The sequence below is a fragment of the Pirellulales bacterium genome, from assembly GCA_019636335.1.
Taxonomy (GTDB): Bacteria; Planctomycetota; Planctomycetia; order Pirellulales; family JAEUIK01; genus JAHBXR01.
Genome location: JAHBXR010000007.1, coordinates 57672 through 173014 on the forward strand (window position 1 = coordinate 57672; position 115343 = coordinate 173014).

General features: G+C 63.8%; 76 protein-coding genes and 1 other RNA gene (2 of these 77 cut by a window edge). 40 read left to right on the forward strand and 37 right to left on the reverse strand.

Annotated elements, in window-relative coordinates:
• Nucleotides 1-11: a transfer-messenger RNA gene (ssrA, locus tag KF708_09045) on the reverse strand; it reaches 353 nt to the left of the window's first position.
• A 496-nt stretch (nucleotides 12-507) separates the two neighbouring features.
• Between ssrA and KF708_09050 the strand changes: the two genes are divergently transcribed.
• From KF708_09050 to KF708_09070, 5 genes are all read left to right on the forward strand, one after another.
• A complete protein-coding gene (locus KF708_09050; protein ID MBX3412821.1) occupies nucleotides 508-1389 on the forward strand; it encodes a formylglycine-generating enzyme family protein in 882 nt (293 codons plus the stop codon).
• A gap of 35 nt (nucleotides 1390-1424) precedes the next feature.
• Nucleotides 1425-1892 (forward strand): hypothetical protein, encoded by a 468-nt coding sequence (locus KF708_09055; GenBank protein ID MBX3412822.1) that lies wholly within the window; start codon nucleotides 1425-1427, stop codon nucleotides 1890-1892.
• 187 nt (nucleotides 1893-2079) lie between these two features.
• Nucleotides 2080-2622 carry an HIT domain-containing protein gene (locus KF708_09060; protein MBX3412823.1) on the forward strand — a complete coding sequence of 181 codons (543 nt, stop codon included), beginning with the start codon at nucleotides 2080-2082 and terminating at the stop codon, nucleotides 2620-2622.
• Between the two features lie 10 nt (nucleotides 2623-2632).
• On the forward strand, nucleotides 2633-3841 hold the full coding sequence (dgt, locus tag KF708_09065; GenBank protein ID MBX3412824.1) for a dNTP triphosphohydrolase: 1209 nt from the start codon (nucleotides 2633-2635) through the stop codon (nucleotides 3839-3841).
• Between the two features lie 124 nt (nucleotides 3842-3965).
• Nucleotides 3966-4979 carry a PIN domain-containing protein gene (locus KF708_09070; GenBank protein ID MBX3412825.1) on the forward strand — a complete coding sequence of 338 codons (1014 nt, stop codon included), beginning with the start codon at nucleotides 3966-3968 and terminating at the stop codon, nucleotides 4977-4979.
• A 21-nt stretch (nucleotides 4980-5000) separates the two neighbouring features.
• Here the strand turns inward: KF708_09070 and argS are convergent, their stop codons facing one another.
• The 6 genes from argS to KF708_09100 all read right to left on the reverse strand — a co-directional run bounded on the left by argS (nucleotide 5001) and on the right by KF708_09100 (nucleotide 13054).
• The gene (gene argS / locus KF708_09075) at nucleotides 5001-6974 is read right to left on the reverse strand and encodes an arginine--tRNA ligase (protein MBX3412826.1); all 1974 of its coding nucleotides are present in this window, start codon (nucleotides 6972-6974) and stop codon (nucleotides 5001-5003) included.
• A gap of 140 nt (nucleotides 6975-7114) precedes the next feature.
• Nucleotides 7115-8197, reverse strand: a complete 1083-nt coding sequence (locus KF708_09080) for a transporter (GenBank protein ID MBX3412827.1) — start codon at nucleotides 8195-8197, stop codon at nucleotides 7115-7117.
• 180 nt (nucleotides 8198-8377) lie between these two features.
• Nucleotides 8378-8593, reverse strand: a complete 216-nt coding sequence (locus KF708_09085; protein MBX3412828.1) for a DUF2007 domain-containing protein — start codon at nucleotides 8591-8593, stop codon at nucleotides 8378-8380.
• A 227-nt stretch (nucleotides 8594-8820) separates the two neighbouring features.
• Complete coding sequence (locus KF708_09090; GenBank protein MBX3412829.1) at nucleotides 8821-9960, reverse strand: tetratricopeptide repeat protein; 1140 nt, start codon at nucleotides 9958-9960, stop codon at nucleotides 8821-8823.
• Between the two features lie 177 nt (nucleotides 9961-10137).
• Nucleotides 10138-10869 carry a hypothetical protein gene (locus KF708_09095; protein ID MBX3412830.1) on the reverse strand — a complete coding sequence of 244 codons (732 nt, stop codon included), beginning with the start codon at nucleotides 10867-10869 and terminating at the stop codon, nucleotides 10138-10140.
• Nucleotides 10870-10939: 70 nt separating this feature from the next.
• Nucleotides 10940-13054: a pilus assembly protein N-terminal domain-containing protein gene (locus tag KF708_09100; protein MBX3412831.1), complete on the reverse strand. Its 2115-nt coding sequence runs from the start codon at nucleotides 13052-13054 to the stop codon at nucleotides 10940-10942.
• Nucleotides 13055-13835: 781 nt separating this feature from the next.
• On the opposite strand from KF708_09100, the gene KF708_09105 reads away from it, so the two are divergent.
• Nucleotides 13836-15392: a hypothetical protein gene (locus tag KF708_09105; GenBank protein MBX3412832.1), complete on the forward strand. Its 1557-nt coding sequence runs from the start codon at nucleotides 13836-13838 to the stop codon at nucleotides 15390-15392.
• Between the two features lie 80 nt (nucleotides 15393-15472).
• Here the strand turns inward: KF708_09105 and mscL are convergent, their stop codons facing one another.
• Nucleotides 15473-15877, reverse strand: coding sequence for a large-conductance mechanosensitive channel protein MscL (gene mscL / locus KF708_09110; GenBank protein ID MBX3412833.1), 405 nt, complete (start codon nucleotides 15875-15877; stop codon nucleotides 15473-15475).
• A 145-nt stretch (nucleotides 15878-16022) separates the two neighbouring features.
• The gene (locus KF708_09115; GenBank protein ID MBX3412834.1) at nucleotides 16023-19286 is read right to left on the reverse strand and encodes a WD40 repeat domain-containing protein; all 3264 of its coding nucleotides are present in this window, start codon (nucleotides 19284-19286) and stop codon (nucleotides 16023-16025) included.
• 295 nt (nucleotides 19287-19581) lie between these two features.
• Here KF708_09115 and KF708_09120 point away from each other — a divergent pair, with 295 nt between their 5' ends.
• The 3 genes from KF708_09120 to KF708_09130 all read left to right on the forward strand — a co-directional run bounded on the left by KF708_09120 (nucleotide 19582) and on the right by KF708_09130 (nucleotide 26228).
• A complete protein-coding gene (locus tag KF708_09120) occupies nucleotides 19582-20376 on the forward strand; it encodes a glycosyltransferase (protein MBX3412835.1) in 795 nt (264 codons plus the stop codon).
• A gap of 58 nt (nucleotides 20377-20434) precedes the next feature.
• Nucleotides 20435-21733, forward strand: a complete 1299-nt coding sequence (lpxB, locus tag KF708_09125; protein ID MBX3412836.1) for a lipid-A-disaccharide synthase — start codon at nucleotides 20435-20437, stop codon at nucleotides 21731-21733.
• A gap of 268 nt (nucleotides 21734-22001) precedes the next feature.
• Nucleotides 22002-26228, forward strand: a complete 4227-nt coding sequence (locus KF708_09130; GenBank protein MBX3412837.1) for a c-type cytochrome — start codon at nucleotides 22002-22004, stop codon at nucleotides 26226-26228.
• Between the two features lie 76 nt (nucleotides 26229-26304).
• Here the strand turns inward: KF708_09130 and rpsU are convergent, their stop codons facing one another.
• Together rpsU and mdh are read right to left on the reverse strand one after the other, a co-directional pair.
• The gene (gene rpsU, locus KF708_09135; GenBank protein MBX3412838.1) at nucleotides 26305-26499 is read right to left on the reverse strand and encodes a 30S ribosomal protein S21; all 195 of its coding nucleotides are present in this window, start codon (nucleotides 26497-26499) and stop codon (nucleotides 26305-26307) included.
• A 217-nt stretch (nucleotides 26500-26716) separates the two neighbouring features.
• Nucleotides 26717-27664: a malate dehydrogenase gene (mdh, locus tag KF708_09140; GenBank protein MBX3412839.1), complete on the reverse strand. Its 948-nt coding sequence runs from the start codon at nucleotides 27662-27664 to the stop codon at nucleotides 26717-26719.
• 337 nt (nucleotides 27665-28001) lie between these two features.
• Here mdh and KF708_09145 point away from each other — a divergent pair, with 337 nt between their 5' ends.
• The 4 genes from KF708_09145 (at nucleotide 28002) to KF708_09160 (ending at nucleotide 33085) form a co-directional block, all read left to right on the forward strand.
• Entirely contained in the window at nucleotides 28002-29201 is a 1200-nt protein-coding gene (locus tag KF708_09145) for a pyridoxal phosphate-dependent aminotransferase (protein ID MBX3412840.1), read from the forward strand.
• Between the two features lie 54 nt (nucleotides 29202-29255).
• Nucleotides 29256-29747, forward strand: coding sequence for a DinB family protein (locus KF708_09150; GenBank protein MBX3412841.1), 492 nt, complete (start codon nucleotides 29256-29258; stop codon nucleotides 29745-29747).
• Nucleotides 29748-29985: 238 nt separating this feature from the next.
• On the forward strand, nucleotides 29986-31188 hold the full coding sequence (locus tag KF708_09155) for a hypothetical protein (GenBank protein MBX3412842.1): 1203 nt from the start codon (nucleotides 29986-29988) through the stop codon (nucleotides 31186-31188).
• A gap of 196 nt (nucleotides 31189-31384) precedes the next feature.
• The gene (locus KF708_09160) at nucleotides 31385-33085 is read left to right on the forward strand and encodes a SpoIIE family protein phosphatase (protein MBX3412843.1); all 1701 of its coding nucleotides are present in this window, start codon (nucleotides 31385-31387) and stop codon (nucleotides 33083-33085) included.
• A 42-nt stretch (nucleotides 33086-33127) separates the two neighbouring features.
• Here KF708_09160 and KF708_09165 read toward each other — a convergent pair whose 3' ends face one another.
• The 3 genes from KF708_09165 to KF708_09175 all read right to left on the reverse strand — a co-directional run bounded on the left by KF708_09165 (nucleotide 33128) and on the right by KF708_09175 (nucleotide 38632).
• Nucleotides 33128-34615 carry an endo-1,4-beta-xylanase gene (locus KF708_09165; protein ID MBX3412844.1) on the reverse strand — a complete coding sequence of 496 codons (1488 nt, stop codon included), beginning with the start codon at nucleotides 34613-34615 and terminating at the stop codon, nucleotides 33128-33130.
• A gap of 159 nt (nucleotides 34616-34774) precedes the next feature.
• Nucleotides 34775-36229, reverse strand: coding sequence for a DUF1501 domain-containing protein (locus KF708_09170; GenBank protein MBX3412845.1), 1455 nt, complete (start codon nucleotides 36227-36229; stop codon nucleotides 34775-34777).
• Between the two features lie 120 nt (nucleotides 36230-36349).
• The gene (locus KF708_09175; protein ID MBX3412846.1) at nucleotides 36350-38632 is read right to left on the reverse strand and encodes a DUF1553 domain-containing protein; all 2283 of its coding nucleotides are present in this window, start codon (nucleotides 38630-38632) and stop codon (nucleotides 36350-36352) included.
• Nucleotides 38633-38999: 367 nt separating this feature from the next.
• Here KF708_09175 and KF708_09180 point away from each other — a divergent pair, with 367 nt between their 5' ends.
• Entirely contained in the window at nucleotides 39000-39392 is a 393-nt protein-coding gene (locus KF708_09180) for a response regulator (GenBank protein MBX3412847.1), read from the forward strand.
• A gap of 48 nt (nucleotides 39393-39440) precedes the next feature.
• On the opposite strand, the gene KF708_09185 is transcribed toward KF708_09180, so the two are convergent.
• Complete coding sequence (locus KF708_09185) at nucleotides 39441-39809, reverse strand: hypothetical protein (protein ID MBX3412848.1); 369 nt, start codon at nucleotides 39807-39809, stop codon at nucleotides 39441-39443.
• Nucleotides 39810-40148: 339 nt separating this feature from the next.
• On the opposite strand from KF708_09185, the gene KF708_09190 reads away from it, so the two are divergent.
• The 5 genes from KF708_09190 (at nucleotide 40149) to KF708_09210 (ending at nucleotide 45798) form a co-directional block, all read left to right on the forward strand.
• Entirely contained in the window at nucleotides 40149-42197 is a 2049-nt protein-coding gene (locus KF708_09190; GenBank protein MBX3412849.1) for a serine protein kinase, read from the forward strand.
• An 86-nt stretch (nucleotides 42198-42283) separates the two neighbouring features.
• Entirely contained in the window at nucleotides 42284-43393 is a 1110-nt protein-coding gene (locus KF708_09195) for a DUF444 family protein (GenBank protein MBX3412850.1), read from the forward strand.
• Between the two features lie 53 nt (nucleotides 43394-43446).
• Complete coding sequence (locus tag KF708_09200) at nucleotides 43447-43674, forward strand: hypothetical protein (GenBank protein ID MBX3412851.1); 228 nt, start codon at nucleotides 43447-43449, stop codon at nucleotides 43672-43674.
• A gap of 30 nt (nucleotides 43675-43704) precedes the next feature.
• Nucleotides 43705-45246, forward strand: coding sequence for a SpoVR family protein (locus KF708_09205; protein MBX3412852.1), 1542 nt, complete (start codon nucleotides 43705-43707; stop codon nucleotides 45244-45246).
• A gap of 72 nt (nucleotides 45247-45318) precedes the next feature.
• Entirely contained in the window at nucleotides 45319-45798 is a 480-nt protein-coding gene (locus tag KF708_09210; protein MBX3412853.1) for a hypothetical protein, read from the forward strand.
• 28 nt (nucleotides 45799-45826) lie between these two features.
• Here KF708_09210 and KF708_09215 read toward each other — a convergent pair whose 3' ends face one another.
• On the reverse strand, nucleotides 45827-46534 hold the full coding sequence (locus tag KF708_09215) for a hypothetical protein (GenBank protein ID MBX3412854.1): 708 nt from the start codon (nucleotides 46532-46534) through the stop codon (nucleotides 45827-45829).
• 363 nt (nucleotides 46535-46897) lie between these two features.
• Between KF708_09215 and KF708_09220 the strand changes: the two genes are divergently transcribed.
• From KF708_09220 to KF708_09230, 3 genes are all read left to right on the forward strand, one after another.
• A complete protein-coding gene (locus KF708_09220; GenBank protein ID MBX3412855.1) occupies nucleotides 46898-47158 on the forward strand; it encodes a hypothetical protein in 261 nt (86 codons plus the stop codon).
• A gap of 207 nt (nucleotides 47159-47365) precedes the next feature.
• The gene (locus tag KF708_09225) at nucleotides 47366-47767 is read left to right on the forward strand and encodes a hypothetical protein (GenBank protein ID MBX3412856.1); all 402 of its coding nucleotides are present in this window, start codon (nucleotides 47366-47368) and stop codon (nucleotides 47765-47767) included.
• Nucleotides 47768-48079: 312 nt separating this feature from the next.
• Nucleotides 48080-49393: a thioredoxin family protein gene (locus KF708_09230; protein MBX3412857.1), complete on the forward strand. Its 1314-nt coding sequence runs from the start codon at nucleotides 48080-48082 to the stop codon at nucleotides 49391-49393.
• 16 nt (nucleotides 49394-49409) lie between these two features.
• Here KF708_09230 and KF708_09235 read toward each other — a convergent pair whose 3' ends face one another.
• Together KF708_09235 and KF708_09240 are read right to left on the reverse strand one after the other, a co-directional pair.
• A complete protein-coding gene (locus tag KF708_09235; GenBank protein MBX3412858.1) occupies nucleotides 49410-49913 on the reverse strand; it encodes an N-acetyltransferase in 504 nt (167 codons plus the stop codon).
• A complete protein-coding gene (locus KF708_09240) occupies nucleotides 49910-54469 on the reverse strand; it encodes a c-type cytochrome (protein ID MBX3412859.1) in 4560 nt (1519 codons plus the stop codon). Before KF708_09240 ends, KF708_09235 begins: the two co-directional genes overlap by 4 nt.
• A gap of 366 nt (nucleotides 54470-54835) precedes the next feature.
• Here KF708_09240 and KF708_09245 point away from each other — a divergent pair, with 366 nt between their 5' ends.
• The 3 genes from KF708_09245 (at nucleotide 54836) to KF708_09255 (ending at nucleotide 61774) form a co-directional block, all read left to right on the forward strand.
• A complete protein-coding gene (locus tag KF708_09245) occupies nucleotides 54836-57043 on the forward strand; it encodes a hypothetical protein (protein ID MBX3412860.1) in 2208 nt (735 codons plus the stop codon).
• A 327-nt stretch (nucleotides 57044-57370) separates the two neighbouring features.
• On the forward strand, nucleotides 57371-59158 hold the full coding sequence (locus KF708_09250) for a BBP7 family outer membrane beta-barrel protein (GenBank protein ID MBX3412861.1): 1788 nt from the start codon (nucleotides 57371-57373) through the stop codon (nucleotides 59156-59158).
• Between the two features lie 525 nt (nucleotides 59159-59683).
• The gene (locus tag KF708_09255; GenBank protein ID MBX3412862.1) at nucleotides 59684-61774 is read left to right on the forward strand and encodes a hypothetical protein; all 2091 of its coding nucleotides are present in this window, start codon (nucleotides 59684-59686) and stop codon (nucleotides 61772-61774) included.
• Nucleotides 61775-61838: 64 nt separating this feature from the next.
• Here the strand turns inward: KF708_09255 and KF708_09260 are convergent, their stop codons facing one another.
• The 4 genes from KF708_09260 to KF708_09275 form a co-directional block, all read right to left on the reverse strand.
• Entirely contained in the window at nucleotides 61839-63386 is a 1548-nt protein-coding gene (locus tag KF708_09260) for a trypsin-like peptidase domain-containing protein (protein MBX3412863.1), read from the reverse strand.
• 126 nt (nucleotides 63387-63512) lie between these two features.
• Complete coding sequence (locus tag KF708_09265; protein MBX3412864.1) at nucleotides 63513-63959, reverse strand: TraR/DksA family transcriptional regulator; 447 nt, start codon at nucleotides 63957-63959, stop codon at nucleotides 63513-63515.
• 554 nt (nucleotides 63960-64513) lie between these two features.
• Nucleotides 64514-66073, reverse strand: a complete 1560-nt coding sequence (locus KF708_09270) for a hypothetical protein (GenBank protein MBX3412865.1) — start codon at nucleotides 66071-66073, stop codon at nucleotides 64514-64516.
• Nucleotides 66070-66792, reverse strand: coding sequence for a hypothetical protein (locus KF708_09275; protein MBX3412866.1), 723 nt, complete (start codon nucleotides 66790-66792; stop codon nucleotides 66070-66072). Before KF708_09275 ends, KF708_09270 begins: the two co-directional genes overlap by 4 nt.
• Before the next feature lie 615 nt (nucleotides 66793-67407).
• Here KF708_09275 and KF708_09280 point away from each other — a divergent pair.
• The 3 genes from KF708_09280 (at nucleotide 67408) to lexA (ending at nucleotide 72275) form a co-directional block, all read left to right on the forward strand.
• A complete protein-coding gene (locus tag KF708_09280) occupies nucleotides 67408-70008 on the forward strand; it encodes a hypothetical protein (protein ID MBX3412867.1) in 2601 nt (866 codons plus the stop codon).
• Nucleotides 70009-70142: 134 nt separating this feature from the next.
• The gene (locus KF708_09285) at nucleotides 70143-71240 is read left to right on the forward strand and encodes a Gfo/Idh/MocA family oxidoreductase (protein ID MBX3412868.1); all 1098 of its coding nucleotides are present in this window, start codon (nucleotides 70143-70145) and stop codon (nucleotides 71238-71240) included.
• A gap of 426 nt (nucleotides 71241-71666) precedes the next feature.
• Nucleotides 71667-72275, forward strand: a complete 609-nt coding sequence (lexA, locus tag KF708_09290; GenBank protein ID MBX3412869.1) for a transcriptional repressor LexA — start codon at nucleotides 71667-71669, stop codon at nucleotides 72273-72275.
• 22 nt (nucleotides 72276-72297) lie between these two features.
• Here the strand turns inward: lexA and KF708_09295 are convergent, their stop codons facing one another.
• Together KF708_09295 and KF708_09300 are read right to left on the reverse strand one after the other, a co-directional pair.
• The gene (locus KF708_09295; GenBank protein MBX3412870.1) at nucleotides 72298-73398 is read right to left on the reverse strand and encodes a DUF1559 domain-containing protein; all 1101 of its coding nucleotides are present in this window, start codon (nucleotides 73396-73398) and stop codon (nucleotides 72298-72300) included.
• Nucleotides 73399-73526: 128 nt separating this feature from the next.
• On the reverse strand, nucleotides 73527-74090 hold the full coding sequence (locus KF708_09300; GenBank protein MBX3412871.1) for a hypothetical protein: 564 nt from the start codon (nucleotides 74088-74090) through the stop codon (nucleotides 73527-73529).
• 436 nt (nucleotides 74091-74526) lie between these two features.
• On the opposite strand from KF708_09300, the gene KF708_09305 reads away from it, so the two are divergent.
• Entirely contained in the window at nucleotides 74527-76692 is a 2166-nt protein-coding gene (locus tag KF708_09305; protein MBX3412872.1) for a PAS domain S-box protein, read from the forward strand.
• A gap of 133 nt (nucleotides 76693-76825) precedes the next feature.
• Nucleotides 76826-77395, forward strand: a complete 570-nt coding sequence (locus KF708_09310; GenBank protein ID MBX3412873.1) for a response regulator transcription factor — start codon at nucleotides 76826-76828, stop codon at nucleotides 77393-77395.
• A gap of 70 nt (nucleotides 77396-77465) precedes the next feature.
• Here KF708_09310 and KF708_09315 read toward each other — a convergent pair whose 3' ends face one another.
• The 4 genes from KF708_09315 to KF708_09330 form a co-directional block, all read right to left on the reverse strand.
• Nucleotides 77466-78527: a malate/lactate/ureidoglycolate dehydrogenase gene (locus KF708_09315; protein ID MBX3412874.1), complete on the reverse strand. Its 1062-nt coding sequence runs from the start codon at nucleotides 78525-78527 to the stop codon at nucleotides 77466-77468.
• A gap of 167 nt (nucleotides 78528-78694) precedes the next feature.
• Complete coding sequence (locus tag KF708_09320; GenBank protein ID MBX3412875.1) at nucleotides 78695-80836, reverse strand: enoyl-CoA hydratase/isomerase family protein; 2142 nt, start codon at nucleotides 80834-80836, stop codon at nucleotides 78695-78697.
• Nucleotides 80837-81205: 369 nt separating this feature from the next.
• Nucleotides 81206-82390: a DUF1570 domain-containing protein gene (locus KF708_09325; GenBank protein MBX3412876.1), complete on the reverse strand. Its 1185-nt coding sequence runs from the start codon at nucleotides 82388-82390 to the stop codon at nucleotides 81206-81208.
• A gap of 191 nt (nucleotides 82391-82581) precedes the next feature.
• Nucleotides 82582-83133 carry a heavy-metal-associated domain-containing protein gene (locus tag KF708_09330; protein ID MBX3412877.1) on the reverse strand — a complete coding sequence of 184 codons (552 nt, stop codon included), beginning with the start codon at nucleotides 83131-83133 and terminating at the stop codon, nucleotides 82582-82584.
• Between the two features lie 307 nt (nucleotides 83134-83440).
• On the opposite strand from KF708_09330, the gene KF708_09335 reads away from it, so the two are divergent.
• The 8 genes from KF708_09335 (at nucleotide 83441) to KF708_09370 (ending at nucleotide 96854) form a co-directional block, all read left to right on the forward strand.
• Nucleotides 83441-84151, forward strand: coding sequence for a HEAT repeat domain-containing protein (locus KF708_09335; GenBank protein MBX3412878.1), 711 nt, complete (start codon nucleotides 83441-83443; stop codon nucleotides 84149-84151).
• A 459-nt stretch (nucleotides 84152-84610) separates the two neighbouring features.
• Complete coding sequence (locus KF708_09340) at nucleotides 84611-86059, forward strand: hypothetical protein (protein MBX3412879.1); 1449 nt, start codon at nucleotides 84611-84613, stop codon at nucleotides 86057-86059.
• Between the two features lie 316 nt (nucleotides 86060-86375).
• Nucleotides 86376-87623 carry an SGNH/GDSL hydrolase family protein gene (locus KF708_09345; GenBank protein MBX3412880.1) on the forward strand — a complete coding sequence of 416 codons (1248 nt, stop codon included), beginning with the start codon at nucleotides 86376-86378 and terminating at the stop codon, nucleotides 87621-87623.
• Between the two features lie 68 nt (nucleotides 87624-87691).
• The gene (locus tag KF708_09350; protein ID MBX3412881.1) at nucleotides 87692-91126 is read left to right on the forward strand and encodes a HEAT repeat domain-containing protein; all 3435 of its coding nucleotides are present in this window, start codon (nucleotides 87692-87694) and stop codon (nucleotides 91124-91126) included.
• Nucleotides 91127-91327: 201 nt separating this feature from the next.
• The gene (locus KF708_09355; protein MBX3412882.1) at nucleotides 91328-92614 is read left to right on the forward strand and encodes an aspartate aminotransferase family protein; all 1287 of its coding nucleotides are present in this window, start codon (nucleotides 91328-91330) and stop codon (nucleotides 92612-92614) included.
• Nucleotides 92611-93069, forward strand: a complete 459-nt coding sequence (locus KF708_09360; GenBank protein ID MBX3412883.1) for a YhcH/YjgK/YiaL family protein — start codon at nucleotides 92611-92613, stop codon at nucleotides 93067-93069. The genes KF708_09355 and KF708_09360 overlap by 4 nt, the downstream gene beginning before the upstream one ends.
• 731 nt (nucleotides 93070-93800) lie before the next feature.
• Nucleotides 93801-95525 carry a DUF1549 domain-containing protein gene (locus KF708_09365; GenBank protein MBX3412884.1) on the forward strand — a complete coding sequence of 575 codons (1725 nt, stop codon included), beginning with the start codon at nucleotides 93801-93803 and terminating at the stop codon, nucleotides 95523-95525.
• 78 nt (nucleotides 95526-95603) lie between these two features.
• Nucleotides 95604-96854 carry a DUF1501 domain-containing protein gene (locus KF708_09370; GenBank protein MBX3412885.1) on the forward strand — a complete coding sequence of 417 codons (1251 nt, stop codon included), beginning with the start codon at nucleotides 95604-95606 and terminating at the stop codon, nucleotides 96852-96854.
• A 15-nt stretch (nucleotides 96855-96869) separates the two neighbouring features.
• Here the strand turns inward: KF708_09370 and KF708_09375 are convergent, their stop codons facing one another.
• Entirely contained in the window at nucleotides 96870-98321 is a 1452-nt protein-coding gene (locus tag KF708_09375; protein ID MBX3412886.1) for a hypothetical protein, read from the reverse strand.
• A gap of 308 nt (nucleotides 98322-98629) precedes the next feature.
• Between KF708_09375 and KF708_09380 the strand changes: the two genes are divergently transcribed.
• Complete coding sequence (locus tag KF708_09380; protein MBX3412887.1) at nucleotides 98630-99832, forward strand: hypothetical protein; 1203 nt, start codon at nucleotides 98630-98632, stop codon at nucleotides 99830-99832.
• 108 nt (nucleotides 99833-99940) lie between these two features.
• Here KF708_09380 and KF708_09385 read toward each other — a convergent pair whose 3' ends face one another.
• Both KF708_09385 and KF708_09390 read right to left on the reverse strand, forming a co-directional pair.
• Nucleotides 99941-101173, reverse strand: a complete 1233-nt coding sequence (locus KF708_09385; protein MBX3412888.1) for an FAD-binding oxidoreductase — start codon at nucleotides 101171-101173, stop codon at nucleotides 99941-99943.
• Between the two features lie 12 nt (nucleotides 101174-101185).
• On the reverse strand, nucleotides 101186-102448 hold the full coding sequence (locus tag KF708_09390) for an aromatic ring-hydroxylating dioxygenase subunit alpha (GenBank protein ID MBX3412889.1): 1263 nt from the start codon (nucleotides 102446-102448) through the stop codon (nucleotides 101186-101188).
• Nucleotides 102449-102476: 28 nt separating this feature from the next.
• Here KF708_09390 and KF708_09395 point away from each other — a divergent pair, with 28 nt between their 5' ends.
• Nucleotides 102477-102956 carry a hypothetical protein gene (locus tag KF708_09395; protein MBX3412890.1) on the forward strand — a complete coding sequence of 160 codons (480 nt, stop codon included), beginning with the start codon at nucleotides 102477-102479 and terminating at the stop codon, nucleotides 102954-102956.
• A gap of 6 nt (nucleotides 102957-102962) precedes the next feature.
• On the opposite strand, the gene KF708_09400 is transcribed toward KF708_09395, so the two are convergent.
• The 6 genes from KF708_09400 to KF708_09425 all read right to left on the reverse strand — a co-directional run.
• A complete protein-coding gene (locus KF708_09400; GenBank protein ID MBX3412891.1) occupies nucleotides 102963-103967 on the reverse strand; it encodes an HD domain-containing protein in 1005 nt (334 codons plus the stop codon).
• Between the two features lie 120 nt (nucleotides 103968-104087).
• Complete coding sequence (locus KF708_09405; GenBank protein ID MBX3412892.1) at nucleotides 104088-110258, reverse strand: hypothetical protein; 6171 nt, start codon at nucleotides 110256-110258, stop codon at nucleotides 104088-104090.
• Nucleotides 110259-110423: 165 nt separating this feature from the next.
• Nucleotides 110424-111338 carry a cupin-like domain-containing protein gene (locus tag KF708_09410; protein MBX3412893.1) on the reverse strand — a complete coding sequence of 305 codons (915 nt, stop codon included), beginning with the start codon at nucleotides 111336-111338 and terminating at the stop codon, nucleotides 110424-110426.
• 11 nt (nucleotides 111339-111349) lie between these two features.
• Nucleotides 111350-112702, reverse strand: a complete 1353-nt coding sequence (locus tag KF708_09415; GenBank protein ID MBX3412894.1) for a GNAT family N-acetyltransferase — start codon at nucleotides 112700-112702, stop codon at nucleotides 111350-111352.
• Nucleotides 112703-112905: 203 nt separating this feature from the next.
• The gene (locus tag KF708_09420; GenBank protein MBX3412895.1) at nucleotides 112906-113805 is read right to left on the reverse strand and encodes a GGDEF domain-containing protein; all 900 of its coding nucleotides are present in this window, start codon (nucleotides 113803-113805) and stop codon (nucleotides 112906-112908) included.
• Nucleotides 113806-113950: 145 nt separating this feature from the next.
• Nucleotides 113951-115343: the 3' portion of a heparinase II/III family protein gene (locus KF708_09425; GenBank protein ID MBX3412896.1), read on the reverse strand. 1055 nt of this gene lie beyond the right edge of the window; the window shows 1393 of its 2448 coding nt (coding positions 1056-2448); its start codon lies beyond the right edge, outside the window; it ends in the stop codon at nucleotides 113951-113953.

A 115343-nucleotide genomic window follows, 5' to 3' on the forward strand; every position in this document is an offset into this window, starting at 1 on the left:
AGTTCGCCCCCGGTGAGATCCGCCGCGACGGGACTTCCCCAGCCTCGGCCGTGCTCGTTCGACTCCTCATTATACGTATCGGCCCGCCGCGCGGCCATTCGTAGTTCGTGGCCGCTCCTTGGGCTGGGTCCCTACCGACCCGCTCGCCCGTCGCCTATCCGACAACCGGGGCGCTAAGTACCGAATTTATTTGACTCTACGAACGGCGATTGCTTCAATCGGGCAGGTTGGCGATCGGCAAGGCCGAGGCACATCGCCGACCTCATTTCGGGCAAGCGGGCACTTGCCAAAGCTCTTTTCGACTTCTTTTCACGGACGCGGTCTGTTCCCGCACGGCGGCGGGCACCGACGGCAACAGAGACGCATTCGATCGAGGTCCTCGTATCCGCCTGCGCTGAGGCGAGCGCTGGCAGATAGGCGTCCCACGTTTGTGGTTGCGCGCCGGCCCCCTGGTATCGCTCATCGGTTTGCCGTCGTCTCCTTTCTCGTGCAAGGAGTATTTCAGGCATGTATGCCCTCGCGCTTGCGCTGGCCGTGGTTGTGGCCGATCCTGTCTCCCCTGCCCCACGCCCCGCTCTCGAACTCCTGCGGCAGTTTCGCGACGAATTGATCTACATCCGCCCGGGCGAAGGTCCCTTCCCGGCTCGTTTTACGCTAGGCCGAAATGCCGACGAGCCGACCGAACGCCCGCTGCAGCAGGCGTACATCAAGCACAAGTTCTCCATCTCGAAATACGAAGTCACGCAAGAGTTGTGGGAACTGATCATGGGGGGCAATCCCAGCCGCTGGAAAGGCCCTCGCAACTCGGTCGACAACGTGTCGTTCAACGACTGCGTCGAATTCTGCCACCGACTGACGCTGGCGCTGCGCGAGGTCGATCTCATCTCCGCTACCGAAGTGGTACGTCTGCCGTCCGAGACCGAATGGGAATACTGCGCCCGGGCCGGCACGATCTCGCTCTACAGCTTTGGCGACGACGTCGAGCAACTCGACGACTACGCCTGGTACGAAAGCAACGCCGCCGGAAACGATCCGCAAGTGGGCGAGAAGAAGCCCAACGCCTGGGGGCTTTACGACATGCACGGTTACCTTTGGGAATGGTGCGCCGACCGCTGGCACGATACGCTACGCGACATCCCGGCCGACGGCTCGGTCTGGAACGTGCGAGGCGACATCAAGCGACGCACGCTGCGAGGCGGAAGCTGGAAAGATCCGGCCAAGCGCGTGCTGAGCACGACGCGTCGCGGGGCCTACACGACGACCCGCGACGATGCACTCGGTCTGCGCTGCGTCGTCTCCGACACGTTGCCTTCGAATCAGAGCGCGGTGGCGGGGACGCCGGGCAAGAATCCGCTCGATTCGAGGCATACTCCCCAGGACAATTACTAACATCGGGTGCCCGGGCTGCCGGCGACCCTCGCGCCATGAAGATTCTTTATCTACACGGGCTGGGTTCCGGTCCCGAAGGTTACAAGCCGACGTGGCTGCGGGGCCAGGGTCTCGAGGTCGTGGCGCCACAGCTTGTCGACGACGATCTCGCCGCATCGATCGAGATCGCCCGGCGGAGCTTCGCCTCCCAACGTTTCGACGTGGTGGTGGGCTCCAGTCGTGGCGGCGCCGTGGCGCTCGCACTCGATACGAGCAGCACGCCGCGCGTGGTGATCGCCCCCGCGTGGCGCCGTTTGGGGGTCGACCCGGTCGCCGGGCCGGTGACGGTCATCCTGCACTCGCCCCACGACGAACTGATCCCGCTCGCCGACAGCCGGGAGCTGGCGGCGCGCTGGCAATTGCCGGCCGACTCGTTGCTCGAGGTCGGCGCGCGGCACACGATGAGCGATCCCGCGGCCTTGGCGGCCCTGCTCGAGGCGGTGCGCCGCGTCGCCGTAGCGTAGAATCGGAGTGGGCTTGTCGTGCGCCGAGGCCAACTCGCTGGCATGCTAGCACGTGGCACCCGTGAGCATGGCCACGCGGCGACTCGACTTGTCTGGCTATGGCACCGTCGATAGACTTCCGCCCCGGCCTATTCTGCCCTGCCTCCGGAATTTGGAACCCCGGCGGCGGGCGTATGGAGAACTGTCCTTGAGCTTCGAGCAACTCTGGGCCCCTTGGCGGCTGAGCTACATCAAACAGGACCGCGATGCGGCGGCGCCCGAGCGCGCGCCCCTGTCGTTTTTGCCGGGGGCCGATCCCGAATGCTTCATCTGCCGCGACGTCGTCGATACGGCCGACCGCGAAAACCTGGTGGTGCATCGCGGCGAGCGTTGCCTCACGATCCTGAACCGTTTTCCCTACAATAATGGCCACCTGCTGGTGGCCCCCAAATCGCACCGCGCCGAGCTTGGCGCGCTCGAGGCCGCCGATCACCTTGAGATCATGGAAACCACCGCCCGCCTGATCGAGATCCTGCGCCGCACGATGAACCCCGACGGGTTCAACGTCGGCTTGAATCTTGGCCGCATGGCGGGGGCGGGGTTGCCTGGCCATTTGCACTGGCACATCGTGCCCCGCTGGAATGGCGATACGAATTTCATGCCGGTACTGGCCGGAGTGAACGTGATCCCTCAATCGCTCGACGCGTTATGGTCGCTGTTGACCGATGCCCTTCGCGGCATCGCCCAGTAGCGCACGGTCCATGAGCCACGAACACCGATCACCCGCCGTCCCCCAGTCGATCGCCCAGCGCGAGTCCGCGCTGTTGGCCCCCTACGCGACGCCGAGCATCTCCACGGCAGGTCGCCGGCATGCCGAAGATCCACCGCATCGCCGCGGACCGTACGAGATCGATCGCGATCGCATCATTCACTCGGCGGCGTTTCGGCGTTTGAGCGCGAAGACGCAGGTCTTCACGGGCGAGATGGGAGACTACCACCGTACCCGGCTGACTCACACGCTGGAGGTGGTGGCGGTCGCCCGGCGACTGGGGCGCGCCTTGCGTCTGAACGAAGATCTGATCGAAGCGCTCGCGCTGGCCCACGATCTGGGACACCCACCCTTCGGGCATGCCGGCGAAGACGCCCTCGACGAATGTCTGCACGGGGCGGGGGGCTTCTGCCACAACCGCCACGCGCTGCGGATTCTCGAAGTGCTCGAAGCGTGCAATCCGAAGTTTGAAGGACTCAACCTTTCGCGCGAGGTACTCGACGGGCAGCATACGCGGATCGATCACGACTGCGCGGCACAGGGCATCTCGCTCGAAGCCCAGGTGGTCGAGGCGGCCGATAGCGTGGCCTACGACACGCACGACGCCGACGATGCCATGAAGCTCGGCTTCGTCACGCTCGAAGAGATGCTCGAAGTACCGCTGTGGCGCACCGCGGCGAGACACGTGCGAACACGCTATGCCAATCTGTCCGAGATCGAATTGAAGCGGGCGGTACTGGTCGAGCTGGTCGATTGGCAACTCGATGACCTGATCGCCCGGACCGAAGAACGCCTGGCCGAGGGGGAACGCACGCGGGACTGGGTGCTGCGGCAACGCGAGCCCCTGATCGCCGCCAGCCCCAAGATTGCCGCCGAGAAAGCCGCCGTCGAGCGATTTCTGCACGAGCGTGTCTACCGCCATCCGCAGGTGCTGGTGATGCGCGGCCGGGCGCAATCCTCGCTCCGCGAGATGTTCGCCGTGCTGCGGGGCGCGCCCGAACAGATGCCCGAGAGCTTCCGCGCTCGCATCGCGACCGATGGTCTGGATCGGGCCGTGGGAGACTATCTAGCAGGCATGACCGACCGTTTTACGCAGCAGCAATATGCCCGCCTGTGTGGCACGGCCGCCGGCGGCGGCTCTCGCTCGACCACCTCGAAGGGCGAATTGCGCGTCGTTTCGCCGCGAACGAGGGCCGGTTGACGCCAGCTTTTCCTGCCCGCTGGCATGGCGAGTCGTGGCTGGTAGAATGGGCAGGTCGAGCACGCCAACGTGCCGGCCCCCGCCTGTTCATCTCGCATCACCCGCGCACTGTTCCCTCGCCACCATGGCACTTGTCATTCTGCGTCTGGTCTTCGTGGGCGTGGCCATTGGCATGGCCGTGTATCTCGTGCAAGCGCGTCAAGTGGCGGAAGATCAGCCTTGGATGCTGTTCTGCGGCGTGATCGGGGCGGCGTTGTCGGTCATCGCGCTGGATATCGCGGTGCGCCGCAAGCAGCTCGAAACGGTGTCGGCCGTCTATTTCGGGCTGATCGTCGGGCTGGCGATGACCTATGGCGCCAGTTGGGCGTTGACACCGATTCCACTCAAGGGACCGGCGCGCGATGCCGTGCTGTGGGTAACAGGCCTCGTCCTGTGTTACATCTGCATCAGCATGCTGCTACAGACCAAGAATGATTTCCGCTTCATCATTCCCTACGTCGAGTTCTCGAAGGAGGTCAAAGGGCTCAAACCTTTGATCCTCGACACGAGCGTCATCATCGATGGCCGCATCGCCGACGTGGTAGAGACGCACATTTTCGACACGCAACTCATCATGCCACGCTTCGTGCTGGCCGAGTTGCAGGGTATCGCCGATAGTTCCGATCGCTTGCGACGCAGCCGCGGCCGGCGCGGTCTCGATATCCTGAACCGCTTGCGCGCCAATGAGGCGGTCGATCTGCAGATTCACGAGCGCGAGTTGCCCGAGTTCGCCGGGCAGCCGGTCGATCTCAAGCTGGTCACGCTGGCTAAGCACCTCGACGGCAAGCTGGTGACCAACGATTACAACCTGAATAAGGTCGCCCGGCTACACGGTGTCAGCGTCGTCAACTTGAACGATCTGGCCAACGCCTTGAAGCCGGTCTTTCTGCCGGGCGAGCATCTCGACGTCCGTATCGTCAAGCCGGGCGAAGAAGCGGGCCAGGGCGTGGGCTATCTCGACGACGGCACCATGGTCGTGGTCGAAGGGGGACGCGAGCACTTGAACAAGCAGACCCGCATCACCGTCACCAGCGTGCTGCAAACGAGCGCCGGCCGAATGATCTTCGGCCGCTTCGAAGAGCTGGCCCGCGTCTCGTAGCACGGACAAGTCGTCGCCGTGCTACATCTTCTCGACCGTGCCGATCCCCAGCAGGTGCAGTCCCTGCTTGAGGGTGCGCGCCGTCAGGGCACACAGCTTCAAGCGGCTTTGACGCAGGGCCTCGGTCTCGGCCTTGAGCACCGGGCACTGGTCGAAAAACGACGAGTAACGGTTCGCCAGCTCGAACAGGTAGGAGGTGATCTGGTTGGGACGCAGGTCGGCGGCCGCCTGGGCGAGTGCCTCGGGAAAGCGTAACAGCTCGATCGCCAAGGCCCGCTCGGCCGGATGCGCGAGCGCTACCGGCGTGCCGCTGGCCAGGAGGGCCGCCTCTTCGATCTCTCCTTTGGCGAAGATGCTCCGTACGCGCGCGTAAGCGTACTGCAGATAGGTGGCCGTATTGCCGTTCATGGCTAGCATTTTGTCGTAACTGAAGACGTAGTCGCTCGTGCGGTTTTGCGAAAGATCGGCATACTTGAGGGCGCCGATGCCGACGATGTCCGCGACGTGCTGCCGCTCCTCGTCGGAGAGCTCGCCCCCCCCCGGCTTCGCGTCGTCGTTCTCCGAGACAATGCGCAGGGCTCGCGATACCGCCTCATCGAGCAACCCCGACAGACCGACCGTATCGCCGGCACGCGTCTTGAAAGGCCGGCCATCTTCGCCCAGCACCGTGCCGAAGCTGATGTGCTGCAACTCGACCTGCTCGTAGCCCCACTGGCGTGCCGTGGCAAAGAGCTGCTCGAAGTGCAATCCCTGGCGATGATCGACAACGTACAAAATGGCGTCGGGAGACCAGCGTTCCATCCGGTACTGGATCGTCGCCAGATCGGTCGTGGCATAGAGGAAGGCGCCATCCTGCTTGCGCACGATAAAGGGGGTGGCGTGCCCTGCGAGAAAGACGCACAGCGCGCCGTCGCTTTCACGGGCCAGACCGCGCTTTTCCAGATCCTCGGCCACCTGCGCGAGTCGATCGTGGTAGAAGCTTTCGCCCAACGTCTCGTCGAAGCGGACCCCCAGACGCCGATAGATGACGTCGATGTCTTCGAGGCAGGCGGGCAGGAACTCGCGCCACAGACGCCGATTCTCGGCATCGCCGGCGTGCAGCTTCGCCGTTTCGGCCAGTACGGCGGCGCCGATCTCGGGATGGGCCACTGCCAGCTCCGCGCGCGGGGGATCGTTCTCGACGGCCGCGATCTTGGCCCCCTGCTCGGCGAGCTCGCCGCGCCGTTCGGAGAGCCGAGCCTCGACACGACGCAACTCCGAGGCCTGCTCCTTGGCCACCTTCTTATCCTCGGGCACCCCCTTCGTCTTGGCCGCGGCGACTTCACGCTCGAGCGCCGCGAACTGACTTTGCTTGTCTGGCAGCGACTTCTTCAACTCCCAGTAGTCGACCAACTGGCTCACCAGGCGATAGAGTCGCGCGAGCTCGGCGACGGGGCTCTGCCGGTAGGCCTGCTCATCGCAAAAATGGCGATAGCCATACAGGATCATGCCGAACTGTGTGCCCCAATCGCCGATATGGTTATCGCCGACCGTATGGTGGCCCAGGAAGGCCAGCAGCCGGCAGAGCGAGTCGCCGATCACCGTCGAGCGGATGTGCCCCACATGCATTGGCTTGGCGACGTTCGGCGCCGAGAAGTCGACGATGTACGTGCGACGGGGGGATGCCTCGGGCACCCCCAGGCGATGATCGGCCAACGCCTCGGACAGGGTCCGACTGAGCCAGGCCTCGCGCAGACGCAGGTTGATGAACCCCGGCCCGGCGATCTCCGGCGTTTCGCACAGATCGTCGAGCGCCACGCGAGCCACGATCTCGGCGGCGACATCGCGCGGAGGGCGCGAGAGACGTTTGCCCAGCGGCATGGCGAAATTCGCCTGGTAGTCGCCGAACCTGGCGTCCTGCGCCGGGCGAATCATGTCCAACAGTTCGGCAGGCTCGGGTGCATAGTCGCGCAACGCGACCGCAAAGCGCGAGCGGAGTTCGTCCAAGACGTTCATTTCGGAGGCGGCCGGCAATCGGGAGAAAAGGGGGTCGCACGGCAACACCCAGGCCGCACGCGTACGCGACCAAGTGTATCAGCCACCGCGCGAAGTGAAATCCCAAACGACCGGTTCCAACCGGCCTGACGGGGCCTCCCTTACAAGCGAATAACGAACCCAGAACCGAGGAAGTAATCGTAGGCCGCTTCGTTCAAGCCAACACCGGCCCGGATATCGAGCTGCAGATTATTGGTGACCGAAAAGGTGAAGCCACCGTCGAAGTAGTTCTCTGGCAAGACACTCGTGGCGCCGGTCGGAAAGAGCCCGAAGTACTCGGTATAGGCTCCCCAACGATCGGTGAGGCGGTAGCCTATCGTGAAGGACTGCGCGAAGAGCGTGTACGAGCGGTCGTCTGCGTCGTCGACCGACTTGTTCACCTGCGTGCTGCCCCCGCATGATAAGAAGTCGTTGATCTCCCACCCGTAAAGCCAGTTCAATCCCGGACAAACGCGATCGGCGGTGAAATCGTCCGCGCCGGTCGGCAGAAACATCTGGGGCACAATCGCCATTTCGGGCAAGATTCCCTGTTGCAACGTCAGGGCGATTTTGGCGCCGACGTAGAGGTCTTGCGCGCCGGTTGCCGAGTCGAAGAAGCCCGAATCTCGCGCGGCATTGGAACCGTGATTGTAGGCGATGCGGAACTCGAACCACTCGGCCAGCATCCCGACACGGAGCAGCGTTTCTGGATACGATTGATCGATGGTGAGATCCTCTCCCGCGCGATCAAAGAAGTAGGTGTAGCCCGCTTCGAGTTGCACGACGCCACGCCCGACCGTGGTCGATGCTTCCGTAAAGTCAGGTCGATCGCTGATGAGCGGTTCGTCCAGCGGCGCGGGCCCCCCTTCCTCTTCGCCACCATAGCTCCAGCGAAAAAGACTCTTGGGCGATCCACCACACCGGTCGAAGCAACGGCCGCCGCAATGCTCGCACCCCTGCTTTCCACAGCCGCATGGCTCACGATGTCCGAGGGGACGCACGTCCCCCGGCCCCTGAGTTGCCGTCGAGCTTGCCGAGTCGAGCGCGGAGAGGGGCGTGACTGGCTCCGACGTGCTGACGCTGGCGCTCGCGTTCGACAAGATCGCCGCGCGTGTGGGATAAGCCCCTTGCTCGGCTAGAACCTCGACAGTGGCCGACCCGGCGACAGCAGCAAGAACGGCACTCAGCGCACGTAAGATCGACATGGCTGCAACTGACAAACAGGCGTGGTGTCATGCGTTGCGCGCTACATCGCGTGCATCCCCCCTATAAGGATCGGCAGCATTGCTACTTTCTGTGATGCAAAGAACAGGTTTTTGAGCACCAAAAACCGCTCTATTCGAAATGTGGGGGGAACGAAGGGCGAGAGAGCTCGCGCGCCCAACTCAAGCGTGGTGCTGGTGCTGCTCGATGATTTCGCGCGCACGATCGGCGTCGGCAGCGCGTACGAAGATGCGAATGTCGAAGATGCCGGTCAGACCTGCCTGGTGCTCCCCCTCGAGCTCGCATGCAATCCCTTCTTCGGCCAGCGCGATCTTGATGATCTGCGCCAGAGCGGGATCGGTCGTCGCGTAGATTTCGGTCAGGTCGTCACCTTGCATCGAAAAATCCCCCTACTCCTGGAAGGACGGCGCGAGGCCGAATCATGGCATGACTTACACGGCGGGCGTCCCGCATGATAGACGCCGAGCGAGGCGCCGTCGAGCGGTGGTTGCCGGCGCGGCCAGACATCGTCTCGGCGCCATAAAAAAACGCGTGCCAGCCGAGGAATTCTCCTCTACCTCTGGCACGCGTTAAGAAGCGATTATTCGATCGCGAGCCGCGACGCTTAGCCAGCGCCGACTGGCGGCAGAGCCGTCATGTTGGCCGGAACGTTCGAACCGGCCGGTGTCGAGAGCGGAAGCATTTCCGGCGCCGTGGAAGTCGTCGGATAGGGGCTCAACTCGGCGGGCGGTCCCGCGGGCATCAAGGCCGCCGCGGGGGATGCACTAGGGCCCACGTTCGTGGTCGGAATCGGGGTCGCCGGATATCCGCCGGCAGGCGCACCGGGCGTTCCCATCGGCTGATGGAATGGAACCGGCTGCGTCGGCATGGCTCCGTTCGGCATACCAGGCCCGTAGGGTTGCATCGCACCGGCCGGGGCGATACCCGCCGGGGGCATCGCGGCCATCGCCGGCATACCAGGCGCGCCTGGCATCGCAGCGCCAGGCATCATCGCAGCACCGGGCATCATCGCAGCACCAGGCTGCATGGGCGCACCCGGAGCACCCGCGATCATGCCGGGCTGCATCGGGGGACGATAGTCGGGCACCACCTTGTTCAGCTCGACCAGGGCTTCGGCCGCAACCTTCAGCCCCGGATTCTTCGATAGCGCGAGTGAATAATTGCGTTTCGCTTCTTCGAACCGGCCATGGAAGGCGAGCACGAAGGCCAGATTCGCGTGCGATTCGGCATCCGTGCCGCCGCGGCGGAAATAGGTGAGTGCTTCATCGAAGCGGGCCTGATGTCCCATGACCAGCCCCAGGTTATTCAGCGAGCGTTGATGCTTCGGATCGACTTCGATCGCGGCACGCAGCGCCTCTTCCGCCTCGGGCAGACGTCGCTGCAAGAAGTGCTGATAGCCGATGTCGGCAAGCAGTTCAGGATCCTGCGGGGCCAACTCGCGGGCTTTGGCAAAGTATTCGTCCGCCTTCTCCGGTCGCTCTTCGCGGGCCGACATGACCGCCAAGCGATGGTAGGCCATGGCGTTCTTGGGACGCTTTTTCAGCACCTGGTCGTAGATCTGCCTGGCCCGCTCGTTGTCGTTGCCTTGCTCGGCCATGCGCGCCATGGCGATCTGGGCATCGATCTCGCCGTTGGTGGTGATGAAGGGAATCTTCGCGGGCTTAAGACTCGAACAGCCCGTGAGCGCTCCCAGCGAGGAGAGCAGAAGTGCGAAGGCCGAGAGCCGCGCTGTATGACGTAGCATGAGCTTCCCATCCCTGGGTAACGTGGACCTGTCCCCAACGGCCCAAGCGGCCGGCGTTTCGGCGGCGAGTTTTCGGATGCTGCGCGAGGCAGGATCGTCGGCTCGCGGCGTGAAACGTCGGCCGCCCGTGCTTGTTCGACCAGTCCCATCCATGAGTCTGGTCTTGTTTCAACTCGTTTAGAAGAAACCGCCGCCCATACCGCCAAAGCCGCCGAAGCCGCCGAAGCCGCCCAGGCCGCCTTGGCCAAGACCGCCCCAGCCGCCGCCAAAGCCGCCATAGCCCTGGTAGCCGAACTGCTGGAAGACGCGCTCGGCCTGGAAGTCTTCCAGACCTTCGGCCAGGTCGCCCGCCACGATCACGCGGCGTTCGGCATCGGTAACCCCCATCTCGGCCAGCGCCATCACGATCAATTCGCGTCGTTCGGCGTCGAGCTTGGGATTCGGATTCACCGGGTATTCGAACTCGGTTCCTTCCTTGACGCTGCTCATGTTTCGCTCGACCACAACGGGGTAGTTGGCCCCGTTGTTCAGGCGGACCGCGATCTGGGTCAAGTGATCCATGCCTGCGGTGTTCAAGCGAACTTTGTCCTGCGTGAATTCGTGCTCGTAGACCACGAAGTCATTGGCGGCCTCGCCATGCGACTCTTGGATGCGCCACCAGGGATCGGCCACGTAGCCGAGCATCGGTGGCGGTGGCGGAACGGCATAGGGGTTGTAGTTCCCCCCTAAGCCACAGCCGCCACAGCCTGCCAGGCCACAGCCCCCCCCCGAGCAGCGCTGAATCTTGCATCCGCCGCAGCCACATCCTCCTCCGGCGTGGCCGCATACAGAGCAGCACCCCGAGGCGATGTGGAGCACGGCCAGTAAGGCGGCCGCGATCGTCAATCTCCAATTCCTAGAGCAACTCATCTCGATCCATCCCCCCTACTGGTATGGGACCTGGGTCGGCCCCCGCGACGCACGCTCGTCCTATTAATCTCTATTCGGAAAATCCGTGCGTTCCGTTGATATAGTGTCCTTCGCTCGTGTGATAATCCCGGTTCCAACGGGCATCCTTCACCAGGTGTTGCCACGTGTACCAGACCGTGCTGCGGTGATAGCAGTGTGGACGCCCTTCGATGCGGCCTCGGATATAGAAGTCCCAATCGTCCGGCTCGGTAATGTCCATGCCGGGGATCAAGGCGGGCTTCTCTTCCGGTTCGAGCGGGTGGACCCACTCGGGGCTGACCAGCACCAAGAGCTCCGTCTCCTGACGGCTCGTCCCCTTGTCGCTGAAGAGCAGCTTCACGATCGGGATGTTTCGCAAGATCGGCACACCCGTGATGCTGCCGCTTTGATCGTCGGCGATCAAACCGGCGATCGCCAGCCACTGACCTTCACGCATTTCGACCGTCGTCTGTACCGAACGGCTTTCCAAACCGGGAATACCGTTCACCGTGTTGGCGACCGTGGGCGTGCTGAAGGTCGGGATGACGTTCATACGCACGCGGTCCTTGTCGATCACCATCGGCGTGAAGCTCAACTGCGTGCCGAAGCCGCGGAACGCCGTGGCCACGGCACCGATACCACCGACGCCGACCGCCGTCGGCACGGCGAATTCACCACCCGAGATGAAGCTCGCGGTGTTGCCGTTCAAGACCACCAGGTTCGGCTCGGCCAGAATCTTGCCGTAGCCGTTCGTTTCGATAGCTCGCAGGGCGAGGTTGACCGTCGTCGTGCCCAGAATGGTCAAGCCGATATTGGCGCCCGCGCCTCCGCTGTTGTTGCTCAGCCGGAAGTTCGGATTCGTGAGACTCCAGTTCGTGCCGAGCGTTCGCGACGCACTCCGCTTGAGCTCCGCGATACGCACCTTGAGCATGACCTGGATTTCGCCGGGCACCTCGAGCAGGCTGATGATGTTGCTCGCCGTGGTGTCGCTGGCATCGGGATAGAGCCGAGCCGCCGGACCCTGATTGAGCAGACCGCCGCCGAAGCCACCCCAGCCGCCGCCGCCCCAGGGATTGATACCACCACCATAGCCACCAGGCCCGACGAGCTGACCGGTTTGATTGACCGCTTCGCCGCGGATCACGGACATGATCTGAGTGGCTTCTTCCGGATCGCGAGCCTGACCGCGAACGATCAGTTTGTCCGCGATCGGAATCAACTGGATGAAGCTGTTCGGGAAGAACTCGTTGACACGATCCTGCAGTTCGCCGTATTCGATCTCGCGTTCGGTCTGCTCGCCGGGATCGGGAGCGACGCGCACCAGGTAGCGGACCATTTCACGCTGTTGCTGCTCGCCGAACCAGATCGTGAGCGAGGTTTCGCCCGTCTCGAGACCGATGACTTCAATTTCGCGCGGGCTGTACTGCACGAACTCGATGATGCCTGGATCGGCGATCGAGACGCGCGAGATCGGCTCGCGAGTGATGATGATGCGCGAACGACGCAGGTAGATGTTCAAGGTCGCTTCGACGTCGTCGATGGTGCGAATCAGCGAGTCGAGCTTGGCGCGAGTTTCCGGAGTCGCCGTGATATCGGTCTGGCGATTGCGGATCACCGGCTCCTGCTCTTCCTCGTTCGGTTGCGCCATGCGCCCCATCTGGTCGATGTCGCGAGCGTTGGGACCGGGGGGGGGCGCCGGCTGATGGTTCGCCAGCCGGATATCGCGCGATGTACGTTTGCTTTGCAGATGCTTGGGCATCTTGCTCACGGCATGCTCGACCGACTTGCCGTCGGACTTGGCATGCTTACCCTGGTCGCCGACAGCAGGCTGCACGGCCGGCTGGGCCGCGGTGGCATCGGCGGACGCGGGGCCTTGTACGGCGGGTCCCAGCGGACCGGCGGGCGCCCCATTGCCATTCGTCACCCCCTGCGCTGTTGCCCCAGGCGCGGTAATCGGGCTGAAATTAATGTGCTGGTACTGCATCGAGGGCGCACCCGAGGGCAGTCGCACGAGAGCCGTGCCGTCCTGCACCATGGTCATTTGGGTGGGCGACTCGACCATTTGCGGTGGCGACGTCTGGCCCCAGGCCATCTTGGCTTGACCGGATGCGAGCGCCAGCAGCAAGACACCCGGAACGGAGCATTGCTTCAGGAGAGAGGTCTGCATTCGCATGTCTCTATGCTTCTGCCTGTTTCGTGCGGACACGTGCTGGTGGATCCTAATGCCCCCCACTTCGGCCGCTTCCCTGCGTCACCAGCCTGCCGAGCGGGAACCAAGGTGATCCGTCGCCGGCGCAAGGCCTGGTTGGCGAGGAATCAGCGCTTCGGTTTCACTACTTTCGGTCCCTCGGGATGTACCAGTTGAATCAAATCTTCCGGTTGCTCCCGATGCACCTGACTTAACAGCAATCTCGGCCATACGGGTTGAAGTAGTTAAGCCAATCCTGGCCAAGCTGCGGACGATGCCAAGATTCGCACTTTTACCGGCCATCCAGTGGCGTGGGTGGGGGGGCGATCGCACGCGGCGAATTGCTTGGGCCAGAGCGGGCCTTTGCCACGACTGCTTGCTGCCAGCGAAAAAACGCTGGCGCGACAGGTGCCAGGCGAGGGGAAGGCAGCAAGGCCTCTTATCTCCTCGATCGCAACGCGACAGCCGCCGGCCGACCGAGGAGGAGGTACCTCTCTAAACGACGTCGCGAGTACACAGGCACGCGGATGAACGACCCTGAGCACGCGAGCTCGCACCGATTCATGGCCGATGAGAGTTAAGCGGGCCAGTGCATCGCCTTTGGACAAAACGTACACTGGGAAGTCTACGCAAAGTCTGCCGAGCAGGAATTATTTGATTCGGCGTCCCGTTGTGCCGGCCGATACACATGAGGGAATTGAGGCGTTGCCTCACAAGATTCCGTTCCATCCGTAGATACCGATCCGCGCGGGGAGTTCCTATGCACGCCGCTGCCGCTGTGCTTTTCAGCCTGTTCGTCGTGACTGCCGACAATCAGCCGGCACCGGCGCGCAATGCCGCGACCGCACGCCAACCCATCGTGGTGGCAGCCAGCGTACCGACCTTGCCTACGCCATCGCCGGCACCCGTCGAAGCGACACCGGTGGTCGCCACGCCACCGACACAGCATCGCGTGGCGGCGCCGACCGTGGCCAGCGCCCCGGTCGTTACGCAACCGATCGTACTCGAGGCACGCGAAGAAGTTCGCATGCCGGCGATGGTGGGGAACACGGGCTTCAGCCCCGCGTCGAAGATGGTGATGCAGTTTCGCGTGAAGGATCACACCGTCTCGCCAACCGCCACCAGCACCGAGCTCGAAGAGGCCGCTTCGATCGGCCTGATGACGAACAAGGCCGAAACAGAACCGCAAGCCGAACAAAAATACGTCTCGAAACTCCCCACGCCTCCGCTCCCTGACGCGTCGCCGGTCGTCGTCGCGGCAGAGCCGGTGTCTCCGGACGTGGCTCCAGCACCCTCGCCCAAGTTCGAGCGTGCCCAATCTGCCATCGCCGGCTTCTCCGAGAACCCTGCCACGACTCCGTCCCTCGCTGCGTCGAGCGTTGAGGATAGCGGAGCAGCGGAACGCAATTCGTTCTTCAACGAGCTGAAGAACGGCGTGCAAGCCGGCATCAACAAGGTGATGCCCGCCTCGCACAACAACACGAGCAATACGACTCGCCCGACCGAGTCCAAGCCAGTTGCCAAGAACACGGCTCCGGTGTCGCCGAAGCCGATCGCCAAGAAGCCAACGCACGCGGTGGAACCTGCGGCGAAATTGGCTGCCGCGAAGCCCGCTCCGACCGCCAAGGCGGTGGCGACTCAGCCGACCCAGAACTTCGTGCGTCCGGCGAATAAAGTCGCCAAGGCGCCGGCGACCACGAACCAGCAACATCATTCGCACGCCGATCACGTGGTGGCGGCGCCGCGTCCGCTGCCTCACGCCACGCCGGCCGCGGCTACGACTCGCACGGTGCAGCAGAACCAGGTAACTCGCGAGCCGGGCCGGGTGCTTCCACCGACCGTCCCGAATCCCTCGGTCTCGAATCCGGCGGCCTCGAACGGCCCCCTCACCGGCCCTGGTCCGTTCGACTACCTGTACACCGGTCAGGAAATGCCACCCTGGGTGCGTCCCTACGACGAGGACCCGAACCTGCGAAACTTCTGGTACCACACCGAGCCGCGTCTGAAGCACGGCAAGGTCCCGCACTGCTGCTCGACCTGCAACCTGTTGCCGCACGTCGAGTACTTCCCCGAGGCCCACGCGAACTACTACTTCCGGCCGTACACCTTCACTCGTCTCTTGCAGCAGCAGGATCAGGCGGCCCGCATGGGAATCAATCCCGCCCTTCCCTACTCGAACGATCTCTACGAAAAGGTGTACGCCGAGTTCGACGCCCGCAAACGCGTCGAGACGGTGCATCCGGGCGAGATGCCGGGCGAGATGCAGGAGTTCGAAACCGACACCGAGGCCCCTGCTCCCCCCTCGCTCGACCGCTAGTCGCTACTGACCGACACAAACTTCAAGCAGCCGACGAATCGTTCGTCGGCTGCTTTTTTTGTGGCGCGTGGGGGAACCGTTCAACTGCGCGACTTCAGCAGGTCGCGAATCTCGGTGAGCAGCTTTTCTTGCGGGGTGGGAGCCGCCGGCTCGGCGGGCTTCTCCTCATTCTTGCGCCGCAGCGTGTTCATCGCCTTGACGACCACGAAAATCGCCGCCGCCACGATCAGAAAGTCGACCAGCGTGTTGATGAAGGCGCCGTAGCGCAACAGCACCTCGGTCTTGCCTTCGGCCGCCTCGCGCAGCGGAATCGAGAGCCCCGAGAAGTCGACGTTCCCCACCAGCGTGCCAATGGGGGGCATGATGACGTCATTCACGAGCGATGTCACCACCTTGCCAAAAGCCCCGCCGATGATGATACCGACGGCCATATCGATCATGTTGCCTTTGAGCGCAAACTCGCGAAACTCTTTCAGAATGCTCATGGTCATTCCTCCTCGCAGGATGACGAGACAAGATCGCTGCCCAGATGTCGGGCCAGATGAGATGTGCCAACGACGCACACCATGACGCAAAACCACCAGCAACGTCAATACGAACGCTCCGCCGCGGGGACTCCTTGCGCGGGCGTTACTCCGGCAGTCGTGCCGCCTCGGGCACGTCGCCGATCAACAAGCGTTCGTCTTGCGTCGCAACGGCCAATTCGCGCCCGTCGGGGGACCATGCCACGCCATAAGCTTGCTTGACCGGCAACTGCTCGCGATGGAGCATCTCGCCCGACGCGGCATTCCACACGATCAAGGCGCCGGAATAGCCGAGCGTGGCGATGCGCTTCCCATCGGGATCGTAGGTAGCGCGGTAGATGTGATCCTCGTGCCCCCCCACCGTTTGCCGCGCGGCATCCTGACCGGCGTCGCGGACCTGCCAGGTCTTGGCCAGGCCGGCCGTCAGCAGGTGCGAACCGTCGGGAGAGTAATCGATCGAGTAGAGAATGTCGTCGATGCCCTCGCGAATCTCGCGCGTCTGCTGACCATCGGAGGGATTCCACAGGCGAATGGTGTTGTCCGCGCCGCAACTGGCCACCTCGCCACCAGTGGGCCGATACGCCACGCCATACACCTGGCTGGCGTGCCCCGTGCCGCTGAAGACGTTCTTGCCATCGGCCAGCGACCAAAAGCGCACGGCCTTGTCGCCTCCGGCCGAGACAAGCTGGCTGCCGTCGGGATGGAAGCTCACCGAGTAGACGTGCGCCTCATGTCCGGTGAGGGTCTGCTGGGGATGCGCCGCCGCTAGGGCCACGCGTTGCAGGCGTCGATCACTCGCCGCGACAATCGCTGCCGTGGCGTCAGGCATTGCAGCGAGCGAGGTAGTCGCCGCGCTGCCCGTGATGCGGTCCTCGAGCAATCGTCCATCCGCGACTCGATAGCCGCGGAGATGTCCATTGGCCCCCGCCACCACCGCCTGGCGGCCATCGCTCGCTAGCGCGACACCTGCGATCGGCGCGCCCGTGTCGATGGTCGCCAATAATTTTCCGTCGATTGTGTTCCAGACCCGTAGCGTGCCATCGTCGCCGCCTGCCGCGAGACTACTGTTGCCCGCGGCAAAACCGAGCGATCGTTGGCGTCCGAGCGTTGTACTCAACGCGCGCAGATCGGACAGATCCGCGCCGCTCCATTGCCCCAGCTTGCCATCCTCGCCAGCCGTGAAAAGATGCGATCCATCGGCGTTGTATTGCACGGCGGTGATGGGACCCTGATGCAGCAGAGCAGAACGCAAGAGCGGTTGGCGCCACAAGCGTGCCGATCCATCGGCGCTGGCCGTAATCGTTCGCTCTCCGTTGGGTAACACCGCCAGTCCGCGAATCTCGCCCAGGTGATCGGCGAGCGTGTCGACTACTGCGCCGGTCATCCAGTCGAAGACGCGCACTTGTCCATCGGCCGCTCCCAGCATCAACCGGCTGCCATCGTTCGAAAACCGCAACGCACACCCCCCCTCGGACACCGTGAACTGCGCCGCCACGGCTCCATCGGCGACTTGCAGCACTTGCACGTTCCCTGTCCCACTGGCCAGCGCCACTCGAGTAGCATCGCCACTCATCGCGGCTGCCTGGATCGGCTCGGTCGCAGCGAACTCTCGTTCGATCCTGCGCGCGGCAACGTTCCACCAGCATGCCGGGCCCTGCTTTCCCGCCGTCCATAGCCGCGAGCCATCGGCGTTGAAAGACAACGCCACCGTGGCCCCCTCCGGCGGATGCAAGATTCCGGCAAGCGGCATGGTCACGCCGCGGATGTAACGGCCTTGCGCGAGTGTCAACGGCGCCAGCGCGAGACCCGTGTCTTCCACCGACAGAGACGAACCGTCGTCAATCTTCCAGCGGCGGAGCGTGGTATCGCCCAGCGAGCTCAGTTCGGCGCCGTCGGACGAAAAGGCTAGTCCCACGATCGGCGCCGTGTGTCCCGACAGATCGCGCACGTGCGCGCCGTCGGCCACGTTCCAGATGCGCACCACACCGTCCGCTCCCCCGGCGGCGATCTGTTCGCCCGCCGGACGCACGGCAACGGCACTCACCGGCGCCGCGGTTTCAATCGCCAGGATGCCACCCGTGGCCAGCGTCACGATTCTCAGGTGACCGTCGTCCCCCGCGACGATCAGCTTCGAACCATCGGGCGAAAAGCACGCGGCGCGCGAGTTGGCGACTGGAATGGCGAGGCTACGGATGTCGCTGGCGTCGTCCGCTTTGATGATGCGCAGCGTCGCATCGTCGGACTGTACCGCCAGCAGCGCGCCATCGTGCGAGGCCGCCAACACCGGCCACGGCGCCCCTTCAAACGCGGGGCCCATCGTGCCGCTGGGAAGATCCCAGAGCCGCACGCTGCCATCATCGCCGGACGTCGCCAATTGCACGCCGTTGGGATGATAGGCCACTTGCCGAATCGCTCCGGTATGCGCCGCGAACGATCCCAAGAGCGCCCCGCTGGCGGGGTCGACGAAGTGCAGCTTGCCCGCCGCGGTCGCCACGACAAGCAGCAGTCCATCCGCGCGCAGTGCCAGGGCGGTCAGGGGGCCATCGCCAGGATTGGCTTGTCGCAGTTCCGTGCCGTCAGCCGGATTGTGAAAACGCACCACGCCATCTTCGGCCGCAGTCGCGATCCAACTACTATCCGGCGCGGCAACCAGGGCGACCAAGGGCGAGCCGGCCGTCAGTATGGTTGGTGGCGCCGGAGGCCAGGGATACAGCCGCAGATGCCCGTCATCGCCGCCCAGGGCGAGCGTCTTGCCATCGGGATGCCACGCGACGGCGCGCGAGATCGCGGGCAACTTGAGCGACTCCTGCGCGACACCATCCGACGCCTGCCACGAGCGCAACACTCCATCGGCATGCGCAGCGACAACCAGCGCCCCATCGTTGCGAAGGGCAATCGCCTGCGCCGCCGACGAACCGCCCGAAAGTTCGGCCGTGGGCTCGAGCGATTCCGCCGCATACAAACGGACGTGCCCCTCTGCGTCGCCGGCGGCGAGCGTCTTGCCATCGGCGCTAAGCGCAAGCGTAAGTACCTCGGCCGGCAGATCGCTTCGTTCTGCCAGCGGCCCCGGTGGTGGAAGATCGTCGACAAGGATCAACTTGTCGAGTCCCGCCGAGGCCATGCGCTGGCTGTCGTGCGAGATCGCCACCGTCAAGACAAGGCCCGAGTGATTGGCCCGCGTGCGCAACGTGCGTCCTGTGGCGCGATCCCAGATGCGGACCGTCTTGTCGAAGCTGCCACTCGCAATGAGCCGCCCGTCTGGCGAATAGGCCACTGCATAGATCGGATCGGTGTGGCCTTCGAGGTAGCGCCAGTCGATCCCCGAGGCGGCGTTCGTGAATAAGGCGCCACTAGCAAGCAACAGCCCCAAGGCATAAGCCCTGCGGTGTGCGCGACACGATGGAAGGCGATCGGGCGGCAAGCGCAGTTCCTCGCCGGCGGGGGGTGAAAGTTCGGCGGACGACGAAGGCGGGGTGCTAGCAGATCCGGTGCTATCGTAACCAGCCCTGCGCCGCGCGGCAAAACATCGAGCCGATCAACTGACCTACCCCGGGCAGAATCGTTCTGCCATACTTCGCCACCCTTGCACGAATCTTTTGGTGGCGCTGCTGGCAGCAGCGTTTTGGGATCGTGCCGCGGGCGAATGGCCAGCAAGGACAACCGGCGTGATCCGCTACTCCCTTCTCGTGCCCCTCTCGTGCGGCGTCGAGCATTTCGAGCGGCAATTGCCTGCGCTTTGCGACGCCCTCGAAGCCCTCGATCCCGCGCATGAGATCGTCTGTATCGACGACGCCACGGAAGAACAGGCGGCACTCGATCGGCTCCGAGCAAAGTTCCCTGTCTTGCGCCGGGTGAGCCTGGCGGAGCGCGCGGGAACAACCGCCTGTCTCTCGGCGGGCATCGCCGCGGCGCAAGGCGAGATACTGATCGCGCTCGAGGCAGGCGAACGCTACTCGGCGAGCGACATCCCACGGATGGTCGAGCGGCTGTCGCGGGCCGATCTCGTCTGGGGACGACGACGCCAAACCCGTTTCCAGAAAACACTGCTCGCAACGCGTCACCTGCCGCGACGTCTCTTATTGGGCACGGACGCCCACGATCCTGGCTGCCTCTTCTGGGCCGCGCGGCACGAGACCGTAGCCGGCCTGCCTCCACTGCCGGGACTAGTGCGTCATTTGGCCACGTGGACGGCGAGGCGAGGATTTCGCGTGGGAGAAATCTACGTCGACCATCAACAGCCCAGCCACGCGCCGACCACGAGCGACCGCCGCACACGCCCGGGCGAGCTGTTTGCCATCTGGTGGCAGGCGCGGCGCTGGCGTGCGCAATCGTCGGCGGAAATAGCTGCCCAGGACGAACGGGTGCGGCTCCATCGCAGCGCCCACGCAAGTACCGATCCACGCAGGTCCAGCGCCGCGGCGTCTTCCACGAACGAGCCGCGACTGCGTCGCTCTGCTTGATGTGATGGTCCAGCTACACGATTCTCCACAATCTCGCGTCTTCGGAAAACAGCCTGTCATGCCCGACCAAGCGACGAACCGACCGTTGACGATCTTCTTTTCGGCAGGCGAACCGAGTGGTGACCTGCATGCCGCGAACCTGATGCGCGAGCTGTCTCGTCGACAGGCCAATATCCGCTTCGTCGGCTACGGCGGACCGCGCATGGCCGAGGCAGGCTGCCAGTTGCACGCCGATCTGACGGCCCTGGCCGTGATGTGGTTCCTGCGCGTGTTGATCAACATCCACAAGTTCGCCTTCCTGGTCAGCCTGGCCGATCGGCACTTCCGCCATCATCGCCCCGATGCGGTCGTGCTGATCGATTACCCCGGCTTCAACTGGTGGATCGCGCGCCGGGCCAAGGTCCACGGCATTCCGGTGTTCTACTACGCGCCACCGCAGGTTTGGGCCTGGGCCAGTTGGCGCGTGACCAAGATGCGCCGCTTCGTCGACCACGTGCTGTGCAGCCTCCCCTTCGAGGCCACCTGGTTTCGCGAGCAGGGTTGCAACGCGACCTTCGTCGGCCACCCCTACTTCGACGAGGTGCGCGAGCAGCGTCTGAACGCGGCGTTCATCGAAGCCGAACGCGCCAAGCCGGGCAAGCTCGTCACACTGCTCCCCGGCTCGCGCACGCAGGAAGTCACGCAGAACCTGCACTGGTTCCTGAGGGCCGCCGCCGAGATTCACGCCCGCGAACCGAACACGCGCTTCGCCATTGCTTCGTTCCGCGCCAAGCAGGCCGAGATCGCCCGCGCCGCGATCGAGGGGCTCAAGCTGCCCATTGAAGTACACGTGGGCCGCACGCCCGAGTTGATTCACCTGGCCGAGTGCTGCATGGCGGTCTCCGGTTCGGTATCGCTCGAGTTGTTGCACCACGCCAAGCCGACGGTCGTGCTCTATTGGATCAGCAGGCTGGCCTTCTTCGTGCAGGGTTATTTCCGCCGGGTGAAGTACATCACGCTCGTCAATCTGCTCACCGCCGAGGAGTTGTTTCCCCAGGACCTGACCCCCTACGACCCGAGTCAGCCAGGTGCGGAACGCGTCCTGTTTCCCGAATATCTGACCTGCGAAGACAAGTCGCATCAACTGGCCAACCACATCGTTGGCTGGCTGACCGATCCTCATGCGCGGCAAGCGCTCGAAGCGCGACTGGCCGAGCTGCGCGACGAAATCGGTCACGGCGGCGCGTCGAAGGCGGCGGCCCAATACATGCTCGACGTGCTGGGACGCCGGACAACGGCGGTCCCCAAACCACACTTCCGCCCCGGCATGGTGGTGGCCAGCAGCGACATGAACTACTCCGCTTCGCGCAGCGAGTGACCTCTGCTGGACGGTCCCTAGTGGATTCTCGGGCAAGGGCGGTTCTTGTGCCGATGCGCGTGCGGCCGTCAGCAGGTCGAACTATAATCGGGGCTGCTCTGTGGCCCCTTCTCGCGCATGCCTGGGCGCTGGATGGCGGTGATGTTCGAGCGCCGTCCTCCTGCACGTTTTCCCCCCCTTCTTCACCCGCGGCAGCCTTAAGCCGATGCGCACCCTCTGGCACCTGCTTCTGGCACTGGCGTTGGCAACGGCATGGTCGCATGCAGCGATGTCGCAGGACGCCGTCGCCTCGGAAGCCGATGAAGACGACGAGACGGAATACTCGTCCGGCCTGATTGCCACCTATCGGGATGCCTCCGGAGGGGTCTGCCGGCGCATCGATCCCGCTCTCGCGTTCCAGTGGCGCGATCGGGCCCCCGATCCGCGCATCGAGGCGCAAGGCTGGACCGCGGAATGGGGGGGAATGCTCTCGGTTTTGGCGCCAGGCGAATATCGACTACACGTCTACGCGGCAGGGCGGGTTACGGTCGAACTCGACGGACGCTCGGTCATCGACGCTTCTCCCACAGATGACACGTGGCTCGAGTCGGCGCCACTCGAGCTGGCCTTTGGCGAGCATGCCTTGCACGTGCGGTACGAACCGAAGGCCCCCGAGCCGCGACTGGGGCTGTACTGGTCGGGACCGCAGTTCCAGCTAGAGCCGGTGCCCCCCTGGCAGCTCTTTCACAAACCCACGGACGAAGACCTGGCCAGCTTCGAACGGGGGCGAACGCTTGTACATGGCTTACGCTGCGGCGCCTGCCACGCCGGACTTGCCGAACAGCACGTGCTGCCGGCCCCCGCACTCGATCACCTCGCCGGACATATCTCAACAGGCTGGCTAACCGAATGGATCCAGCACGCCGGACACCAGTCAAACACAAACGCCAGCGAGCATCAGGTCGCCAGCCGCATGCCCTCGCTGGGGCTCTCTTCGGAAGAGTCACACGCAATCGCCGCTTATCTCCTCGCCGACGCGCCCGAAGAATACGACGCCAGACCGCTAGAGACGAAAAAGATCAGCATCGAGGCCGGGGCGACCTTGTTTCGCAGCGTCGGCTGCCTGGCGTGCCATCGTGTGGGCGACCTCGGCGTGGGGGGACTCTTCGGCGGTGGCGACCTCACGCAAGTCGCCGACAAGCGACCGGCCGAATACTTCGTCCGCTGGTTGCGCGAGCCCGCTACGCTGAACGCGTCGCATCGCATGCCGATTTTCACGCTGAGCGACGAGGAAGTGGCCAATCTGGCCGCTTATCTCAGCACGTTGAAGAGCCCGAACGATTCGCACGACGCGCACGTTTCTGCCGCGGCGGACGTGCGCGAACGAGGGGCGAAACTTGTCGCCGAGCATCGTTGCGCCAACTGCCACCAACTTCCACAGACAACCGCGCTGACCGAAGCACGCAGCTCGATCGCGACTCCGATCCCAAATGAGTCGAAAGCCGATTGTCTTACAGCACCCGACGTGGCGCGGAAGCGCCCGGGTTTCCTGCTGCCCCCGCAGCAGGCCGCCGAGGTGCGTGCCTATCTCGCCGCGCTGCCGCCGACATCGGCAACTCCCGCCTCGGACGATCCCTCGCGCGCGTACGACGGGCAACTCGTGTTGGCCGAGCGGAATTGCCTGTCGTGCCACGCCCGCGGACTCAGTCCCGGTATCGCTGCCACGCTGCCCGCCTTGGCCGAAGTGGACGAAACCTTGTCGCCGCGCCTGGCCGCGCTGGCGCCGCCGGCGCTCAACAGCATTGGCGACAAGCTGCACGACGAGGCCCTGGCCGCGGCGATTGCCACCACCGCGCCACGATTGCGACCGTGGCTCGATCTGCGCATGCCACGCTTCTCTCTGGGCGAAGAAGAATCGCGGGTACTGGTGGAGATGTTCGTTGACGAAGACCGCATACCGTCGCTCCCAGCCGACCAAGAGCAAACCGTCGACGACGCTGCAAGGCTGCACCTGGCGGGCAGCCGGCTCGTCACGTCGGCGGGCTTCGGCTGCACGAGTTGCCACGCCATCGGAGAGGTCGCCCCCGTCGAGGTGGCGCTCGCCGCGCACGGTACCGATCTGGCCGAATTGGGCCGGCGCATTCGCCGCCCCTGGTACGATCGCTGGGTGCGCAACCCGGCGCGCATCGTGCCGCGGATGGAGATGCCCTCGATCCAGCTTGCGATTCGCGGCGTGCTCGACGAAGAACTCTCGGCGCAGCTCGCCGCCGTGTGGCATGTGTTGAACGAGCCGGGCTTCGTGCCGCCACCTCCCAACGCCGTGCGGGTCGTGCGAGCGCGGAACCTTCCCGACGAACATGAGGCCCATCTGCTGACCGATGTGTTCGAGCTGGGCAAGCACAAGTTCATCAAGCCCTTCGTCGTGGGGCTGCCCAATCGACAGAGCGTGCTGTTCGATCTGCGCGAGAATCAGCTCGCGGGCTGGTGGATCGGCGACGCTGCCCGGCAGCGCACGCGCGGCAAGACCTGGTACTGGGAGCCCGGCGGAGAATTTCTCACGCCCCCCATCGATCGCGCGAGCGAGGTATCGCTCGAAGCGGAGGGCACTCGTCGCGAGCCGCTCGCCGGCGGGCAGTTCGCCACCGAATGCGATGAGTGGCAGCATACGAAAGACGGCTTGCGCTTCGAGTATCGCTTGCACTTCGCCCCCCACGAGAGCGACTCGGCAGATCGTACCACCCTACACGTGGCGCAGCAGTTCGCCGCGCGGAGAAATGAGGCCGCTTCCGACGAGACTGGTGTGCGACGCGAGTTCGCATTCCGAGGTCTGCCGCGCGGCACGACGCTACGACTCGCATTGCTTCCGCCACCGCGCGACGGTGGGTCGTACGCGATGGCGCAGGCATCGGCGACGGAGTTCGCCTGGCGAGCGCCGATCGGTGCGTGTCGGGTGCGAGTGGTATCTCCGGCGGACGCGACGATCGAACTCGAACGGGGGCGACCCCTGGTGGCGATTCCCGCCCCGACCGATGGCACGCCTCTGTCGGTGGCACTCGAATACTTGACCTCCGCGCCGGTCGATCACTTCCCGCTCGATACGCCCGTGGCGGTGAATGCCCCCTCGGGCGCGATCGACGTCGTCCCGGGCTTCACGGCCGAGCGACTCCCCCTGGTCGACGAGATTATGCCCACGGGGCTCGCCTGGCGCCCCGATGGCACGCTGGTCTTCTCCTCGCTCAAGGGACAAGTCTGGCAGGCGCGTGACACCGATGGCGACAGCCTCGAAGACACGGCCCAGGTCTTGAGCGACGATCTCGCCGCCCCGTACGGCGTGGCGATCGCAGGCGATGCCGTCGATGTAATCAACAAGTACGCCCTGCTGCGTTTGCACGATGACGATGGCGACGGCCGGGCCGAGCGGACCGAGCGGCTCGTCTCGGGCTGGGGACACACGCACGACTATCACGATTGGGCGGTGGGACTCGTCGCTAGCGCCGCCGGCGAATACTACATCGCCCTCCCCTGTCAGCAAGACACGCGAGACGAGCCCGCGGCCTACCTGCGCGGGCGAGCCCTGCGACTCGCCCCCCGCGAGCCCACGCCCGACGACCCCGCCCGCTTCGCGCTCGAAGAGTGGTGCGCTGGATTGCGTTTCCCCATGGGGCTCGCGCTCAACCGCGAGGGGGACCTCTTCGCCACCGACAACCAGGGCAACTACACCCCCTTCAACGAGCTGAACCATCTGCGCCAGGGGAAACGTTACGGTTTCATCAACAAGCTCGAGAATCGGCCCGGCTTCCGCCCCGAAGCAACGCTCGCCGCGATCGATATTCCGCACCCGTGGACGCGCAGCGTGAATGGCATCTGCTTCTTGAACACGCCCGACGCGGTGCGCGACGAGTTGGGACGCGATCTGTTCGGCCCCTTCGAAGGGCACCTGCTCGGCTGCGAGTACGACACGCGCTCGCTCGTGCGGATGAGCCTCGAGCAGGTAGGGGGCGAGTATCAGGGGGCCGTGTATCCCTTCAGTCGCGCACCGGCCGCAGGAGAGGAATCGCTCCTGGGACCACTCGTCTGCCAGGTGGCGCCCGATGGCGACCTCTACGTGGGCAACATTCGCGACAGTGCCTGGGGCGGCGGCGCCAACAACGGCAGCATCGTGCGGCTATGCCCGCGGGCAGAGCTACCGCCAGGCATCGCCGAGGTGCGGGCCACGAACGACGGCTTTACGATCGCCTTCACGCGGCCCGCCGAACGAGCGCAGCTCGAGAACGTGAAGTTCTATTCCGTGTCGTCGTTCCGCCGCATCCCCACGTCCGACTACGGCGGGCCGGACCAGGATCGGCGAACGGAGAAGATCCTCGCTGCCGAGGCAACTCCCGACGGACGCCAGGTGCGTCTGCGCCTGGAGGAACTTCGCGAGGGATTCGTTTATGAGATCCGCATCCGCCCGATGGACGGCGTGCGATGGGAGCCGGCCGAAGCCTTCTATACCCTGCGTCGCCGGCTGGAATAACCGTCGCCGGCGCCTCGCAGTCACGCGCGTGACCTGCCTGCGGCAGTCGCTGTGTGACAGGAGAGAACACCGCAAACTAGCGGGGTAACCCACGACCCTTGCGGGCACGACGCTCGGCACGCAAACGGGCACGGCGGCGGGTGTCGCTGGGCTTCTCGTAATATTCTTTGCGGCGCATCTCTTTCTTGATGCCGCTGCGCTCGACGAGCTTCCGGAAACGGCGGACCGCCTCCTGGATCGACTCGCTTTCGCGAACCTTCAACTTAACCACTGGTACTCCTTATATGCGCTAGTACGAACAGCTACCCACGGCGGAAGCCCTACAGTGTACCGCAGTTACAAACTGGCTGTCTACGGCGCGCCGGGGAGAAAAAGTCGGGAATCACCCACTTCGTTCGGCCTTCGATTCCATCGGCCGAACTCAGCCCAGTTTTCCACGATTTCAATCGTTTTCGGCCGCTCAAATCACCAATTCACAGCCCTGCCCCCTACTCCCCCCCAAGCTCTCCCATCCGCTTCACCAGCTCTCGGACGGCCGTGACGCTCTGCTGGAATTTCGCCTTTTCGGTCTCGCCGAGCTGGAGCTCGATGATCCGTTCGACCCCCCCCTTGCCCAGCACGACCGGCACGCCGACGTAATATCCGCCGACGCCGTATTCCTTGTCGCAGTAGGCCGCGCAGGGGATCAGCCGCTTCTTATCGCGGACGATCGCCTCGACCATCTGGGCCGTGGCGGCCGCCGGGGCGTAGTAGGCACTCCCCGTCTTGAGCAGCCCCACGATCTCGGCCCCGCCGTTGGCGGTCCGTTCGACGATCTCGGCCAGCCGCTTCTCGCTGATCAACTGGGTAACGGGAATACCCCCTACCGAGGTGCAACTGGGGAGCGGGACCATCGTATCGCCATGGCCACCCATCAGCAGGGCCTGCACGTCCTCGACGCTGACCCCCAACTCCATGGCCAGGAAGGTGCGATAACGGGCCGTATCGAGCACGCCCGCCTGGCCCAGCACGCGTGCCGGCGGAAAACCGCTGACCTGGAAGGCCCGCTGCACCATGGCGTCGAGCGGATTGCTCACCACGATGATGATCGAATCGGGGCTGGTGCGTTTCACCTCGGTGGTCACGGCGGCCACGATCTTGGCGTTCGTGCTCAGCAGATCGTCGCGGCTCATACCCGGCTTGCGAGGCAGACCGGCAGTAATCACCACCACGTCACTGCCGGCGGTGTCGTCGTAGCTGTTCGTGCCGACGACGTTCGAGTCGAAACCCACGATCGGCGAGGCCTGCATCAGGTCGAGCGCCTTGCCCTTGGGCATGTCGCCGGTCTGCGGAATGTCCAGCAGGACGACGTCCCCCAGTTCGGCGGCGGCGCACCAGTGAGCGCAGGTCGCGCCGACGTTTCCGGCGCCAATGATCGAGATCTTCGCACGACGCATAGCTTTTCCCCCGCGCTGGCAGGTCGAATGAGATGGTTGAAACGTAGCCCGTGAGTATGCGCGCGGTGGGGGCTTCTGCAAGGGGCTATGACAGGGGAATGGTTCACGCAGAGGCGCGGCAGCGCGGAGGAGAGATCGGGCTTGATCCACGCTGCCTTGGGGGGGATTCAACCTTCTGTCGGAGGTCGATTACTTCGTACCTCAGCGGCCCTTGGATGCGAACATCCGTGGCACTATGATTGTCCCGCAGCAGGGGGCTTGCTCGCCGCGCGTAGCGCGGGCCGGCAACCGTTCCTCCCCTTGCCTAACCTTATATCCCTGCTCGGAGTTGTGGCACATGCCTCCCAAGGTCTCGCGGATCGTTCAGGCGCTCGAACCCTCGGCCACGCTGGCCATGGCCGCCAAGGCCAAGGAGCTCAAGGCGACGGGCAAAACGGTCTACGACTTCAGCGTCGGCGAGCCCGACTTCACCACGCCCGAGCACATCTGCGCCGCCGCGGTCGCCGCGATGAAAGCCGGCCACACGCATTACACCGTGGCCAGCGGCATTCCCGAGTTGAAGGCCGCCGTCGTCAAGCAGTACGAAGAGGCGCATGGCATCGCCTACAAGCCGAGTCAGGTGGTAGTGTCGAACGGCGCCAAGCACTCGCTGCACAACGTCTTCACCGTGCTGTGCGATCCGGGGGACGAGGTGATCATTCCCGCGCCGTACTGGGTCAGCTACGCCGAGCTGGTCAAGCTGGCCGGGGGCGTGCCGGTGATCGTCGAGACGGAAGAATCGCACGACTTCAAGCTCACGCCGGCCGCGTTCAAGGCCGCCATCACGCCGCGCACCAAGGTCCTGCTGATTTGCTCGCCGTCGAATCCCACCGGCAGCATGTACACGCACAACGAACTGGCACAACTGGCCGACATCGTGTTGGATCACGATCTGACCGTCGTCTCGGACGAGATCTACGAGCGTCTGATCTACGGCGGCGCGGTTTTCACCAGCTTTCCGAACGTGCGTCCCGGTCTGCAGGATCGCACCGTGCTCGTCAACGGCGTGAGCAAGACCTACGCCATGACGGGCTGGCGCATCGGGTGGACGATCTCGCCGCAGAATCTCGCCACTGCCATGGCTGACTTGCAGAGCCAGGAGACGTCGAACCCGTCGAGCATCAGCCAGTATGCCGCCGTCGCGGCACTCGAAGGTTCGCAACAGTGCGTCGTCGACATGCTGGGCGAGTTCTCGAAGCGACGCGACTTCGTGGCCGAGCGCATCAAGAGCATCCAGGGGCTAAGCTGCCCCTGCATGTCGGGCGCGTTTTATGCCTTCATCAACATCAAGGCGCATCTCGGACGCAAGTACAACGGCACGCCGGTCAACAACTCGACCGATTGGTGCCTCACGCTGCTGGCCCAACAGAATGTGTCGACCGTGATGGGCTCCGCATTCGGCGCCGAGGGCTACGCCCGGGTCTCCTTCGCCACGAGCCTGCCACAACTCGAGGCCGGCTTCGATCGCATCGAGGCGTTTCTCAAGAGTCCCGCCTGAGGTGGTAGAGCGGAGAGTTCACGCAGTACGGAGCAACGCAAAGGAATCCAACAGATGAACGCCCACGATGCCATACGCACGGCGCATGCCCTGAGCACGACCGTGATCAAGACATACCTCGACGATTTGACGGACGCGGAGTTGCTCAAACGTCCGCACCCCGACTGCAACCACTTGGCCTGGCAGTTGGGACACTTGATCGCGTCATCTCACGACTTGCTGGAAGCGGTCCGTCCCAGCGCCGCCGCGGCCTTGCCCGCCGGCTTCGCCGAGGCACATAACAAGACGACGATCGCCGAGAACGACCCGGCAAAATTCTCCTCGAAACAGGAGTACTTGAAGTTGTGGGACGAGGCGGAAGCGGCTGTCCTGGCAGCGCTCGACAAGCTCTCCGCCGAGGATCTCGACCAGCCCAGCCCGGAGCATTTTCGCTCCATGTTTCCGACGGTGGGGCACGTCTTCCTGTTGATCGCCAACCACGGCCTGATGCACTCCGGCCAATTCGTCCCCGTCCGCCGCGCGCTCGGCAAGCCGGTCAAGATTTAGCGTAGCGGGGTGGCTCTACTTGTCCTGGGCTGGCTGTTCGGCCATTTGCTGGCGGAGCCGTTCGAGTTCCGTAGTCAGTCTCTCCAAGCGCTTTTGATCTTCGTCCTGTGCTTGTGCGCGCCGGGCGAGTTCGGTTTCCAACGTCTTGACCAGCTTTTCGAGGTTGCACAATTTTGTGCCAACTTTGGCATCCGTCGGCGTAATCTGTGGATAACCTTTTTCTTCCCAGGATGTTGCCTTGAGTTATCCCCACGCGATGCGACTGGCCGGGCCGTGGCACTATGAGGTGCTCAAAACGTATGTCGAGGGCAAGTATCAGCCACCGGCCACGCCGATCGGCGGCACCGCGAAGCTGCCCGCCGACTGGTCGCAAGAGTTGGGACGCGACTTTCGCGGTCGCGTCCGCTACACGCGATCGTTCCATCGGCCGACGAATCTTGATCCCCACGAGAGCGTCTGGCTGGTGATCGAGGGGGCCGACGCGGCGGTTGCCGTCTCGCTCAACGGCGAGCCCCTCGGCGAGTTCGCCGGCTATGCACTCACGTTCGAACGGGACGTCACCAACCTCTTGGCTCCGAATAACCAGTTGCAGGTCGACGTGGAACTGCCCGTGCTGACGCCGGCCTACGAGAGGGCCATGCGTCCCGGCCGGCACGATCTGTCTGGCGGTTTGACGGGTCCGGTCCGGCTGGAAGTCCGCGCGCGCCACTACCTGCATCAACTCATGGTCGAGCTGGTCGAGGTAGACCAGAGCGAAGTCACCCTCCGCGTGGCAGGCCGAGTGATGGGACCCGAGCGCGTCGATCCCCTGCTACTGGTCGTCCACGGCTGGAGTGGCGAGCTGCTGGCCGCCGAAGTGGTGGCGGGCCAGAAGTTCGACCTGGCGACGACCGTCGAACGGCTGACGCGGTTCGAGCAGGAATCGGGGGGACCGGCCGCGCTGACGAAGCTCTCGGTGCGGTTGATCGAAGGGGGCACGCGCGTCTGGGAAAAGACGCTCGAAACGGCCCATCGCCCGATGCGCGTCGAAATCCCTGCTTCGACCACGGGCACCATCCATACGATCGTCATCAACGGCGAGGCGTACGAGTTGCCTTTGAACTCGCGGGATAACGCGTTCTGGCAGGCATTGCTCGAGCAAACCGCGCCCCTCGCTCCCAGCTTCGACGCCACGGAACCTCCGTTGTTCGTCACCGAACACATCTTTCGCGACGAAGAGTACGCCCGGTTCGATCGGCTGGGGGTGCGACTCGTACAACTGCTGCCGGCGGCGTGGATCGATGAGGTTAGCGCCCGACTGGCCCATCATCCATCGATCGTGGCTTGGGCCGTGCCTCGCGATTGGTTGACGCAAGGCGCGGGAGTCGAACGCGCGCTCGGCTGGCTGGCCGGATCATCGCGCCCGTGGATTGCCCGCGAACTGCTACTGGGAGAACGCTAAACTGGGGCGCGGTGTAAAAGATCCTGAACACCGGTCGTTTGACGGCCGGCGGATCGTGCTTTTACAATCGGCTCCATCATCGCGCGGCGCATGTTATGCGCCTCGTTCATCGCACGCCGGCGCGATCGATCGAGGTATCTCTGGACGCACTTACGTCGATAGGCCTTTCCGGGCATCGGCGGGCGCGGGTATTCGCATGGCCGTGTTGAAGGTGCTCAAAGGGCTCAATCCAGGTCAGGTCTTTTCGCTCGATGACGAGCGGTCGGTCCTGGGCCGGCATCCCGATTGCACTATTGTGCTCGACGAAGGGGCTGTCAGTCGGCAGCATGCGCAGATCGTGCGCGTCGGCGAGGACTTTTTCGTCGAGGACTTGCACAGTCGCAACGGCACGCTGCTCAATGGCGCGTTGGTCGAAGGGCGGCAACTGCTCAGCGACACCGACAAGGTGAAGATCTGCGACTGGCTGTTCAGCTTTCACGAAGATCGCCTACCGGCGATCGAATCGTCCGAGCCAGCCGGGTTCAGTCTGGGGCCCGACGTGGGACAGGCCTTTGCCCCGCACACGATGCTCGTCGACGAGGACCAGGCCACCTCGACGATCATGTCCAAGCTCGACCTGTCGAGCGGCGAATCGGGCCTCCGCATGTCGATCAAGCCCGAGGCTAAGCTGCGGGCCCTGCTCGAAATCACCTTGAGCCTGGGCTCGGCGCTCAAGCTCGACGAAGTGCTGGGGCGCATTCTCGACGGCCTGTTCAAGATCTTCGTCCAGGCGGATCGCGGGTTCATCGTGCTGGCCGAGCCGGGGGGACCGCTCGTTCCCAAGGCGGTCAAGCAGCGCGGCGGCGACACGGGCGAGACGATTCGCATCAGTCGCACGATCGTACGCCGCGTCATGGAATCGCGCGAGGCCATTCTGTCGGCCGACGCCGCCAGCGACGAACGCTTCGACATGAGCCAGAGCATCGCCGATTTCCGCATCCGCTCGATGATGTGCGCGCCCCTCTTGGATGGCGCCGGCGAGTCGTTGGGCGTGCTGCAGATCGACACGCTCGACCAGCGGAGCCGCTTCCGGCAAGAGGATCTCGACGTGTTGGCCAGCGTGGCGCGCCAGGCGGCCATCGCGGTCGAAAACGCGCAGTTGCACGCCGCCACCCTCAAGCAGCAGGCGATGCAGCGCGACTTGGAGCTCGCGCACAAGGTGCAGCAGGGCTTCCTGCCCGCGGCGCCTCCCCGCATCGGCGGCTACGACTTCTTCGACTTCTACGAGCCGGCGAATCTACTCGGCGGCGACTACTACGATTATGTCCAACTGGGCGAAAACCGCGTGGCGGTGATCGTGGCCGACGTGGCCGGCAAGGGCATTCCAGCCGCCCTGCTGGTGGCGAAGCTTTCGGCCGAGATTCGCTTTGCCCTGGCCAGCGAGACCGATCCCGCGCTGGCCGTCGCGCGCATGAACGCCAGCTTCATTCGCGGCGGTTGGGAAGACCGCTTCGTGACGTTGATCGTGGCCGTGCTCGACACGGAACGCAACGTGGTGCAGATCGTCAACGCCGGCCATATGCCCCCTTACCTGCGACATCGAGATCGGCGCGTCGAGGCGATCGGCGGAGACGCCGCCGGCTTGCCGATCGGCGTCGATGTCGACTTCGATTATGAGATGGTCGCCGTGCCGCTGCGCTCGGGAGATTCGCTGACCTTCTTTACCGACGGCATCAGCGAGGCGATGAACGCCGAGAACGAGCTGTACGGGCTCGAACGGCTCGAAGTCCAATTGCACGAGACGACCAGCGACGGCATCACTTCCATCGGCCGCGGCGTGCTCGACGACGTGAAGAAGTTCGTCGGCCGCACCCCCCAACGCGACGACATGTGCCTCGTCTGCTTCGGAAGATCTTAACGCGATCTCAGGACAATCGCGTAGCCTTCAATACACGGCGCGTTATTGCAAGTGCTCGCGGCGCAGGCGGGCGAGCGTGCCGAGGGCCGGTTTCGCGCGGCCGCTCGCGTCGATGATGCCCGCGTGGGGATAGTCGTGCGGTTCGCTGTCGCAGCATTGGTTCCACACCAGCGCATGCACGGCCGGCTTGGCGAGCAGCAGCGGCGCGTACCGTTCGACCCAGGACTGCTGCGCGGCCGCCGTCCATCCGCCGGGCAAGGCCTCGGGCATGGGGGCGATCACCGGTCGGCCCCGCGGGTCGGGGGCATCGCTGCTGGGCAGAGTCAACTCCACCACCAGAGGCAGCCCCAAACTGCTCCAGCGATCGATCAGGCGGCTCATTTCCAGCGGATCGCGCGGTACGCTCCCTCCCGGCTCGGTTCCGACGTTGATCTCGAGCACCAGCCCAGCCAGCCCCAGTCCGCTGCGGACGAGGGCATCCCCCAGGTGCAGCGGCGAAAGATCGAGCGGAATGTCGCGCATGTAATCGGCCCAGGGGCGGTCGAAGCAGATGATCGTGGGCGTTTGAGGATCGGTCTGACGCACGACCTCGATCGCTCGCACGGCCAGCCGCAGGCGATCCTCCTCGCTGAGCTCGAGCATCTCGGTCGAGTAGAGCCGGGCCGCGCATTGCCAGACGTGGACGCGTCCCTTGTAACGCTCGACGACGCGCCGCACATAGTCGCAGACCAGCTCTTGCAGGTTCTCGAAATCGCCTTCCCACAGGCACACCCAGTCGGGCAGACCACGGCGATCGAAGGCCAGCAGCGGTCCGCCGCAGATGCGCATCTGCCGGGCTTCGCACCAGGCGAGCTGGGCGTCGCAGCGATCCCATCGGGCCGCCCCTTCATCGGCCTCGATGTCGTGCCAGGAGAAGGGAATTCGGACCGTATTGAAGGCCTTGGACAGGGCGTCGCCCAAGGCGCCCGTGGGAACGGTCGTACCGAGATTCACCCCCAAGAGCGAGGCCAGCTTCGGCGCCTGGCGATGCCGGGCCACGAAGGCCTGATCGGCGAACGTGCGCACGAGCGCCTCGGTCGCCTCGAGCGCCGCTCGCAGCGATTGCGTGGCGGCTGCAGCGGCCAACTCGGGCTTGGTTTGCGAGGTGGCCGCCCGGGCAAATTGCCGCGTCGCTTCGCGGAGGTTCGCCGACACATCGTCGGGGATGAGCATGCCCATGCCCGTCCACTCGGCGATCTGATTGCGCAGTTGGTTGATCTTGCCGCGAGCGAGCTCGACCTCGAGATGGTAGGGCGTGGCGCGCTCGACGAGCGTGCCGGTGGTGAGCACGAGCTTGCCGTGCCCCTCGACATGCCAAGGGACGTGCAGGCAGCCCGAATCGGAGGCCTCGCGCTCGATGAGGAAGCCCCCTTCGATGGGGCGCGTTCGGCACAGCCAGGGGACGTAATCCGGCCCGGCGAGAAAGGTGCGCTCCAGGTCGCGCGGCGCGAGTCGTTCGGGAGGATGGACCAGAAAGCGGTGCTGCCCCATCTGGTCTCCCTGCCGGTGCGCGCGACGAGGATGAAAAGAGCCGTGCGAGCGTCTAGGGCGATTTCGCCGGCGCGGCAACGTGTCGAACGACGTGAAACGCGAGTCTAACGGACGCCGCCACGCGGAACAAGCAAGGCGGCCGGAACGCATGGTGGGGCGTCAGGCGATGATCTTATGCAGTATGTGCCCTTCGACGTCGGTCAGTCGCATGTTGCGCCCCGCGTGGAAGAAGGTCAGCTCCTCGTGGTCGAGCCCCATCAGGTGCAGGATGGTGGCGTGCAGGTCGTGGATGTGGACCTTGTCTTCGACCGCCGCCATGCCGAACTCGTCGGTGGCGCCGTAAATCGTGCCGCCACGGATGCCGCCGCCGGCCATCCAGCAACTGAAGCCGCGTGGGTTGTGGTCGCGCCCCTTGCCGTTCTGGGCGGTGGGGGTGCGACCGAACTCCCCCGTCCAGACGACGAGCGTTTCGTCCAGCAACCCTCGCTCCTTGAGATCGGAGAGCAACGTCGCGATCGGCTGGTCGGTCTCGCCGCAGTGCAACTCGTGATTCATGTTCACGTCGCCGTGGGCGTCCCAGTTCTCGTCGTTGTGCCCGCCGCCGGAATAGACCTGCACGAAGCGCACGCCGCGCTCGACGAGTCGGCGGGCCATCAGGCAGCGCCGGCCGAAGCGTTCGGTCAATTCGTTGTCGAGTCCGTAGCGGCGTTGCGTCGCCGCCGTTTCTTCGGCCAGATTGACGGCCGAAGGGGCGTGCGCCTGCATGCGGAAGGCCAACTCGTAACTCGCCAGCCGGGCCGAGAGCTCCGACTGACGGGGCAGGCGGGCTTGATGGAGATCGCCCAGCCGCGCGAGCAGGTCGAGTTGTCCGCGACGCTGGGCCGTCGTCACGCCGTCGGGAGGACTGAGATCGATGAGCGGATCGCCCGACGTGCGAAATTGCGTCCCTTGATAGGCCGCGGGCATGAAGCCCGAGTTCCAGTTCGGCGCTCCGCCGATCGGTCCCCCCCGGTGGTCGAGCAGCACGACGTAGGCGGGCAAGTCTTGGTTGACGGTTCCCAGCCCGTACGTCACCCACGAGCCTAGGCTGGGGTAGCCCTGCCGCAGGAAACCGGTGTTCATCTGCAGCAGGCCCGAGCCATGCGCAAAGCTATCGGCATAGCACGAACGAATCACGGCCAGGTCGTCGACGTGTCGCGCGAGGTGCGGAAACAAGTCCGAAACCGGAATGCCCGCTTGCCCCGCCGGCGAGAATCTGCGCGTGCTGGCCAGCAGCGTGCCGGGGTTGCGCACCTTGAACAGCGGATCGTGGTCGAGATTCGGGATCGGCTGCCCATTCCACTTGTCGAGCGCGGGCTTCGGATCCCAGGTATCGACCTGGCTCACGCCGCCATAGCAGAAAATGAAGACGACGCTTTTCGCCTGGGGAGCGAAGTGCGGCAGCTTGGGCGCGAAAGGAGATTCCATTTCGGCCGAGCCAGCGGCCTTGGCCGTGGAGGCGAAGAATCCATCTTGCGCGAGCAGGTAGGCGAGGGCCGACGCCGTCAGCCCGCCCCCCGCTTGCCAGAAAAACTCGCGCCGCGTTTGCCCGCACGCTTGAGAGTTTGGAGTCATGGGAATCGGCTTCATGCTGAAGTGGCCCAGGCTGCCAACCTGGGCATTGTCATCGAGTTGTTTTCGCACAGGCCGGCGGTCTGGGACACGTGGTTGTTGAGATTCAAGGCTGCGAGGAAGTTACTCGATGTAGGCAAACTCGTTGGCGTTGAGCAGCACAAGGCAAAGGGCTTCGAGCGCTCGCTGCCGCGGGTTTTCGATAGTCTGCGAGTTGGCGGTTGCGTCGGCGATGATCTGTGCCTCTTGATTCGTGAGGAACTCGCGGACGACGTCCCATTCTTGGTCGGTCGGCGGGCGTCCGAAGGCGAGGCGGTACGCCAGCTCGACCTGGCCCACAATTTCTGTACCCCCCTGCTCTGCCAGCCGCCTGGCGAAGTGCCACGCTTGTTCCGCCGCGAAGTTGCCATTCAGAAACGAGAGGGCCTGTGGAGCCACGGTCGAAACGGCACGCTCGCCACAGCTCTGGTTCGTATTGGGAAAGTCCAGCACTTCGAGCTCGGGCACCATCAGCGTACGCTTGACAAAGACGTACACCGTGCGGCGCGCGGCCTGATCCGCCGGAGAGGTGGTCCAACCATTGCCGGGCATCGATTGACCGGCCAACACCTCGGCCGAGATGGGTGGAAAGACGCTCGGGCCGCCCCGCTCGAGGTTCAATTGGCCACTGGTGGCGAGCATCGCATCGCGAACGGCTTCCGCCTCGAGCCGGCGCGGGCGCCAGCGCCACAACAGCGTCGCGCCGGGATCGGCTGCTTCAGCCGAGTCGTCGTGCGCCGCGGCGAGCTGGTAGGTGTGTGAAAGCACCATCAACCGGTGGAGGTGCTTCCAACGCCAACCGCTTTCGACCAACTCGGCGGCCAGCCAATCGAGCAACTCGGGATGAGTGGGGGCCTCGCCCATCAGGCCGAAGTCATTGGGTGTGGCGACTAATCCCACGCCGAAATGATGCTGCCAAAGGCGATTCACCACGACCCGCGCCGTGAGGGGATTCTCGGCGCTCGTCATCCACTGGGCAAGCTGGAGACGGCGGCCGGTCGAATGACGGGTGGGGGTGGGGGCCGGCGGAGGGGCATCGAACAACACGGCCGGGAGCCCCGGTCCGACTTCGCCGAGGGGCGTCTGGGGATTGCCCCGGTTGAAAACGTGCGTGGCCGGCGCGGTCGTCCCCTCTTCGAACCAGATATAGGCCCGGGGGGGCGATGCGGGGCGGGTCGACTCGCACTGCGCGATCTGCGACGACCACGTGGCTAATTGCGATTGTTCCTCCGTGGCCGCGAAGGTGGCGATCGCCTCGGCCAGACGCTGTTCGTTCTCGCTGACGAGCTTTTTCTGCTCCTCGTTGCGTTGATCGGCCGCCAGCTTGAAGGCGGCGACGATACTTTCGGCCCAATCGGCCGCACGTTCGGCAAAGACCCGCTCGCGGAGCAGGCCGTTCATGGCGTCGATCTGTCGCTGCAACGCGCCGACCTGCTCGTCAACCCGGGTCATCGTGTCGCGGTAGGCCGTAAGTTCCTCGTGCGTGCCGACCATGCGGTCGAGATCCGTGCGGCCATCCTGCGGCCGTTTGAGCGGCTCGAAGATGGCAATTGCCCGGGCATAATCGGTCTGACGGAAGGGCTCGAACTTGTGATCGTGGCAACGGGCGCAGCGAAGCGTGAGCCCCTGGAAGGCCGTAAACGTGGCGTCGAGCACATCGTCGAGCTGATCGTAGCGGTCGATGACCGGATCGGCCGGTTCATCGTCCCACAGGCCCAGCCGCAAGAAGGTGGTGGCAATTTGCGTCTCGGCAGTGGAATCGGCCAACTCGTCGCCGGCGACCTGTTCGAGCAGGAACCGATCGAAAGGCTTGTCGGCGTTCAACGAGTCGATGACGTAGTCGCGATAGCGCCAGGCGTGGGGCTTGGCGCCGTCGCGTTCGTAGCCGTTCGATTCCGCGTATCGCGCCACGTCGAGCCAGTGGCGGCCCCAGCGTTCGCCGTATTGGGGGCGCGCCAACAGGTCGTCGACCACGTGCGCATAGGCTTCCGGCGAGCAATCTGCCAGGAAAGCGTCTTGCTCGGCAGGCGTCGGCGGCAAACCGAGCAGGTCGAAGTAGACGCGTCGCAAGAGGGCCAGCCGGCCGGCATCGGCAACCGGCTCGATTCCCTTCTTATCGAGCTTCGCCAGCACGAAGGCGTCAATGGGGGTGCGAATCCACGCGTCGTCCGAGACGGGGGGAACCGGCGGACGAACGACCGGCAGGAAGGACCAGTGCTCGCGCTCGTAGTCTTCGAAATCCTGCCGACTGTATGTCGCCGGTACTGCTTCTGCGGCACTCGCTGCCGCCGAGGGGAATGCTCCGGCCATGACCGATGCGATCGTCAGGCGGAGCAGCAGCACTGCGAAGCGGGGCCGGTGTGGCATGGCAACCAGTTTCCCTGTGGGTGCCGAAATCGCGGCCTGCCAGGGCCGGTGGGGCAAAGACTCGGAATCGGCCCGCCCGCCGCGAAGCATCAGTCGTTGCTTATCGCTCGAAGCAGCGACAGTGTAACAGGTTGTGTCGCGAATTCAAGAAAATGGCCACGCCGCCGCCGAATGCCGCGCGCGAGCCCAGACGCGCTAGTCGGAGCGTGCGAGAATCTCGTCGTGCGAGACCATCCCTTCCAGCCGCCGGCTTGCAAAAGCGAGGTTGGTCCGGTACTTGTGAAGACTTCCATCCAAACGCGGGGTCGGGGCAAGCCAGCCCTCACCGCCACTGGACCCACCGCACCGAGCACGCCGCGAATCCACTATGGCCGAGCCAGCCCCATCGAGCACGAAGACTGCCAAGCGAATTCTGTTGGTCGACGACGACTACGAGATCATCGAGTCGATGCGTGCGGTGTTGGAATCGCGCGGTTACGAAATCCTGGTCGCGCGCGACGGCAACCAGGGGCTCGCCATGGCCGAACGCGAGGATCCCGATCTCGTGATTCTCGACATGATGATGCCCAAGCGTAGCGGCTTTCTCGTGCTCGAAAAACTGCGCCGAACGCGTCCCGTGCCGCTGCGGGTCATCATGATCACGGCGAACGAAGGGAGCCGGCACAAGGCCTACGCCGAGATGCTGGGGGTCGACGATTACATTCGCAAGCCCTTTGCGATGGATCGCTTGCTCGAAAGCGTCGATCGACTGCTCAAATAACAGGTTGATCGCGCGACATTCGCGGTGGTTGCAAACTGGACACCACGTTTACGGCGCTGGTTTGTCCCACGTTGCGTGGATCTTTCTCGCTGCATTGGTGCATCGCTCCAGGATAGCTGAATGACGGTTTTGCACCTTGGGGGTGTAGAACGGAACTCTTTGTTCCACAAGTGGTTGCACCGCTGTCGGGCTGAAGCTGCGGCGCGCCGCGTCGGGGGTGACGCGCGATTTGGTACACGGCGTGCAACGCTCGTGGCCACAAGCGATATTGCCCGAAATTGGCATCGAGGCAATACTTGAGTAGTTGGAAGAATCCAAGCGATCGAGCACCGGAGGCTCGGCGTTAGGCGAGCGAGACGGACCACCCACCGCCGTTCGGCGCGCAACCTCGCCTCCGGTCACCATGATCTTTTCCAAGTTCTCTCTGGTTGCCTCGGTGACGTTCGTTTAGTTGCCGGCCCGACAAGTTCGAGTTGATCGAACCTTCTTTGCGGGCAACTCCTCACGGCCGGAATTCACGGCGCATGGCAGGCTGTTTGCCGCCGCGCGCATAGGTCGATCCATCGACATGCGTGAATCGGTGCGAGGGGCGTCCCGGGCAAATCGAGGCCACCAGCATTGCAGAAATCGTGGGCACAGGCGGAGAGTCGACGCGCAGGCGGATGACGGTTCGAGTCGCGGATTTCGGCGTACGAGGCCACAGGTCACGGATGACGTCCGAACAGAGACGAAGCTTAGCCCCTTGGGGAGAACCGTATGAGCGATGGACGCGCAATCGTATCGCTGGTTGCCGAACGGCAAGACCTCGATCAGTTCCGTCGTAAGAACTGGGAAGGGACGTTCGAGCAGTATCTCGACCTGGTGCGAGAGAACACGGGTGTCACGCGGAACGCCTTTCAGCGGGTCTACGACATGATCGTGGCCGCCGGCACCGATACCTACGAAGTGGCCCGTGAAAAACGCGTACACTACCGCTTCTTCGACGATCCCGACGACGACGGCCGCGACGCGGTGTTCGGGCTCGACGAGCCGCTGTCGGCCCTGGTCAACGCCTTCAAGAGCGCGGCCAAAGGTTACGGCATCGAAAAACGCGTGCTCCTGTTGCACGGTCCGGTCGGCAGCAGCAAGAGCACGATCGCACGGCTCTTGAAGAAGGGGCTCGAACGCTACACTAGCCGCGACGACGGCGCGCTCTACACGCTCGGTTGGGTCGATCTCGAGGATCACTCCGACGTGCATTGGTGCCCCATGCACGAAGAGCCGTTGCACCTGATTCCCGACCGCTTTCGCGGCGAGGTCGAGCAGCGATTCAACGCCGTACGCCAGGCCGATGGTTATGACGTCAAGATTACGGGCGAGTTGTGCCCCTTCTGCCGCTACGTCTACACCGAGCGGCTCAAACGTTACAACGGCGACTGGACCCGCGTCGTCGAGGACGTGCGCGTGAAACGCCTGATTCTGAGCGAGAAAGACCGCATCGGCATCGGTACGTTCCAGCCCAAGGACGAAAAGAACCAGGATTCGACCGAGCTCACCGGCGACATCAATTTTCGCAAGATCGCCGAGTACGGCTCGGACAGCGATCCGCGGGCCTTCAACTTCGACGGCGAGTTCAACGTGGCCAATCGTGGCATCGTCGAGTTCGTAGAAGTCTTGAAGCTCGACGTGGCCTTCCTCTATGACCTGCTCGGCGCCAGCCAGGAGCACAAGGTCAAGCCGAAGAAGTTCGCGCAGACCGATATCGACGAGGTGATCGTCGGCCATACGAACGAGCCGGAGTATCGCCGCCTGCAGAACAACGAGTTCATGGAGGCCCTGCGCGACCGCACGGTGAAGATCGATATTCCGTACGTGACAAAGCTCTCGGACGAAATCCAGATCTACGAGAAGGACTACAACTCGCAGAAGGTACACGGCAAGCACATCGCGCCGCACACGATCGAGATGGCGGCCATGTGGGCGATTCTCACGCGGCTCGAGGAGCCCAAGAACGCCGGCCTGACGCTGATGCAAAAGCTCAAGCTGTACAACGGCAAGAGCCTGCCCGGCTTCACCGAGGACAACATCGCCGAGCTGCGCGACCAGGCGATCAGCGAAGGAATGCTCGGCATCTCGCCCCGCTACGTGCAGGACAAGATTTCGAACGCCCTGGTCGTGCATCCCGAGGCGACGTCGGTCAACCCGTTCATGGTGCTGAACGAGCTCGAGGCGGGACTCAAGCATCACAGCTTGATTACGAACGAAGAGATCCGCGCCCGCTACCGCGAACTGCTCGGCGTGGTCAAGGAAGAGTACGAGAGCATCGTCAAGAACGAGGTCCAGCGGGCCATCGCGGCCGACGAGGACGCGCTGAAACGGCTCTGCTCGAACTACATCGACAATGTCAAGGCGTACACGCAGCGCGAGAAGGTGAAGAACAAGTTCACCGGCCAGTACGTCGATCCCGACGAACGGCTGATGCGCTCGATCGAGGAGAAGATCGACATTCCCGAGAGTCGCAAGGACGATTTCCGCCGCGAGATCATGAACTATATCGGCGCCTTGTCGATCGACGGACGCACGTTCGACTACAAGACGAACGAGCGGCTGAACAAGGCGCTCGAGCTCAAGCTGTTCGAGGATCAGAAGGACTCGATCAAGCTGACGAGCCTCGTGTCGAACGTCGTGGATGCCGAGACGCAGGCCAAGATCGACGTGGTCAAAGGCCGCTTGATCCGCGATTACGGCTACGACGAGGAAAGCGCCACGGACGTGCTGAACTACGTGGCCAGCATCTTTGCCCGGGGTGATTCGACGGCGAATTGACGACCCCGCGGCCGCGCCCCGGTAAGCGCGCACGGCCGCGACTCCCTGCGCCGAGCGAAGGAACGAACGTGAACTGAGGTGGTCGGATGGCGATGAAGATCGATCGGGACAATTCCCGCTTCAAGCAGATCGTCGGCGGCAAGATTCGGGAGAATCTCCGCAAGTACGTCACTCACGGCGAGATGATCGGCCGTAAGGGGAAGGATCTCGTCAGCATTCCAGTCCCGCAGCTTGACGTACCCCATTTTCGCTTCGGCAAGAATGGTTCGGGGGGGGTCGGTCAGGGGGAGGGCGAAGTCGGTCAGCAACTCGGTCCCTCCGACGACCAAGGGGACGGCGCCGGGCAGGCCGGCAGCGATCCGGGACGTCATATTCTCGAGGTCGAGGTCACGCTCGACGAACTGGCGCAGATCCTGGGCGACCAACTCGAGCTGCCGCGCATCGAGCCCAAGGGGCAGGCGAACATCGTCGAAGAGAAATCACGTTACACCGGGATCCGCCGTACCGGGCCGGAGTCGCTGCGACATTTCAAACGCACCTACAAGGAAGCCCTGCGCCGCCAGGTTTCGTCGCGCGAGTACAGCGCCGAGCGCCCGCTGGTCGTGCCGATTCGCGAGGACAAGCGCTATCGCTCGTGGAAGAACGTGCCACTGCCTCATGCGAATGCAGTGATTGTCTACATGATGGACGTTTCGGGCTCGATGACCGACGACCAGAAACACATCGTGCGGACGACCGCCTTCTGGCTCGAGACCTGGCTGAAGAGCCAGTACGACGGCGTCGAAATCCGTTACATCATTCACGATGCCTCGGCCAAAGAGGTCGACGAGCACACGTTTTACCACACCCGAGAAAGTGGCGGGACGCGGATCAGTTCTGCCTACCGGGTGTGCCAGTTGCTTCTGGAAAAGCATTTTCCGGCCACGGAATGGAACATTTACTGCTTCCATTTTTCCGATGGAGACAACTGGGGAGAGGACAACGAGAACTGTCTGCGGCTCTTGCGCGAACATCTGCTGCCCGCCTCGAATCTGTTCTGTTACGGACAGGTCGAAAGCCCCTACGGCAGCGGCGAGTTCCTGCGAGCGCTGCGCAATGGCATTGGTGACAAGGACGATCGATTGATCCTGGCCGAGATTCGCAATCGCGACGGCATCTACGACGCGATCAAGGCCTTTCTCGGCAAGGGGAAATAAGGCGAACGGATTGGTGCGCTACGAGGGAAGCTCCTGACTCACAAGGACTCGAAATGCACTATTTCAAGCACGATATCTCACCGGTCATCTCGTACCGCGTCCGCGTCGGACATGCGGAGGTGACCGTTCGTTCGCAAAGCCAGGAAGAGGCGATCCGCCTGGCGCGCCGGCAACTCTGTGCCGAGCTACCCCGGTTGTGGGATGTGATTCATCGCCTGGAAGACGCGCAGTTCCGCGTCGATCTGGCCCACGAGATCTTGCCCCCCAAACGAATCCCCTAACCCCCTGCCCTGCTCGAGGCGGGGATCGCAATCATGGCACTGCACAAGTTCATCCCGCTGTCCGAGTCGCTCGCGTCCGTCCAGGTCGAGATGGAGGGGTACGCGCGGGAATACGGGCTCGACTTCTTTCCCACCGTCTTCGAGGTCGTCGACTTCGATCAGCTCAATGCCGTGGCCGCTTATGGCGGCTTCCCGACCCGCTACCCCCACTGGCGGTTCGGCATGGAGTACGAGCAACTCTCGAAAGGTTATGTCTACGGCCTGCAGAAAATCTACGAGCTGGTGATCAACAACGATCCCTGCTACGCCTACCTGATGAAGTCGAACGGGCTGACCGATCAGAAGCTGGTCATGGCGCACGTCTACGGGCACTGCGACTTCTTCAAGAACAACTTCTGGTTCAGTGGGACGAACCGCAAGATGATGGACGAGATGGCCAACCACGGCCATCGCGTGCGGCGCCACATGGACCGCTACGGCGTCGACGAGGTCGAGCAGTTCATCGATGCCTGCTTGAGCATCGAGGATTTGATCGATATTCATTCGCCCTTCATCAAACGCTTCACGCCCGAGAATCGCTACGATTTCAGCAGCCCCGAGCCGGACGACGAGGACTCGCAGCCAGGCCGCTTCCGCGCGAAGAATTACATGGAGGGCTTCGTCAATCCGCGCGACGTGATCGCGGCCGATGCCGAGCGGTTGCGTCGCGAGCGCATGGCCTCGGAGACGCGGTTCCCGGCTGCTCCGGTGCGCGACGTGCCGCTCTTCCTGCTCGAGAACGCGCCGCTGCGCCCCTGGCAACTCGACGTGCTGTCGATCATCCGCGAAGAGGCCTACTACTTCGCGCCGCAGGCCCAGACCAAGATCATGAACGAAGGTTGGGCCAGCTACTGGCACTCGACGATCATGACGCGCCGCGGTTTGTCGCCGGCCGACGTCGTCTGCTACTGCGACCACCACTCGGGCACGGTGGCCACGAGCCGGGGGCAGTTGAATCCCTACAAGCTGGGCATCGAGCTCTTCCGCGATATCGAAGATCGCTGGAATAAGGGGCGGTTCGGTGCCGATTATGAACAATGCGACGATCTCGTCGCCCGCCGCGAGTGGAACACCGAGCGCGGCCTGGGGCGGGAGAAGATCTTCGAAGTACGGCGGATTCACAACGATCTGACGTTCATCGACACCTTTCTGACGCACGAGTTCTGCCGCGAGCACAAGCTGTTCGCCTTCGGCTACAACGACGACGCGCGGACCTACGAGATCGAAAGCCGCGAGTTTCCCAAGATCAAGCAACGCCTGCTCGACAATCTGACGAACCGGGGCCGGCCGCAGATCGCCGTGCGCGACGGCAACTACAAGAACCGGGGTGAACTATATCTGGAGCATACGTACCACGGCGTCGAGCTCGATTCGGGCTACGCACGCGACACGCTGGTGGCGCTGGAAATGATTTGGCGCCGTCCGGTCCACATCGAAACGGTGCAGAACGAACATTCCACCGTCTTGTCATGGGATGGCACGGAACACAAAGTGGAACAGACGAAGACACCGGTGTCGGCGAAGTCGGCCTAGGGCATTCCTCCGCGCAAGGATGTGCGCCCGGGCGGCAAGCCGACACCCCAAGCTACGCGACGAGGTGCAACGATGAGTCTCCGACAATTAGCCGCGGCGGCGCTGCAAGGATGTGCGCCGTTTCAAAACGGCATGGAGCGCATCGAAGTTCACGAGGAGGACCAGCGGCTGGTGTGCGAGCTGGTCGAGCTCGATACGCTGGCCTGCGGATTCCTGCGTTTGGCCTTGGCGACCGACAAGCTGGCCGACGCCACGATCGAACGCCTGCGCCGGATCAGCGAGGAGCTCTCTCGCAGGCTTACGTACTTGCTCGAGCCCATCCACCCCATCGAGTCCGACGCCGAATCGTGTACCGTGCAGATGCGGTCGAATCCGCCCCAGAAGAACGAGGACAGTTCGAGCTACTACGAGCTGCTCGTCGTGCGGGGAGGCGAATTGAGCCTTTGCCGCTATGAAAAGCGGCCGGGAGACGTGCGTGCCGTGGCCCCGGCTCGCGTCACGCGCGAGGTACTCTCGCGATTGATCGACGATCTTTCCGCCGTCGCGAAGTAAACGACGCAGGCGGCCCATCTGACTCGAGCTACGGCGCGTTGGAGGCGGTGGCGGCGCGGAGTCGCTTCTCCGCGTCGTAGTGGTCTCGCAGGACCGGCAGCAGTTGATCGGCGGTGTAGATGCGGCCCGTGGGCTTGTTGAAACCCGCGCCATCCGGGGCGTCACGCAATTGACGTCCCATGTTCTTGCCGTAACGCGTTTCGGTCAGGTACTCGATCAGCTTGTAGCCGTCGGGCCCCTTGATCATGTCCTTGACAAAGCGATGGCCCCGTTCGAGATGGCTGAGGCGATCGACGCGGTCGTAGCCGAGCGGCATGGGGGCCACGTCGCGCATGAAAGCCCTGCCCTGCTTGCTCCCCAGCAGTTGGCGTACGAAGAACTCGCTTTCGCGGGGCACACGCTCGAGTATTTCTTTTCCATCTCGAATCTTCCAGCCGCGCTTGGCGATCTCGGCAAACAGCTCGTCGGTCTGCTCGCGCGTGATGAGATCGGTCATCTCGTGGTCGTGCGTGCCGAAGCGGTCCTGGACCAGCTTCTCGACCTGCTTGAAGGTGGGCAGTTCGGGCGGCCCGTCATCGCCGGCCGCCATGCCGCACGCCAGCAGGGCCACAGCGTAGGCCACCGCGCCCGCGACGACCATGATGGCCAGGCGTCGCCACTCGCGATGCACTCCACGTGGAATCGCCACCGCTCGCGGCCATGGGTGGATGCGTCGATAGGATTCACGTCGCGACATGGCGTGCTCTCCGAAGAGGAATGCTTCGTAATAGCTAAGATCGGCACTTTTTCGTGCCAGGGGCGGACTCCTTTGCCCGATCGCGATCGGGCAGACGCCATCGGCCGGTATATCTGCGACGAGGCGCCTGCTTCGCCAGTGAAGCATAGCCTCCCCACAGGGCGATTCTGCCGACCATGCATGTTGGCGCGATTAGGTAAGATGCAGTGCATCGCGGCCGAGTCTTGGCTTGGCAGACAGGGCCGGTTAACGTGACGCCAGCCAGTCGCGTGTCTGGGGCCGGGGCCCATGAACCAGGATCGATTCAAAGCTATGTCGCTGCTCGTGCATGCTGTGGGACGGGAGGGAGTCGCGCCGTTTGAGATGCCGGATCGGTTTCGGCACGAGATCGCCTATTTCATGGCCCTTCCCGATGGCGCCAGCGTCCCGCAACTGCCCAGTGGCGAGTATTGGGTCCGGCTCGCCGACAGCCGGCAGTGGCTCGAGGATGGTGTCTTCACCCTGGTTTCACCGCTCGATAGCGCCTCGCGCACCGAGATCGAGTTGAGCGAGGAGCAGGAAGCCTGGCTCGAGTGGATGGTGGCTGGCGCCCTTGAGCATATTCGCCTCGAATCGGCGGGCTGAAAAATGCTGAAAGATTCCCAACGCCGAGCGGTATCGATAGTTAGCCACCGGCGGTCTCGGTGGGGCGGATTTCCGTCACGAACCGTTTCCCCCGGCCGGGCGTAAAGTTCGATCGGCGTGGCGAGCATGGTCCGCTCGCACCGGCGCGAACCCAGGCAGCCTGGGAAGACTCTTCTCTGGAGTTGGCCAACGATCTGAAATGGTCTCTTGGCCGTACCGGAAAAGGCCCGCTCGACTTGGCTCCTGAAATCGTCGCAACTCTTTCAACATCAAGGGATTGAAACCGCCGTGGTCGCAAAAAAACTTGCTTTGTTCGGATCGAATCGCTATGATCGGCGACCCAGGAGTGCGGTTGGACAGTCGGTAGTAGGAGATACCGCGATGAGTAAGTCCACGTACTTCGTTCAGGAGTGCCCGACCTGCGGGCGCGGCGTCGAAATTCGCGTCGAGTACCTCGGCAAACGTCTGGTCTGCCAACACTGCCACGGTTCGTTCGTCGCCACCGACACTGAGCAATCACATCTTGTCTCGAACCCGTCGTCGGCCGTGCTGAAAAGGGCTGAGGAACTGTTGGCCCTGGCAGCCAAGCGAACTGCTGCAGCGTGTTGAGTCGTCGCGAGTGAGTCCGCCGCGAATTCTCGCGGTAGCCGGTCATTTCGGAACGCAAGTCACAAAGGCGGGCCGTCAAATTCGGCCCGTCCAGGCGAACTTCTTTTTAGCCCTTCAGCGGCGCCACCAACGGTCGCCCCCGCGCAGAGGTTGTTTCGTGACCGCACCACGGCACGAACATGCCAGCGGACGACCGATGCGCTTGCGTTGTTTCTCCATCTCCCCCGCTCGGCATCGACCGGTGAACTTTCCGCCGCGCCGGAGGTACTTAGCCTTCGGTTTGCAGGCACATTCCCGGTAGGAGCAACGCTGATGAATCTCATGTCATGGGCGGTGGTGGGTGTGGTGGCCTCGGTGATCGCGGTGGGTAGCGCCGCCAGGGGTGTCGAGATTTCGCCGGCCGAGAGTGCCGCGCGACGGACGCTGCTGGCGCGTCTGGCCGACATGGCGATCGTGGAAGACGATGTCGTGGCGGATGCGGCGATTGCCGAACTTCGTGCGGCGGGACCCGCTGGTCTTGCCGCGCTGCTGGCGCTGCTTCCCGCGATCGAACAGGAGAATGCCGCCCTCGAGACGCTGGCGTCGACCGTGGTGCCCGAGCCCAGGTTGAGGCGCGCCATCGATGCTGTCGCGGCGCAACGAGACGCCTATGCGTCGCGTTTGTACTGGTATACCGATATCGGCACGGCGTCCTCCGTCGCGGCCGAGACGAATCGCCCCATCCTGGTGCTGCACCTGTTGGGGCAATTGTCCGAAGACTTGAGCTGCGCGAACAGCCGCTTCTTTCGACAGGTGCTCTATTCCGATCCACGCATTTCCAGGCTGCTGTGCGAGAAGTTCGTGTTGTTCTGGTACACGACGCGCCCCGCTCCCAAGCTGACGATCGACTTCGGCGACGGTCGCCAATTGGTGCGCACGATCACGGGCAACAGCCTGCACTACGTGCTCGACAGCCAGGGCCGGCTGATCGACACGCTGCCCGGTATGTACGAACCGGTACGATTCCTGGAATCGCTCGAACGGGCCGCCGAGCTTGCCCGTCGTTCGGTCGACTTAGAGGCAGGAACTCGCCACGAAGCACTGGCGGAGTACCATCGCCTGGAGATCGATCGGCTGACCGAAGAGCTCGCCGAGGCGATCGCCCGCTTGGAGGGCGAAGAAGCCAAGACGGCGGGACACGTATTGCTTGCCCGCACCGTATCGACGGCGGACGAGGCGGTACAAGACAGCACGTGGTGGGAGCAACTGGCGGCCGCCGATCCTACGGTGGTCGAACTGCATCCGGCAAGCGAACAATTTTTGCGCCGCCAACTCTTGCAGGCGGGGCTCGCGAACCGGCTGGCCATGACGAAGGCCATTACCGAGAGTCCCTTGTTGCGGGCCATCGCCGGGTTCACGCGGACCTTGCACGCCGATACGTTGCGTAACGAGCTGGTGATGCACCGCATGCTGCACGATTGGCTGCTGGCGAGCGCGCCGGCCAATTTCAGCGAGTTGGTGAACTTCAACGAGCGGGTTTATAGCGAGTTGTTTCTCGCCCCGCTCAGCGACCCGTGGGCCGGATTGCACGACCCGGCGGCGTACACGGCCTTGGAAGAAAACGGCATGGTGCCCTACGCCGAATGAACGATGCCGTCGCGGCTTATTCGAGATCGCCGAAAGGGGGCGAGTATTGCACACGGCCGGTCAGTCCGCGCATGGCGTGCGGGACGAGCTCGAGTGCCATGAAGGCCTCGCCCGCGTAGTCGCAGGCGAGTTGACGCGCCAGTTCAGCCGAAAAGCCAAAGCGCGGGTAATACGGGGGATGGCCGACGACGAGCACGATCGTGTGCCCGCCGGCACGACATTGGTCGAGACCTTGTTCGATCAATCGGGTGCCGATCCGACGATTTTGCCACTCGGGGAGTACGGCCACGGGGGCCAGGGCGAGCACCGGCAGGCGTGCATCGGGCGTGATGATCTCGATGGCACTGTAGAGGACGTGGCCGACGATCTGCTCCGCTTCCTCGGCCACGAGCGATACGCGATGGTAGCCGTGCGCGCGCAATGAGTCGACGAGTCGCGATTCGTCCTCGCCCCCGAACGCCTGGCGATGGAGCTCATAAATGGCGGAACGGTCGGCGGGGTTTTCTGCACGGACGATCATGGCGGCGTCGGTTGATCCAACAGGAGATAGCGGAGCAGATCGCGGAGTTCGCCGGGGGTTTTGATGAGGCCGCTTGGCATGGGGGACAACGCCGCGGGCTCGCGCTGGTCGATCTCGGACACAGAAATTGCCCGCCGGGTTCCGTCGGGCAGCAAGAGCGTGACCTGCTCTCCCGCTTCCCCTACCACCAGGCCCGAGAGAACCTCGCCCGCAGTGGTGGCGATCGTGGTGCCGCGGAAGGGCGCGGCGATCTGCCGGCTCGGCAACAAGACCGATTCGACCAGATGCGGGATCGTGAAACGGCGCTTGGCGTCGGCCAGGCTTGGGGCTCCTCCGCCGGCCTGGGTGTTGCTGACCGCGTGACACTTCGTGCAACCCAGCGTGCCGAACAAGGCGCGGCCGCGTTCGGCATCACCTTGCGACACCTCGGGCGACCAGTCGATGGTGGCAAACTCCGCGGGAATCGTTTCGCCGCTGGACGACGCGGCGCTGCGCAGTCGTTCGGCGAGCACGGAGGCATCGAGTCGATCGGCATGCGCGACGGAGATCTCGTCGCGCGCCTGGACGCTGGCCGAGAATTCGCACGTCGGTCGCGTCCCGTCGTCCATCAGACGAATGAGCACGTCGTTCGAGCCCGGCTGCGCGTCGACGATCACGACCGCGGGGGACGGCTCTGGCACGGGTCCGTCGTGAACCAGGCTGCCGTTGAACCAGACGCGCAGGTGGGGTGCCGAGGTGGCCACTTTGAGCACGGCCGGCTGGCGCGTCCCGCTCTGCAGCCGGAAGTGGGCATAGGTCGAACTGGGGGCTTGGGATGACATCGCCCAGGCGAATTGGTGTTCCTGTGTCGATTCTTCGCGCCAGGTCATGGTGTTGTGGCCGAGATCGTAGTTCGCTGATAGATCGATGGACTGCGTCTCGGGGGGATGCGCGGCGGTAGCCTCCGCATCATCGTCGAAAGGCCCCACGGCCCAGAGCTTGTCGATCTGTTGTACCGGTCGTGTGGCAACTTCCTTGGTCAAGGCCTCGCGGCGCGCGACCTCGATCAACGGTTCGACCCGTTCGTCGCGCAACAGCGACAGGTAGTAGGCTGCCTGGGCTTGCACGCGCGGGGTCTCGTCTTCGAGCGCCGCACGCAGCAGGGCAAACAGTGCTTCCTGCAAGGGCGTGTGCGGGGTGGCGTGCCAGGCTTCGGCCGTGGTGTAGCTGCCCAGACGCCCCAACGCGCGGAGATCGACCGGTTCGGCCGCATCGGCAAAGGGGAGCTTCGTTTTGAAGAAGGTATTCTCCTCTTTGTAGAAGAGGGGCAGCGACTCCGGCGGCACACCGTCGCGCGCGGGGACGGTCAGACGCATGCCGGCCGCCAGCGTTCCGGCGAGTCGTTGCGCTGGATCGCTTGCCTGGACGAACGATTGCAACTCATCGAGCTCGGCTCGCTGCGATAGTAGTCGAGCGGCGGTCTGGCGTAGATAGTCGTCCGCACTTCCGGCAAGCCTGGCCACCAGGTTCAACGGCAAAGGGTAGTCAGCAGGAAAGAGGCCATCGAGGGCCGCCAACTGTTGCGCCGGTGCGCCGTTCTCAAGCGCCGCGACGAAGCACTCATAGGTTTCCAGGTTGGGGGAGAACTCGGCCAAGGCACGCAGGGCCGCACTTCGTTGCGGATGACGCGCATCGGATGCGATGGCGCGCAGGGCCGGTTCCGCGCCGGACCCCTTTCCCGCGGCCGCGAGCCAGATGAGGTGTTCGAGCGAACGATCGTCGGCGTGCGCGTCGCTCAAGCGGGTGGCGGCCTCGACCAGCAACTCGCCTCCGCGGCGCAAGATCTCCTGATGCGCCGTGTGGCGGTGGAACCAGGAGAGGCTGGCGAGCTCTTCCCACAACGCGGCAGGGGGCAACTTCGTTTCGTCGTAATAGACGTCAGCCGATGCAAAAGACGACTCGGCGAGATCGATCACCGAGATTTCACTGACGCAATAGGGCGAAGCAACGTTGCCGGCGAGGTAGGACGAAGACACGAAGATGCGGCCGTCGGGGCCTACGGCGATCCCCGTCGGCCGGGCGTTTTCATCGGTGTGGAGCAACGGGCTGCCTTGCGCGGCGAACGACGCTCCACGCGGCAAAGTTTCATACGCAGTGACGTCGAAGCTCTCCCAGCGGCAGAGCAGAAGCCGCTGCCGCAGCGCCGCGGACAATCGCGGTTCGTCGTACCACGCCATGTCGCAGGGCACACCACGACCGAGCGAGTCGAGCATCGGCTCGACGAGATCGGCTCGCTCCGGGCTCTTCGAAGCCATCCAGCCGCGCGGCCAGGCAAAGTCGATCTCGGGCGTGACGTGGAGCAGGCGCGCCGGCGCGTAGCGGTCGGCTTGGCTCTCGTGGTCGTTGTCGTTCGTGAACAGATTCCAATGCGGGTCGAACGCGAGTCCGACCGGTCCGCGCAGCCCACCTGCGACGTAGCGCAGGTCGGTGCCGTCGGGCTTGAGACGCCAAACGGCCCCTGCCCCGTTGTAGGGCACCTTCGTCCCGCCGGGCCGAGGATACAAGGTCCAATGTCCCCAGGCGTCGGGACGTTTCCAATCGCCGTAGCCGAGCAAGGGATCGCCGTGATCGAGATAGAGATCTCCCTGCGGTCCAAAGGCCAGACAGTGAAAGCTGACGTGCAAGTCGAGAGGCAAACCCCATAGCAAGCGGCGCGGTTGCAACCCCTCGCGGCGGACGCGTCCCTCGGGCAAAACGTAAAGTGCGGCGGACGTCATGACGTAGAGATCGTCGCCGCGCAGCTCGAGACCGATGATGATCGAATCGTGCGGAAAGCGATACAGCTCTTGCCGCGGCAAGAATCCCCCCTGCCCGTTCGGCTCGAAGACGAACACGCCTTCACGTCCGCCGACGAACAAGCGGCCGGCGCTATCGCAGCGCAGTGCCATGTAGACCTGGTCGGGGGAGCGATCGATGAGCGTCGATTTCAGTTTCGGATTGCTAGGGGTGACATGCGATCCGATGGTGGGCATCAAGTGGCTCGTCGGTGTGGCGACGATCATCGCCCGTTGGGCATGGTTGGCCGGCGATGCAAGGTCGAGCATTCGCTCGGCATCCTTCGTGTCGCGTTTCCAAAGGGCCACGGTCTCGTCGTCGAGGGGAGGCGCCTCGGCAGTCGTGCGGGGTGCAACCAGCCCGCGCGAGATACGCGCCCAGTCGATTGTGCCCTCGCAGCCAAACTTTCCCTCGAGCAGCCTGCCCAGGGCGAGACCCTGCGGCGCGGAAGATTCGGCCTTGCGCGCTGCCCCCCCTTCTGCCACGACGCGGCCGTCGACCAGCAGTTTCGTATGCCCCGCTTCGAGCACCAGCACGAGGTTGTGCGGCTGGCCATCGCATACATCGACTTCGCTATGCAGGTGGTCGGGAGTCGCACCGGGCATGTACGCGGTGAGGTGGCCGCTGCCGGGCAGCGTGAAGAGTTCCCAGTGCGCCGCCGAAGACTTCGTGTCGCAGGCCAGCAGAATGTTGAAGCCCTGTTTCGAGCGCAGCGTCGCGCGGCACTCGATCGTCAGGGGAAGCTGGCGATACGACTCGCGCCCTTCGGCGAGAAAGCCTTCGGCGGTCTCGAATGCGTCGAGTTGGCTCCGATACGTGCGATAGACCGGTCGTGGACCGGCGGGCTGACCCTCGAGCTGCGGTACCAGCCAGTCGAGGCCAGCCAGGTTGTCCTGCAGACGACCTTCGGCGTCTTCCTCGGTGTGGTTGAGTATGCCGATAGGCCCACGGTAACCGCTCGCGCGAATGATTTCGAGAAGTTGGAGATCGAGATCTCCCGTGGCCAACGGCATGATCTTCAAGCCCCGTTGATCGCCGTCGCGGGTCATGCCGTTAAGATTCACCGCCAGCAGATACGGCCGCATCAACTCGAGCAGGTCGGGCAAGCGGTCGAGGTGCGCATGTCCGTGGTGCAGATTGTAGACGATCCCGACGTTGGGCAAGCCCAACTCGCGGATGATGGCGATCTGATTCTCGGGTTCGCCGAACCAGGCTCCGTGGTTGTAGAGCCCCACCTGGCAGCCGAGGGGGGCCGCGGCCTCGGCGATGGGGCGAATCCGTGCGGCCTCGGCGCGAACTCGTTCTTGCTGTTCGGCGAGCGTTTGGGTGGGGGCCCCGCCGCCGGTGATCCAGAGTTGTGGATGGATGTCGTGCCGGCGGCACACGTCGAGGATCAAGCGCGCCTCGTCGTTCAACTCGGTGGGAAACCACCACGCGTCGAGCGAGACGCCGTATCGCTTGAGCGCGGCGACTTCCTCATCGAAGGTGGGAATGTGTTCGGCGCGGTAATCGTAGGCGAGATGCTTGAGGCCGAGCTTTTCGAGCATGGCCGCTCGTTCTTCCGGCCCACGCCGCTTGGCATCGAAGGGAACAATGCACCAGGCCCAAAGATTATCGCGGGCATAAAGCTGCGAGGCCGGCAGTGGCGCGTCGGACGAGAGGGGCGTTTCGGCCCTCAGCGAGGACGCGGCGGTACAGAAGATCGCCAGCACGAAGAGCGAGCGCAAACGGCGGAATGGCATGATCGTTGAGTTCAAAAAGGCGATGAGGCGTGATTTACAGGATCTCGCCGGGGCTGGCGCGATCGTGGACCTATCGATACGGGCTTGGGGCGAGACAGCCGCTGCTCAGCACGCGTTGGGGATCCGACAAGGGCTCGGCCCGCAAGGGGGACCGCACGCAACGTGACCAGATTAGCAGATGGCGAGTCACGCCGCTGCAAAGGGGCCTGCCGAGGGAATTCTGCCAGGCGAAATGCTTGCCCGATTTTTCAATCCGATCCAGACTGGCACCTACGGAACATCTTCGCGCCAGAGGGGGGGGATAACGTCATGCAAAATCATTGTTCTGGGAACGTGTTCGTTCCCACGTCTGCAACGCACCGCCGTTTGAGTGGTGGGCTTCTCATTCTCGCCACGCTGCTGGCAATTCCCTGTCGCGTACGCGCCCAAGAAGAGTCTGTCACGGACCAGACCTCGGCGGCCGTACAGAACGAATTGCACGAGTTCACGATCGACGGGACTCGCAAGTGGTTGGCCAGGCCGGTCAGCGTCCAGCGTGGAGTGGTTGAATTCCGTTTCCAAGGGGGTGGCGGAAACTATGCTCCGCTTAGCAAGCTGTCGCCGGAAGACGTGGCCTATTTGCGGCCGTTCTTGATGAGCGAGTTGCGCCAGAGCTATTCGCTCGCGGCCTGGCAGCACCTGGTCGATGCGGACGCGAAGAAATCTAAAGTGTGGCGTGCGATGGTCGAAGCCTTCCCGGCCAAAGACTACGACAAGTTGGAGGAACTGGCGACGACCTGCCGAGAAGATACCGCCACCAGCGTGGGACCGTGGCAAACACCGCTATTGTCTTATTTCTACAACCGGCTTGATTACTCGTCCGAGATCACGCTCGAAGACCTTGAGGCGTGGGCCGAGGCCCGGCCTCGGTCGAAAGCGGCGCAGCTCGCGCTAGCGAGTCGTTGCATGCGATTGGGCTGGGAGGCACGTGGTGGCAAGACGATCGATCAAGTGACGAAAGAGGGCTATGCCGAATTGCAGCGGCAGGCTCGCCGGGCCGCCAAAATCTTGGAAGATGCCAAGGACTTGCCCGAGGAAGACCCCTACTACTACGACCTGGCCGTGAGCACCAACCGCGCCTTGGGCAACGATGGTGACGAGCTCGTGCGCATCGCGGGAGAACTCGCCGAGCATGCGCCGACGTATATGGCGGCACATGTCTCGTTGGCGTATTCGTTGCTCCCCCGCTGGGGCGGACATCCCGATGCCACCGAGACGTACTGCAAGCTGGCAGCCGACAACGTCGGCGGACGCGACGGTGACAAACTCTATGCTTCTCTCTGCATGAAGCTGCATGGCTGGATCAAGCGCGAGGTGTTCGAGTTCGATCTCGACCGAGTAGAGCGGGGAGCAAGGGCCATTCTGGCCGACGAACCAGACGATTTCTGGGCGGTCGGCGAGATCGCGCAGCAGGCGATGCAGATGCATCTCTTTCCGCTTTCACGCGACGCCTTCGATCAATTGGAAGCACGCGATCTGCCCTGGAATGACGCCTACTACGGCGATTTCGTCTACTACGAGCGCGAACGCCGGCGGGCAAAATTGTCGGTCGACATGGATGCCGTCTACATGTTGATCTCGATCCATCCCGAAGGGGCCCGCGAGATTCGTTTCTTGCCGAACGGCCGCAGCATCATCAGCGTGGGGCCCGGGCCTGCGCCAAAAGATCAAGTCGGGCGCTGGAGCGTGTTGCAGGGAATCGATCAAACGCACCGGGGACGATACCACGAGAACAGCTTCGAGGGGTTTGCCTTCGATCTGGCCGGCGGAAGCGAATTGAATGAGAACTCGACGTTCGTGGCCGGCCGCGACGGGCAAGGCAACGCGCGCTGGTACTGGAGTCTCGATGGGCGGTTCATGACGTCGCACGAAGAAGGCTCCCATCCCATTCAAGCGGCGCTGCTGCTGCCCCACGAAGACCGCGCCATCATTGCGGGAGGCCAGGCGGCATCTTGGGTGCGCTCGTTTACCTGGCCACAGGGCAACGATTGGAAGCTCGATCCCGGAGTGCGCGTGATCGACATGGCTTTGGACGAGGGAGCCGAGAGCTTCGTCGTCGTGGGCGCGCGCGGCAAGATCGCCGTCGTCGACATCGCCACACGCAAGGTGACGCGGAGCGCCACGTTGCCGACCACGCACTCGCTGACCAAGGTGGCCTACGCGCCTGATGGCGAAACGCTGCTCGTCGCCACGAAGAATAAGGTCTATCTGCTCGACATTGCGACCTTGGAAACCAAGGCCCAGATCGAAACGCCCGGCAACCTGAGTGGATTGGCGGTGTCGCCGAAAGGGACTTGCTTCGCCACGGCTCATGGCAAGGAGAACCTGGCCGTGCTGTGGGATTGGGAGACGCGCAAGGAGATTCGTAAGCTGGTCGGGCATAGCGAGGAGGTGACCAGCGTCGACTTCCATCCCAGCGGACGACTGCTGGGCACCGGATCACTCGACGGCAGCATCCGTCTGTGGGACGTCGAGCTCATCACGACGGGCGAGAGCAGCCTGCCCCCCCTGGGTGAATACGACGGATCCTATTGAGCATCGTCCAAGGGCATCCTGCCCTTGGTTGCTCACGGGGAATTCGCGTCGACTCTCGTGGCCAAGTCCGCGGGCTCGACTTCGGCGACCGCCAGCAACGCTAGCAACTTCGAGCTTAGCGCCGGCGATTCTGCCTGGTTCGCCTGCCCCGGCGATTCTCTGTTTCAGGCAAATTTGCTCTGCGACTGCGCACGCGGAACTACCGATACAACCGATACGACCCGCAAACTTGTGGGTGTCGAGTGGGAGCGTGCGCGGGGCACGCGGCAACGGCCGCGAGGGGTGCGCGTCACGCGACGTCGATCGGAGCCAAGGGGGATGCGTCCGATGATTGGGCGTTCGAAGCATTGGATGGTACCGGCGGTCTTGTGGAGCTGCAGTGCCTTGCTCGGCCTGCCGGCCGCGGCACAGGATCCTTACGCGCGCCTGGCTCGAGCGAGCCAGATGCGGCAGCAAGAGCAGCAGCGGACCGGTTGGTATCGCGCGACGGAATACGGGCCGCCGGCCTACGAGTCTGCAAACGACGCTCGTCGGACTTCGCCAAGCCCGGCGAAGCATGCCACGGCGCATGCACCGCGGCGAACTTCCGGTGTCTCGATCGGCTCGGCCTCTCCTGCCGAGGGATCGCCCCGCCGCATGCCCGGGCGGCGCCCGCAAGCCATCGCTGCGCAGCCCTACAACGAGCAAGACGCTTACTACGAAGAAGATGCCTCCTACGAGCGAACCGAATTCGAGCGTGCGCGGCCCTCGCGCGTGTCGCGCACGGCCTACGACAATCCCACGCCGGCCCCCATGACAGAATATGTCTATGAGGACGGTCCCCCCGGCCAGTGGGAAGGTGAATATGTGCCTGCGCCACGCGGCGGTCGGGGCGGATATGAGGCGTTCGATGATGCCTATAGCGCGATTGATGGTACGCACTATCGCTCGTCGTACAGCACGCGTTGCGACGGCGGCTGTTGCGAGAATGGCTGCGATAGTTGCGACGGATGCGGATCCTGCTTCGGGCCGTTCGCCTCGTTCTTGCACGGCCTCGGCGAGGCGGGCGCTTGGGTCCACGCCGACTACCTGATGTGGTGGATGAAGGGGCAGGCGCTGCCCCCCTTGGTCACGACCAGCCCCGACGAGACCCCGCGTGCCGATGCTGGCGTGTTGGGGGAACCGGGGACGCAGATCGTCTTCGGCAATCAACGCTATCTGAACGAGATGCGCGCGGGAGGACGAATCGAGTTCGGCGCGTATCTCGACGATTGCCACACGATCGGCATTGGCGGCGGATTCTTCGGCCTCGGCGAAGACACCGCCACATATGCCAACGCGTCGGCGGGCGAGCCGATCATCGCGCGTCCCTTCTTCAGCACGTTGACGAACGCGCAGGACTCGGCCCTGACAGCCTATTCGAGCACCGAGAGTGGTGACATCGCGGCCGGTACGATTCTGGCCAGCACCTCGAACGATTTGATCAACGCGAATGCGTTTCTCACGAAGATGATCTACCGCAATTGCGGGGTGCGCTGGGACGCCCTGGCCGGTTATCGCTTCACGCGATTTGACGAAGGCCTGGCGATCAGCGAATTCATCACCGTGACGGAGACGGGCTCGGTCGTTCCGCGCGGCACTACCTTCGATGCGCTCGACTCGTTCGACGTCGTCAACCGCTTCAACGGTGGCGATCTGGGTCTGCAATTCGAACGTTGTTCCGGACGCTGGGCCTGGAGTGGCTTGCTCAAGGTCGGCCTTGGCTCCATGTACCAGGAAGCCAACATCTGGGGGCGCACGATCGTGACGGCGCCGGGCAGCGCGCCCGATCCCCGCGAGGGCGACCTCCTGGCCATGACTTCGAACATCGGCTCGTACAGTCGCAACAAGTTCGCTTTTGTACCCGAGGCGCGTCTCAACCTGAGCTATCTGATCACGCCGAATTGGCGCGTGACGGTAGGCTACACGTTCATCTACTGGAGCGAGGTCCTGCGTGCCGGTCAGCTCATCGATTCGACGGTGAATCCGACGCTGATCTTCCCGCCGGTCCAGGGTCCGCAGCGGCCGACATTTGCCTGGCACGACAGCGACCTTTGGGTGCAGGGCCTCAACTTCGGCACCGAGTTGCGTTACTAAGGCGCCGTATCGCTCAGCTCCATCAGACCTGAATCAGATGATGGCCACCGAGGAATTCCTGGGTGGCCATGCTGTTGGTACAGACGCTCTCTCCAGCGCTCGGAACGGCTCCGGCGCGCGGTTCGCTGCTGTCACTGCTAGCGGTGGCGGTTGTGTTCGCCAGACGTCAGGCACCGCCATCTGGTTGCGATAACAGTGCAAAACTGCAGCACCACTACAAACGGTGAAAGTTCGCTTTCGCCGGGGTCGATGAGACCAGTGAAGGTTGGGCAGATTTGGTAGCTGCTGCGCGCGATCTCCTGCCTACCGGATCGCGCCCTGCGCGCCCCTCCCACGGGGCGCTGCGCGGAATCCCCTTCCGCGACGCTGTAACTTCGCCCGCCTGCCCTGCTTGCTCTCGCCGTTAATCTTTCTCCATCATTTTCCTGGCGATTTCACACGTGTTGACGGCAACGTCAGCCGCAGGAAAGCCAGCCGAGGAACAGCGCGACGTTGCTCGGCGAGACACGCTACAAGGATGAAGATATGAGCCTTTCGAGCAAGACGCGCGGCTGGCGATCGATTTTGTTCGGCTCGGCGAAATCCGCGCGTCGCCGCTCGGCGCCGCACCGGCTGCAGATTGGCCGGCGGTTGCGTTTCGAAAAGTTCGAAGCGCGCGAGCTACTGACGGCGATCCCGATTGCCGTCAACGTGCCGGACGACATCCAGGTGAAGGACATTTACCTGCAAGTCTCCGCCGTGCTCACCGAGGCCTATCAGCCCAAGTCTGGGCCCGTGCTGCCAGCGAATTCGGTGGTCTATTACGATCACGCGCTGGAAGACTATGCGCTCGCCAAGCCGGGGGGCGACTTCGTGTTTCAGTTGACGAGCAACGGCGAAGAGATCCAACTCCCCAACGCGTACGCGACCGGTGGACACATCGTCATCGGCATCGGCAGTCCGCCGAACGTCCAGTACACGCCGAAGGGTATCTCGACCCCCACGGCCGCGACGAATCCGTACAACATCTTTGGCTTGTTCGAGTACGCGATCGACGGTCATGGCCTCGACATCGACTTGTCCGAGGTGGACCAGGTGGGGTTCCCCTTCACGATCACGACGACGCCGAGCGCGCCGGTGCCCGCCAACGATGGCGTGGGCATTACCATCCCGCGCATGAGCATGTTCGACATGTACGCCGACTTCATCACCAGCCAGGGGGCCACGGCGGCGCTCTTCCAGCAAGCGTCGACCGATGGCTATCCCTACCGCATCGTGGCGCCGCAGAACCTGATCGCGGGGGGAGCGTCCGTTCCGCTGTTGCACCCGGTCAACTACCTGACGGGGGGCAGCCTGACGATCGACCAGCCCTACTATTACTGGATCACGGCCACCGACAACGGGGGCGCGGGGGAGACGATCGTCAGCAACGTGCAACAGGCGGTCCCCTACAACCTGTCGTACCGTTCGATCAATTATCCGCAGCAGACCGTGGTCCTTGGCTGGGCCCCCTACGAAGGCGCCACGGGATACAACATCTACCGGAGCGTTGCCAACGATCCGCGCACGGCGCATCGCATTGGCAGTGCGACCGCCACGCAGTTTAAAGACACCGGTCTGCCCTTGGGCAAGGAGGTGCCCCCCACGAACAACTACTCATACGATGGTCTGAACTCATACTTCAATACTGCCCTGGTTGAGTTTTTCGACCACTACACGGCGAAGGACTCGTTCAAGCTGGAACGAGATGGTCACCTCTTCCAAGGCGAAACCTCGACCTGGGTCGATCCGACGACGAAGCTGGCCTACACGGTGTTGAATATTTCTCCCACCACCGGTCCGTTCAAGGATCAAGAGTTCCTGATCTTCCGCCCCTTCTTCTCGACGAACACGAACATCCACGGGATGGTGGCTCCGCCGGCGTGGATGCCGCATCCCGATCAGTCGCCGGGCGCCATGGTGCTGGCGGCCGATGGCGTCTTCAACACAGGCGGCGCCCAGCCGGTGGTCGATTCGAAGACGTTGTCCGATCTGGAGAACTCGATCGCCTCGGCCTTCAATCGAGGCATCGCGAACAATTTCAACATCGCGCCGAGCAACTGGGCCGCCGAACCTGCCTTGAATTCGGCGACCGCTATCGAAACCCCGCCCGCCACGAACAAACTCGCGCCGAATACGACCTACTACTACATGATGACCGCGGAAAATGGTTACGGCGAAACGACGACGAGTCTCGTCCGCCAGGCGACCACCACCTCGACCGAAAAGACGGTCCTGCTCGAGTTCAGCCCGCAGTCGAGCCCCACGTCGTACAACATCTATCGCAGCCTCAGCCCGACGTCGGGCTTTACGCTCATCCATTCGGTGACCAACCCGGCGAACAACATTCACAGCTTCGTCGATACCGGCTTCGCCGACGGCACCGTCACGCCGCCGATTTACTATGCTCCGAACTCGACGTCGAACTGGTACGCGGCTTTCTGGCACCAGAACAGCACGATCGACCCGACGAACGGCGTCAGCATCAACGGGCTGGCCTATGGGTTCGCTTACGACGACCAGGGGGGCTCGTCGACCAACTTCCAGGGCTTCTTCACGCAAGTCGATATCAACATCGGCCAGTGGGCGGCGAACTAGCCCGCGCGTCGCATCCTTGGAAAACGACGCGCGAAGCCGCGTCCGCCGTAGAGGCCGCCAGCGACTACTGTCCCAGGTAAAAATTCGGCTGCACGACGACGGTGCGCGAGCCGGTGGTGCTGGGGGTACTCGGCGAGAGACGCACGGCGAGGGGTTGATCGACTTCGGCGGAACGCAGCGCAGCCTCGAGATCCCCGATGGCGCGAATCGGCTGCCGGCCGATCTGGTCGATGATTTCGCCGCTCTTGATCTGTCCCGCGGCGGGACCTTGCGGATTGACCCACGTGACGACGAGCCCATGCCGGCGATGATTGATGCGGAGTCGCTTGGCGGTCTCCGCGTCGAGCCCGATCACCGTGAGTCCCAGCGAATCGACATCCCAGGCCTCGGCGTCTTGGTTGTCGCTCAACTGCGTTTCAGCCTGGTTCACCTCGGCGGGGGGGACCACCTGGCTGCGTTTTTCGAACTGGCTGCGATCGCCCACGCGCACCGTGACGGTTTTCTCCTGGCGGTCGCGGAAGATCAGTACCGGGATATCGCGATTCACTTCGGTCAGGCTGACCAGGTTGATCAGGTGGGAATCGCTTTCGATCCATTTGCCGTTGAATCGCAGAATGACGTCTCCCACGCGCAGATCGGCCGCTTCGGCGGGAGAGTTCGGCGTGATGCCGTTGATCAGGGCGCCGCGCGGTCGTGGCAAGCCCAGCTTGGCCGCTGCCGTCGGTCCGTAATTGCGATCGAGGTGGACCCCCAGGAAGGCCCGCATCACGCTGCCGCGATCGATCAACTGCGTGGCGATCTGCTGCACCATGTTGATGGGAATGCTGAAGCCGATGCCTTCGTTGCCCCCCGAACTGCTGGCGATGGCGGTGTTGATGCCGACGACTTCGCCCCGCAGGTTGATGAGCGGACCTCCGCTGTTGCCGGGATTGATAGCGGCATCGGTCTGGATGAAGTCCTGGAATTGGACCTGATCGCTCCCGAGCTCGAGATCGCGCCGGCCTTTGGCGCTGACGATGCCGAAGGTCACCGAATGGCTCAGGCCGAAGGGGCTGCCGACGGCGAGCACGAAGTCGCCGATCTCGAGGTCATCGCTATTGCCGAGCCGGGCCGGGACCAGGCCCGGGGCCGAGACGCTCATCACGGCGACATCGGTTTGCGCGTCGTACCAGACGCGGCTGGGATTCAGCACGCGCCCGTCCGACAGGCGGATGTTCACGTGATCGAGCGTGGCGTCGCGGATGACGTGCCAGTTGGTCAGCACGTAGAAGTCGTCGTGCAGGCGGAGCACGACCCCGGATCCGGCCTCTTCGATGGTGCGTTTGCCGCCGATGCGCGTGCTGAGAGCGTCGGTCTTTTCGGTCTCGATGTGGACGACCGTCGGACCGACCAGCCGCACGACCAGCTTCAAGATGTGCGCGTGACGTTCGAGATCGGAGACCTCGCGGCCGAGCTGTTCGTAGAGCTTGTCGCGCGTGGCCAGATCGGGCTCGGAAATGCCCAGGCTGTCTTGCGCGCGGACGGTCTCTGTTCCGCAGACCGTCGCGCACGCCAGAAGCAGCACCAGGCTGGCCGACCAGAGGGCCCTACCACGAGAGCGCCGCAAGATCATCGACGGAGTCCTTCCCTAACCATCGGATCGACCGGGAAGGGCACCAGCGCGCTGCCGCGCCTTGCGCCACGCGCAAGCTTCCGGTCGCGTGACCGCAATTCGATGCTCGCCTGCAGCCCAACTCGCTCAGGAGACGTCGAGCTCGATGTCGTTGATCGACAGGTCCGCGTCGCCCGAGTTGTCGAGGACACGCCCCCAGTCGGCATCGCCGGCACCATGCCCGCCGAAGCGTTCGGCCTCGCGCTGGCATTCAATGCACATGGTGGCGTAGGGAAGTGCGTTGAGCCGGGCGACCGGGATTTTACCCCCGCACCCTTCGCACACGCCGTACTGCCCAACGCGCATGCGTTCCAGGGCGTTCTCGATGCTGGCGAGCTCGCGGCTTTCGACTTCGGCCAGTTGCGAGTTGATTTCGTCCTGGGCCGAATCGAGCGCGGCATCGATGACGTCGCCGCTCGATTGCGAGCTGAGCTCTTTGAGCAGACTCAAATCGCCGGCCAGGGCCTTACGGAGAGCGTCTCGTCGAGTAATCAGCGCTTGGCGCATGGCCAAGATTGCGTCTTTGCGTGCCATGATTGCTTCCCCTTGGTGTCCGATGGCGTGCTGCGTCGAAGGTGAAGCCCCCCTTCGAATAGCCGTTGTCGAACTCCGTGCTGTTTGCCTCGTTTCGGTTCCCTGACTACCAGTCGCAGGCCGCATATCCCGGAGAAGGGTTACCGCGGGCAGCAACCAAAATATAGTACGTGGGTCAACTCGAATGGGTCGCGAAAATGCGCACCCTGCCCGGGCCGACCGTCAGCGTCGAAATCGTGCCTCTAAATACTTTGTAAATAAGAGTTTCCACCGGCGCTGGACTGCTTTTGCCCCGATCGAGGGGCCAGCCAGTCAAGGAGTTGGTCGCTCCGGCGGACACTTTCGTTCCGCCGAAACCGTAGTCCGGAAGAACTTTGCCCGGCGGGGGATTCTCGTGGAAGATTCCTACCCGCGACTTGGCTATGCAATAATCGGCAAATGCCACAGGCAGATGCAGTAGATTTTGCCGACTGCGGCGAAATCTGCCGATCGGGCAAGACGCGCCGCTGCCGGTGCCAGCGGCGCTGGCAGACCGCGCGGCCATCGTTCGGACGTCAGGGAGTGCCCCCTTCGATGCGCGTCACGAACGCCTGTCCCGTCACCGTGCTGCGGCGAAGAAAGATGTGCAGCGCGGGGGGGCCATCGTAGATCCACTGCTCGCTGATCGAGTTCTGCGTGGCGACGCGCGCCACGCGGTCGGGGCGGCGGAGACGAGCCAGCACCGTGGCCTCGGGCACCCCGGCGGCGAGCGCCGGCGGCTCGGCCGCCGGTGCGGACTGATTTTCGCCCGACTTATCGGTCGGCGGTATCCACGTACCACCCCGCTCGGTGTAGCCGAGTTCTCCGAGCGTCATCCTGGCTTCGCCCAGATCGGGCACGATACGCAGCGCCTCGATCAACAGGTTGGCGGCCGCCGAGCGATCGGCCAGCAACTCGCGATACTCGTCGGCGAGCATGAGCCGCCCTTCGGCGTCGTTCGAAGCGAGACCCTGACGCTGCGTTTGCAGCCAGCGCTCGACGACGGCTCGCGAGGCTGCCTCTTCTTGCAGTTCGGCGAGATCGTCGCGCAGACGTAGTAGTTCGGCGCGGGTGAGCGTGGTCGCCAGGGCGGCACGCTGCCGCACCGCCAAGAGGCGCAGTTGCCGAATCGTGTCGGGGCGATCGGGAATCTCCTGCTTCGCCAGCGCGATGAGGCTATCGAGTTGGTCGCCACTCAGTTGGGTTCCCTGACGTTCGAAGGCCCCCGCGACGAGATGGGCCCACAGGGCACGGGCGGCCTGGCGTTGTTCGTCGCGCGAGAGCTCGGCCCAGATTCCTGCCGGATCGGCAAGGTACTTCGCGGCCCAGTCGAGGCGTTCGGCCGCCAAAGGAACGTCCGTCCCCGGCAGCAACTCGCGGACTCGTTCGGCCGCGGCCAGTCGCGCTTGCGGATCGGCCGCCGATCCCCGTTTGACGAGCAACAGGCAGACCTGGTGTCGCAGATGGTTCGCCCGCTCTGGCGCCAAGCCAGTGGCTTCGCCCCAGGTGGCAAGGTAGAGCAGCCGGTCGACATCGTTCAAGCGACCGGCTTCCTCGGCTGCCCAGGCAAAGGCCTCGCGGAACGCCTCGGCCGAGGCCCGTTTCAGAGCGCGATCGTGATACCAACGGGCCTGTTGCCCTCCCCAACGTGCGAGCGCGTAGAGTGATTGGTAATTTCCTGGCGTGATGCGCCCGCGCATTTGGGCAAATCGTTCGAGATCGGGGGGCAAGGCACGGAACGATTCGACGCGAAACACCGGCCGCGGCAGTCCGCGGGTCAACTGCCCTTCGACGACAATCCCCTGCATCGAGCGCCGTACCTGGCCGGCGAATTGGCCCAGTTGGAATTCGATGGGGGAGTCGACGAGATAAAGCTTGCCGGCGCCGGCCGAGCGGAATCGCCCTTCGATCTCGACCTGTTTGCCTACCTGGGCTGAGAGGTCTTTTTGATATTCGTGGATCTCGACGGCCGCGCTGTCGCTGGCCCACAAGGAAACCAGCAGCATCGTGACCGTCAGCCACGATGCCGCGAACTTCGCACCACGGTGTTGGCAATGCGTGCCGTGGACGGAGACTGCTACGGAGGTGATCTTCATGGCGTCTCTCCCCTCACCCAGCCGCGCTGCTGCGCGAGCACGGGGTCGATCGGATCGGACGTTGGCCAGTTCGCTCGGTGCAACGGCTCGGCGAAAGTGAGCAACGCCACGCTCCCCGGCCGAACGACGATCTTCCATGGTTCTTGTGGCGCGCGGGGTGCTTCCAGCTTCTCGAGCTCGGCGCCAAATAGGATCCGCGTGGGCGTGCCCGGCTCCAGCCGATCGAAGGCCGGCTCGCGCTGCAGCTTCAACACCACACGGCCTCGCTCGCCGATCAACGACCACTCGACATGAGGGCCCCACTGCCCGGCCGATTCGGCGCCCCCTCCTGCGGCGTTGGCCTCGTCGCGGGTGACCCAGGCCTCGATGATGACGGTCCGGCCGCCAAACAGACGGTCGAACTCTGCCTGGACCTCAGTGGTTTTGATGCGTCCTTGATCGTCGTCGGCGCGATCGATCGTTTCGGTCAACGCATCGAGCGACGTCAGGGCGAGCCGCGACCAGATCTGTACCTCGCGGTCGAGTTGCAGGGCGGCGCGTCCTCGTTCGGAATCATCGCCCAAGATGCGAGCGGCTTGGGCCGCGGCGCGAGCGCGATCGGCAGCCGTGAGCCAGTCTCCCGCGAGAAAGGCTTTTTCTGCTTCTTCGCCCGCCACGTTCAGCACCTGGTCGTAATGTGATTGCCGTCGCACGTGCCAGGCCAGGGCGATCGCCAGCATGACTCCCAACGTCGCCAGCAAGAGGCCGACCCGACCGCGCGAGAAGAAGGGACTTCGCGGGCGCGCAAGGCCAGCGACGCTCTGGACCGAACGGCGGCGGAGGCCCCAGTTGCGACGGCCAGGCGCGACACCGTCGACCGGCCTGTGGGGGGCGTGCGATGGGGACCGCGCTGCGGCGGCATCTGCCGGGGCTCGACGGACGACGGCGTCCGAGCCGATGGCGCTCGGGCGCGGGCGTGGGTTTCGTGGCAGGACGAACAGGACCGTCCCACACGCGGGACAAGCCACTTCGCGATGCGATTTGTGCCGGCGACCACGAATCACGCGTCGGCACTCGCACAGCAAGGCAAACGATTGTTCGCCCTGGAGGGCCGGCTGCCACGGTGGAGCGGACGGATCGGTGCTCGCGTGTTTGGCAGCCAAAAGCTCTTCCCCGATTCCCGTCCGCGAGCCACTCCCCAGCCTGTCGAGGCACTGTCTGCGGGCTGTTCCGATTATAGCGAGCCTGTCGATTGCCGCTTTGACCGGGCTCGCCCTGCAAGCTACATGCTCTGGGCGACTACGCACTTACGTCGTGTGGAAGAATTTCCACACCCCCAGCAGGAGAAGCGAGCAATGGTAGGCGTGTCTGAGCGGCAGAGCAGCGAGGGACTCCTGGGAGCGCGATCGCACGAGTTGGTGCTGCGCGTCAGCGGCGGTCCGCGAGATGGTCACGTCGTGCGGCTCTCGTCGACGAAGTGTGCCGTTGGTTCCGCTCCCAACTGCACGCTACGGCTGCGTGGCGCCGGTTTCCAACCGCTGCACTGCCTGATTCTGCGGGGCGCCGAGCGTACGACGATCCGCTCCTGGTCGCGCGATACCCGGCTCAACGGCCGCGCGTTCGACGATGCCCACCTCGAGGCGGGCGATCGCCTGTCGGTGGGCCCCCTGGAATTTGACGTCGTGGAGACGGGCGCGCTCGCCGGCGACGTCGAGACGACCACCTTGCCCTGCCCTGCCGCCGACGCGGTACCGGCGCAAGCTGCCTCGCTCGATTCGGCCGCGGCGCTCCTCGAGGCGAACCGCACCGAGATCGCTCGCTTGCGAGCGGACTTGGAAGCGGAACAAAACGCTTTCGAAACGAGCATGCGCGATCAGCTTCTTGCCTTCGAAGCGCAACAGACCGCCTGGGAAGCGACCTGCAACCAAACCCGCGACACGAGCGAAGCCGAACATCAAGCACGTTTGTCGCTGCTCGAAGCTCGCGAAGCTCAACTGTGCGAGCGCGAAACACAACTGGCACGGCAACTCGACGGATCGCAGCAGGGCCAGTCGCTACTCGAGCAAGAACGGCAGCAGATCGACGCGCAGCGCCAGGCAGCGGAGTCGCAGTGGGCCGAGCTCGCCGCGACGCAAAGCGAGCTCGCGCGTCAGACCGAAGAACTGATCTCACGGCAACAGGCCAACCACGACCTGCAGCAACGGCTCGAGCAAGAACGGGCCGATCTGCAAGTCCGCCGCGAGGAACTCGAAGGGCAGCGTGCGGCCTTCGACTTGCAGCATGCCGAGCTCGAGCAACAGCGGGCACAACTCGAATCGGCCCTCGCCGAGCAGCAGAACGCCGAGCGCCAGCAGACGGGAGACGTCGAGCAGGCACGGGCCCGCTATGAAGCGGAGCAGCAACGTTTGGCCGACGAGCTGTCCGCGCTGGCCGCCCGGTTGTCGACTGCCGAGCAGTTGACCGCCTCGTTACGTGCCGAGAAAGAAACCGCCGATACGGACCGGGCGACCGCCCAGCAGCAGGTTGCCGAGTTGCAACGACAATTCGACGAGCAGAACGAGCAACTCGTCCAGCTTCGCGAACAGCTTGCTCACCACGAGCAGCAGGCGAGCGAGCAGAGCCAGCGCAGCGACGATCTTGGCAGCGACGATCTTGGCAGCGACGATCTTGGCAGCGAACTTGCCGAACGCGAGCGTCAATTGACAGAGATGGCGGCCGAGCTGCAAACGCTACGAGCAGCGATTGCCACGGCAGAAGGCCAAGGCTTGGCAATGGCCGAGCAGGAGTCGCGACTCGAGTTGCTCAAGGCCACGCTAGAAGAGGCCGCGCAGAAATTGGAGAGCGAGAAGACTTCGTTCGATCGAGAGCGACGCGAATGGAACGACGACCGCACGGCCGAGGAGACCCGCTTGCGCGACGATCGAGAGCGTCATCAGTCGCTCGAGGCACGCCTGCAAGAGGAACGGCAGAACTTGTCCGATCTGCAACGCGAACTGGAAGAAGAACGCAAGGCCATTGAACTGTTGCGCGGCGCGCTTAAGCCAGAGGAGCCTCAGCCTTCCGAGGAAAAGCTGACCGTGGCGCAGTTGCTGCGCGACAGCCAGAGCGAAGGGGAAACCGACTCGACGTTCCAGCAGGAAGCGGAAGAGGCGATCGATTTCAGTGCTCCCAAGGCGGAGGCGCCCCTGAATACGAGCGATCTGTTTCGTCGTTTAGGCATTGCCACGCAAGACGCCGAGGAGAATGAGGAGGAACTAGAGGCATTTCGACGTATGAGCGCCGGAGCGAACGAGCGATCGCGACAGGTCTCGCGCCCCGAGCTGCCCCCCGTCGTGGCCGCCCCGCCCCAGGTGAAGGGAGAAGAGCAGGAGGAGTCGATCGAAGAGTACATGCAGAAGCTGCTGCAACGTACGCGTCGGGCAGGAGATGTTCCGTCGTCCGTCGCCAGCTACACGCCGGCGCCGGTAGTCGAAGAGAAGCCGACGAAGGTTGTCGAGCCGAAACGCGAGGCGGCAGATGCATCCGCCGCTCCCGAAGTCCCCGAAGAGGAACGTCCCGTCCGTCCGCGGCCGACCGCGCCCGAGCGGGGCAAGGATATGTCAGGCCTGCGCGAGATCGCCAATCTTTCCGCGCGCGGCGCCATTGCCACGTTCGATCGCAAGAAGCGCAAGCACGCCGTGCTCGGCCGCTGTGTGATGGCGATCGGCATGTTGGTATTGAGCGTGGTTTTGCTGGTAATGTGCCAGCACGATCCACTGTTCTACTATTGCGGTCTAGTCGGCATCGTCTTCGGTATGCTCTCGTCGGGCTACGCCATGGCCTCGATCGTACGGTTCCACGCTCAAAGGCGTTCGTCGCGAGCTTCTCGTGCCGAAGAGGGGGGCGACGAACAGCAGGCCGTGGCGGAAGAAACGGCCACGCCGATCGTCGCCGCCGAACCGGCCGACGTGCAGTAAACCATGCTGCCTCGCATCGCTCGGTGGCGGTCGCTTGACGCCCGGCGATTGCCCCGCCAGACTTGCATTTTCTTTGGGCCCCGCCTGGCTGGTGGGGCCGGCGGTTTCTCGAGTGCCTGGCTGCGAGTTGAGTGATGAAAAAGGTCGGCGTGGGTCTGGTCGGGAGCGGTTTCGTCACGAGCATCCACTACGAGTCGTTCGAGTACGTGGCCGCCGCCGAGGTGTTGGCGGTCGCCAGTCCCACGCTCGAGAACGTTCGTGCTTTTGCCGAGAAACGCGGTATCCCGCGCTGGTTCGTCGATTACCGCCAGATGCTCGAGATGCCCGAGATCGAGATGGTCGTCTTCGGCATTCCGAACGACTTTCACTGCGAGGCCGTGCTGGCCGCCGCGGCCGCGGGCAAGCACGTGGTGCTCGAGAAGCCGATGGCGATGAACCTGGCCGAGTGCGATCGCATGATCGAAGCGTGTCGCAAAGCCAACGTCAAGCTGATGTACGCCGAAGAGCTGTGCTTCACGCCCAAGTACGTGCGCCTCAAGCAACTGGTCGAGTCGGGGGCGCTCGGCAAGCCCCACCTGCTCAAACAGTGCGAAAAGCACGACGGCCCCCACTCTTCCTGGTTCTGGGACGTGAATCGTAGCGGCGGTGGCGTCACCTTCGACATGGGCTGCCACGCCTTCGAGTTCTTCCGCTGGATCCTCTCGGGGCCCGACTGCAAGAACCGTCCGCAGGCGACGAGCGTCTATGCCCAGATGAATACGAACGTGCATGGCGACAAGACGCGGGGAGACGACGATGCGATCATCATCGTCGAGTTCGAGGGGGGCTGCGTCGGACTGGCCGAGGAGAGCTGGACCAAGGCCGGCGGTATGGATGACCGCGCCGAGGTGTTCGGTTCCGGAGGCGTCGCCTATGCCGACCTGCTGCGCGGCAACTCGATTCACACCTATTCCAAAGCGGGTTACGACTACGCCGTCGAGAAAGCCGGCTCGACCCAGGGCTGGAGCTTTACGATCTATGAGGAGGCGTGGAACTACGGCTTCCCGCAGGAGATGCAGCACTTCACCGAGTGCGTGCGCGACGACAAGGAGCCGATCGTCACGGGCGAGGATGGCCGCGCCGTGCTCGAGATCGTCATGGCGGCCTACGCCTCGGCCGGCCAGGGACGCAAGATCGAGCTCCCCTTCAAGACCGACGCCCAGCGTCCGATCGATCTCTGGCGGCCGAGCTGATCCAACGGGACGTCCTCCGCGTTTCCGAGCGCCCCCGCTCACGCTTTTTGAAGTTGCGCTTTTCAAGGTTTTTTGGCCTCGATCCTCGGCAAATCAGCCCATCCTAACCCGACGCGTCAGCGAGGGGATTCCTGCAAAGAACGTCGAGCAAAGTGCTCCCTCGCTGACGCTTCGGGTTACGATTCCGCGAAAAGCGCAACTTCAAAACCCATGCTTGGCGGCTACACGCTTTCATTGGGTCACCGCCATGCCGGGCAAAATCGCGGTCAAGCCGGGGTCTTTCCGCGGCCGAAAGCATTACTGTACAAACGCTATTGACTCTGTACACCCGTATATTATGCTAGAGATAGGTTTACGGGTTGATTGAGTTGCCGCCGGGTTGATCCTTGTGCGGCAAGCCTCCTGCCAGGAGAGAGGATCACGGCCATGTCACAACTCGATCGTCTGACGAATCGTCAGCGCGAGGTTTACGAATTCATCCGCGAGAAGATCCGCAGTCGCGGGTATGGGCCGACGGTCCGCGAGATCGGCACCGAGTTTAAGATCAGCTCGCCCAACGGTGTCATGTGCCATCTGAAGGCCCTGGAGAAGAAGGGGCTGATCAATCGCGAGCCGAACATGTCGCGTGCGATCATGCTCGCCACCGAGCCAGCGGAAGAACGTGGCCTGCCCCTGGCTGGTCGCGTGGCGGCCGGCCTGCTTCAAGAGGCGATCGAGCAGAACGAGCGCATCGACCTCGACGAATTGTTCAATCCCGATCGAGGCGATTTGTTCGCCCTGCGAGTCGATGGCGATTCGATGATCGACGCGCAGATCGCCGATGGTGATATCGTCATCATTCGCAAGCAGGGGACGGCCCATCGCGGCCAGATCGTCGTGGCGGCGACCGATGAGCACGAGGCGACGCTCAAGCGCTGGTATCCGGAGTCGAATCGCATCCGGCTCGAACCGGCCAACTCGACCATGGAGCCGATCTACGTCAAGAACGCCAAAGTGTTGGGCGTGCTCGCCGGGGTCGTGCGACAAGTCGATTAGTCGTCTCGATTAGTCGTCTCGATTAGTCGTCGAAATCGCCTGCGGCCAATGGCGTGGCGCGGAACAACTCGTGCGCCGGCCTGTCGTTGGCCATATCTCGCGCATGCGTGCCATCGGGTGTCATCAGCAGGCAATAGACGAGATAGTCCGTCTCGTCCGAGAGAAACCTGACGTGGCCATCGCAGAAGGTGGCCACGACGCCCCCTTCGTGCAGGCTCGAAGGGCGCGCGAATAAACTGCGTGCGGCCGTGTCTTCGACGTGGACCTGGTCGATGGTCCCGCCTGCCTGGTTGATGCTCGCGACGGGTACCCCTTTGGCCAACGGTGGCACGGCCCGCGGTCGTCCCTCGACCATCGCCACGGTCGGCCACCAGAAAAGCCCCAACTGCGGTTCGATGCGCTCGGCAGCGCCCCAGTTGCCCGAGTCGAGATTCTCGGACAAGAGCAAGGTGGTGGAGAGTCCATCCCCGCGTTGGATGTAGGTGTCTGTCTGATGGATTACGCGGATCGGCGCCGGGCGCCCCGTGCGGTGGTTGTACGGAAAGTGATTGAAGAACACACCGTTCGCCTGCACGTCTGGGGTCGGTGGACGCTGCGGATTCGCAACCCGGTCATTGCGGTCGAACTGCCCACAGTTCACGGCGTAGCTGTTGGTTGTGTGTGGCGAGAATGCCGTCAGCCGAGTCGCGAATAGATCACTCGGACAGAGAAAGATCGCCACGTGCGTATTGATGGGCACCCCCGTTTCGAGTCCCGGCCTCTTCGAGGCATGCCGTTCGAGGAGATCGTTTCGCTCGAGGTAGGGGAGCAGCGGCACTGCCCAACTGCAAGGGGTGGGACGCGCCTGCGCGAGGATGGTCGCGTTCGGCAAGCCCGTTTGCCAGTCGACGTCGCGCGACCGATAGCCGAGCAGGTTGACCGAACCTGGATATTCGCGCTGTGCAAGCAGATGGGCGTTGATGGCCTGCGCGATTTCACGCTGCTGATCGACGCATCGCGTGCGCTGGCCCGATTCACGCACCGCTTGAATGGCGGACAACAACAGCGCGGCCATCACGGCGATGATGGCAATCACCGTGAGCAACTCGACGAGCGTGATGGCGCGACCGCCCTGCACAGACACGCTGCTGCCCCTCAACATGCGCGCGACAGTTCTTATCGAGCGGCTGAGTATAGGAGCGCGGCGCGTGGTGAGGCAAACAGATTATGCAGTTTTTTTTGCAAGGGGCTTTTACAGGAACCAGATCGTGTTCAGCGCAGCATTTCGACAGGGGGCAAGGCGATGTCGAAATACTGTGCGAATTGGCCCACGCTGGGGGTGATCGCGCCACCAGGGGTAATTGCCAACTCGAGGACGGTGCCGGCCTCGGATTCGAGTTCCATGTAGATCCGATTTCGCGACTGCTGGAGATCTTCGGGATAGATCTTCTTGCCAAAGACCGGTCCGATCCGTTTCACCGTGTAGGGCACCCCGGCTTCCAGCGTGCGCTGCTGGCCACTGGGTCGCAGATACATGAACTGATTGGCCATGGTGGGGCCAGTGCCGATTTCATATTTCGTGCGATTCGGCATGATCAGCCGGTCGTCGCGAAAGGTGAGCTTCGTACCGATCGGTAGCAGCCAGACGGGGCGACCGGCAATGTCAGATGGTCCCGGCGCGACCATGGGGGGCATCGTCTGCACGTCGGGAATCAGCGGCCCGACGCGGAGCTTGCCTTTCGGCGGCCAAACACCTTGCGCCGATGCTTCGCTCGCAAAGGAAACGCAGCAGGCGGCCAGGGCCACGACGACAACCAACGAAAGGGTGCGAATCATGAGAAGATCTCTTGGCCAGGAGTACGCGAATTGGTCGAGAAGTAGGGTAACTCGCAGTATGATTCAGCCACCTGGCGCCTGCAAATTCGAGGCGTCTCTGTCATGGGCCGGCGTCGCTGGGGCAGCGCGAGTCGACTGCAAGGGTCGAGCGGACGAGTGCCGAGGCGCAGCAGAGGTCGTTCGAGGTTGGAGGATCGAGCGGTATGGCTATACTTAGCACTGCCGCGCAACGGCTGGATCGCAGAGCAAGGGAGTGTTCGATCGTGTGACACGTCGGGTCCATGCTGTCCCTGGTTTGGCACGCCCAATGGATCACTTGCGTCAAGTTTCGACGAGCGCCTTCCCGCGCGGTAATGCGGTTGCTGTGTTTCTAGTGGGGCGTTGAATTGGCCGTAGAAGATTTATTCTCGGCGATCAGGCGCGACGAGACATGGTGATGCAAGATCCGACGAAATCGGGAGCGAGCTCACGTCCGGCGGAAACCTCGCTGCCCCGGCCAGCGGTCTCTCCGCATCGTCCGGCGGACGTCGATGCACCCCACCCACTGACGCCCCCCCGCTGGCTCGATTCTCCCCGCCGTACCTACGATTTGTTGCCCTGCGGGGTGGCCGAACTCGATCCCTCGGGCATCGTGCAGTTCTGCAATCCGGCCTTCGAATTGTTGCTGGGGAAAAGTCACGAAGAGATTGTCGGCCGCTCACTTTGGCATGGGGTGGAAACGTCAGGCGACGAATCCACGTATCGCTCGGCGCTTGCCGCCTGGTCATCGGGCGGCATCGAAGCGTTGGCCATCGAGATACGCTGTCGGCGGGCCGACGGAACGCTGGTCAACTTGTGCTGGCAAGGCAGCCCTCGATTCGACGCCAGCGACGAGCTTGTGGGGTATCTCGTGGCGGCCATGCCCCAACCGGCAACTGCGGAAGCAGCACGCGACACCGTGGTCGATGCCGCTCAATTGCGAGACATCGAGCGGCGTGCCAATCAACGCGCCACGGCACTAGCGAATTCGGTAACACGGCTCGAGCGTGAAATCGAACAGCGTTGTGCTGCTGAAGAGGCGCAAGCACGCCTGGTGGCCATCCTCGATACCACGCCCGACTTTGTCGGCATTGCCGATGCGTCGCACCGCGTGCTGTATATCAATCGCGGTGGTCGCGAAATGTATGGACTGGCCGAGGACGAGGACATCTCGCAGATGACCTTGGCCGACTTGACCACGCCGCAGACCTTGGTGGAGCATATCGAGCACCGCTTCCCGATCGCCATGCACGAGACGTACTGGCAGGGAGAAACGGTGCTGCACGGGCGGAATGGCCGGCGCACGCCGGTTTCGCAGGTGGTGCTGGCTCACCGCGACTCGACGGGACATGTAGCTTACTACTCGACCATTGCCCGCGATCTCTCGGCACGCGTGGCGGACGAAGCGGCCTTGCGGGCGCAGCATCGGCGCCTGCGCGATATTCTCGACGGCGTGGTGACCTTTGCGGCCTTGATCGCCAAGGATGGCACGGTGCTCGAAGTGAATCGGGCGGTGGTGGAGACTTCGGGCTATCGGCGCGAAGAGATTATCGGCAAGCACATCGCCGAAACGAATTGGTGGAACTACTCGGCCGAGGCCCGCCAGCACATCAACGATCAAATCGCCAAGGCGGTCTCGGGCACGACGGCCCACTTTTCGGCACTGTGCCAATCGCGCGAGGGAAACTTCATGCCGGCGCAGGGGGCCTTCAGCCCCGTCTTCGACGCGCAAGGCAACGTAACCGAGATCGTCGGCTCGGGCGTCGATATGACGGCGCGCGACGAGGCCGAAGAGGCGGCGCGGCAGCATTTGAACGAATTGGCGCACGTGTCGCGCATCGCGCTGCTTGGTGAGATGGTGGGGGGCATCGCCCACGAATTGAATCAACCCCTCACGGCGATCGCGAATTTTGCCGACGTGTGTGCGGCGGAACTCGCAGAGCGGGGTATGGCAGGTGTTGCCAATGTGCAGAAGAGTCTCATCCGTATCTCGGAAGAGGCCTTGCGTGCTGGGGCGATCATCCGCGGATTGCGCCGCCTGGTTCGCAAGACCGAGGCTCAGCGCGCGCCGACCGACCTGGGCGATCTGCTACGTGAAGTGGTCGATCTGGCCAAGGCCGATGCCCGCGATCGTGGCGTGCAGGTCGAGACGCATCTGGCCGACGGACTGCCCTTTATTCTGGCCGATCGGATTCAAATTCAACAAGTGGTGCTGAATCTGCTTTCGAACGCCTTCGAGTCCTTGGCCGCCGGACAGCCCGAGCAGCGGCGCGTGGTCATCCAGTGCGCTGCACGCGAAGCAGGCTTCGTCGAGATCGCTGTCGCCGATAACGGGCGTGGCTTCGACCACCACGACGCCGAACGGCTCTTCGACGCATTCTATACGACGAAAACACGAGGCATGGGACTCGGGCTATCGACCAGCCGAGCGATCATCGATGCGCACGGGGGGTGCTTGTGGGCCGAGTCGAGCGCGCCACGCGGTGCGACGTTTCGGTTGAAGTTGCCGGTCGACAGCGGCGAAAGTGGAGAGCGGCTTCGTCCGCGCGGTGCATTTCTGAGCGGGCATGACAGTTCACGCTAAGAGGGAGCGAGCTTCGACATGATTCCGGTCCAGCAGGAGTCGGTGGCCGTGGGGGATGTGACCACGGGGGGGCAGCGCCGACGACGGCGCGCGAGTTTACATCGTCGACGACGACGTCGCCGTTCGAGATTCCATGCGCGAGCTCGTTCGCGGAATGGGACTCGCCTGCGAGTGCTTTGCTTCGGCCCAAGAGTTTCTCGAAGCTCGCAACGAAGCGCTCGGCGGGTGCCTGGTGGTCGATTTGCGCATGCCTGGCATGACCGGCATCGAGCTGCAGCGCCTGCTGCGCGAGGCGGGGGATGGCCTGCCCTTTATTTTCGTCACGGGCTTTGCCGACGTGCCCACTTCGGTGCTGGCGATGAAAACCGGCGCCGTCGACTTTCTCGAAAAGCCCTACCAGCCGGCGGAACTGCGCGCGAGCATTCGCCGGGCCATGTCCGAGGATCGGATCCGTCGGCGGCACGCGCAACGCCGCCGGGATCTGGCCGCGCGATTTGCCTGCCTCGATGAAGAGGAACGGGCCGTCCTCGAGCTGCTCTGTCAGGGCGAGCCGATGAAGTCGATCGCCAACCGGCTGTCGATCAGCCTGCGCACGGCACACTCGCGGCGCGCGAGTATCCTGACGAAGACCGACGCTCGCACGCGCGAAGAACTACTGGGCATGTTCGTCGAGCTCAATCAGCTCGAAGGACGCTTCGAGTAAGCGACGTATGCCGGCGCGCGACGTTCTCAACATCATGCGTCTACCGGCCGGGTAACGCAGCTCGAGGCCATCAACCGTCGGCGATGGCCGCTTCGATTTCGCGGGGCGTGAGTCCCACGGTGCGCGCGGCGCCAGTGATTTGCCCCCAGGTGTTGTCGTCGAGCTCGATGCCGTGCGCGAGCCGGGCCGCTCGCGTGCGCTCTTCGAGCTCGCCCGGCAGCAAGATCTCTCCGCCAGGTACCGCCGTACGCGAGCTCTTCACGAAGTCGATATAGCGCCGCACTTCAGCCGCGAACTCATCGCCGGGCTGTAACTGCGCCGGGTCGAGGATAATGGAGAGCATGCCGTTGGCGACGCGGCGCTCGCCGGTGCGACTGCACCCGCCGCCAGTGAGTGCGCCGGCGAGAATCTCGACCAGGATTCCCAGTCCGTAACCCTTGTGTCCTCCGAACGGCAGGATCGCGCCGGGAGGATTCGCGTAAAACACCTGCGGGTCGTCGGTCGGTTGTCCGGCGGCGTCGATGATCGCGCCGGCCGGCACGCGCACGCCTTTGTTCAAGGCTACTTTGATTTTGCCTTCGGCAATGGCGCACGTCGAGATGTCGAGCAGGATCGGCGAGCCCCCGTCCACCGGCACGCCGGCCGCGATGGGATTCGCCGACAGGCGACGCTCGATGCCGCCGAACGGAGCGACGAGGATGCCGCCTCCGTTGGTATTGACGAAGTAGAGCGAGATCATCCCTTCGCGCGCGAGCAGCAGCGGCCAATCGCCGATGCGTCCGAGGTGCCCGGCGTTCTTGAGCGCGATCACCGCGACGCCGTGCCGGCGGGCCTTCTCGAGTCCCAGCCGCATGGTGGCTTCGCCCACGACCTGCCCGAAACCGAAGCGGCCGTCGACGACGGCGAAGGTCTCGGCGTCGAGCACGACCTCGATCGACTGATTGGCCACGACACGGCCGTCGCGCAGCCAGTCGATGTAAGGCGCGACACGGATGACGCCGTGCGAATCGTGGCCGACGAGGTTCGCCTCGACGAGATAGCGGGCGATCTGGTTCGCCTCAGTCTCGTGGCAGCCTGCCTTGTAGAAGATGCTGGCCACGAGTCGTTCGAGGGCCGGTGCGGCAATCAACATGGGATCATCACAATTTCATAGTCCGGTAGAAATAAGATCTTCCAGATCCTCTTGTCGCTGCGCGACACGGACGATTCTCCGACTCTGGGTTGCAGAAGTTGGCGAACTATGGGAGGAGAATCATCCGTGCTACCCGCCTACCCGCCGCGAATTGGGGCAGGCGTTTGCTACGACGACAGGCTTTCGCCCGCGGCGGCCTTGCGCTGGAGGAAGTCGCACGGAGCGTAGACCGCGCCGTGTACCTTGCTCCAGTCGGCCAGCTTGTCGTGGATGTATTTCGCGCCGAGCGAATCGGCGTACTTCATGATGCCGCCGCGGTAGGGTGGAAAGCCCATGCCCATCACGGTCGCCACGTCGATATCCGAGGCGCGGATGGCGATACCTTCATCAAGGCAGCGGCAGGCCTCGTTGATGACGCCGAAGAAGACCCGTTCGACGATCTCCTCGTCCGAGATGTCGAGCGGCTGCGGATTGCCGGCATCGGCACGGGCCTTTTCGACGAGCGCCGCCAACGAGGGGTCGGGCTGGGCGTTCTTGCCGTCGGGGTACAGGTAGTAGCCGCGGCCGGTTTTCTGGCCGAAGCGTTTCTCTTCGAACATGTACTCGACCAGCGTCGAGGCGTAGGAGCGCTCGCGGTAGGCCTCGAGCATGATGCCGCCGGCGAACTTCGCTACATCCACGCCGGCCAGGTCGCCCATGCGGAACGGACCCATCGGCATGCCGAAGTCGTAGATCACCTTGTCGATGCGGTAGGGATCGATCCCGTAATCCACCAGCAGCCCGGCGGCCTGGCCGTAGGGAAAGAAGATGCGGTTTACCAGGAAGCCGATGCAGTTGCCCACGGTGACGGGGGTTTTCTTGAGCGCCTTCACCAGGTTGACGGTTGAGTTGAGGGTCTCGGGGCTGGTGTGCTTGCTGCGTACGATCTCGACCAGCGGCATGATGTGCGCCGGCGAAAAGAAGTGCGTGCCCACGATGCGTGGGGCGGCCTTGGTGTTCTTGCCGATCAGCTCGAGGTCGATCGTCGAGGTGTTCGAGGCGAGGATGCAGTCGGGGCGTACCGCCTTCTCCAGGTCGGCGAAGACTTTCTGCTTCAGTTCGATGTTCTCGACGACCGCCTCGATGACGAGGTCCATCTGATCGAAGCCGGAGTAGTCGGTCTGGCCCTTGAGGCGGCCCAGCATATCATCGTACTTGGCCTGCGCGAGCTTGCCCTTCTTTACGCGCGACGACAGGTTGCCGTCGATGCGTCCGCGGCCTGCCTCGAGATACTCGGGCGTGACCTCTTTCAAGGTGACTTCGATCCCCGCGTACAGGAGAGAGGTGGCGATACCGCTCCCCATGGTGCCGCCGCCGAGGACGGCCGCCTTGCGGATCTGCTTCGGCTCGAGCTTTTGATCGGTGACGCCCGGCACCTTGGCCGCGGCGCGCGAGGCGAAGAACATGTGGATCAAGCCGCCGGCCTGCGGGCTCTCGAGACACTTGATGAAGTTCTCACCTTCGCGCTTGAGGCCGGCCTTGTAGCCCTCGGTGATGCCGCACAGGATCGCGTCGAGGCACAGATCGGGATGGACGAGATTGCGGGCCTTGTCGCCGGCCATCGCCTTGCCCATGTCGACCATCATTCGGGCGGTGTCGGCGTCGGGCAGCTTATCGCTCATTTGCGAGGCCCGCACGCGCTGCAACTTGCCATCGGCCAGCTTGTGCGCGGCTTCGATGGCGGCGGGAATCAATTGGTCGGGTTCGACCAGCTCTTGCAGCACCCCCTGCTCGTGCGCTTCCTTGGCCTTCATGTTCGAACTGGTGAGCATCATCTCGGCGGCCTTTTGCAATCCGACGAGACGCGGCAGACGTTGCGTGCCACCGGCGCCGGGCAGCAGACCGAGTTGCAACTCGGGCAAGCCGACCGAGGCCCGGGTGGTGCCGACGCGGTAATGGCCCGACATGGCCAGCTCGAGACCGCCGCCGAGCGCAAAGCCGTCGATGGCCATGACGACCGGCTTTTCGTTGGCGTCGATATCTTCGAGCGAGTGCTGGAGATCGTCGGCCAGGCCGCCGTCTTTGGCGCTGCCCCCCTTGGCCAGGTGGGCGACGGCTTGCTGCAGCTCACCAATATCGGCGCCGGCGACGAAGTTGTTGTTTGCCCCGTGGATGACCATGGCCCGCACGGCGCTGTTCTTGTTGGCCGCGGTGATGGCGTCGATCAGGCCGCGAACGACGGCCTGGCTGAGCGAATTGACGGGGGGAGAATCGATGGTGATGACGGCGACGTCGCCTTGAACTTCGGAATGGACGGGTGAACTGGCCATGATTTCGCTTCTCAGTGAGTACTAGCCGGGCAAGTGGATTGGATAGAAGTCCGTCATGGTAGGGGCCGCGCCGGGCGGGTTCAATCCCCTGGGAACCAGGACTTCCCGCCCCGGGGGATCCTAAGTTCGAGAGAAACTAAGGAACACTGATTTGCACTAATCGACACTAATGATGGATTAACGGGAATTCGTGTCGATTAGTGTTCCGTTCCTCCCAACCTGCTGTACTGACCACAAGGCCAGCGAGGAGAAGTGGCACCGGCGTTCTGGCCTGTGCGGAATCGGGCGAGGGCGGATCGGAGCTTTTGCCGAGCAGCACAGGCTGGCAGCCTGTGCCACTTTGCATGAATAGATTCGCTGGAAAAGTCCTCAGCGGACTTTGCTCATGTAGCGGAGGAACTCGGCGTCGAGTTCTTCGAGCGGGCCGAAGATGCGTTTGAACTCTTCGAGACGCTGGCCTGGCTCGTCGCGCCCCAAACGCGGCTTGGCCGACAACAGCCGCATGTATTCGTGAAATTCGTTGGGCCGCTGTCGGATCAGAAAATAGGTCAGCGCCCAGGCCTCGGAGTAGGCGTCGCCGGCGGTCTGCGGATCGCGCAGCTTGTCGTCGCCGGTGACGAGCGCGGCGAGCGAATCGCTGTCGCGGTTTGGTACATAGCGACGGAAGCCGTCCAGACGGTGCCAGTTGATGCCGCCGATGTTGCGCCAGCCCGAGCGACTCGAAAGATCGGGCGTTTCGAAATAAACCGCGATTCCTTCGCTGACCCAGAGTGGAATATCCGAGTAGCGCGTCTGCAGCCCGCAGTTGAAGGCGATCTGGTGAGTGGCCTCGTGTACGATCGTGGCCACGGTGCGTTCCGCTTGTGGGCGAGCGAGCATGGCATTGATCTGCGCGGCCGTAGCGCGGCGGTCGCCCGGCTGCCGCAGCGTTTCGATGCCGGTCAGATCGAACGTGGTGATGCGATTCGTGCGAATGCTGTAATAGCCGGCGACGGCGGGGGCGGCGCCTCCCAACTCGGGCTCGGCGAATTTGATGTACGCCTGCCGATTGGCAAAGATTACCGCCACCAGCGGAAACTCGGGCTCGACGACGTCGAAGCCTTTGCGCTGCCAGTAGTTGGTAAAGGCCATGTAGAGACGTTCGAACAGTGCGCCGGCCCATTGCGCGAACACACGTGACGTGTCGTAACAGATCACGTAGTGATTCGTCTTGTGGATTTGAAATCCCGGCGGGAGCTCGGCCAGCACGCGGCGCCCGACCTCGTCGGCCGAGAGGGGCTTGAACTCGGCGTCATCCTGGCGACGTTCGACCAACTGCTGGGCATCGATCGCCCAGGTCGCGCCATCGTCCGATTGAAACAGCAGGCCTCCCTGTTGCAATTCGGTCAGCACGCGCCCGCTCAGTTGAAGCTGGTCGTCCTCGTGTCGGAAGAGCACGTGGTCGACCCCCCAGGCCACTGGCGTCCCGGCGCAAATCGCCGCCAGACCCAGCAACAGGCAGGCGATCGACGCTCCGCAACGACGCGCAGGGGGCAGAGATCGAATCCACAGCATACGCAGGCGACCGCTCGGTAAGGCGACGAACGCGGGATGAACGTTGGGCGATTGCGAGCAACCGTCCGACGCCGAGACTCGTTCCAGGGTATCAGATGACGTCGAGCTTGGCGCACGCGGCGCGCAGAAACGGCGCGTCTGCGCTCTCCCCGTGGGAAGAAGCTTCGCCAATGGCCGGCAGGCCCGACGTCCTACTTGCGCACCAGCTTGCCGCTGAAGCCCGCCTTGTGCAGGGCCTCGCGCATCTGGGCCACCGAGAGCTCCTTGCCGGTCAGCGTGACGGTCCGCTCGTCGACATCGCAATCGACGGCCACGACGTCCGTCAGATCGGTGTAGCCCTGGACCACTCCCTTGGCGCAACCGCCGCAGCAGAGATGCACTCCCTCGAAGACGATGCGATCGGCCTTGAGTTCGGGCTCGATCTTTTCGGTCGGTACGGTGAGCTTCTTATCTCCTTGCGTGGCCGTGGCAAAGAAGCCGGCCTCGGCCATCGCGCCGAGCGCTTCCTGGGTCTTTTCGTCACTGGGCGAAAGGAACCGCGCCGAAGCCGTCTTGCGATCGACTTCAATCTGCTCGATGCCTTCGACCGAGCTCAGGGCATCGGTCAGGTCGTTGCTGCACGTCTTGCAGCAGAGGTGCATGTTCTCGAGCTGGACGGGAGTGCGATCGGCAGCTCCGACGCTCGTTGCCCCGAAGAGCAGAACCAGGCAGGCCAGCGCGACACAACGAGAGCGAAATAACATGGGGACACCTCGGGGGCCGAATGGCGATGAAGAAGCGTGAAAGGGGCGTACGAGCGACGCTAGCGTCGAGTCTACGGCTCGTTCGTTCCAAAGGTCAACGTCAATCACCATCGCGGGCGATGAACTCGCGATGAACTTCGCCGCCGATGATTAGTTAAAGCGCCGGTCTTGCGCAGATTGTGATGGCGAAAGTTTGCTCGAAGACTCGTCTTGGAGCGCGCGGATTGAGTCGATATAGTCCCCGGCCACTCCCCTTCGGGAGGAAGGCTTCTTCCACGTCCTCACGTCCTTCGAAGCCCGAGTGATAATGTTGCGTTTCACCAGCGATCGCTGGATCGTGCCTGTCGTCTGCCTCGTCATCCTCTTCGGTGGTGGTTGCGCCGATACGCGCAACAAGATGCGCCATTCGTGGAAGAAGACCTTTGGCTACGTCGACGATCATCCGAATCGGCCGGCCATCCAGTCGCCGAACGAGCGCGTGGTCGAATTGCGCGAACTGGGCAAAGAAGCGCCCAAGCGATCGCAGGAAGAGCAGGAAGAAGTGTCGGCGAATTTGGCCAAGGCGATTCGCACGGAGCTCGACCCCTTCATGCGGGCCGAGATCGTGCGGGCGTTGGCGAATTTCCAGACCGGCTCGGCCACGGCCGTGCTCGCCGCGGGGCTCAACGATCCCGATTCCGAAGTGCGCATTGCCTGTTGCGAGGCCCTGGGCAAACGGGGTGGTCCGGCCTCGGTCCAGGCGTTGGGAGAGGCGTTGACGAACGACACGGATATCAACGTGCGGCTCGCCGCCGCGCGCGGGCTGGGCGAAACCAAGGATCCCGGAGCCATCAAGCCCCTGGGAGTCGCGTTGGAAGAGAACAATCCCGCCATTCAATTGCGGGCTGTCGAGTCGTTGCGTTTGGTCTCGGGCAAGGAATATGGCAACGACGTAGAGTCCTGGCGAGCCTTTGCCGCCGGTCGCGAGCCCGCCCCTTACACGCCCACCGTCGCGGAGCGGCTCCGCAACCTCTTCTAGCTCTTGCTGGCTTTCTGCCTGCTAGCATCCGTCGTGGAAATAGCGAAGACCTGCGAACTGCGTCTGCCGTGCCGGGGCGTTACGGATAGCCAACTCGACGCAGTTGCCGCCCCCGCTAGCATCTCGTGTGCGGTCGCAAGAAAAGCCTCGGCGTCGCCTTGGGTTCGTCCGACGAAACGGCCGATATGACAGCTACGACGACCGCGCGAACCGCGCCCGCGCAGACGGTTTGCCCCGACCGAGCGGTTCATTCCCGACTCGGTTCGGATGGCGTCCCCCCGCGTAGCGTTTAGCGCCGGTCGTGTACGCCCAGATTTGCCCTCCTGACGGGGACTCGCACGCCGCCGCGAGCTCCACACGCCGTTCGAATAACCTGCCGCCGTAGCCACGCCTTGCCGGTGACCACCAGGTCGAGCGACGTTCCCCGTCTGCCAGATGCCACAACCCAGTGAGTTGGAAATGGTTCGCACCGCCCTGCACCTGTGCGTAGGCACCGCTGTTGTTTGCGTGGCCCTGGTTGGCGACGCGCTGGCCCAAGGCCGTATGCCGGCGATCAACGATCTGCGTCCGATCGACGCGGCGGCCAAGCGTTTGGGAGTCCCCGGCCGCCCCGAGACCGCGGCCGGGGGCGAAGGGATGACGGCAGAAGATGCCGAGCAGATCGATCCGGCCCTGCTCAAGCTGCGTGAAAAGGTGCGCCGGGCGCTCGCGCTCTACTACCCCCGCAACCTGAACTCGCGCGACCATAATCCGTGGGAGGTGATGCACCAGATCATCGCCTACGGCGTGAACACGAACCTCTTGAAAGGGGGACCGAACGGCGAATCGGTGAATGCCATCGCCTATGTCTGCTGGAACAACCCCTGTGCGGGCAAACGCCTGCTCGAGCTCCGCGGCGACCGTATCAATGCCGCCAAGGGGCCGCAGGTACAAGGGCATCACGGTCAGTTTGTCGGCATGCTGGCGCAAAGCCGCGTGCCGATCGACTACCCGATGCGCAGCGGCGATCGCGAATTCACCGTGGCCGATCTCGTCGAGACCGAGAAGCTGACCTGCCGCTCGGGCGAAGAGCTCACCTTCAAGCTGATCGCCATTTCGCACTACTGCGATCTGGACGTCACCTGGAAGAACGATCAGGGGCAGGCGTGGGATATTCCCCGCTTGCTACGCGAGGAGATCGCCGCTCCGGTGAAGAAGATGAGCACCTGCGGTGGCTCGCACCGCTTGTTCTCGGTGGCCTATCCCGTGCGCAAGCTGATCAAACGCGGCGACCCGATCGAGGGTGAATTCCGCCGCGCCCAACTTCACACGCAGAACTACATCCGCTGGACCCTGAAGCTGCAGAACTCGGATGGCTCGATGAGCACCGAATGGTTCGAGGGACGCGGTTCGAATCCCGACCTGGATCGCCGCATCAAGACCACGGGGCATATTCTCGAATGGCTCGGTTTTGCCATCGATGACGAGCAGGTGGGGGATCCCCGCGTGATGAAGGGGTTCAATTATCTGTCGAACATGCTGCTCGAGAATCGCAAGCGTCAGTGGGAGATCGGTTCCGTCGGACACGCGCTGCACGCCCTGGCGATCTACGAGGAACGCATCACGAACTTGGCGAAGGAATCGGACGAGCAGGCTCCGCTGATCACGCGCCCCGAGGAACCGACGCCGGGGCTCGACCTGCAGGATGCGGTGGAAAAGGCGATCGCCCGACCGGCTCGAGAGGTCATCGAAGAGCCGACCGCCGGCGTGCGGGACGAAGAAGAATCGAGCGTCGATCTGACCGAGGACGAAATGCCCCAGCTCCGCACCGCGAACCGCGCCAAGAAGATGGTCAAACCAGCGGCGCCCCAGGGGCAGCGTCGGATGAACCGTCCGACGGTCGAAGGCCCCTCGTTCGGACGTCCGTAATCGAGAACCGAAACGCCTCTCGGCCGCACTCGGCCTGGTAGGCCGTTCACCTGGCCGAGGGAGGCAGCGCCAGCGTCGCGCTGCCTCGGGGCGGAGGGGGATCATCGTTCGCGGCGGTAGTCCCTTGTTTCGACGGGCGTGGAATGGCGCTCGAGCCGGACCACTCGTCTCGCACCGCGCTCGACGGCCACGTCACGGCCGATTACATTGGGCACCAGGAAGCCCCCCGCTCGGGAATCGTTTTCGCCCCGAGCCCCCGCCCTTTGACTCGTGTGCCCTGCGAGGCGCGCGGTCCATTCCCCGCGGAGAATCCCTGGTGATCTCATGGCTGCAACGGGGCACGCTCGCGCTGGCCGGCGTGATCCTCGCCCTGCCCCTTTCGACCGCCCTGGCCGAACCCTTCGATCTGGCCGATGGCGAACGCGTGGTGCTGATCGGTGGCACCTTCGCCGAACGCGCGCAACAGCACGACTACATCGAAGCGGCCCTGACGGCACGTTTTCCGGGACGGAAGCTGGTCTTCCGCAATCTCGGCTGGAGTGGCGACACCGTCTGGGGCGATTCGCGAGCCGGCTTCGAGACTCGCGCCGAGGGCTACCGGCGCCTCGTCCAGCACGTGCTCGAGCTGGACCCCACGGTAGTGCTCGTCGCCTACGGCGCGAACGAGTCGTTTGCCGGCGCGGAAGGACTTCCCGACTTCGTTGCCGGTCTCGATCGGCTATTGAACGATCTCCGCGATACGGGGGCACGCTTCGTCTTGTTGTCTCCCACGCGACAGGAACATTTTGCGGCGCCGCTTCCCGACCCCACGGCACACAATCGCGATCTGCGTCTGTATGGGCGCATGCTGGAGGTCGTGGCGGGGCAGCGTGGCTATCGCTATGTCGATCTTTACTCGCTGATTCCCGATGGCCACGCCGAGCAGCCCCCCTGCCCTCTCACGGACAACGGCCTGCACTACGCGGCCTATGGCTACTGGCGCGCGGCGAATGCGTTGCTGCAGGACCTCGAGTTGACGCCGGGCGCCTGGTCGCTCGAGATCGATGCCGATGGCGAAGAACTGGTGGCTAACGGAACGACGGCCACCGACGTGGCACGCGAGTCTGGCTCGATCCGGTTCACGCTGACCGACGCGCATCTGCCGTCGGCCGCGCTCCCCGACGAGGCACGGGCCTGTGGCCGTCCCGTCGGCGTCACGCGCACCGTGCGGGTACGCGATCTGCCTGCCGGCAAGCACACGCTCAAGATCGATGACGCGGCGGTCGTTACCGCCCGTGCCGAAGAGTGGGCCGCTGGCGTGAATCTTGAGGCCGCCCCTGAGTTGGCGCAGGCCGAGGAATTGCGCCGCGCGATCCTGGCCAAGAACGAGCTCTATTTCCATCGCTGGCGGCCGCAGAACGAGACCTATCTGTTCGGCTTCCGCAAATACGAACAAGGACAAAACGCGCAGGAGGTGCCGAAGTTCGATCCGCTGGTGGCCGAGGCCGAAGCGAAGATCGTCGAACTCGCACAGCCGAAACCCCACCGCTACGAGCTGGTGGCCGAAAGTGAGGTGAGCGAGTGAGTAAGCCCATCCTGACAAGTTTCCGCCGTAGGCGTGGCACTGTTGGCTTGCCCAGCAGTGGAGCCTTGATGTGTGCATTTACCATGGCCTACTGCCTGGGGCTAACATCACCGGCTCTAGCTCAGCGCGAATTGAAGGATATTCCCGATCCCGATCCGCGGATCGAGCTCGAGTCGTTCCAGGTGGCCGAAGGGTTCGAAGTGAATCTCTTCGCCGCCGATCCGGCCATCGCCAAGCCGATCCAGATGAACTTCGACTCGCAAGGCAGGCTGTGGATCGCCAGCAGCGAGGTCTATCCCCAGATCGCTCCCGGCCAGGAGCCGGTCGATCGGATTCTCGTGGTCGAGGACATCGACGGTGATGGACGCGCCGACAAGACCGATGTCTTCACCGACGGGCTGCTGATTCCCACCGGCGTCGAGCCGGGGGATGGCGGAGTCTATGTCGCCAACAGCACCGAGCTGCTCCACTTCCGCGATACTGACGGCGACGGCCGTGCCGATCAGCGCCGTGTCATGCTCTCGGGCTTTGGCACGGAAGATACGCACCACATCCTGCACACGTTGCGCTGGGGCTACGACGGGCTACTCTACTTCAACCAGTCGATCTACATCCATAGCCACATCGAAACCCCCTGGGGCGTGCGCCGACTGAACGGCGGCGGCATCTGGCAGTATCAGCCCGAGAGCGGCAAGCTCGAAGTCTTGATGAAGGGCTTGTGCAATCCCTGGGGGCATCACTTCGATCGCTTTGGCCAGTCGTTTGCGACCGACGGTGCTGGTGGCGAAGGGGTGAACTACGTGATGCCGGGCGCGGTCTACTTTACTTCACCCGGCGCGGTGCGCACGTTGCATGGTCTGAACCCCGGCAGCCCCAAGCATTGCGGCATCGAGCTGGTCGATGGTCGCCACTTGCCCGACGATTGGCAGGGCAACGTCATCACGAACGACTTCCGCGCGCACCGCGTGTGCCGTTTCGTGCTGGGCGAAGAGGGGGCCGGTTACTCGTCGACGCAGCAGACCGAGTTGATCAAGACCGAGAATGTGGCCTTCCGACCGATCGACGTGAAGCTGGGGCCCGACGGCGCCATCTACATCGCCGACTGGTACAACCCGATCATTCAGCACGGCGAAGTCGATTTCCGCGACCCACGCCGCGATCATACGCACGGCCGCATCTGGCGCGTGACGGCCAAGGGTCGACCGACCGTCGAACGTCCGAAGCTCGTCGGCGCGACGATTCCCGAATTGCTTGATCACTTGAAGTCGCCCGAGTCGTGGACGCGACATCACGCGAAGCGCGTCTTGCGCGAGCGTGGTCGCGAGGTGTTACCCTACCTGGCCTATTGGGTCGATGGTCTGGACAAGGCCGACGCCCAGTACGACAACCAACGGCTCGAGGCTCTGTGGGTCTATCAGGCGTTCGATACCGTGCAGCCCGAGTTGTTGGCGGCGCTCTTGGAATCGAGTCAGCCGCAGATTCGTGCCGCGGCGACGCGCGTCGTGGCGCACTGGGGCACGCGTTTGCCGAACACACCGGATCTGTTGGCGGCCCGAGCGGCCGATGAACATCCGCGCGTGCGGCTCGAGACGTTGCGTTGCCTGGGGCAGATTCCGACCTCCCGCTCGGTCGAATTGGCCGCGAGTATCCTGTCGCGCCCGATGGATCGCTTTCTCGACTATGGTCTCTGGTTGACGGCTCGCGAGTTGGAGCCGGTCTGGCTGTCCGAAGTGCTGGCCGGACGCCGCCCGATCGCCGATGCGAATCCATTGGCCTTCTTCTTGCTGGCCTCGGACGATCGCCGAGTGGTCGAGCCCTTGGTGGCCATGATTCGCGCGGGTGAGGTGCCCCAGTCTCGCGAAGAGGAAGTGCTGAAGCGCGTGGCGGCCCATGGCGATGCCGCGGCTTTGGGCGTGGTGCTGGACCGCGTTCTGCCTGTGGATTTGCCCCTAGGCGATGCTCGACAGCGCGTGTTGGACGATGTAGTCAAGGCGACTCCGCAGCGCGGCGTCCGTCCGGGCGGCGATCTGAATCGCGTCGGCGAGTTGTTGCAGTCGAACAGCGAATCGTTGGCGTCGGCGGCCGCCCGGGCCATCGGCACCTGGCAGCTCAAAGAGCTGGCGCCGAAGCTGGGCGAGATCGTACGTGCCAAGGAGACGGGCCTTACCTTGCGGCGCGCGGCCATCGATGGCCTGTTGCCCCTGGGCGACCCCGGCACGGTCGAACTGCTCAAAGGCCTCACGTCGAACGACTACAAGGCGCGCGTGCGTGGCATGGCGATTGTCGGCCTGGCGGCCGTCGATTTGCCTGCCGCGGTCGAGGCGGCGGTGGCGCTCTTGGTGGCCGATGCCGAAGACAGCGAACGATTCGACGTTGAAGGACTCTTCAACGCGATGCTCGAACGTCAGGAAGGTCCGGCCCTGTTGGCGGCGGCCCTGTCGGGCAAGTCGATCAAAGCCGATCGTGCGCAAACCGGACTGCGGCTGGCCCGCACGCGCAAGGCCGATCCCGCGCTCATCGCGGCGCTGGAATCGGCCGGCGGCGTCACGGCCGAGCCCCGCACGCTGACCGAACGCGAACTGAACGAGCTGGTCTCCGACGCCGTGCAGCGGGGCGATGCCGCGCGAGGCGAGTCGATCTACCGTCGCGCGCAGCTCAATTGCATCAAGTGCCACGCTATCGGCGGCGCCGGCGGCGTGGTAGGCCCCGACCTGGTCAGCATCGGCGCGAGCGCGCCGGTCGATTACCTCGTCGAATCGCTCATCCTGCCCGGCAAGGCCGTGAAGGAAAACTACCACTCGGTGGTCGTGAGCACCTCGGACGGTCGCTTGTTGACCGGCATCAAGGTGCGCGAGACGGCCGACGAGTTGGTTCTGCGCACGGCCGACGACGAAATCATCACGCTGGCGACCGCCGACGTCGACGAGCAGGCGCCGGGCGGATCGCTCATGCCGGTGGGGCTCGTCGATCCGCTCTCGCGCGACGAGCTGGTCGACCTCGTGCGATTTCTTTCCGAACTGGGCAAGGTCGGTCCCTACTCGATCGGTCAGGCCAAGCTCGTGCGTCGCTGGGAGAAGCTCGAAGCGAGCGAGGAGTCGTCGCGCTTCCTGTCCGAGCATGGCTGCAGCGCCGTGGCCAATGGCGGTATGAGTTCGTTGGCTTGGACCTCTGCTTACAGCCAGGTAAGTGGCGACTTGCCGCTGGCCGAGTTGACCCCCGTCGATCAGGGCGAGGGGAAACCGGCGGTGAGCCTCTTGCGATTCGACTTCGACGTCTCGACTGAGGGTGCCGTACGCTTGCACTTGAATTCGCCCGCTGGCGTGACCATGTGGCTCGACGGAGTCGAACACACGCCCGAGGCCGAGATGACGCTCGAGCTGGCCGCCGGCGCGCACCAGGTGCTGGTGGCCGTCGATCGCCAGCAGCGCAACGATGCCTTGCGGATCGAGCTGATCGACCTCGAAAGCTCGCCAGCCCGGGCGCAGCCGCGCGTGGGCAAGTAAGCCCGCCCGGTTCAGGGCAAACGGGTTCATCCGCAGAGACGCGCCGAGGAACGCAGATAGCTTGCGATGGTGTTTTTTGCCATCGGGCATAGCACATTGCCTCCCATCCGCGTAATCTGCGAACACGTTGGATAAGCTTCTCTGGGCTCGGGTCGCGCGGCAAACCGATGCGGGCCCCTTCTTGCGCGCGAAAGGATCGCGATGGCGTCATACCGCGAGCGTTCGCTGGCTGTCTTTCCGGCTGGCTCGAATGGCGAGTTCAACTTCACCGAGGAGCTGACACGTGTCTTTCACCGGGGCGAAGGCTGCCGGCTGTGGGACACCGAGGGACGCGAGTATCTCGATTTCTCGCTGGGGTGGGGATCGGTGCTCGTGGGCCATGCGCGTCCCGAGGTGGTCGAGGTCGTGCAGCGCCGGGCGCCGCTCGGCTCGAATTTTTCCTACATTACGGAAGAGACCCTGCTGCTGGCCGAAGAGATCGTGCGCGTCAGTCCGGCCTGCGAGCGGATTCGCTTTTGTGCGTCGGGCACCGAGGCCACGATGTACTGCCAGCGGCTCGCGCGGGCTTTCACCGGTCGAGCGAAACTGCTCAAGTTCGAAGGGGCCTATCACGGCGCCAATGAAGTCGGCGTGACGAGCCTCTTTCCCAGTGGCCAGACTCCCTTTCCAAGTCCCGAGCCCTCGAGCGCGGGCATCGCGGCGCTGGTCGACGAGACCGTCCTCATCGCCCCGTTCAACGATCTCGAACGCACGGCCGCGGTGGTCGAAGAGCACGTGCGCGACCTGGCGGGCATCATTGTCGAGCCGTTGCAGCGCTGCGTGCCCCCGCTGCCTGGTTTTCTCCAGGGACTGCGCGAGTTGGCGACTCGTTACTGCGTGCCGCTCGTCTTCGACGAAGTGGTGACCGGTTTCCGGCTCGCCTACGGCGGGGCGCAAGAATACTACGGCGTGGCGCCCGACCTGGTGGCGTATGGCAAAGCGCTTGGCGGGGGGTATCCGATCGGGGCGTTCGGCGGCCGGCGCGAGATCATGGATCAGGTGCGCGAGGATCGTCTGGGACAGCCGGATTATGTCTGGACGGCTTCGACGCTCGGAGGCAATCCGATCTCGGCCGCGGCGGCCCGGGCGGCGCTGGGCGTTTTCCGTCAGCCGGGTACGTACGAGCGGCTGCACGCGCTCGGCAGATACTTGCGGGCTGGCTTGGACGAAGTGCTGGCGGCGTTCGATCTGCCGGCGCAGATCATCGGCGACGGGCCGCTGGCACAAGTCGTCTTCTCGCGCGAGCCGGTTCGCGATTATCGTTCCACGCAGCGGGGAGATCGCGCCCTGACGCGTCGGCTGATGCTCGAGCTCTTCGCACGCGGTATCTTCCTCAACCCCATGGGGACGAAGCTCTATCTTTCCGTGGCGCACGACGAAGCGGTGTGCGACGATTTCCTGACGCGGTTTCGTGCCGCCCTGACCCACGTGCTGGAGACCGGACGATGATTCTCGACAGCCTCTCGCAGGCCGAACGCTACTCGAAGTGGATGCCTTCGCTGAAAATGGGGTTCGGTTTCATCATCGGTCAGGCGCGGGCCTCGCTCGCCCTGGGCAAGCACGAGATCGACGGGCAGCGGGCCTACGCCATGGTCGCCAAGTACGACACCCGCGACTACGAGAGTGCCGAGCCCGAGGCCCATCGCCGCTACCTCGACATCCAGTACCTGATTTCCGGTCGCGAGACGATCTATTGGACTCCGCTCGACGAGACCGGCAAGGTGACGCAGCCGTATGACTCGGAACGGGACATCATCTTTTTCGAACGGAACGCCCGGGCTCGCCCCTTCGAGCTGGCGGCGGGTCACTTTGCGATCTTCTTTCCCGATGATGCCCACGAGCCCAACTGCCACGCCGGCGACCCTGCGCCGGTACACAAGGTGGTGGTGAAGATACTTCTTTAGGGGGAATCCGTGGTTGTCAAGAAAAATTGGCACTGGGTTTGCTTTCATTGATAGCCGTTGCCTGACGGCAACTGACCGGGGCCGAAACAGAGAAGAGCATGTTGCCGGGGCCGGTCACTGGAAGAGGTTAGTGCAGCACAATCGTTTGCATCTCAGTAACGCCTTGCAGTAAAGCTACTTGCGAATAGAGAGAGGTGGCGTTCCTGAACGATGGGCCGAAGCGGAACCGAGGCCCGAGGTTGAGTTGGAAGCCCCTGCCCCCCCGGGGGCTTCCAACTCATTGTTGCAAAACGATACAGCAAAATTGCACACGTGTTGCACTTTTAGACAGTAGCCAGCCCAGCGATTTGACCCCCCAGTCGATCGCAGGGCTGGCTTTTTTTGTGACTGGGAGAAATCGTGCGAGGGGCAACGAAGGCGAGGCAATGATCTTAACTTGCCCTCGCTGACGCTTTTTTGAAGTGGCGCTTTTCGCGGCATCGTAACCCGAAGCGTCAGCGAGGGAGTACTTTGCTCGACGTTCTTTGCAGGAACTCCCTCGCTGACGCTTCGCGCTTAGGATGGGCTGATTTGCCGAATACAGACGCCAAGGAACCTCGAAAGGCACAACTTCAAAGAGCGTCAGTGAGGGGAAATCTGGATCGAGTGCGAAAACTTTGACAGCATTGCTCGCACGGTTAGCATAAAATCTTGTAGTACAAGCGTTTGCCGAAGATTCGGCGGAGACCGAAATGCCAGTCGTTGCCAGCCGCCTCTCCCCGCTCGCCTTGTTGCTTGCCGCGCTCGTGGCATGGCCGGCGCTGGGGGCGAACGAGACGCCCGAACGTCCCCAGGCGCCCGCCACAGAGCAAGCGCAGAATTCGCTTGGCGCTGCCCGTAGTGACAGCGCGGTCATCGAGGCGATCAACGCCCGGATCAAGCAAGGCTGGGCAGACGCCGATGTTAGTCCTTCTTCGCGGGCGACCGACGGCGAGTGGTGCCGGCGCGTCTATCTCGACGTGATGGGGCGCATTCCGTCGCTCGATGAAGTGACAGCATTTCTGAAAGACCGCGATCGCGACAAGCGCGCCAAGCTCGTCGATCGCCTGCTCACCAACGACGACACGAAGGATCGCTATCTCGAACAGTATGCCCGGAACTGGGCCACGATCTGGAGCAATCTGTTGATCGGTCGCACGGGGGGCATGGACAATCGCAGCCTGATCGATCGCGACGGCATGCAGCAGTATCTACGCCGTTCGTTCGAGCGCAACAAGCCGTACGATCGGTTGGTGTTCGAGTTGGTGAGCGCCGACGGCGTCAACAAGCCGGGCGAGGAAGACTACAACGGCGCCGTGAATTACCTGGTCGAAAAGCTCGACGAGGATGGCGTGCAGGCCACGGCGCACGTCTCGCGTTTGTTCTTGGGCGTGCAGGTGCAGTGTACGCAATGCCACAACCATCCGTTCAATAGCTGGAAGCAGGATCAGTTCTGGGGCATGAACGCCTTCTTCCGGCAAGCCCGGCCGCTGCGCACGCGCGAGGGGCGCAACGTGGTCTCCGTGCGGTTGGCCGACCAGGACTACACGGGCTCGAGCCGCGATCCCAAGGATGCCACCGTCTCGTACGAGCTGCGCAATGGTGTGCTGGCCGCCGTGCCGCCGCGATTCATCGATGGCACGGAGATCAATCCCAGCGGCTATGTGACCGAAGTGAATCGCCGCGAGGAGTTGGCCCGGCTGATCACCGCCTCGGACGAAATGCCGCGGGCGATCGTCAATCGCACGTGGGCGCATTTCCTGGGTTACGGCTTTACGCGACCGATCGACGACATGGGACCGCACAACCGCACCTCGCATCCCGAGTTGCTCGACGAGCTGGCGCTCGATTTCAAGGCCAGCCAATTCGATCTCAAGCGGCTGATCCGTTGGATCGTGCTCAGCGAGCCGTACGCCCTGTCGAGCCGAGCTGGCAAGTCGAACGATAAGGACGATCCCGCGCTCGGCAATCCGCCGCTGTTCAGTCGCTTTTACCTACGTCAGATGCGGGCCGAAGAGTTGTACGAATCGCTGCTCGTGGCGACGAAGGCCGACGAGACCAGCCAGAAAGATCAGGATGCGATGAAGCGGCAATGGCTCGGCCAGTTTGCCATTGCGTTCGGCACCGACGATGGGGAAGAGGCAACTACGTTCAACGGCACCATCCCGCAGGCGCTGATGATGATGAACTCCGACCTGGTGCAACGTGCCACGGCCTGCGAACCAGGCTCCATGTTGCACGATGTGGTACAAAGTCAGTTGCCCGACAAGGAAAAGATCAACCGCCTCTACCTGGCGGCGCTCGCGCGCCCGGCGACGGGGCCCGAGATGAAGCTGGCCCACGAGTTGTGGCAGGCGCGTGGGGGAGACTCGTTGAGTGCCACACAAGACATCTGGTGGGTGCTGCTCAACACGAATGAATTCATTCTCAATCACTAATCGAATCACCCAGACCCGAGCGGTCGAATAGCGAGGCGAGGATCGGTCATGCGACGCTTGTTGACGACGCCCACGGGAATGAACCGGCGCCACTTCCTGCAGCACCTGGCGGCCTCTTCGGCCCTAGCGGGGACGGCGCTGCAATTCACGTCGACGATGCAGGCGCATGCCGACGATCTCAAGAAACGCCACAAAGCGGCCATCCTGCTGTGGATGGGAGGCGGGCCGAGCACGATCGATATCTGGGACCTGAAGCCAGGGGCCAGCACCGGCGGCCAGTTCAAGCCGATCTCGACCGCCGGCGATCTGCAAATCTGTGAGCACATGCCGCTCGTCGCGCAGCAGATGCAGCACCTGGCCGTGGTGCGCTCGATGAGCACCCGCGAGGCCGATCATAATCGTGGCCGCTATTACATGCACACGGGCTACGTGCCCAATCCCGACATCATGCACCCCAGTTACGGCGCCGTCATCGCGCACGAGTTGGAGAGTCAGTCCCCCCAGCTCGAGATTCCCCCCTTCGTGTCGATCGGCGGGCCGAGTGAAGGGCCGGGCTTCCTGGGCATGACCTATTCCCCCTTCGTCGTCGACTTCAACGGGCAGGTGCGCAACCTGCAGATGGGGGTCGAGTGGGATCGCATGCAGCAGCGCATGCAGATGCTAGGCGCCGTCGAGACGAACTTCGTTCGCGAACGGCGCGGCGCGGCGGCGGAAGACCACTCGAAGGTCCTCGCCAAGACCTATCAGCTCATGACGAGCAAGCAGATGGAGTCCTTCAAGATCGACCAGGAGCCCCAGGCCGTCCGCGAGCGTTACGGCACCACGGGCTTCGGCCGCGGCTGCCTGATGGCCCGCCGGCTGGTCGAGACGGGGGTCTCGTTCGTCGAGGTCGATCTCGGCGGCTGGGACAATCACATGGGGGTCTTCACGGCGCTCGAGCGCCGCTTGCCCGAGTTGGATCAGGGCATGAGCGCGCTGGTCGAGGATCTCTCCCAGCGTGGCCTGCTCGAAGACACGGCCATCATCTGGATGGGCGAGTTCGGCCGCACGCCGCGCATCAACGCCACGGCCGGCCGCGACCATTGGGCCCGTAGCTGGAGCGTCGTGGTCGGCGGCGCCGGCATCAAGGGAGGCATCGCCGTCGGCGCGACGAACGAGGACGGCACCGAGGTCGACACGAGCGTCGCGCCAGCCTACACGTCGCAAGATCTGATGGCCACGGTGCTCAGTTCGCTGGGCATCCCGCTCGACAAGAATTTCACGAGCCTGAACGGGCGGCCGATGAAGATCGCCAACAGCGGTCGGGTGATTAAAGAGCTAGTGGCGTAACACGATAGAGAGCCACTACTCGTCCCCTCGCGCATTCAGCCGCAGCCGGTCAATATAGATTTCCACTTGGTGCCCGCCCGCTTGGTGGTTGAAGAGGCCGAAGCGGTTCACCGTGACGCCGCGCTGGCGCTCTTCGGGCGAGATGGCGAACGTCTTCTTCGCGCCGTCGAACTCGGCGGTGATCGTGCCTCCCCCGGTCTCGTCGTCGGGGTGGTAGCTCAATGCCCAGGTGTGCGTGCGACCGTCGGGGCGGATGACGGGCCAGCCGTCGTCGCCGTCGGCGGTGCGGCCGGTGCGGTCTTGCAGACCATACGCGGGTCGCACGTAGTGCCCGACGCGGCTGGGGCCTTCGATCAAGAGGGACAGATAATTCACCTGCCGGGCTTCTTGCTCCGGCGTGTCGTTCGCCTGCTTCGTGGTGGAGTCGAACCAGCCGAGATAGACGCCGCTGTCGGAGGCGGCCGCCACGAGCGACAGGCGGCCCGCGGCGTGAAGCTCATCGTCGAGCGAGAACGGCCCGACCGGCAGACCGTAGTAGCTCGGCCGCTCGTCGCGAAAGATGATGCCGCCGAAGGCATCGTCGGAGAGGGGATTGTTCGTCGCCACGGCGTCGGCCACGTGGCCGTAGTCGTGCCAGGGCCGCTGCACGCGCTCAACGAACTCGACGTCGTTGCCGCGACCCTCCCAGCGGGGATCGCGGTCGAACGTCCACTCGCGGCCATCGACCGAGAGGTCATCGAGGTACAACTCGAGGGGCGCGCCGGCGATCTGCACGTTCCAGATGCCAAAGCGGTTCAGCTTCGCACCGTCGCGCTTGTGTTCAATGGGCACCTCCGTCTCGTAGCGGCGGTCGTCGATCTGGAACGTGAGCGTGCCGGGCTCGTCGGCGCCGCGCGGGTCGTAATCGAGCGACCAGGTTTGCGGCCGGCCATCGGTCTTGAAAGGAGGCGTCGCCGTCGTCTGATAGCGATCTCCCTCGAACGCGCCTCCGCCGCCGGTCTGCCACGACTGCGTGCCGTACTCGTAGAACATCCAGAAGCTGCCACCGTTGCCATCGACGCGGATGCCGACGGAGTTCGGCGTGCGCCAGCCGCGCGAGCTTTCGTGGAACCAGCCGAACAGGGCGCCGCTGCCTCCTTCGGCGCCGACCACGGCGAGCTTGCCCTCGGCATGAAGCGGGCGATCGAGCGAAACCTCGGAGATCGGCACGCCGTACGTCGCCGGCACGGTCGAACGCTGCACGCGTCCGTCAATCTCGCCCGGCGCCCGTCCGCTGGCGTGATTCGTCGTGCGGTAGCCAAAGTGTTGCCGAATCGTCGGCGGATCGACGAGCAGTCGATTCCGAAAACCCTCCCACGGCGCGTGAGCGGTGCTCGCGGGGCGATCTTGCGCTCTCGCGGAGCCTGTGATTACCGGACCGGCGAACAGCAGACTGACGAGCGCGAGACAAGAGGCAGACGATTTCATCGGTCGAACCTGCGGATCGTGCCGAAAGGATGGGGTTTACCGACGCTCAGATTAGCGTTCCGTGAAGACCGAAGCACCAGGCGCAGCCGAGGAGTTTGGAAAAACTCCGCACGCCGTCGCCGGGACGTGGCATCGTCGGTCGCGGCTGGTTAAGTTGGTGCGTTTCGTGTCCCACGCCTCTCGTTCGTTTTGAGGTTCGGTTGCCCGTGTCGCACGATGCTCGTCCCGTTTCGAGGTGGCTGTCGCGTGCGCCGGATGCGGTCTTTACGACTTACGCGATCGCGGCTTCTTTTTCGGCGTATTTTGCCATGTACGCCTTTCGCAAGCCATTCGCCGCGGCCAGCTTTGCCGATCAGCACTTCGGCGCGGTCGACCTGAAGACGGCACTCGTCATCGGCCAGATCATCGGCTACGCGCTGTCGAAGTTCATCGGCATCAAGGTCTGTTCCGAGATCACGCCCAATCGCCGCGCCGCGGCACTGGTGCTGCTGGTGCTGTGGTCCGAGCTGGCGCTGGTGATGTTCGCCGTCGTGCCACCGGGCTTGCAGATCGTGGCCATTTTTCTGAACGGGCTGCCGCTGGGCATGGTGTGGGGAATGGTCGTCGGCTATCTCGAGGGTCGCCGCACGAGCGAGTTGCTGCTGGCGGGCTTGAGCTGCTCCTTCATCCTGGCCAGCGGCGCCGTGAAGGACGCCGGACGCTGGTTGATGCATGGCTGGCAGGTGAGCGAGGCCTGGATGCCGGCCGCCACGGGACTGTTGTTCTTGCCGATGTTTCTGGCGGCTGTCTGGGCCTTGGATCAGATACCCGCCCCCAGCGAAGCGGACGTCGAGGCGCGCGTGCTGCGCGAGCCGATGGATCGCCAGCGGCGCTTCGCCTTCGTGCGCGAGTTTCTCGTCGGGCTCGTGATGATGCTCGTGGCCTACTTCTTTCTCACGGCCTATCGCGACTTCCGCGACAACTACGGCATCGAGATCTTCACCGAGCTGGGCTACGGCGAACAGGCCACGATCTTTACCCGCACCGAGTTGCCGGTCGCCTTCGGCGTCATGGGGGCGCTCGCCGCGTTGTTCCTCATTAAGAACAATCGGCTGGGCCTCTTGGGAGCATTTGCCCTCATGGTCGGAGGGACCGTGCTCCTGGGCATTGCCACGCTCCTCTTCGATGCCGGCGCCATCAATGGCGTGTGGTGGATGGTGCTCGTCGGGCTGGGGTCGTACCTGGCCTACGTGCCGTACGGCTCGGTCTTGTTTGACCGCTTGATCGCCTCGACCGGGTTTGTCGGCACGGCCGTGTTCGCCATCTACGTGGCCGATGCGATCGGCTACACCGGTTCGATCGGCGTGCAGCTTTACAAAGATCTGGGACAGGCCGAGGTCTCGCGCTTCGGCTTCTTCCGCGGCTACACCTACTTCATGTCGGTGCTGGGCACGGTGCTGTTGGTGGCCAGTTGCGCGTACTTCCTGGCTCACGATGCGCGAGCGAACCGCAACAAACAGACTACGAACTAGCGCCTGCACTCGGTTCTTCCTTTGCGCACTTCGCGCCTTAGCGGTAATCATTTTCTTACCGCTAAGGCGCGAAGTGCGCAAAGGGACAAAGCCAAAAGAGCGATTGGCTTAGCACGATTCGATCGTGTAGTAGGTCTCGTAGACTCGGCGGGCTTCTCTTCTTGCTTCGTCCCAATCCCAGGTTCGATCGTTGAAGCGGTCGGGGCTGAGAGCGCGGACGTAGTCGGAAGGCTTTTCGGCGAAGAGCGATTCGACGAGCAGCTTGCCGATGCCGGGCGAGCCGGAGATGCCGTGCGCGTTGCAGCCGCCGGCCATCACGAAGCCGGGGACGCGCGAGCTTTCGCCCAGGATGAAATGACCGTCGGGAGTGAAGGTGGGCCAGCCGCGGCCGATGCGCGTCTTTTGCGATCCGCGCGCGGCGGGAAACAGCGGCGCGAAGCGAGATTCGAAATCGTCGAGGACCGGCCAGTCGGGCTCGAGCGCCGGCGGCTCGCCGGCCAGCTCGTAACCGCGCGGGTCGGTGTCGAGGCTCGTCCCTTCCCAGCCGCCGAGCAACAGCGCCTCGCCATCGGCACGCCCGTAGAGCGAAAGATCGGGAATGCGGAAGCAAGGCAGATCGGGCGAAAGGCCCGGCAGCGGCACCGAGACGAAATACTCGTGCCGCACGGGCACGATGGGAAACTCGAGCCCGACCAGTCGCGCCACGTGATAGGCATGCGCCCCCGCGGCGTTGATGACGTACTGGCAATTTACCGTGCCGCGCGATGTGTGTACCGCTGCCACACGGCCGCCACGCAACTCGATCGACTCGACCGCCGTCGACGTGGCGAAGCGTACGCCGCGCTCGCGGCACTGATACTCGTACGCAGCCACGACCGATTGCGGCCGCATGTAACCATCGGTTGGGCACCAGAGAATCGAACGCGCCGAACGGAGATCGATCGCCGGCCAACGGCGCGCGGCGGCCGCCTGATCGACAAATTCGACGTCGAGCCCGGCTTGTCTTGCGGTTGCGTGCAACGTTTTGAACATCTTCGCCGCGCGATCGGAGAGCGCGATGCGCAGGCTGCCGACGGCGTGCCACTCGGGCTTGACGGGGGCGTCGCGCTCGAGCTCGGCGAACGTCTGCGCCGAGTGCATCGCCAGCCGCGTGCGGTCGGCGCTCGTGCGGACCTGGCCGCACAGGCCGGCGCCTTGCGACGTGGTGGCGCTTGCCAGCTTCTCGGCACGTTCGACGAGCAGGATATCGTTGTGCCCCGCCTTCGCCAGCGCATAGGCCACACCGCAGCCCACGGCCCCTCCGCCGATGATGACGAACTTTGCGTCTGCCAGCTTTTCCATGCTTGAAGTTGGTCAACCCTGGGTTAGTTGTTGTAGATACCAGCGCACGAAGGCGTCGACGTTGTACTCTTTGTACGTGGAATAAGGACCCGGTTTGTAGGCTTGCGAGCAGATCCCGCGCTGTGCCCGATCGCAGAGCTGCCAGTCTTGCTCGGAGGTGAGTTGCCAGAAGGGGAGCAGCCGTTCGAGCTCGTAATCGCGCCCTTCGACGGCATCGGCCGCGATGAGCCAGGCCACTTGCGCACGCGTCTTCGCGCGGCCGGCCGGCAGCAGCCGCGTGGCGACGGCGTGATCGCAGCTCGCGTGACACCAGAAATTCGGCAACGTGCGGACGCGCAGCGTGCCGACGTCGGGATCGCGGTAGTCTCCCATCAGGGGCGCCACCTGGCGGCCGTCGAGACTCTCGCTCACGAAGCCCTCGACCAGGGGCGTGCGATTGGCCGAGTACCAGATGCCGCGCTCGGGATCGGGAAACGTGGTCATGCCGGTCTGGCGATGCGTGACGGCCAGGCCGTCTGCCGCCCATTTCGTCTCGCTACGAGAGACCGCGGCATCGATCTCGCCGCGGATGCGCGGGCTCGTATCGTCGGCGTTGTAATGGTCGAAGTTCGCCTTGATGTATTGCGGATGATTGACGTTGCAGTGGTAGCACTCGCGGTTGTTTTCCCAGACGAGCTTCCAGTTCGCGTCGATGTCGTATTCGATGAGGGCCGCAATCTTGGCGCGATCGAGCCCTTGCGGCCGCAGCAGAGGTTCGAGCAGCTCGCGCACCGCCGCGAAGTCGGGAGCCCGCTCGGCAAGCGACACGAAGACCAGGCCGGCGAGTACTTCGACGTGGAGCGGCAAGAGCCCGAGCGATGCCTTGTCGACGTCGTGCATACCGCGGCAACTGACTAGTGCCCCGTCGCGAGCATAGACCCATTGATGATAGGGGCAAATGATGCGTCCCGCGTGTCCCAAGGGAGCGTCGCAAAGGATGGTCCCCCGATGGCGACAGATATTGTGCAGCGCGCGAATCTTGCCGTCGTCGCCGCGGATCACCAGGATCGAGTCGGTGTCGACCTCGAACGTGAAGTAGTCGCCCGGCTGGGGGATCTGGCAGGTATAGCCGGCGACCAGCCAGCCGCGCCGCCAGATCTGCTCGACGTCGGCCTGATAGATGTCCTCGCACACGAAAAAGTCGCGCTCGAGCGTCTGGTTTGCTTTGCGGCGCGCGATCAAGTCGGCGAGGACTTCTAGTCGCGTGTCGCGAAGTTTGGCAGGTAGCTCGACCATGCCCACTAGTTTAGCTTTCAGACTCGGAATGTCCGAGAGCTTATTGATTCGTAGCAGCGCGTCTCACCTGCAATTCATGCAAACGTATGCGTTCTTCGAACCAGGGCAGCGCCACATTCTGGACAAAGTCATGAATTTCCCTGAGGCACTGTTCGACGGCATCCTCCCCCCACCGGAATCCGAAATTGTATTTCCGGCCTCCCGGGCAGTTCTTGCAAGTCCATTTATCAGCAAATTCAACAATCGAACTTCGTTCCGCACCGCCTGCGGGATGGAATGTCATGCCAACTCGAAACAATGGGCTGCTCCGGAACTTTTGCAACCATACACTGCACGAATGCCCATTGATGTCACGCGAACAACAGCCGCGTGCGTCCTTGGTAAAGCCAAGTTTCTCCAGCGTGGGGGCCAAGCGACGCTTTATCGTGGCAGTGCGGCGTTTTTCGATATCCTTGTCCAACATGGCGGCTCCGCTGCTTTTGGCGTTCTGATCGCCTTTGGTCGGTAATGGATTCTACGTCGAGCCGCGATAGATCTTCTGGTAGAGCGTATTCTTCTTCGACGTCATGTGGCCGGGGTTCGTGTCGTCGCGCAGCGCGGCGTACATCATCTCGAACTTGGCGTCGAGATCGTCGGCGTAGTGGACGATCAAGGCCTCGGGGGTCATCGGCGGCTTGGGCGAGCCCCACTCCGGCAGCCGCTGGTGCGAGAGGATGATGTGCTCCAGCCGCAGCAGGAGGTCGGCATCGACCGGGTAACGTGTCGCCGCTTCGCGGACGATGTCGCGTCCCTGGACGAGATGGCCGATCAGATTGCCGGCCGCCGAGTAGGCCGCCCCCTCGGGCTTCAACTCCAACTCGTGCAGCTTGCCGATGTCGTGCAGGATGCCGCCAGCGATGACGAGGTCGACCTTGAGCGGTGGTTGCAGCTCGGGATAGAGCGCCGCGTACTTCTCCCCCAAAAGCACGCAGTTGCGCGTCACGCTGAGGACGTGCTCGAGGTAGCCCCCTACGAAGGCGTGATGGTTCCGCGTGGCGGCCGGCAGGACGAGCAACCGCTCGGCGTTTTCTTCCATGATGCCGACGACGAGCGCCCGGAGCGCCGGATCGGCGATCTTCTCGCGCGCGAGGCCCTGCAACTCGGCGAACATGGTGGCGGGGGCGAAACGAGACTGTGGCAGGCACATGCCAGGGTCGAATCCCTCGGCTTCGTCGGCGGGCACCGCCTCGCGGATCTTCACGATGTCGAGCTGTGGACCATAGTTCGTTTCGCGATAAATGGCGCGGAGCTTGTAGAACGCGCCGGGGGTCCAGTGGTCGCGGCAATCGGCTGCCCAGGGCGAATCGCCCCAAATCGGAAAACTCACCTCACGGCGGGCATCGCGAAAGCCCACCTTCCAGTAGGGCTTGCCGTCGCGGGTGGTGAGGGCCTCTTTCGAGGACATGAGGGCGAAGAGATCGGCCTCTTGATTCGGCGTCATTTCCGCCAGCGCGAGCAGTGGAATCGTGCGCGTCGCCATGATTTGCCCCCTCGAAGGAATCGCGTGCGAATCGAGCCACGCCGGCCGAATCGCGTTCGGCCGACGAGCTTGCATCTTAACGCGCGAAACGGTCGGAAGATACCAATTGCTTCGAGCAGATCACGCCTGCCAGTGTCGCAGGTTGTCGACCACGCGGAGCACGTCCTGCCGTTTCTTCTCGAAGATAGCGAAGAGGACGATGATGGCGATGCCCGCCGCGGTGATGCTGGCGGCCCAGATCCAGGTCTGATGCAGGTTCACGGCGGCGTGGTAGATGATCGTCACGATCGACAGGATCAAGAAGCCCGTGCCAAGGAACAAGAACGCGCGGACCCGCACCAGGATGCCTGCGAAGATGCCGCCGAGCGACAGCGCCGCCAGCACGAGCGGCAGCCAGGGCGCCTGGGCCACGCCGTTCAGGAAGATGTCGGCCGTGCTCGATAGATAGATCGTCATCGAGGTGATGTAGCGGATCGACGTCATTTGGACCGGCGAGAGACGATCGCGATTCAAGTAGGCCGCCGCGAGCACGCACAGGGCCGGCGGAATCAGCCAGAGTTGCGGGTGCTGGAGCAGTCCGACACCGCCGACCTGATGCAGGTAGTGCCACAAACCACCATTGGCGGCCAGCGCCGCCAGCAGCCCAAAACCGAACGATTTGCGCGTCACCGCCAGCGTCGCGTAAAGCCCCCCCACGATCAGCAACACTACCGAGTAGTGCGTGCCGCTGGGGAAGAACCAGAATCCCAGCACCGGAAGGAGCGGCAACAGAATGCCCGTGCGCTCGAGCGGCTCGGCAAGGATCTTTTGCTGCCGGCGCGCAAACCACTCGCCCAGTCCCACGCCGAGGAACGCGATGACCATGACGATCAAGGGCCAGAACTGCTGGAAGCGGCCAGAGAACAACCAGGGCATCGTCACGCGAATATGCAGGAACAAGAGCGCGAGCACTGCTTCGGCGGCGTAGACATACGCCATGCGTCCCCGTTCCGAGAGCGAGAGCGGATCGCGACCGGGCACCAGCGCCGCGCCGAGCGCCGCCAGGAAGAGGGCGCCCAGGGCAAGTGCCACGGCCAGGATGCCGTGCCAGGCGAGCGGGACCGGCGTTTCCGCGGCAAAGTATGAGACCTCTTGCAGCAGTACCACGGCAATCGAGGCGACCAGCGCTACGATGAGCACCGGCACGAAGCGCCGTGCGGCTTCGATCCAGGCTGTCCATCCGGCCGGCAAGCGGTTGAAGCCCAGGCTGTAGAGAATCGCCGTAACGACGAGCGCCACGCAGGTGGCGACGCTGCGTGCCAGGATCGGCGCTGCGACGGTCGGTTCGATCCACGACCAGGCCAGCGCCACCATGCCGAGCATGCCTACTGCGAGTGCCGCGATACGCAGGTGATGTCGCTCGTTGCCGCGCGCGAGCATCGCCAGAGCGAAGGCCTGCGCCAGCGCGGCCTGCGCGGCCGTGACGCGGAGCATGCGATCCGTGCTGCTCAGTTCGATCGCAAAAACGAGCGCCAGCACGATGCCGATCGCGAGTACCGTAACCGGCACCATCCAGATCAGGCCTTCTGTCTTGCCCGCGGTGCGGGCCGGCATGCGCAGCCGCTCGGCCAGTAGTTGCAGGCCGGCGCGTCGGCTCCAGAGATAACTCGTGGCCAGGTTGAAGGCGCCGAGGGCGATCGCTCCGCGCCAGACGAGCGCCTCTCCTTCGAGATTCAAGGCATCGAGATAGTTCAGCACCAGCGCCAGGCCATAGACGTAGAGCGAGAAGACTGCCTCGCGAGCGCGATCATCCCACAGGCACGCGATTGCCGCGATTCCGACCGCCGCGATGGCCCCGCCCTGCCAAAGCGTAAAGCCCGTGAGATACTCGCCATAGAATTCGGCCAGGAGCAACAAGGCCAACATCAGGGTAAGGACCTTGACCGAGATCCAAGTGGCCGGGCGATGAAACGGCAGCATGGCCGAGCCGTCCACCTGGTCGCGCCACGGGCGAATCCAACGCAGCTCGACCAGCAACCAGAGGACGACCGGCAAGGCGAGCGCGATCAAGTTGAGGTAGAAGAATGCCGGCACGCTGGCATCGCCGCTGGGACGCCACGGGTTGTCGTCGTGGACGTACCACAGCGTCGTCGCGAGCAGCAGCAACATGCCAGCCAGATAGAGATACCGCCGGCGATACGACCACAAGGTGACGAGTACCGCCACGTAGGCCGTGGTCTTGACCGGAATGCTCGACCACCAGATTCCTTGCGGATCGTCGTCGTAGCAGCGGAAGGCCATCATCACCACGAGGGGGATCGAGAGCACCGCCCACAACGTGACGGCCTGGCGACGGCGAGCGAGAAACTCGGGCGCGGCGCTGCGATACCAGAGCCACGCCCCCGCGAGAAGCAACGCCGGCGAAAGGGTGCGTCCGACGATTAGCGTATGGAACGCCAGCCAGTTGCCGGTATCGTGTCCGGCCGCGAAGAGGGCCGCGAGCGTGGCGGCCGACCAAAGCCCCACGGCCACCAGAGAGATCGACACCACCGGGGCGCGCCGTTCCGCCAGCAAGAGTGCTAGGCAGAAGCTCAGCGCCGTGGCCGTCATGCCGAGCAGTGTTGCTCCTAGCGCAATCCAAGGCGATACGGGAGATGGCGTGTCGACCAGCGACATGGTAGCGGGTAGCAGCACCAACAGGCTCAATCCTAAGCCGAGTGCTCCCTGCAGAACGTGCAGAGGATGCACTGCGTAGAAGGAACGCTCACGGCGCGCCTGCCACCAAAGGGCCATGAGCCAGGCGAGTCCGTAGGTGCTGGCCACCGCCGCGTTGATTTGGCCAAGCTGAATCCATAGCTCGACGTCGTCGAGCAAGAGTGTCGTGCCGGCCGTAAAGAGCCACGCCAGCGAGGTCGCCAGATTCGTGACGAGACCCGCGCCAAAGGCGAAGACCGCCGAACGCTCGCGAATTGCGTGCCCCACTAGGACGGCCGCGGCCAAGGCGAGAGGGAAGGCCAGGTTCGCTGCCAGTCCGATCCGCCCGAAGGCCGACCCGCTGCTGGGGCCAAGCACGGGATCGTCCAGCAGACGCATGAGGGCCACGTACAGCGCGATAACGACGACCGGTATCAGCGTGAGGAACACGAGCACCAGATCGATCGCGCGTCGGCTATCTGGGCTGCTTTCATCGGTGCCGGCGATACCGGCGCGCATGCCGAGTGCGGTCAGCCCCGAACGGTTCCAGACCACCACCGACATGGCGAAAAATCCCCCCGTCAGTGTCCAACGCAAGGCCGACGCTGTCGCGACTGCGGATTCAAAGGGGGCGGCGACTAGCAAGCAGGCGCTCGTGCCGAGCACGAGCAGGCCCAGGAAGCGCGCCAGCGCCGGTTTCTCCCACAGGCCGACCACGAGCAGGATCGACACAAGGCCCCACAGCAACCAGGTTCCTCCTCGTCGCGCCGGCTCGTGCGGAATCAAGGCATCGGCAAAATTAGCGGCACTCGGTACGACACGATCGACGCCGTCGTCGATCATCGATTGCGGTGCTTGTGCGGCAATCGCCCGTACGGTTTGCTCGTTGGCCAACTCCTGCAGTGTGCCGGGCAGCGCGGCATAGGCGGTTAATCCCAACAATCCCAGAACCAGCATGCCGGTGGCAAGGTAATCAATCGAGACAACCGTCGGCCGTTGCAATAAAGATCGCAGGGGCGAGAACCTGTTGTCCTCGCGCCGACAGAGGAACCAGCGCAGTGCCAGCCAGGCGAGACACAGGCAGGCGGCTACCGATCCCTGCAATTGCAGCATGCGAGGATCGTACAACGGTTCAGCCGAGGTGGCGTACCAGGCCTGGCGCGAAGCGAAATCGAGTGCGCCCAGCCCGGCAACACCGAACAGCGCGGACTGCGACAGATCGAACAGAACGGACGAGCGACGTGAGAGCGCGCTTAAGAACCACACGAGCGCCAGTACCGCGACATGCGCAGCCAGCGGTATCAGACGCAGCGCATCGTTCGTCAACGGAATGGTCAACAGGTAAAGGCCAACCTGCAGTGCCGCAAACGCCGACGTGATGAATCCCGTCGTAATCAGCGCATCGTGTACGACGAGCCCGTTCGCTTCGGGGTTGCCGGCATCGTTCCGGGGGCGGCGTCTGAGCGTCAGCGAGGCCAGAAGGCAAACGAGGAGTGCGTGTGCCGTGGCCGCGGTCATCCAGGGGGCCGCCAACACATGTCCGTCCGCCGGACGGTAGACGATGCCTTGGACGAGCGCGAGCGCGAGCAACGCAGAACCGGCATAGGCCGTCCACCTGCGAAGCCGAACGGCTCTCTCCTGCCCTGCCATCGACTCGGGCCAGGGAAGCATCGCCGCGATCAGCGTGGCTACTGCGTACAACGCATAGATCAGCGTCGCGTGATGGGGGTCGCCCGATACGCGAAAACCGAACAGCGTGACCAACGTGAGACTCAGGACCGCCGCTGCGCCGGCGATGATCGCGTAGTAGCGGGCATCGAACGGACGCCGCAAGCGATACCATACGGCGGCGCCCGCACCATAGAGCAGCGCCAGCACGGTCAGGGCATTGCCGCTCGAGGCGGAGAGCAGAGCCTCGGTTGTCTGCTGGGTGGTAACCTCGCGCCACGGCAGTACCCCACGCACGACCTGCACGAGCAGGAGATAACCAAGTGCGAAGGCAACCCCCGCCAAAAGATGTGCCGGCGCCAACTCGACGGCCAGCGCCACCGTGGTCAGCACGACGAAGCACAGGCCCGCCACTGTCACCAGCAAACCAGGCTCCGGCCATGCCAGGACAACACCGCCGAGCATGATGAGACTGCCCAGCACGGTGAGCGCCGTCCCCGCCGTACGCAGCCCCGACAGCTCGATGTTTTGCACGCGGCGCCAGAGCAGCAGCCCCACCGCCATCGTCGGAGCGCCGGCGAGTGTGACCAGCGGCGCTAGTCGCTGCATCGTCTCGGGAATGTTACCCGAAAGGGCCAGCAGCAGTCCGCAGGGAGGCAACGCCGCGAAGGCGGTGACGCCCAACATGCGCAACAGCGCATTGATTGCTGGTTCCTTGAGTTCCGCATTCTTGCGTAGCCGCGCGATGAGGGTGGCCACAGCGCCGCCGTGACACAAGAGGGGCAGCGCAGCCAGGATGTAGAGCATCGAGTCCGGGGCGTTCGGGTCGATCCAGCGCCGCACCAGGAGCGACGAGATCGACGCCCCCATGACCCCTGCCGTCATGGCGATCGGAGCCGGCGTGACGATCGCCCGTCCGGCCAGAAACACGAGCGTCGAGAATAGCCCGAGCGAGAGGACTTCTCCCACGAGCACCTTGGGGTCGGAGGCTAGCGCCCCCTGCGTGAAGGCGGCGATCGAGAGAAAATTCAGCGGCACCAGCAAGGTGGCAATCGCCAGCACGCCGCGGCTCGTGGTGGGCAACTTCCATTTCCGCGCCGTGTAAAAGCCCAACGCGAAGAGCGAGGCGGAGACGCCGTTGAACAGACCGAACTTCAACAGCGGCCGGGCGGCGATTTGCGACCAGAAGCTGATCACGAGGGCCACGGAGCCGCCGACGATCAACAGGCCACCGACCAACTCGCCCCAGCGGACGTTCTTTTCCTCCATGAAGGCCGAGAGCAAGTCGGCCAGCCCACGCTGGCGTGGCGGAACGGCCACGACCGAAGCACTGGCAGGAGACGGCCCCTGGGGTGATACAGCCGCGGCGGCAGGTGTGCCTGGGATCTCTTCAGCCGCGACGTAGATCGGGATCGTGGGGGTGACGGGCAGAGTCGGGGACGCATCGTGCCGTGGGGGGGACGCCTCGGTCGGGACAGAAGGTTCGATCGATTCCGCGACCGCGAAGGTCGGCTCGGCAATCATCTGGGGAACGACGAGCGAATCATCTCCCGGGGCGGTCGAGTTCTCGGTGACCGTTGCCGGCAGCGGCGTGCTAGGAAGGGTGGCCGGCGCAGATTGAGCCAGACGCGTCTCTTCGGCGGCGACAGAAGCGAGCAATCGCTGGAACGAATCGGCGGGAAGCGATCCCTCGCGTTGTAGCTTTTCGAGCTGAGCCCGCAGCGTATCGAAGGCGAAGGCAGGCGCATTTAGCGCAGGGGCCTGCCAGCCGCACGTTGTACAGGTGTGGCCTGGCATCTCCACGCCGCAGCGTTGGCACCGCGCCGTGGACGAGGGCTTCGCTGCCGAATGGAACAGCGCGCGCCAGATGCCGCGCAGGATCAAGAACATCACCAGCAGCGCGATCGCCAGTGAAACGAGCAGGCAGAGGCCGCCGATCAGGACTTCCACGCGAGCAACTCCGGGAGCGATGTGCGCCAGGCGAGACCGTCTGGTCTCAAGGCGACATCGCTGCCCAAATATAACTCGCCAGGATGGATCGCACGGTGCGGCAGTCGATCTATCTTGTTACGGGGTAAGGCGATCTGCGGAGCGACGGCGGGCTCCGCTGAGACCCTAGTACGGTGTCGGGCGACGGGAGTCATTCCCGCCGCCGACGAGGCGTTTGGCCCCTCGCAGCGTGCGAATAAAGCCGTATTTAACGCCATCGCAGAGGGGCGACTTGCCCACCGGGTTCGGTTCGAGCCCCAAACGCCGCATTTGACGATTGAACCGGTAGAGGGACTGCCGTCGCAGCGAATCGTCGGTCTGGAACGTGATGCTGAACGAGATCGACACGGCCGGTCCGTTCTTGACCCAGTGTGGGGCGGCGACGGGAAAATGGAGCCCCTCGCCCGGCAACAGCTCGAACAATTCGCCCCGGTTGCGGAAGGCGTCGTCGAACGGAATATTGCGGTGCGCGCCGGCGAAGAACGATTCGACGTCGCGCTCCGAGATCACGACGCGATCCTCGCGATCGAAAAGATAGACCTCTTTTTGGCCGCGGATTTGCAACAAGAAGTTGTTTTCCGGATCGACGTGGAAGGGGGTGACCGAGCCGGGCGATGAGATGAAGATGAAGCCTTCGCGGCGGCACATGCCCGGTGCCACGGCTTCGGTATAGGGGCGCATCGCGTCGAGACAGGCATCGAGCATGGCGCCGTACTCGGTGTCGGACTCGACGTTCTTGAGCACCATCCACGAGCTACAGTCCTCGATCCGCGCGATCGTTTCTTCGATGCTCAGGCCGTTGCGAGGCGTCTTCTTCGGGTCGTGGCTGACGGGAAGATTGCCCGGGTTGTATTCCACGCGCGATTCCGGCAATCGCTGGGCGAGCTCGACTAGCCGCGAAAGATCGAAGAGTGGATGATCGCTCAAGTAATGTTCGATCTTGAACGGGCGTCGATTGAAGCAGGCGCGGAACTCGGCAGGGTCGAGTTGCCCCAGGGGCTGATCGAGGGCTTGCGGATCGGCGGCGAGCATGGCGTTCATCGAGCGGGCTCCTAGCTTTCGAGCGTGGTTGCGGTGTTTCGGCGAGGGCGCAGCGCGGCCATCTTGCGCTTGGCCCATTTGAACAAGGGGGAGCTGGCCAACAGCAGATCGCCCGGCGCGCGGCCTGTAGCGAACCACAACGACGCAATTGTGCGGCGGTCGTGCCAAAGGCGGTTGATCATGGGATGGTCCTGGATGGCACAGGAGTCCATCCAGGTACAGTCGGGACGCTCGTGCAAGCGAGCGATGTTCTCTATTTCGAGCAGCGTGCCGGGCGAATACGACGCGTACGATTCATCGAAGGCCACCTTAAACGCAAATCCGGCCGAGTGGCTGAGAAAGTTGCATTTCATGGCGATGGAACGTCCCTGGAAACGCATTGCCAGCAGCATCAAGCGGCCACGCACCACGGCTTCTTCGGCGGCATTCCGGAAGAATGTCACCTCCTCGTGGCGGCAGGCAATCGCGGTTCCTTGCCGGCCCTTCCAGCCGCACGCCTCGAGTTCGAGAAACTCGTCGAGCCATGCGGCAAGATCGTCGCCCGGCTGCCAGAGGGCATACTCGAGCTGCCCCTGCTCGGCCAACCGCCGCTCGAGACGGCGCAGTTCGTGGCGTCGCTTGCGTGGCATGGCCGCCTGCGCGTACGCTTCGGCATTTTCGGCGGGTCGAAAGACCGCGCGCGTGTGTCGATCGGTGATCCAAAAGGGGCGCTCGCGCCGGTGCAGTTCTTCGACCAGCAGGCGTTCGACGTCCCCCCCTGCGCCCAGCAATTTCCATTGCACGAGTGCGGCGCCTGCGTGTGTACCGACCCAATCGAGAAACGCTCCGAACGTCTCGGCGGCGAAATCGCGGCGCACGAGTGGCGTGCAAAGGAAACAATGCACGTAGTGCCACAGAACGATCGTGGGGCAAGGGATACCGTGATACGTGCGACGACGATCGAGCGGGAACATGCCGCAGAGCACCGGCGGACCAGCCGGGTATTTGCGATTTGCGCCAAAGACGAGCGCCACCTCGACCTGCGCTCCCGCGGCAATGGACTCCCACGCCGGCAGGAAGAGCGCCGGTTCGTAGAACACGTTTGGTTCGAGGGACATCTCGGCCAGACGTTCCCACGCGGCCAGGTGAGCACGCAATTCGGCTGGGCTGCGCACGATCTCGACCCGCAGCGGACCGTCGGGCAGATCGGCGGCGACTTTTTCCTCGCGTGCCAGCGCAGGAGACGGCGCGGCCTTCTCGGTCTTGCCCGCTTGCCGCTCGGTGGCCGATGGCTTGACGTCTGCTTCGGGAAGCTCCGGGGCCCAGGGAATGGCCACCTCGAACGTCGAGGCCCAAACGCTATCTTGTGTGCTTTCGAATTCCATGCAGGCCCGGCCAGACTGATCCTGGGTCAACGAAGCTCCGTGACATCGATTCGCCGCGAGCGCGTGGCATGTACGAACCGATACGGCTGCCCCCCGCGCGGAGGACGCCTAGAAAAACTTAGTTCAAATCCAGCGGGGGGGATGAACGCGTGGACGCGATTTCGCCCCTTTAACCACGTCCTGGCAGCGCAACCGGACGGTGTTTAGCAGGCGAGGGCCGGGGTCACGTCGGCAGCCTGGGCGCCGATGTCCAGTTCCTGGATGGAATTCTTGCCGCTGCGTTTGGCCTCGTACATCAGATCGTCGGCGGCACGAATCAATTCATCCACCGTATCCGGAGCGGTGGGAAAACTGGCCACGCCGACGCTGAAGGTGACGGGCCAATCATGTTCGAGCATGATCGCCGCGAGTTGGGCCAGCGACTTGTCGAGCGCCGCACGCACGTGTTCCGCGCAGGTTTCGGCAAACAGGATGACGAATTCGTCGCCTCCCATCCGCGCGGCCAGATCCGACCCGCGCGTGCTGCCGGCCAGCGATTTGCCAATCGACGCAAGCAGCTCGTTGCCCGTGGCATGGCCGAGCAGATCGTTCACGCGCTTGAAATTGTCGCAGTCGATGAAGGCGATGCTGATGGGGCGCCGGTGACGGCGTGCGCGGGCGAGTTCCGTTTCCGCGGCCTCGAAAAAGCCGCGGACGTTCAATAACCCCGTGAGGGCGTCGCGGCGCGCTTGGGCCTTCTCGCGATCGAGCACTATCCGCAGTTGCCCGATCGTGCCGGCGAAGGAGGCGAAGACGATGAAACGCATCACGCTCTGCCAGAACTTGAAGAGACCCGGCAGCGGAACCTGCGGCACGACAAAATCGTCGAGCAACCAGAGCACCGATGACAGCAAGGCCACCCACAGCGAGGCGCGAAAACCGGCCACCCAGACGGTGACGGCAACCATCGGCAAGTAAAACACGGACAAATCAAGCTGATCGCCGGTGGCGTAGTCGAGCGTCCCAACGCAAAGCACCATGCCGTAGATGAAGGCAAACTGCACGCGGCGTTTGGAGCGGCGCAGGCGTTCGATGCCGCGGACGATGTAGGAAGAAGCAAGCATGGTGTACGCGTCAGAAGATGACCTGCGGCGCTGGCAGTTGGGCGTCTGGTGGAGTTATCCACCCAAACATAGCTCGCACGCATGTGCGAAACGGAGTGCCAGGCGGGCCGAGCCGCGTCGTGGGCCGAATGCCCCGTCACAGTCGTTAAAACTGGCGCAGGCGGCGGTAGCGCCGGGCGAAACCCAGGAGGCCGATTCCCCCGAGCGACAGCAGAATAGCCGTCGAAGGTTCGGGCACGGCGATGACCGAGAGGACCAGTTCCCCTCCCTGCTCGAGCACGAGCTGCGCGTAGCCCGTCTGATTCGTGAAGGAGAGGGGGATGCCGTTCAACGTGGCGCTTACGATATTGATATCGAACAACTGCAACTCGGTGCCGGCGAAGAGACCATCTTCGGCGAGCGTACCGTAGATGGCATCCTGCTCGAAGAGCAGCGAGAGCGTCACCGGATGCGAGGCCTCGAGTACACGGTCGCCGTGGTGCCGCAACGAGGTGCCCTCGACGATGAGCGAGCCGCTCAATTCGCCATCGATCTCGCGCACGTAGGCATAAGGAGCGTCGCTCGTCAGCGGGCCAACCGTGCGTTGGATCTCGGTCCATTGCGCGAGAATGGTGTCGGTCCAGCCGGCAGCCGCATCCTGCACGCGGAGCCCCAGGTATTCATCGCTCGAGGTCAGCCGGGTGAGTTCGAAACGCGAGGGCGCGCCCGCCTCGGCAGTCTCGATGACGCTGAGAAAGGCCGCGTCGCTGGCATACATCGACGCGGTCATGCGCTGTGTCTCTTCGAACTGATCGAACTCGTCGTGCATGTAGATGCTCGACAGGTCGAGGACCATGTCGTGCGTCGAGATAAGGTGTTCGATCGCCTGCTGGCCGCCGTGCTCCCAGGCCACTTGCATCATCTGCGGCGAATCGGTCAGCACGGTCTGCGTGCCGCGACCGACGAGGTTGAATCCGTACCAGTGGTCATCGTCAGATCGCATGCGATCGAAGACGACGAAATATTCCTCGCCGGGGAAGGCGATGCTCCGTGTGACGTCGGTGCCGCGGTAGGTCATGCCGAGGCTCGAGAAATCGCTCACGCCCACGAAGCCGCCATGCTCCGTGCTGTCGAGCCGATTCGTGTGCGTGAAGTCTTCGGGGCGCATCGTGCGGCCGCCGTCGCCATTTTCGGGATCGAAGAATGCGGGTACGACCGGATCCCCCGCCTGTCCGTCAACGAGCACCACGTTGTGCCAGTCGCCGTGTTGGGAATCAAACCCGGCTGGCGTGTTCGAGATGTCGGTGCGCGCATAACCGGGGGCCACGAGAATATAGTGTCCGCGCGAGGAGACGAGGATCTCGCCCGTATCGTTGTGAGAGTGGAACGCCGCGACCTTGATCGGCCCGTGCGTGCTCGTGGCGGCGCCGTGGGGACTGTCGATGCCGGCGGACAAGAGCAGGTAGTCGCTCGTGGGTCCCCAGTTCTGACGAAAAACGGAGACGTGGCTCTGTCCCATGGCCAGGAATGTGGGGGACGTCGTCGGTTGGTGAGGCGCG

Coding starts and splice junctions, on each gene's coding strand:
- KF708_09070 (MBX3412825.1), top strand. CDS start 3,966: ATGGCACTTGTCATTCTGCGTCTGGTCTTCGTGGGCGTGGCCATTGGC.
- KF708_09080 (MBX3412827.1), bottom strand. CDS start 8,197: ATGTCGATCTTACGTGCGCTGAGTGCCGTTCTTGCTGCTGTCGCCGGG.
- KF708_09130 (MBX3412837.1), top strand. CDS start 22,002: ATGTCGCAGGACGCCGTCGCCTCGGAAGCCGATGAAGACGACGAGACG.
- KF708_09195 (MBX3412850.1), top strand. CDS start 42,284: ATGGCGATGAAGATCGATCGGGACAATTCCCGCTTCAAGCAGATCGTC.
- KF708_09375 (MBX3412886.1), bottom strand. CDS start 98,321: ATGAAATCGTCTGCCTCTTGTCTCGCGCTCGTCAGTCTGCTGTTCGCC.
- KF708_09235 (MBX3412858.1), bottom strand. CDS start 49,913: ATGATCGTCCGTGCAGAAAACCCCGCCGACCGTTCCGCCATTTATGAG.
- KF708_09150 (MBX3412841.1), top strand. CDS start 29,256: ATGAACGCCCACGATGCCATACGCACGGCGCATGCCCTGAGCACGACC.
- KF708_09260 (MBX3412863.1), bottom strand. CDS start 63,386: ATGATCTTGCGGCGCTCTCGTGGTAGGGCCCTCTGGTCGGCCAGCCTG.
- KF708_09305 (MBX3412872.1), top strand. CDS start 74,527: ATGCAAGATCCGACGAAATCGGGAGCGAGCTCACGTCCGGCGGAAACC.
- KF708_09160 (MBX3412843.1), top strand. CDS start 31,385: ATGGCCGTGTTGAAGGTGCTCAAAGGGCTCAATCCAGGTCAGGTCTTT.
- KF708_09390 (MBX3412889.1), bottom strand. CDS start 102,448: ATGGTCGAGCTACCTGCCAAACTTCGCGACACGCGACTAGAAGTCCTC.
- KF708_09310 (MBX3412873.1), top strand. CDS start 76,826: ATGCGCGAGCTCGTTCGCGGAATGGGACTCGCCTGCGAGTGCTTTGCT.
- KF708_09410 (MBX3412893.1), bottom strand. CDS start 111,338: ATGAACGCCATGCTCGCCGCCGATCCGCAAGCCCTCGATCAGCCCCTG.
- lpxB (MBX3412836.1), top strand. CDS start 20,435: ATGCCCGACCAAGCGACGAACCGACCGTTGACGATCTTCTTTTCGGCA.
- KF708_09050 (MBX3412821.1), top strand. CDS start 508: ATGTATGCCCTCGCGCTTGCGCTGGCCGTGGTTGTGGCCGATCCTGTC.
- KF708_09170 (MBX3412845.1), bottom strand. CDS start 36,229: ATGACTCCAAACTCTCAAGCGTGCGGGCAAACGCGGCGCGAGTTTTTC.
- KF708_09180 (MBX3412847.1), top strand. CDS start 39,000: ATGGCCGAGCCAGCCCCATCGAGCACGAAGACTGCCAAGCGAATTCTG.
- KF708_09370 (MBX3412885.1), top strand. CDS start 95,604: ATGAACCGGCGCCACTTCCTGCAGCACCTGGCGGCCTCTTCGGCCCTA.
- KF708_09215 (MBX3412854.1), bottom strand. CDS start 46,534: ATGTCGCGACGTGAATCCTATCGACGCATCCACCCATGGCCGCGAGCG.
- KF708_09285 (MBX3412868.1), top strand. CDS start 70,143: ATGAAAAAGGTCGGCGTGGGTCTGGTCGGGAGCGGTTTCGTCACGAGC.
- KF708_09240 (MBX3412859.1), bottom strand. CDS start 54,469: ATGCCATTCCGCCGTTTGCGCTCGCTCTTCGTGCTGGCGATCTTCTGT.
- KF708_09335 (MBX3412878.1), top strand. CDS start 83,441: ATGTTGCGTTTCACCAGCGATCGCTGGATCGTGCCTGTCGTCTGCCTC.
- KF708_09300 (MBX3412871.1), bottom strand. CDS start 74,090: ATGATTCGCACCCTTTCGTTGGTTGTCGTCGTGGCCCTGGCCGCCTGC.
- KF708_09315 (MBX3412874.1), bottom strand. CDS start 78,527: ATGTTGATTGCCGCACCGGCCCTCGAACGACTCGTGGCCAGCATCTTC.
- KF708_09055 (MBX3412822.1), top strand. CDS start 1,425: ATGAAGATTCTTTATCTACACGGGCTGGGTTCCGGTCCCGAAGGTTAC.
- KF708_09380 (MBX3412887.1), top strand. CDS start 98,630: ATGTACGCCTTTCGCAAGCCATTCGCCGCGGCCAGCTTTGCCGATCAG.
- KF708_09320 (MBX3412875.1), bottom strand. CDS start 80,836: ATGGCCAGTTCACCCGTCCATTCCGAAGTTCAAGGCGACGTCGCCGTC.
- KF708_09395 (MBX3412890.1), top strand. CDS start 102,477: ATGTCCGAGAGCTTATTGATTCGTAGCAGCGCGTCTCACCTGCAATTC.
- argS (MBX3412826.1), bottom strand. CDS start 6,974: ATGAACGTCTTGGACGAACTCCGCTCGCGCTTTGCGGTCGCGTTGCGC.
- KF708_09355 (MBX3412882.1), top strand. CDS start 91,328: ATGGCGTCATACCGCGAGCGTTCGCTGGCTGTCTTTCCGGCTGGCTCG.
- KF708_09415 (MBX3412894.1), bottom strand. CDS start 112,702: ATGGAATTCGAAAGCACACAAGATAGCGTTTGGGCCTCGACGTTCGAG.
- mdh (MBX3412839.1), bottom strand. CDS start 27,664: ATGCGTCGTGCGAAGATCTCGATCATTGGCGCCGGAAACGTCGGCGCG.
- KF708_09210 (MBX3412853.1), top strand. CDS start 45,319: ATGAGTCTCCGACAATTAGCCGCGGCGGCGCTGCAAGGATGTGCGCCG.
- KF708_09190 (MBX3412849.1), top strand. CDS start 40,149: ATGAGCGATGGACGCGCAATCGTATCGCTGGTTGCCGAACGGCAAGAC.
- KF708_09095 (MBX3412830.1), bottom strand. CDS start 10,869: ATGAGTTGCTCTAGGAATTGGAGATTGACGATCGCGGCCGCCTTACTG.
- KF708_09275 (MBX3412866.1), bottom strand. CDS start 66,792: ATGCTGGCGATCGCCCTGGCCTGGCACGTGCGACGGCAATCACATTAC.
- KF708_09175 (MBX3412846.1), bottom strand. CDS start 38,632: ATGCCACACCGGCCCCGCTTCGCAGTGCTGCTGCTCCGCCTGACGATC.
- KF708_09090 (MBX3412829.1), bottom strand. CDS start 9,960: ATGCTACGTCATACAGCGCGGCTCTCGGCCTTCGCACTTCTGCTCTCC.
- KF708_09280 (MBX3412867.1), top strand. CDS start 67,408: ATGGTAGGCGTGTCTGAGCGGCAGAGCAGCGAGGGACTCCTGGGAGCG.
- KF708_09265 (MBX3412864.1), bottom strand. CDS start 63,959: ATGGCACGCAAAGACGCAATCTTGGCCATGCGCCAAGCGCTGATTACT.
- KF708_09385 (MBX3412888.1), bottom strand. CDS start 101,173: ATGGAAAAGCTGGCAGACGCAAAGTTCGTCATCATCGGCGGAGGGGCC.
- KF708_09200 (MBX3412851.1), top strand. CDS start 43,447: ATGCACTATTTCAAGCACGATATCTCACCGGTCATCTCGTACCGCGTC.
- lexA (MBX3412869.1), top strand. CDS start 71,667: ATGTCACAACTCGATCGTCTGACGAATCGTCAGCGCGAGGTTTACGAA.
- KF708_09100 (MBX3412831.1), bottom strand. CDS start 13,054: ATGCAGACCTCTCTCCTGAAGCAATGCTCCGTTCCGGGTGTCTTGCTG.
- KF708_09165 (MBX3412844.1), bottom strand. CDS start 34,615: ATGGGGCAGCACCGCTTTCTGGTCCATCCTCCCGAACGACTCGCGCCG.
- KF708_09220 (MBX3412855.1), top strand. CDS start 46,898: ATGCCGGATCGGTTTCGGCACGAGATCGCCTATTTCATGGCCCTTCCC.
- KF708_09340 (MBX3412879.1), top strand. CDS start 84,611: ATGGTTCGCACCGCCCTGCACCTGTGCGTAGGCACCGCTGTTGTTTGC.
- KF708_09270 (MBX3412865.1), bottom strand. CDS start 66,073: ATGAAGATCACCTCCGTAGCAGTCTCCGTCCACGGCACGCATTGCCAA.
- KF708_09255 (MBX3412862.1), top strand. CDS start 59,684: ATGAGCCTTTCGAGCAAGACGCGCGGCTGGCGATCGATTTTGTTCGGC.
- mscL (MBX3412833.1), bottom strand. CDS start 15,877: ATGAGCATTCTGAAAGAGTTTCGCGAGTTTGCGCTCAAAGGCAACATG.
- KF708_09145 (MBX3412840.1), top strand. CDS start 28,002: ATGCCTCCCAAGGTCTCGCGGATCGTTCAGGCGCTCGAACCCTCGGCC.
- KF708_09420 (MBX3412895.1), bottom strand. CDS start 113,805: ATGCTTGCTTCTTCCTACATCGTCCGCGGCATCGAACGCCTGCGCCGC.
- KF708_09230 (MBX3412857.1), top strand. CDS start 48,080: ATGAATCTCATGTCATGGGCGGTGGTGGGTGTGGTGGCCTCGGTGATC.
- KF708_09330 (MBX3412877.1), bottom strand. CDS start 83,133: ATGTTATTTCGCTCTCGTTGTGTCGCGCTGGCCTGCCTGGTTCTGCTC.
- KF708_09350 (MBX3412881.1), top strand. CDS start 87,692: ATGTGTGCATTTACCATGGCCTACTGCCTGGGGCTAACATCACCGGCT.
- KF708_09250 (MBX3412861.1), top strand. CDS start 57,371: ATGATTGGGCGTTCGAAGCATTGGATGGTACCGGCGGTCTTGTGGAGC.
- KF708_09105 (MBX3412832.1), top strand. CDS start 13,836: ATGCACGCCGCTGCCGCTGTGCTTTTCAGCCTGTTCGTCGTGACTGCC.
- dgt (MBX3412824.1), top strand. CDS start 2,633: ATGAGCCACGAACACCGATCACCCGCCGTCCCCCAGTCGATCGCCCAG.
- KF708_09365 (MBX3412884.1), top strand. CDS start 93,801: ATGCCAGTCGTTGCCAGCCGCCTCTCCCCGCTCGCCTTGTTGCTTGCC.
- KF708_09400 (MBX3412891.1), bottom strand. CDS start 103,967: ATGGCGACGCGCACGATTCCACTGCTCGCGCTGGCGGAAATGACGCCG.
- KF708_09085 (MBX3412828.1), bottom strand. CDS start 8,593: ATGCAAGGTGACGACCTGACCGAAATCTACGCGACGACCGATCCCGCT.
- KF708_09360 (MBX3412883.1), top strand. CDS start 92,611: ATGATTCTCGACAGCCTCTCGCAGGCCGAACGCTACTCGAAGTGGATG.
- KF708_09325 (MBX3412876.1), bottom strand. CDS start 82,390: ATGCTGTGGATTCGATCTCTGCCCCCTGCGCGTCGTTGCGGAGCGTCG.